104 protein-coding genes, 1 tRNA gene and 2 pseudogenes (2 of these 107 running past the window's edge) are annotated in these 114,663 nt (G+C 62.2%); 77 read left to right on the top strand and 30 right to left on the bottom strand.

Annotated elements, in window-relative coordinates; genetic code table 11:
- Both LUA85_RS05535 and LUA85_RS05540 read right to left on the bottom strand, forming a co-directional pair.
- On the bottom strand, positions 1-599 hold the 5' portion of the coding sequence (locus LUA85_RS05535) for an SDR family NAD(P)-dependent oxidoreductase (protein WP_231467646.1). The gene continues 322 nt to the left of window position 1, outside the view; 599 of the gene's 921 nt are visible here — the first part of the coding sequence; its start codon is at positions 597-599; its stop codon lies beyond the left edge, outside the window.
- A complete protein-coding gene (locus tag LUA85_RS05540) occupies positions 596-1,528 on the bottom strand; it encodes an SDR family NAD(P)-dependent oxidoreductase (protein WP_231467648.1) in 933 nt (310 codons plus the stop codon). Before LUA85_RS05540 ends, LUA85_RS05535 begins: the two co-directional genes overlap by 4 nt.
- A gap of 165 nt (positions 1,529-1,693) precedes the next feature.
- On the opposite strand from LUA85_RS05540, the gene LUA85_RS05545 reads away from it, so the two are divergent.
- The 5 genes from LUA85_RS05545 to LUA85_RS05565 all read left to right on the top strand — a co-directional run bounded on the left by LUA85_RS05545 (position 1,694) and on the right by LUA85_RS05565 (position 8,258).
- On the top strand, positions 1,694-3,127 hold the full coding sequence (locus LUA85_RS05545; RefSeq protein ID WP_231467650.1) for an MFS transporter: 1,434 nt from the start codon (positions 1,694-1,696) through the stop codon (positions 3,125-3,127).
- Positions 3,128-3,214: 87 nt separating this feature from the next.
- Positions 3,215-3,955 (top strand): nuclear transport factor 2 family protein, encoded by a 741-nt coding sequence (locus LUA85_RS05550; RefSeq protein WP_231467651.1) that lies wholly within the window; start codon positions 3,215-3,217, stop codon positions 3,953-3,955.
- A gap of 59 nt (positions 3,956-4,014) precedes the next feature.
- On the top strand, positions 4,015-5,445 hold the full coding sequence (locus LUA85_RS05555; protein ID WP_231467653.1) for an NAD-dependent succinate-semialdehyde dehydrogenase: 1,431 nt from the start codon (positions 4,015-4,017) through the stop codon (positions 5,443-5,445).
- Between the two features lie 142 nt (positions 5,446-5,587).
- Entirely contained in the window at positions 5,588-6,640 is a 1,053-nt protein-coding gene (locus tag LUA85_RS05560) for an amidohydrolase family protein (RefSeq protein WP_231467655.1), read from the top strand.
- Positions 6,641-6,662: 22 nt separating this feature from the next.
- Positions 6,663-8,258, top strand: coding sequence for an MFS transporter (locus tag LUA85_RS05565; RefSeq protein WP_231467657.1), 1,596 nt, complete (start codon positions 6,663-6,665; stop codon positions 8,256-8,258).
- Between the two features lie 21 nt (positions 8,259-8,279).
- Here LUA85_RS05565 and LUA85_RS05570 read toward each other — a convergent pair whose 3' ends face one another.
- Positions 8,280-9,395, bottom strand: coding sequence for an NAD(P)-dependent alcohol dehydrogenase (locus LUA85_RS05570; protein ID WP_231467659.1), 1,116 nt, complete (start codon positions 9,393-9,395; stop codon positions 8,280-8,282).
- Positions 9,392-10,876, bottom strand: a complete 1,485-nt coding sequence (locus LUA85_RS05575) for a carotenoid oxygenase family protein (RefSeq protein WP_231467660.1) — start codon at positions 10,874-10,876, stop codon at positions 9,392-9,394. Before LUA85_RS05575 ends, LUA85_RS05570 begins: the two co-directional genes overlap by 4 nt.
- Positions 10,877-10,941: 65 nt before the next feature.
- Here LUA85_RS05575 and LUA85_RS05580 point away from each other — a divergent pair, with 65 nt between their 5' ends.
- The 3 genes from LUA85_RS05580 (at position 10,942) to LUA85_RS05590 (ending at position 14,094) form a co-directional block, all read left to right on the top strand.
- Positions 10,942-11,415, top strand: coding sequence for a MarR family winged helix-turn-helix transcriptional regulator (locus tag LUA85_RS05580; protein ID WP_231467662.1), 474 nt, complete (start codon positions 10,942-10,944; stop codon positions 11,413-11,415).
- Between the two features lie 45 nt (positions 11,416-11,460).
- On the top strand, positions 11,461-12,759 hold the full coding sequence (locus LUA85_RS05585; RefSeq protein ID WP_231467664.1) for an MFS transporter: 1,299 nt from the start codon (positions 11,461-11,463) through the stop codon (positions 12,757-12,759).
- 78 nt (positions 12,760-12,837) lie between these two features.
- Positions 12,838-14,094, top strand: coding sequence for a dipeptidase (locus LUA85_RS05590; protein WP_231467666.1), 1,257 nt, complete (start codon positions 12,838-12,840; stop codon positions 14,092-14,094).
- Between the two features lie 18 nt (positions 14,095-14,112).
- Here the strand turns inward: LUA85_RS05590 and LUA85_RS05595 are convergent, their stop codons facing one another.
- Together LUA85_RS05595 and LUA85_RS05600 are read right to left on the bottom strand one after the other, a co-directional pair.
- Positions 14,113-15,660 carry a methyl-accepting chemotaxis protein gene (locus LUA85_RS05595; protein WP_231467668.1) on the bottom strand — a complete coding sequence of 516 codons (1,548 nt, stop codon included), beginning with the start codon at positions 15,658-15,660 and terminating at the stop codon, positions 14,113-14,115.
- Entirely contained in the window at positions 15,644-15,982 is a 339-nt protein-coding gene (locus LUA85_RS05600; protein ID WP_231467670.1) for a hypothetical protein, read from the bottom strand. The genes LUA85_RS05595 and LUA85_RS05600 overlap by 17 nt, the downstream gene beginning before the upstream one ends.
- Positions 15,983-16,188: 206 nt before the next feature.
- Here LUA85_RS05600 and LUA85_RS05605 point away from each other — a divergent pair, with 206 nt between their 5' ends.
- Positions 16,189-16,569, top strand: coding sequence for a VOC family protein (locus LUA85_RS05605; RefSeq protein WP_231467671.1), 381 nt, complete (start codon positions 16,189-16,191; stop codon positions 16,567-16,569).
- Positions 16,570-16,606: 37 nt separating this feature from the next.
- On the opposite strand, the gene LUA85_RS05610 is transcribed toward LUA85_RS05605, so the two are convergent.
- Positions 16,607-18,016, bottom strand: coding sequence for a short-chain fatty acyl-CoA regulator family protein (locus LUA85_RS05610; RefSeq protein WP_231467673.1), 1,410 nt, complete (start codon positions 18,014-18,016; stop codon positions 16,607-16,609).
- A 224-nt stretch (positions 18,017-18,240) separates the two neighbouring features.
- Here LUA85_RS05610 and LUA85_RS05615 point away from each other — a divergent pair, with 224 nt between their 5' ends.
- The 6 genes from LUA85_RS05615 to LUA85_RS05640 all read left to right on the top strand — a co-directional run bounded on the left by LUA85_RS05615 (position 18,241) and on the right by LUA85_RS05640 (position 26,544).
- Positions 18,241-19,767 (top strand): acyl-CoA carboxylase subunit beta, encoded by a 1,527-nt coding sequence (locus LUA85_RS05615; RefSeq protein ID WP_231467675.1) that lies wholly within the window; start codon positions 18,241-18,243, stop codon positions 19,765-19,767.
- Between the two features lie 28 nt (positions 19,768-19,795).
- Positions 19,796-20,974, top strand: a complete 1,179-nt coding sequence (bktB, locus tag LUA85_RS05620) for a beta-ketothiolase BktB (protein ID WP_231467677.1) — start codon at positions 19,796-19,798, stop codon at positions 20,972-20,974.
- A 148-nt stretch (positions 20,975-21,122) separates the two neighbouring features.
- Positions 21,123-21,560: a methylmalonyl-CoA epimerase gene (mce, locus tag LUA85_RS05625; RefSeq protein ID WP_231467679.1), complete on the top strand. Its 438-nt coding sequence runs from the start codon at positions 21,123-21,125 to the stop codon at positions 21,558-21,560.
- Positions 21,561-21,703: 143 nt separating this feature from the next.
- Positions 21,704-23,830: a methylmalonyl-CoA mutase gene (gene scpA / locus LUA85_RS05630; protein WP_231467681.1), complete on the top strand. Its 2,127-nt coding sequence runs from the start codon at positions 21,704-21,706 to the stop codon at positions 23,828-23,830.
- A 127-nt stretch (positions 23,831-23,957) separates the two neighbouring features.
- Entirely contained in the window at positions 23,958-25,979 is a 2,022-nt protein-coding gene (locus LUA85_RS05635) for an acetyl/propionyl/methylcrotonyl-CoA carboxylase subunit alpha (RefSeq protein ID WP_231467683.1), read from the top strand.
- 172 nt (positions 25,980-26,151) lie between these two features.
- Positions 26,152-26,544: a cytochrome c family protein gene (locus tag LUA85_RS05640; protein WP_231467685.1), complete on the top strand. Its 393-nt coding sequence runs from the start codon at positions 26,152-26,154 to the stop codon at positions 26,542-26,544.
- A 71-nt stretch (positions 26,545-26,615) separates the two neighbouring features.
- On the opposite strand, the gene LUA85_RS05645 is transcribed toward LUA85_RS05640, so the two are convergent.
- Entirely contained in the window at positions 26,616-26,912 is a 297-nt protein-coding gene (locus LUA85_RS05645; RefSeq protein ID WP_231467687.1) for a hypothetical protein, read from the bottom strand.
- 72 nt (positions 26,913-26,984) lie between these two features.
- Positions 26,985-28,742 carry a fatty acyl-AMP ligase gene (locus LUA85_RS05650; protein WP_231467688.1) on the bottom strand — a complete coding sequence of 586 codons (1,758 nt, stop codon included), beginning with the start codon at positions 28,740-28,742 and terminating at the stop codon, positions 26,985-26,987.
- 147 nt (positions 28,743-28,889) lie between these two features.
- Here LUA85_RS05650 and LUA85_RS05655 point away from each other — a divergent pair, with 147 nt between their 5' ends.
- The 4 genes and pseudogenes from LUA85_RS05655 to LUA85_RS05670 all read left to right on the top strand — a co-directional run.
- Positions 28,890-29,462, top strand: a complete 573-nt coding sequence (locus tag LUA85_RS05655) for a regulatory protein RecX (RefSeq protein WP_231467691.1) — start codon at positions 28,890-28,892, stop codon at positions 29,460-29,462.
- On the top strand, positions 29,446-29,943 hold the full coding sequence (locus LUA85_RS05660) for a DUF192 domain-containing protein (protein ID WP_231467693.1): 498 nt from the start codon (positions 29,446-29,448) through the stop codon (positions 29,941-29,943). The genes LUA85_RS05655 and LUA85_RS05660 overlap by 17 nt, the downstream gene beginning before the upstream one ends.
- 73 nt (positions 29,944-30,016) lie before the next feature.
- Positions 30,017-30,430: an NADH:ubiquinone oxidoreductase subunit NDUFA12 gene (locus tag LUA85_RS05665; RefSeq protein ID WP_231467695.1), complete on the top strand. Its 414-nt coding sequence runs from the start codon at positions 30,017-30,019 to the stop codon at positions 30,428-30,430.
- A gap of 38 nt (positions 30,431-30,468) precedes the next feature.
- Positions 30,469-30,846, top strand: a pseudogene (locus LUA85_RS05670) (DUF2155 domain-containing protein); the annotation flags it as partial.
- A gap of 35 nt (positions 30,847-30,881) precedes the next feature.
- Here LUA85_RS05670 and aat read toward each other — a convergent pair.
- Positions 30,882-31,670, bottom strand: a complete 789-nt coding sequence (gene aat, locus LUA85_RS05675; protein WP_231467697.1) for a leucyl/phenylalanyl-tRNA--protein transferase — start codon at positions 31,668-31,670, stop codon at positions 30,882-30,884.
- A gap of 68 nt (positions 31,671-31,738) precedes the next feature.
- Here aat and LUA85_RS05680 point away from each other — a divergent pair.
- Positions 31,739-31,814: transfer RNA gene (locus LUA85_RS05680), tRNA-Trp, on the top strand.
- A 175-nt stretch (positions 31,815-31,989) separates the two neighbouring features.
- On the opposite strand, the gene LUA85_RS05685 is transcribed toward LUA85_RS05680, so the two are convergent.
- Positions 31,990-32,571 carry a hypothetical protein gene (locus tag LUA85_RS05685; protein ID WP_231467699.1) on the bottom strand — a complete coding sequence of 194 codons (582 nt, stop codon included), beginning with the start codon at positions 32,569-32,571 and terminating at the stop codon, positions 31,990-31,992.
- Positions 32,572-32,880: 309 nt separating this feature from the next.
- Here LUA85_RS05685 and secE point away from each other — a divergent pair, with 309 nt between their 5' ends.
- The 5 genes from secE to LUA85_RS05710 all read left to right on the top strand — a co-directional run bounded on the left by secE (position 32,881) and on the right by LUA85_RS05710 (position 35,413).
- Positions 32,881-33,075 (top strand): preprotein translocase subunit SecE, encoded by a 195-nt coding sequence (secE, locus tag LUA85_RS05690; RefSeq protein WP_231467701.1) that lies wholly within the window; start codon positions 32,881-32,883, stop codon positions 33,073-33,075.
- 50 nt (positions 33,076-33,125) lie between these two features.
- Positions 33,126-33,662, top strand: coding sequence for a transcription termination/antitermination protein NusG (nusG, locus tag LUA85_RS05695; protein WP_231467703.1), 537 nt, complete (start codon positions 33,126-33,128; stop codon positions 33,660-33,662).
- Positions 33,663-33,826: 164 nt separating this feature from the next.
- A complete protein-coding gene (gene rplK / locus LUA85_RS05700; RefSeq protein ID WP_231467705.1) occupies positions 33,827-34,258 on the top strand; it encodes a 50S ribosomal protein L11 in 432 nt (143 codons plus the stop codon).
- 4 nt (positions 34,259-34,262) lie between these two features.
- Entirely contained in the window at positions 34,263-34,964 is a 702-nt protein-coding gene (gene rplA / locus LUA85_RS05705) for a 50S ribosomal protein L1 (RefSeq protein WP_231467708.1), read from the top strand.
- Positions 34,965-35,230: 266 nt separating this feature from the next.
- Positions 35,231-35,413 carry a hypothetical protein gene (locus LUA85_RS05710; protein ID WP_231467710.1) on the top strand — a complete coding sequence of 61 codons (183 nt, stop codon included), beginning with the start codon at positions 35,231-35,233 and terminating at the stop codon, positions 35,411-35,413.
- On the opposite strand, the gene LUA85_RS05715 is transcribed toward LUA85_RS05710, so the two are convergent.
- The 4 genes from LUA85_RS05715 to LUA85_RS05730 are packed head-to-tail and all read right to left on the bottom strand — an operon-like array spanning position 35,397 to position 38,962.
- Positions 35,397-35,885 carry a hypothetical protein gene (locus LUA85_RS05715; protein ID WP_231467712.1) on the bottom strand — a complete coding sequence of 163 codons (489 nt, stop codon included), beginning with the start codon at positions 35,883-35,885 and terminating at the stop codon, positions 35,397-35,399. The two genes, LUA85_RS05710 and LUA85_RS05715, sit on opposite strands and share 17 nt — an antisense overlap.
- Before the next feature lie 58 nt (positions 35,886-35,943).
- The gene (locus LUA85_RS05720; protein WP_231471781.1) at positions 35,944-36,648 is read right to left on the bottom strand and encodes a peptidylprolyl isomerase; all 705 of its coding nucleotides are present in this window, start codon (positions 36,646-36,648) and stop codon (positions 35,944-35,946) included.
- 4 nt (positions 36,649-36,652) lie between these two features.
- On the bottom strand, positions 36,653-37,414 hold the full coding sequence (locus LUA85_RS05725; protein WP_231467714.1) for a molybdopterin-binding protein: 762 nt from the start codon (positions 37,412-37,414) through the stop codon (positions 36,653-36,655).
- A 39-nt stretch (positions 37,415-37,453) separates the two neighbouring features.
- Positions 37,454-38,962 (bottom strand): NAD(P)/FAD-dependent oxidoreductase, encoded by a 1,509-nt coding sequence (locus LUA85_RS05730; protein ID WP_231467716.1) that lies wholly within the window; start codon positions 38,960-38,962, stop codon positions 37,454-37,456.
- 105 nt (positions 38,963-39,067) lie between these two features.
- On the opposite strand from LUA85_RS05730, the gene LUA85_RS05735 reads away from it, so the two are divergent.
- A complete protein-coding gene (locus tag LUA85_RS05735) occupies positions 39,068-40,042 on the top strand; it encodes a magnesium and cobalt transport protein CorA (protein ID WP_231467718.1) in 975 nt (324 codons plus the stop codon).
- Here the strand turns inward: LUA85_RS05735 and LUA85_RS05740 are convergent.
- Together LUA85_RS05740 and LUA85_RS05745 are read right to left on the bottom strand one after the other, a co-directional pair.
- Positions 40,037-40,807, bottom strand: a complete 771-nt coding sequence (locus LUA85_RS05740; RefSeq protein ID WP_231467719.1) for a DUF1365 domain-containing protein — start codon at positions 40,805-40,807, stop codon at positions 40,037-40,039. The genes LUA85_RS05735 and LUA85_RS05740 overlap by 6 nt on opposite strands.
- Positions 40,804-42,120 (bottom strand): NAD(P)/FAD-dependent oxidoreductase, encoded by a 1,317-nt coding sequence (locus tag LUA85_RS05745; RefSeq protein WP_231467721.1) that lies wholly within the window; start codon positions 42,118-42,120, stop codon positions 40,804-40,806. The genes LUA85_RS05740 and LUA85_RS05745 overlap by 4 nt, the downstream gene beginning before the upstream one ends.
- 125 nt (positions 42,121-42,245) lie before the next feature.
- Between LUA85_RS05745 and LUA85_RS05750 the strand changes: the two genes are divergently transcribed.
- The gene (locus LUA85_RS05750; RefSeq protein WP_231467724.1) at positions 42,246-43,268 is read left to right on the top strand and encodes a cyclopropane-fatty-acyl-phospholipid synthase family protein; all 1,023 of its coding nucleotides are present in this window, start codon (positions 42,246-42,248) and stop codon (positions 43,266-43,268) included.
- A gap of 72 nt (positions 43,269-43,340) precedes the next feature.
- The gene (locus tag LUA85_RS05755) at positions 43,341-44,960 is read left to right on the top strand and encodes a M20/M25/M40 family metallo-hydrolase (RefSeq protein WP_231467726.1); all 1,620 of its coding nucleotides are present in this window, start codon (positions 43,341-43,343) and stop codon (positions 44,958-44,960) included.
- A 38-nt stretch (positions 44,961-44,998) separates the two neighbouring features.
- On the opposite strand, the gene rimO is transcribed toward LUA85_RS05755, so the two are convergent.
- Entirely contained in the window at positions 44,999-46,405 is a 1,407-nt protein-coding gene (rimO, locus tag LUA85_RS05760; RefSeq protein ID WP_231467728.1) for a 30S ribosomal protein S12 methylthiotransferase RimO, read from the bottom strand.
- A gap of 100 nt (positions 46,406-46,505) precedes the next feature.
- Here rimO and LUA85_RS05765 point away from each other — a divergent pair, with 100 nt between their 5' ends.
- On the top strand, positions 46,506-46,913 hold the full coding sequence (locus tag LUA85_RS05765) for a DUF1761 domain-containing protein (RefSeq protein ID WP_231467730.1): 408 nt from the start codon (positions 46,506-46,508) through the stop codon (positions 46,911-46,913).
- A gap of 65 nt (positions 46,914-46,978) precedes the next feature.
- Here the strand turns inward: LUA85_RS05765 and LUA85_RS05770 are convergent, their stop codons facing one another.
- Entirely contained in the window at positions 46,979-47,641 is a 663-nt protein-coding gene (locus LUA85_RS05770) for a TetR/AcrR family transcriptional regulator (protein WP_231467732.1), read from the bottom strand.
- A gap of 179 nt (positions 47,642-47,820) precedes the next feature.
- On the opposite strand from LUA85_RS05770, the gene LUA85_RS05775 reads away from it, so the two are divergent.
- Both LUA85_RS05775 and LUA85_RS05780 read left to right on the top strand, forming a co-directional pair.
- Entirely contained in the window at positions 47,821-48,945 is a 1,125-nt protein-coding gene (locus LUA85_RS05775) for an LLM class flavin-dependent oxidoreductase (RefSeq protein ID WP_231467734.1), read from the top strand.
- A gap of 108 nt (positions 48,946-49,053) precedes the next feature.
- Positions 49,054-51,495, top strand: coding sequence for a TonB-dependent receptor (locus tag LUA85_RS05780; protein ID WP_231467735.1), 2,442 nt, complete (start codon positions 49,054-49,056; stop codon positions 51,493-51,495).
- A 110-nt stretch (positions 51,496-51,605) separates the two neighbouring features.
- On the opposite strand, the gene LUA85_RS05785 is transcribed toward LUA85_RS05780, so the two are convergent.
- On the bottom strand, positions 51,606-51,974 hold the full coding sequence (locus LUA85_RS05785; RefSeq protein ID WP_231467737.1) for a VOC family protein: 369 nt from the start codon (positions 51,972-51,974) through the stop codon (positions 51,606-51,608).
- 154 nt (positions 51,975-52,128) lie between these two features.
- Here LUA85_RS05785 and LUA85_RS05790 point away from each other — a divergent pair, with 154 nt between their 5' ends.
- The 4 genes from LUA85_RS05790 to LUA85_RS05805 all read left to right on the top strand — a co-directional run bounded on the left by LUA85_RS05790 (position 52,129) and on the right by LUA85_RS05805 (position 56,872).
- The gene (locus LUA85_RS05790) at positions 52,129-53,283 is read left to right on the top strand and encodes an LLM class flavin-dependent oxidoreductase (RefSeq protein ID WP_231467739.1); all 1,155 of its coding nucleotides are present in this window, start codon (positions 52,129-52,131) and stop codon (positions 53,281-53,283) included.
- Between the two features lie 44 nt (positions 53,284-53,327).
- Positions 53,328-54,428, top strand: a complete 1,101-nt coding sequence (locus LUA85_RS05795) for an LLM class flavin-dependent oxidoreductase (protein ID WP_231467741.1) — start codon at positions 53,328-53,330, stop codon at positions 54,426-54,428.
- An 80-nt stretch (positions 54,429-54,508) separates the two neighbouring features.
- Positions 54,509-55,594 (top strand): zinc-binding dehydrogenase, encoded by a 1,086-nt coding sequence (locus LUA85_RS05800; RefSeq protein ID WP_231467743.1) that lies wholly within the window; start codon positions 54,509-54,511, stop codon positions 55,592-55,594.
- 18 nt (positions 55,595-55,612) lie between these two features.
- A complete protein-coding gene (locus tag LUA85_RS05805) occupies positions 55,613-56,872 on the top strand; it encodes a cytochrome P450 (RefSeq protein WP_231467745.1) in 1,260 nt (419 codons plus the stop codon).
- On the opposite strand, the gene LUA85_RS05810 is transcribed toward LUA85_RS05805, so the two are convergent.
- Positions 56,873-57,532 carry a carboxymuconolactone decarboxylase family protein gene (locus tag LUA85_RS05810; RefSeq protein ID WP_231467747.1) on the bottom strand — a complete coding sequence of 220 codons (660 nt, stop codon included), beginning with the start codon at positions 57,530-57,532 and terminating at the stop codon, positions 56,873-56,875. It abuts the gene before it with no gap.
- Between the two features lie 96 nt (positions 57,533-57,628).
- On the opposite strand from LUA85_RS05810, the gene LUA85_RS05815 reads away from it, so the two are divergent.
- From LUA85_RS05815 to LUA85_RS05845, 7 genes are all read left to right on the top strand, one after another.
- Positions 57,629-58,144 (top strand): nuclear transport factor 2 family protein, encoded by a 516-nt coding sequence (locus tag LUA85_RS05815; protein WP_231467749.1) that lies wholly within the window; start codon positions 57,629-57,631, stop codon positions 58,142-58,144.
- Positions 58,145-58,231: 87 nt separating this feature from the next.
- On the top strand, positions 58,232-58,708 hold the full coding sequence (locus LUA85_RS05820; RefSeq protein ID WP_231467751.1) for a nuclear transport factor 2 family protein: 477 nt from the start codon (positions 58,232-58,234) through the stop codon (positions 58,706-58,708).
- A gap of 5 nt (positions 58,709-58,713) precedes the next feature.
- Positions 58,714-59,550 (top strand): enoyl-CoA hydratase-related protein, encoded by an 837-nt coding sequence (locus tag LUA85_RS05825; protein WP_231467753.1) that lies wholly within the window; start codon positions 58,714-58,716, stop codon positions 59,548-59,550.
- A 2-nt stretch (positions 59,551-59,552) separates the two neighbouring features.
- Positions 59,553-60,323 carry an enoyl-CoA hydratase-related protein gene (locus LUA85_RS05830; RefSeq protein WP_231467756.1) on the top strand — a complete coding sequence of 257 codons (771 nt, stop codon included), beginning with the start codon at positions 59,553-59,555 and terminating at the stop codon, positions 60,321-60,323.
- A gap of 103 nt (positions 60,324-60,426) precedes the next feature.
- Positions 60,427-61,209 carry a DUF2889 domain-containing protein gene (locus LUA85_RS05835; RefSeq protein ID WP_231467757.1) on the top strand — a complete coding sequence of 261 codons (783 nt, stop codon included), beginning with the start codon at positions 60,427-60,429 and terminating at the stop codon, positions 61,207-61,209.
- Between the two features lie 10 nt (positions 61,210-61,219).
- A complete protein-coding gene (gene ribB / locus LUA85_RS05840; RefSeq protein WP_231467759.1) occupies positions 61,220-62,320 on the top strand; it encodes a 3,4-dihydroxy-2-butanone-4-phosphate synthase in 1,101 nt (366 codons plus the stop codon).
- A gap of 87 nt (positions 62,321-62,407) precedes the next feature.
- Complete coding sequence (locus LUA85_RS05845; RefSeq protein ID WP_231467761.1) at positions 62,408-63,058, top strand: TetR/AcrR family transcriptional regulator; 651 nt, start codon at positions 62,408-62,410, stop codon at positions 63,056-63,058.
- A gap of 7 nt (positions 63,059-63,065) precedes the next feature.
- Here LUA85_RS05845 and LUA85_RS05850 read toward each other — a convergent pair whose 3' ends face one another.
- From LUA85_RS05850 to LUA85_RS05860, 3 genes are all read right to left on the bottom strand, one after another.
- Positions 63,066-64,691, bottom strand: a complete 1,626-nt coding sequence (locus tag LUA85_RS05850) for a class I adenylate-forming enzyme family protein (protein WP_231467763.1) — start codon at positions 64,689-64,691, stop codon at positions 63,066-63,068.
- A 101-nt stretch (positions 64,692-64,792) separates the two neighbouring features.
- Positions 64,793-66,430: an NAD(P)/FAD-dependent oxidoreductase gene (locus tag LUA85_RS05855; RefSeq protein WP_231467765.1), complete on the bottom strand. Its 1,638-nt coding sequence runs from the start codon at positions 66,428-66,430 to the stop codon at positions 64,793-64,795.
- Positions 66,431-66,670: 240 nt separating this feature from the next.
- Positions 66,671-67,330, bottom strand: coding sequence for a TetR/AcrR family transcriptional regulator (locus tag LUA85_RS05860; protein ID WP_231467767.1), 660 nt, complete (start codon positions 67,328-67,330; stop codon positions 66,671-66,673).
- Positions 67,331-67,768: 438 nt separating this feature from the next.
- On the opposite strand from LUA85_RS05860, the pseudogene LUA85_RS05865 reads away from it, so the two are divergent.
- From LUA85_RS05865 to LUA85_RS05890, 6 genes and pseudogenes are all read left to right on the top strand, one after another.
- Positions 67,769-69,704: pseudogene (locus LUA85_RS05865) on the top strand (DUF1592 domain-containing protein); the annotation flags it as partial.
- Positions 69,705-70,079, top strand: a complete 375-nt coding sequence (locus tag LUA85_RS05870; RefSeq protein WP_231471782.1) for a DUF1585 domain-containing protein — start codon at positions 69,705-69,707, stop codon at positions 70,077-70,079.
- Positions 70,076-71,416 carry a DUF1552 domain-containing protein gene (locus tag LUA85_RS05875; protein ID WP_231467769.1) on the top strand — a complete coding sequence of 447 codons (1,341 nt, stop codon included), beginning with the start codon at positions 70,076-70,078 and terminating at the stop codon, positions 71,414-71,416. The genes LUA85_RS05870 and LUA85_RS05875 overlap by 4 nt, the downstream gene beginning before the upstream one ends.
- Positions 71,409-72,713 (top strand): ankyrin repeat domain-containing protein, encoded by a 1,305-nt coding sequence (locus tag LUA85_RS05880; protein ID WP_231467771.1) that lies wholly within the window; start codon positions 71,409-71,411, stop codon positions 72,711-72,713. The genes LUA85_RS05875 and LUA85_RS05880 overlap by 8 nt, the downstream gene beginning before the upstream one ends.
- A 29-nt stretch (positions 72,714-72,742) precedes the next feature.
- A complete protein-coding gene (locus tag LUA85_RS05885) occupies positions 72,743-73,204 on the top strand; it encodes a cytochrome c (protein ID WP_231467773.1) in 462 nt (153 codons plus the stop codon).
- 21 nt (positions 73,205-73,225) lie between these two features.
- Positions 73,226-73,909, top strand: coding sequence for a cytochrome b/b6 domain-containing protein (locus tag LUA85_RS05890; RefSeq protein ID WP_231467775.1), 684 nt, complete (start codon positions 73,226-73,228; stop codon positions 73,907-73,909).
- On the opposite strand, the gene LUA85_RS05895 is transcribed toward LUA85_RS05890, so the two are convergent.
- From LUA85_RS05895 to LUA85_RS05905, 3 genes are all read right to left on the bottom strand, one after another.
- The gene (locus tag LUA85_RS05895) at positions 73,882-74,832 is read right to left on the bottom strand and encodes an NAD(P)-dependent oxidoreductase (protein ID WP_231467777.1); all 951 of its coding nucleotides are present in this window, start codon (positions 74,830-74,832) and stop codon (positions 73,882-73,884) included. The genes LUA85_RS05890 and LUA85_RS05895 overlap by 28 nt on opposite strands.
- Before the next feature lie 17 nt (positions 74,833-74,849).
- The gene (locus tag LUA85_RS05900) at positions 74,850-75,380 is read right to left on the bottom strand and encodes a phosphoribosyltransferase (protein ID WP_231467779.1); all 531 of its coding nucleotides are present in this window, start codon (positions 75,378-75,380) and stop codon (positions 74,850-74,852) included.
- 121 nt (positions 75,381-75,501) lie between these two features.
- The gene (locus LUA85_RS05905; protein WP_231467781.1) at positions 75,502-76,434 is read right to left on the bottom strand and encodes a LysR family transcriptional regulator; all 933 of its coding nucleotides are present in this window, start codon (positions 76,432-76,434) and stop codon (positions 75,502-75,504) included.
- A gap of 150 nt (positions 76,435-76,584) precedes the next feature.
- Here LUA85_RS05905 and LUA85_RS05910 point away from each other — a divergent pair, with 150 nt between their 5' ends.
- From LUA85_RS05910 to LUA85_RS06035, 26 genes are all read left to right on the top strand, one after another.
- Positions 76,585-77,253 carry a hypothetical protein gene (locus LUA85_RS05910; protein WP_231467783.1) on the top strand — a complete coding sequence of 223 codons (669 nt, stop codon included), beginning with the start codon at positions 76,585-76,587 and terminating at the stop codon, positions 77,251-77,253.
- A 163-nt stretch (positions 77,254-77,416) separates the two neighbouring features.
- The gene (locus tag LUA85_RS05915) at positions 77,417-78,346 is read left to right on the top strand and encodes an IS110 family transposase (RefSeq protein ID WP_231466349.1); all 930 of its coding nucleotides are present in this window, start codon (positions 77,417-77,419) and stop codon (positions 78,344-78,346) included.
- A 25-nt stretch (positions 78,347-78,371) separates the two neighbouring features.
- On the top strand, positions 78,372-79,262 hold the full coding sequence (locus tag LUA85_RS05920) for a hypothetical protein (protein ID WP_256448268.1): 891 nt from the start codon (positions 78,372-78,374) through the stop codon (positions 79,260-79,262).
- A 260-nt stretch (positions 79,263-79,522) separates the two neighbouring features.
- Positions 79,523-81,934: a TonB-dependent siderophore receptor gene (locus tag LUA85_RS05925; protein ID WP_231467787.1), complete on the top strand. Its 2,412-nt coding sequence runs from the start codon at positions 79,523-79,525 to the stop codon at positions 81,932-81,934.
- A 73-nt stretch (positions 81,935-82,007) separates the two neighbouring features.
- A complete protein-coding gene (locus LUA85_RS05930) occupies positions 82,008-83,123 on the top strand; it encodes a purine nucleoside permease (RefSeq protein ID WP_231467789.1) in 1,116 nt (371 codons plus the stop codon).
- Positions 83,124-83,138: 15 nt separating this feature from the next.
- Positions 83,139-84,500: an 8-oxoguanine deaminase gene (locus LUA85_RS05935; protein WP_231467791.1), complete on the top strand. Its 1,362-nt coding sequence runs from the start codon at positions 83,139-83,141 to the stop codon at positions 84,498-84,500.
- A 14-nt stretch (positions 84,501-84,514) separates the two neighbouring features.
- The gene (locus LUA85_RS05940) at positions 84,515-85,903 is read left to right on the top strand and encodes a uracil-xanthine permease family protein (protein WP_231467793.1); all 1,389 of its coding nucleotides are present in this window, start codon (positions 84,515-84,517) and stop codon (positions 85,901-85,903) included.
- Positions 85,904-85,994: 91 nt separating this feature from the next.
- Complete coding sequence (locus tag LUA85_RS05945; protein WP_231467795.1) at positions 85,995-87,131, top strand: AtzG-like protein; 1,137 nt, start codon at positions 85,995-85,997, stop codon at positions 87,129-87,131.
- Entirely contained in the window at positions 87,128-88,462 is a 1,335-nt protein-coding gene (locus tag LUA85_RS05950; RefSeq protein WP_231467797.1) for an AtzE family amidohydrolase, read from the top strand. The genes LUA85_RS05945 and LUA85_RS05950 overlap by 4 nt, the downstream gene beginning before the upstream one ends.
- On the top strand, positions 88,459-89,805 hold the full coding sequence (locus LUA85_RS05955; RefSeq protein ID WP_231467799.1) for an NCS2 family permease: 1,347 nt from the start codon (positions 88,459-88,461) through the stop codon (positions 89,803-89,805). The genes LUA85_RS05950 and LUA85_RS05955 overlap by 4 nt, the downstream gene beginning before the upstream one ends.
- Positions 89,806-89,813: 8 nt before the next feature.
- On the top strand, positions 89,814-90,743 hold the full coding sequence (locus tag LUA85_RS05960) for a 5'-methylthioadenosine/S-adenosylhomocysteine nucleosidase (RefSeq protein WP_231467801.1): 930 nt from the start codon (positions 89,814-89,816) through the stop codon (positions 90,741-90,743).
- 4 nt (positions 90,744-90,747) lie between these two features.
- Positions 90,748-92,343, top strand: coding sequence for a gamma-glutamyltransferase family protein (locus LUA85_RS05965; protein ID WP_231467802.1), 1,596 nt, complete (start codon positions 90,748-90,750; stop codon positions 92,341-92,343).
- Positions 92,337-93,569: an allantoate amidohydrolase gene (locus LUA85_RS05970; protein ID WP_231467804.1), complete on the top strand. Its 1,233-nt coding sequence runs from the start codon at positions 92,337-92,339 to the stop codon at positions 93,567-93,569. The genes LUA85_RS05965 and LUA85_RS05970 overlap by 7 nt, the downstream gene beginning before the upstream one ends.
- A gap of 43 nt (positions 93,570-93,612) precedes the next feature.
- On the top strand, positions 93,613-94,797 hold the full coding sequence (locus tag LUA85_RS05975; protein ID WP_231471783.1) for an alanine--glyoxylate aminotransferase family protein: 1,185 nt from the start codon (positions 93,613-93,615) through the stop codon (positions 94,795-94,797).
- The gene (puuE, locus tag LUA85_RS05980; RefSeq protein ID WP_231467806.1) at positions 94,794-95,696 is read left to right on the top strand and encodes an allantoinase PuuE; all 903 of its coding nucleotides are present in this window, start codon (positions 94,794-94,796) and stop codon (positions 95,694-95,696) included. Before LUA85_RS05975 ends, puuE begins: the two co-directional genes overlap by 4 nt.
- Complete coding sequence (gene hpxZ, locus LUA85_RS05985; protein ID WP_231467808.1) at positions 95,693-96,073, top strand: oxalurate catabolism protein HpxZ; 381 nt, start codon at positions 95,693-95,695, stop codon at positions 96,071-96,073. The genes puuE and hpxZ overlap by 4 nt, the downstream gene beginning before the upstream one ends.
- On the top strand, positions 96,070-96,525 hold the full coding sequence (gene uraD / locus LUA85_RS05990; RefSeq protein WP_231467810.1) for a 2-oxo-4-hydroxy-4-carboxy-5-ureidoimidazoline decarboxylase: 456 nt from the start codon (positions 96,070-96,072) through the stop codon (positions 96,523-96,525). The genes hpxZ and uraD overlap by 4 nt, the downstream gene beginning before the upstream one ends.
- Entirely contained in the window at positions 96,522-97,721 is a 1,200-nt protein-coding gene (locus tag LUA85_RS05995; protein ID WP_231467812.1) for a urate hydroxylase PuuD, read from the top strand. The genes uraD and LUA85_RS05995 overlap by 4 nt, the downstream gene beginning before the upstream one ends.
- Positions 97,718-98,059, top strand: coding sequence for a hydroxyisourate hydrolase (gene uraH / locus LUA85_RS06000; protein WP_231467814.1), 342 nt, complete (start codon positions 97,718-97,720; stop codon positions 98,057-98,059). Before LUA85_RS05995 ends, uraH begins: the two co-directional genes overlap by 4 nt.
- Before the next feature lie 3 nt (positions 98,060-98,062).
- Positions 98,063-99,478, top strand: a complete 1,416-nt coding sequence (gene xdhA / locus LUA85_RS06005; protein WP_256448225.1) for a xanthine dehydrogenase small subunit — start codon at positions 98,063-98,065, stop codon at positions 99,476-99,478.
- Positions 99,478-101,787 (top strand): xanthine dehydrogenase molybdopterin binding subunit, encoded by a 2,310-nt coding sequence (xdhB, locus tag LUA85_RS06010; RefSeq protein ID WP_231467816.1) that lies wholly within the window; start codon positions 99,478-99,480, stop codon positions 101,785-101,787. Before xdhA ends, xdhB begins: the two co-directional genes overlap by 1 nt.
- The gene (xdhC, locus tag LUA85_RS06015; protein WP_231467818.1) at positions 101,784-102,725 is read left to right on the top strand and encodes a xanthine dehydrogenase accessory protein XdhC; all 942 of its coding nucleotides are present in this window, start codon (positions 101,784-101,786) and stop codon (positions 102,723-102,725) included. The genes xdhB and xdhC overlap by 4 nt, the downstream gene beginning before the upstream one ends.
- Positions 102,722-104,023 carry a guanine deaminase gene (gene guaD / locus LUA85_RS06020; protein ID WP_231467820.1) on the top strand — a complete coding sequence of 434 codons (1,302 nt, stop codon included), beginning with the start codon at positions 102,722-102,724 and terminating at the stop codon, positions 104,021-104,023. The genes xdhC and guaD overlap by 4 nt, the downstream gene beginning before the upstream one ends.
- A complete protein-coding gene (locus LUA85_RS06025) occupies positions 104,020-105,033 on the top strand; it encodes an adenosine deaminase (protein ID WP_231467822.1) in 1,014 nt (337 codons plus the stop codon). Before guaD ends, LUA85_RS06025 begins: the two co-directional genes overlap by 4 nt.
- Positions 105,034-105,040: 7 nt before the next feature.
- The gene (locus tag LUA85_RS06030) at positions 105,041-106,141 is read left to right on the top strand and encodes a nucleoside hydrolase (protein ID WP_231467824.1); all 1,101 of its coding nucleotides are present in this window, start codon (positions 105,041-105,043) and stop codon (positions 106,139-106,141) included.
- A gap of 113 nt (positions 106,142-106,254) precedes the next feature.
- Positions 106,255-107,259 carry a LacI family DNA-binding transcriptional regulator gene (locus LUA85_RS06035; protein WP_231467826.1) on the top strand — a complete coding sequence of 335 codons (1,005 nt, stop codon included), beginning with the start codon at positions 106,255-106,257 and terminating at the stop codon, positions 107,257-107,259.
- Between the two features lie 3 nt (positions 107,260-107,262).
- On the opposite strand, the gene LUA85_RS06040 is transcribed toward LUA85_RS06035, so the two are convergent.
- The gene (locus LUA85_RS06040; protein ID WP_231467828.1) at positions 107,263-108,594 is read right to left on the bottom strand and encodes an MFS transporter; all 1,332 of its coding nucleotides are present in this window, start codon (positions 108,592-108,594) and stop codon (positions 107,263-107,265) included.
- Between the two features lie 151 nt (positions 108,595-108,745).
- Here LUA85_RS06040 and LUA85_RS06045 point away from each other — a divergent pair, with 151 nt between their 5' ends.
- The 3 genes from LUA85_RS06045 (at position 108,746) to LUA85_RS06055 (ending at position 113,297) form a co-directional block, all read left to right on the top strand.
- Positions 108,746-111,208 (top strand): TonB-dependent siderophore receptor, encoded by a 2,463-nt coding sequence (locus LUA85_RS06045; protein WP_231467830.1) that lies wholly within the window; start codon positions 108,746-108,748, stop codon positions 111,206-111,208.
- Positions 111,209-111,285: 77 nt separating this feature from the next.
- A complete protein-coding gene (locus tag LUA85_RS06050; RefSeq protein ID WP_371823654.1) occupies positions 111,286-112,398 on the top strand; it encodes a glycoside hydrolase family 68 protein in 1,113 nt (370 codons plus the stop codon).
- Positions 112,395-113,297 (top strand): ROK family protein, encoded by a 903-nt coding sequence (locus tag LUA85_RS06055; RefSeq protein ID WP_231467832.1) that lies wholly within the window; start codon positions 112,395-112,397, stop codon positions 113,295-113,297. Before LUA85_RS06050 ends, LUA85_RS06055 begins: the two co-directional genes overlap by 4 nt.
- A 12-nt stretch (positions 113,298-113,309) precedes the next feature.
- Here LUA85_RS06055 and LUA85_RS06060 read toward each other — a convergent pair whose 3' ends face one another.
- The gene (locus LUA85_RS06060; protein WP_231467834.1) at positions 113,310-113,915 is read right to left on the bottom strand and encodes a hypothetical protein; all 606 of its coding nucleotides are present in this window, start codon (positions 113,913-113,915) and stop codon (positions 113,310-113,312) included.
- A 92-nt stretch (positions 113,916-114,007) separates the two neighbouring features.
- Positions 114,008-114,663, bottom strand: the 3' portion of a protein-coding gene (locus LUA85_RS06065; RefSeq protein WP_231467836.1) for a sterol desaturase family protein. It continues 355 nt past the right edge of the window; the window shows 656 of its 1,011 coding nt (coding positions 356-1,011); the start codon falls outside the window, past its right edge; the stop codon is at positions 114,008-114,010.

Consider the following 114,663-nt stretch of genomic DNA (forward strand, 5'->3'; position numbering starts at 1 on the left):
TCGCTGGCGTAGATGTAGCTTTTGACAAGGCCGGGGCACAGCACGGACACACCGATTTCGTACTTCAACAGCGAATAATGCAGCGATTCAGACAGGCCGCGCACCGCGAACTTGGTGGTGTTGTAGATGCCCGGCGATCCCGCCGCCAGGAACGCCGCCATCGACGCGGTGTTGACCACATGGCCGCCTTTCTGTTCGCCCGCCTTGATGCGTTCGACCATGCGCGGAACGAAGGTCATCACGCCGTTGATCACGCCGTGCAGGTTCACGCCCATCAGCCAGTCCCAATCGTCGAACGAGCTTTCCTCGATCGGTTGGAACAGGTTGACCCCGGCGTTATTGCACAGGATCGAAACCGGCCCGAACTTGGCCTCGACTTCATCGGCGGCAGCCTTGAAGCCATCGCGGCTGGCAACGTCGAGTTGCACACCCATGACTTCGCGGTTGTCGAGGCTGGCCAGTGCCTTGTCGATCGAATCCCGCCGGATGTCGGCAATCGCCACTTTGCAGCCTTCGTTCAGAAGCTGGCGGACAAGCCCGATGCCGACTCCGTTGGCGCCACCGGTGACAAAGGCGGTGCGGCCTGCAAAATCCTTCATGCCACTTCTCCGGCGGTGCGCGCTGCCTGCAACTTTTCCTGCCGGGCAATTTCCTGCGTGATCGCAGGATTGCGGAACAGCATCGCAAAGGTTTGCTTGTATTCGGGATTTTCGGGCAGGTGGGTCTGCACCGCTGCGGTCATCGCCTGCCCTCGTTCCTTCACGCCGATCAGGAATTCGGAGTGGGTCAGGATGTAGAGTTCGTCATTCAGGATGCCTTCCAGCACACGCTCGCCCACTTCTTCCTTGGTCTGGTACAGGTGCATCAGGTTGCCGCCTGCCTGACGACGCTTGTCGGCCTCGGCATAGCCGGTATCGGCAAGGTCGGCGGGGCGCGTCTTGGCGGCATCGGCGATGTTCGATTGCACCGCGCCGGGGCAGAATGCGCTGCAGATCACGCCGCGCGACTCCAGTTCGGGACGCATGCATTCCATCATCGCGGTAACAGCGGCCTTGCCCGATGAATAGATCGTGGTTCCGCCCACCGGGACCAGCGCAGACATCGATGCGGTGCACACGATATGCCCGCCTTCGCCATGCGCCAGCATGCGCGGAAGGACCGTGACGATGCCGTTGACGGTGCCGCCCACGTTCACACCCATAACCCAGTCCCAATCGGCAAAGGTCGCCAATTCGGTCGGCCCGACGACGGCAACGCCTGCGTTGTTCACAAGGATATGGATCTTGCCGAACTTTGCCTCGGTCGCGTCGGCAGCTTCGGCAAATTGTGCGCGGTTGGTCACGTCCAGCTTCACGGCCAGTACGCGATCACCGCCGTCAAGTTCAGCCACAGCCGAATCGAGATGGTCCTGGCGAATATCGGCAATGGTCACGTTCATGCCCGCGCCCAGCAGCGCCTTGGCGATTCCCAGGCCGATTCCGCTTGCGCCTCCGGTTACGAAGGCCGTCTTTTCCGGCAGGTTCTGCATAGATCCTCTCCTTTTTTGGCTGTCCCTCAAGCCCATGGGCGGGCTTGGAGAATCATTTTTCGCCTTTTCTATTCACCAGCCGGAATTTGTATGCAAGACTAACAATATCGCAGCACTGACAAGGCCCCCGGAAAAAGGGGCCGGAGCGCGACGAGAGGAGATGTCATGGCAGGTGTCGTCGTTGCGGCAAGTCCCGGTGGGAGCGGGTCGGCAGAAGGTTTCCAAGGTGCATGTTCTCAGGCCGCAGGGGCTGAACGGCAATGGCCTTCCACGCGGGCTGCCTACTGGGCGCTGTTCGTCATCATTCTGGCGACGTTCCTCAACTTTTTCGATCAGACCGTGTTTGGCATGCTGGCGCAGCGGGTGAAGGTTGATTTCGGATTGACCGACGAACAGCTTGGTTTCCTTGGCGGGCCAGCCACGATCATCTTCTTCGTGTTTGCGGGGATACCGCTGGCGCGGCTGGCCGATCTTTATCCCCGCAAATACGTGTTGGCAGGCGGCATGGCAGCCACCGGGGCGGTCATGGGACTTGGCGGAATGGCGCAGGGCTTTGCTCAGTTCGTCGGAAGCCGCATGTTCCTGGGCGCGGGCGGCTCTGCCCATGCACCTGCGGCTTATTCGATGATTGCAGACTACTTTCCGCCCAAAAAGATCACGCGGGCGTTCTCGCTGCTGCAACTGGGTTTCATCGGCGGATCGACTATCGGTGTGCTGGCTGGCGGCAAGCTGATCGTGATGCTGGCGGGCTGGCCGGATCAGACCGTGCTGGGCCTGCACGTCCACAACTGGCAGTTGATCCTGCTGGGGCAGGCTGCCATGGGATTGATGGCGGCAGGATTGCTGCTGACGGTAAAGGAGCCGCCACGCCTGCTTTCGGCGCGTTCGTCCGTGGTCGGTGCGCCCCCTGTCAAAAGCCTTGGGCAGCGCATCATCGCTTTCACGGGGCTTGATGCGGCCAAGGCCATCCACGCGCGGGGGCGGGTTTATTATCCGCTGTTCATCGGGCTTGCGCTGTCTGCGATCGAAACCTTCGGTCTGGCCTTCTGGCGGGTGCCGTTCATGATTCGAACGTATGGCTGGGACGAGGCGCAGATCGGCATGGTCATGGCGCCGATGTTGCTGGTTTCGCAACTCGCGGGGATATTCTTCGGCGGCTTCTTCGTCGAATGGCTGGCCAGGCGCTATGCCGATGCAAATGTGCGCGCGGCCACGATCCTGTTCGGGCTGGTCACGGTCTGCGCCGTCGCCTCGCCGATGATGCCCACGGGCGAGGCGAGCCTTGCCGTGATGGCGCTGGGCGGCATGTTCGGTCTTGCCGGGGCGGTGCCGCAGAATGCCGCGATCCAGCGCATTGCGCCCAATGAAATGCGGGGGCAGGTGACGGCCATCTATTTGTTCATGTTCACCTTTTTTGGCGCAATGGGCAGTTTCGTGGTGGGCACGGTGGCACAGCGCGTGGTCGGGGTCGAGGCGGACTTGTGGAAGGCGCTGGTCATCACCGCCGGTGTGCTTTTGCCGATCGCCACTTTGGCGATGTTCTTCGGCATCCGCCCCTACCGCGAAGAAGTGGCACGGCTTGAAGCTGCGGGGATCTGATTTTCATCAGCGCGTCATCGACCGTTGACAGGCCGGTTGTAGTCGCGCAATTGTTAGTAACACAAACTAAATCCATGGGAGCTGGACGTGTCTGATACCAACCAGATTGCCGCGCTTGAAAACCGCCTGGCCGACCTTGAACAGCGCCTTGCGCTGCGTGAGGATGAACTCGACATCCGCAAATTGCAGCACCTTTACGGCTACCTGATCGACAAATGCCTGTATAACGAAACGGTGGACCTGTTCACCGATGATGGCGAAGTGCGCTTCTTCGGCGGTGTATGGAAAGGCAAGGAGGGCGTGCGCCGCCTCTATGTCGAACGCTTCCAGAAGCGCTTTACTTATGGCAACAATGGCCCGATCGACGGTTTCCTGCTGGATCATCCGCAGTTGCAGGACATCATCAATGTCCAGCCTGATGGCGTTACAGCTTATGGTCGCGCCCGCTCGATGATGCAGGCTGGCCGCCACAAGGATTATGAAGGCGATGCTCCACACCTCAAGGCGCGCCAGTGGTGGGAAGGCGGCATCTACGAAAACACCTACAAGAAGGTGGACGGCATCTGGCGGATGCACAGCCTGAACTACATGCCGATCTGGCATGGCCACTATGAATCCGGCTGGGCCAACACCCCGCCTGAATTCGTGCCTTTCCCGAAGTTGACTTACCCCGAAGACCCGACCGGACCCGACGTTCTGATCGAGGACAACTGGCTGTGGCCGACGCACAAGATCACGCCGTTCCACATGAAGCACCCGGTGACGGGCGAGGAAATCGTCGCGCAGCGCTGGCAGGGTGACATCGACCGCGAGAACACGAAGAAGTAATGGATTGCGGGCGGGGGCAAGGTTCCGTCCTGCTCCCGCCCGCAACAAATGGAATTGCCATGACCCAATATCCCTCTCTCCACATGATCATCGATGGCCAGCAGATTGCAGGCGGCGGTCGCCGCACGCACGCTGTCGTCAATCCCGCCACGGGTGAAACCATCGGCGAGTTGCCGCTGGCCGATGCAGCAGACCTCGACCGCGCGCTTGAAGTTGCTGCCGAAGGTTTTCGCATCTGGCGTAACAGCACGCCGCAACAGCGCGCTGCCGTACTGCAAGGCGCGGCCCGGTTGATGGTCGAGCGGCAGGAAGACCTAGCGCGGATCGCCACGATGGAGGAGGGCAAGACCCTTGCCGAAGCGCGCATCGAAGTGATGATGAACGTTGGGCTGTTCAATTTCTATGCGGGCGAAGTGTTCCGCATCTATGGCCGCACCTTGGTTCGCCCGGCGGGTATGCGCAGCACGGTCACGCATGAACCGGTCGGCCCGGTCGCGGCGTTTGCGCCGTGGAACTTCCCGCTCGGCAATCCCGGCCGCAAGCTCGGCGCGCCGATTGCAGCGGGCTGCTCTGTGATCCTCAAGGCGGCGGAAGAAACCCCGGCTTCGGCGCTGGGTGTGCTCCAATGCCTGCTCGATGCAGGGTTGCCCGCCCAAGTGGCGCAGGCCGTGTTCGGTGTGCCGGACGAGGTCAGCCGCCATCTGCTCGGCTCGCCCATCATCCGCAAGCTGTCGTTCACCGGATCGACCGTGATCGGCAAGCATCTCGCCCGGCTTGCCACAGACAACATGCTGCGCACCACGATGGAACTGGGGGGGCACGGACCCGTGCTGGTCTTTGCCGATGCCGACATTGATCGTGTGCTCGATACCGTGGTTCCGCACAAATTCCGCAACGCCGGGCAGGTCTGCGTTTCTCCCACCCGCTTCATCGTGGAAGAAGGCGTGTTCGACCGCTTCCGTGACGGGTTTGTGGAACGGGCCAAAGCGATCAAGGTCGGCAACGGGCTTGAAGAAGGCTCGCAGATGGGACCAATGGCCAACCCCCGCCGCCCCGAAGCGATGGACCACCTGATCGGCGATGCCACCGCGCGCGGGGCAAAGCTGCACACTGGCGGGCAGCGTGTTGGCAACGCGGGCTATTTCTATGCGCCCACGGTCCTGTCGGAAATCCCGCTGGATGCTCTGATCATGAACGAAGAACCGTTCGGCCCGGTGGCGCTGCTGAACGCCTATAGTGGCGAAGATGCGATGATCGCCGAGGCGAACCGCCTGCCTTATGGTCTTGCCGCCTATGCCTGGACCGATAGCGCCGCGCGCCAGAAGCGGCTCGCCCGTGAGATCGAGACGGGGATGCTGGGGCTGAACACGACCATGATCGGTGGATCGGATTCCCCGTTCGGTGGGGTCAAGTGGTCTGGCCACGGTGCAGAAGATGGCCCGGAAGGCCTGATGGCCTGCCTTGTCACCAAAGCGGTGCACGAAGGCTGAGTTATTATTCCTCCCCGGCACGGGGAGGGGGACCATGCAAAGCATGGTGGAGGGGCGCCTCCGCAAAGTGCTGGTTTATTGGGCCTGTGCCCCTCCACCAGCCTGCGGCTGGTCCCCCTCCCCGTGCCGGGGAGGAGCGACGATGCAAGATCTGAAAACCGGCGGGGGCCAAGGCTACCTGCGTATCGCCACCGAAGAGGCTTTCGCCACGCGCGAACAGGTCGATGCGTTCCTGCGCATGATCAAGGACGGCACGGCGGACAAGGGCATGGTCTCGCTCTGGGGCTTCTACGGCACGTCGCCGTCGGAACGCGCCACGCAGATTCTCGAACGCCTGCTCGATCTGGGCGAACGCCGCATTGCCGATATGGACGCCGCTGGCATCGACAAGGCAATTCTCGCGCTGACCTCGCCCGGCGTGCAGCCGATACTCGACACCGAAGAAGCCAGGGGCATCGCCGCCCGCGCCAACAATCTTTTGGCCGACGCTTGCGAGAAGTATCCTGATCGCTTCATCGGCATGGGCACGGTGGCCCCGCAAGACCCGGAATGGTCGGCGCAAGAGATTCATCGCGGCGCAAAGGAGCTGGGCTTCAAGGGCATCCAGATCAACAGCCACACGCAGGGCCGCTATCTGGACGAGGAATTCTTCGACCCGATCTTCCGTGCCCTGGTCGAGGTGGACCAGCCGCTCTACATCCACCCGGCAACATCACCCGATTCCATGATCGGCCCGATGCTCGAAGCGGGCCTTGATGGCGCGGTATTCGGGTTCGGCGTTGAAACCGGGATGCATCTGCTGCGCCTGATCACCATCGGCATTTTCGACAAGTACCCGACCTTGCAGATCATGGTCGGCCACATGGGCGAGGCGCTGCCCTACTGGCTTTACCGGCTTGATTACATGCATCAGGCAGGCGTCCGTTCGCAGCGCTATGAACGCATGAAGCCGCTGAAAAAGACCATCGCCGAATATCTGAAGTCGAACGTGCTCGTCACCAATTCGGGCGTGGCGTGGGAACCGGCGGTCAAGTTCTGCCAGCAGGTCATGGGCGAAGACCGCGTGATGTACGCGATGGATTACCCGTACCAGTATGTGCCGCAGGAAGTGCATGCCATGGACGCCATGGACATGAGCGCAGAAACGAAGAAGAAGTTCTTCCAGACAAACGCCGAGCGCTGGTTCAAGCTGTGACTCAGGTGTGGAGAGGAACGCCATGACCACGCAACCACGCCGCGATCTCGCACCGGGAGCATGGTACGCGCTTGTCCTCGTCGCGCTGACCAATGCGATGAGCCTGCTCGACAGGCAGATTCTCGCGATCCTCGCCCCTGCGATCAAGGCTGACCTCAAGATTGGCGATGCCGAGATGGGGCTGCTTTACGGCACCGTGTTTGCGTTGTTCTATGCGCTGTTCTCGCTGCCGGTGGGGCGGCTTGCCGATGGCTGGGTGCGTACGCGCCTGCTGGCGGTCAGCCTTCTGTTCTGGTCTGCGGCAACCGGGCTTGCCGGTTTCGCCAGCAGTTTCACATTGCTGGCCTTGTCTCGGCTGGGCGTTGGGATTGGTGAGGCCGCGACGCAGCCTGCCGGAACCTCGCTGATCTACGATTTCTGGCCGAAACACCGGCGCGGGTTCGTGATGTCGGTCATGGCGTCTGCCGTGGCGCTGGGGCTTGGCGGTTCGCTTATCCTTGGCGGCGTGGCGGCGCATTGGTGGGACGTCACATATGCCGCAGGGGCGGCGCCGGGCGGCCTGCGCGGCTGGCAGTTTGCATTTCTGGTGGCGGCGGCGCCGGGCTTTGTGCTGGCAGCGGTCATGTGGCGCCTGAAGGAACCGGTGCGCGGGCAGATGGACGGGATCGCCACTGCGCCTGATCCGCACCCCTTCCGTGCCAGCTTTGCGCTGCTCGGATCGGTAACGCCGGGGTTCCACTGGCTGGGCATGAAGGGCCGGGGCGCGAGCGCTGGCATGGTGCGCGGCAACCTGCTGGCGCTGGCGTTGATCGTGGGGGCCGCCGCTGGCCTGACCGTGATCAGCAGCGCGATCAGTCCCAAGCCGCTGATGGTGCTTGGCGGCATTTCGCTCAACCCACATGCGTTGCAATGGACCGTCATCGGGCTGGGCGTGTTCGTGATCGTCAACTTGCTGCAAGGCATGAAGATGGGTGATGCTCAGGCGTTTCGCGTGATTACGCGTTCACCCACATTGCTGATGTGCATTGCGGTGGGGACGCTGCAATGTTCGCTCAATTACGGGATGATGGCGTTCAACCCCAGCTTCCTGATCCGCACTTACGGGTTGACGATGCAGGAAACGGCGTTGCAGTTCGGCCTGCTCTCGGCCGGGATGGGCATTCTAGGCCCGCTGGCGTGGGGTCCGCTGTCCGATTGGCTCAACCAGCGCTTTCCCGGCAGCGGGCGGGCTTGGGTGGGGCTTTTCGCGATGGGTGTATCGCCGCTGCTGTCGTTCTGGGTCTATTTCGCGCCTGATCCCGGCAGCTTTTACCTGCGCTTCCTGCTGTACAGCTTCATCCTGACCGGGTGGATGCCGCCGCTATATGCGATCCTGTACGATCAGGTTCTGCCCCGGATGCGCGGGCTTACGGCCAGTTTCTACCTGCTGGTGATGACCATTCTGGGCATGGGCATCGGCCCTTATGTGGTCGGGCTGCTGTCAGACGCAACCGGTTCCCTGCGCACCGCCATGCTGTCGATCAATGTTGTGGCGGTGCCGATCGTGCTGCTTCTGGTCCTGATCGCAAGACGTGCCGAGCGCGACGAAGCGGCATTGCTGGAGAGGGCGGCGGGGTAGAAGGCTACCCCGCCAGCCGGTTCACGCAACCGAGACTTTCAGCACAGGCTTGATAACGCGTCCGCTTTCGCTCGCTTCGAAGGCTTCGTTGATGTCGTCGAACGCGAACGTCTCGATCAGCCGGTCGAACGGATAGCGCCCGGCCAAATGGTGTTCGATCAACTGCGGAATGAACACCTGGGGGTCGCTGTCGCCCTCAAGGATGCCCATCACCCGTTTGCCGCCGCCCATCAGCGAAGTTTCGTTGAAGTGCAGCATGGCATCGGCGTCCGATGCGCCGACAAGGCCGAGGATTCCGCGCGGGGCAAGCAGGCCGAAGGCAAGTTCGATCAGTTTGCCAAGACCGGTGGTGTCGAAGGCATAGTTCAGACCTTCAGGGCATATCTCGCCCAGTGCCGCCGCAACATCGCCATCACCTTTGATCGTATGCGTTGCCCCCAGTTCGCGGGCGAGCGCCAGGCGGCTGTCATGCAGATCGATCGCGATGATCGGATCGGCCCCGGCAATCCGCGCCGCCATGATCGCGGACAGACCGACCGCGCCAGCACCGAACACGGCAAGCGAGCGTCCGGCCTTGACCGCCATCGAATTGAGCACCGCACCTGCCCCGGTCTGAAGCCCGCAGCCCAGCGGGCCAAGCAGTTCCAGCGGTACGTCTTTGGCATTCGCAGGCACCTTCACCACGTTGCGTTCCGTAGCGATCGCATGGGTGGCGAACGAGGACTGGCCGAAGAAGTGGCTGTGGACCGGGCCTTGCGCCGTGCTGATCGCCATGCTGCCATCGGGGCGGGCGCTGGCGAAGTTGTGCAGCCCGAAGTCATAGCAATAGGCAGGCGCGTCGTCCGCGCAGTTGGGGCAGGCGCCGCAACTGGCGAATGACAGCACTACGGCGTCACCGGGGACGAGCGTTGTTACTCCTGCACCCACGGCTTCGACCACGCCCGATCCCTCATGCCCAAGAACGACTGGCAACGGGACCGGCAATTGTCGGTCCCGCACGGCCATGTCGGTATGGCACACGCCGGCACCGACGATGCGAACAAGCACCTCGCCCGCGCGGGGGGCATCGATCCGGGCTTCCTCGATGGAAAATCCGGCTTGCCCTTCACGGCACACCGCAGCGCGAATTGCCGTCATGCTGCGACCATTCCCTCGGCCAGACCGATCTGGTCGGCGTTGGCCCAGTTGCCGTGCAGGCCAAAGCGCAAGCGGATGGGCACGGCCACGCGCGCCACCGGTCCTTTTTCGATGTCGAGAGCATCAAGGATCAGCAGGTCGGAACGCAATTCGTCGATACGGTTGCAGACCATTACGATCCAGCCTTCGCCTTCGGGAGCATCCTTGCTGCGTGGTACGAAGCACGGTTCCTGCAGCGTTGCCGTCGGCCCGCACCACCAGTGCTGTTCCGTGCCGGTTTGCAGATCGAGCAGGCACAAGCTGTTGAGCAGCATGCCGGAAATGCTCCGTACCGAAGTGTCGACCGGCTTGGTCGGATCGATTTCCAGCATCCAGCCATAGCGATAGGGCAGTCCGGTGAAGCGATCGTCGATGCGAGGAAATTCGCCGATCGATTCGCTCAGCCGGGTGATGGCGGCAAAGTCTTCGCTGTTGGACGAAAGGTCGACCGTCCATCGTGTCGGTCGGCTTGATCCCGCCACGGGATCGAACGGGGCACCATCGACGTCGGGAAAGAACGGGAACATGTTGTTCGGCGCTTCAGGCACGTCGATGTGGACTTTGGTGCCTTCCTGGAACGCGTTGAAAACGTGGCTGGCAAAGCAGTTGTCGCGCTTGAACCAGCGGATATCGGCATCGGTTACGGCGTCACGGCGCGGAATAACGCCGAGGTAGACCGGCATCTTCGTGTCGAAGCCGAAGTGCGGCAGGCCCTTTTCGAGACGCTCCCAGCTGCCGATCGATGGCACGATGTGCAGCACGAGATAGTCCTCGGTGATGCCGAAATCGTGCATCATGCAGTAGTAAGGCACCTTGAACCAGATTTCGCGGATCAGTTCGCCTGCCGGGCTGATTTCCATGTAAGTCACGTCGTCGGTGCACAGGCCCGACGCGGCATAGCCGATGGCGACCATGTTGCCGGTCTTCGGATCGATCTTGGGGTGTGCGGTAAAGGTCTGGCCGGTCATCTTGCCGCCGAACTTTTCAAAGCCGAACGTCTCCATCGTGGCCGGGTCCATCACCAGCGCGGGACTGTCTTCCTTCATCGCCCACAATTTTCCGGCAAAGATGAAGGCGTTGGTGTTGGCGGTGGAGCGGTATTCGCCCTTCACGCTTTCGTCATCGGTCAGCGGGTTGCGGTAAGCGCCGAACAGGCCCTTGCCCGCCGCCCTTTCCAGCTTCCACTTGTCGGTCTTGGCCCAGCGCTGGCGGAAATCCACCTGGCCGTCGTGGATGTGGAAGCGGGTGATCATGCCATCACCGTTGAAGGCAATGTCATCGCCCAGCCGGGGAGGAAACTGCGCGTCAGGCTGGACGCGATAGAAAGCGCCGTTTAACCCTGCGGGAATCGTGCCTTCGTGGGCAAGATCGGCGATGTCCGCTTCAATCCGCGACGGTGTGTTGAATCCCGTGAAGCCGGGGGTATCGGGAAATTGTGCCATGGTATCCTCCTGCTGATATTGTATGTATTGCTAACAATTAGACAAGAGCATTCAGGGGCAGGTCATTGATCAGAGACAAATTCGAAGATGCGATCGCGCCGATCGGTCACACTGATGAAGCGGCCATCGGTGCCATCAATGACATCTTGGGTTTCCATATCCGCCTGGCACACGGCGCGTGTCTTCGCCATTTCACCGAAACATTCACCGACCTGGACCTGACGCAGAAACAGGTGTCGGTGCTGTGGCTGGTCGATGACCACCCCGGCATCGCCCAGACCGATCTGGCGCAGCGCCTGCGCATGGATCGCGCCACGACGATGGCGATCATCAATCGCCTGCAAGCCAAGCATTTCCTGCGGCGGGACCGTTCCGAAAAGGACGGGCGCAAGCAGGCGCTTCACCTTCAACCGGAAGGGATCGCCATGCTGGCCAGGGCCAAGCGCGCGATTGGCGAGCATGAAGCCTGGGTCAAAAGCCGCTTTTCCGACAAGGAAGTGCGGCAGTTGATCGAACTCCTTTCCCGAATCCATGAATGAGTTATATGAAATAGCAATAATCGGTTTTGAGAGGATAAGGCCCGGATGGAACAGACCCCGCGTCAGGTGATCGAGCAGACGCCGATGGGCGTCCGCCAGTGGATCGCGGTCGCCCTGATGATCGCGCTCAATGCGCTTGATGGGTTCGATGTGCTATCCAGCGCGTTCGCCGCACCGGGAATCGCCAAGGAATGGGGCATCGAGCGCGATGCTCTGGGCGTTGTCCTGTCGATGGAATTGATCGGTATGGGCTTCGGATCGGTCCTGCTTGGCGGTGCGGCAGATCGTTTCGGCCGTCGTCCGACAATTCTGACGTGCCTTATCGTCATGACAACGGGCATGGGGCTTGCCACTACCTCGCAAAGCCCCGGCAGCCTTGCCTTGTGGCGCTTCATCACCGGGCTTGGCATCGGCGGGATGCTGGCGGCGATCAACGCGGTTACAGCCGAACTGTCCAGCCTCAAGGGCCGTTCGCTGGCCATGGCTCTCATGGTGATCGGCTATCCCGCCGGCGCAACGCTGGGCGGCATCATCTCCGGCAGTCTGCTGAAGGGTGGCGACTGGCGGCTGGTGTTCGAATTCGGCGCGATTGCCACCGCCGCCTTTATACCGCTGGTGTTGATATTCGTCCCGGAAACGCCGGATTACTATGTTACCCGGCGCGAAAGCACGGCGCTCGACAAGGTCAACGCGTCGCTGCGCAAGCTGGCCTTGCCGTTTGCGACGGTCATGCCGCCTGCGCCTGCACTTGCCGACAAACCCAGTGCACTCGACATTTTCAAGCCTGGCCTGCTGCGCACCACGGTTCTGCTGACGCTGGGCTATTCGTTCCACGCAGGCACGTTTTACTACATCCTCAAGTGGACACCCAAGATCGTGGCTGATTATGGCTATTCCCAGCCAGAAGCGGCAAGCGTACTGGTAATGGCCAACATCGGCGGGGCGATCGGCGGGGCGGTATTCGGCTTTGCGATGCATCGCTTCGGCCTGAAGTGGCCAACTATCGCGATGTTGCTGGCAGGCGCGGTGGCCGTGGTCATTTTCGGCCTGGGCCGGGAAACGCTGGATGGCTGGAAGCTCGCGGTATTCTTCACCGGCTTTGCCAGCAATGCTGCCATCGTCGGGTTCTATTCGCTGTTTGCCAAAGGCTTTCCCACCCATGTCCGGGCCACCGGCACCGGCTTTGCCATTGGTGCGGGCCGGATCGGCGCGGCCGGATCGCCGATTCTGGCGGGCGTGCTGTTCACGCAGGCGGGCCTTGGCCTGTTCGGCGTTTCGGTGATCATGGCAATGGGGTCGATTGCTGCCGCTTTCTTCCTGCTGCTGTTGCGCAAGGAACTTTGACCATCCTTTTGACGGTGCACGGTTGAGCGGAGGCGGGAAACGTCGGAAGGTGCCTTGGAAACGATCGGGGAACCTGCGATGACCAAGCCATTCGTTCTGATTGCCTGCGCGGCGCTGCTGATTGCCGCCGCGCCACCGCGCAGCCCCGACGCGATTGCCGATGCTGCCTTGCGCGCGGCCCCGGTTTTCGACGGCCATAACGATGTGCCTGAGCAATTGCGCGAACGGCGCAAGAACCTGATCGACGGATTCGATTTTCGCGATACCCGTAATACCGCCGATCCGGCATCGGGCCGCGATGCGATGATGACTGATCTGGCCCGGATGAAGGCGGGCAGGGTCGGCGCGCAATTCTGGTCGGTCTATGTCTCGGCCACCCTGCCAGAGCCGCAGGCGGTGCAGGCTACGCTCGAACAGATCGATGTGACGCGCCGCCTGATCGCGCGCTATCCGGCGGATCTCCGGTTTTGCGGGGATAGTGCTTGCGTGATCGCGGCGCAGAAGGCGGGGCGCACGGCTTCGTTGATCGGCATGGAAGGCGGCCATTCCATCGGCGGATCGCTGGCAGTGCTGCGCCAGATGCATGCGCTGGGCGCGCGCTATATGACGCTCACGCACTTCAGGAACACCGCCTGGGCCGATAGCGGCACCGATGCGCCCGTGCACGATGGTTTGACCCCGTTCGGCATTTCCGTTGTCCGTGAAATGCAGCGGCTGGGAATGTTGGTCGATCTGGCCCATGTAAGCGAAGCAACGATGACAGACGCCCTCGCCACGAACGGGCCGCCGGTGATCGTCAGCCATTCAAACGCCCGCGCAATCAATCATCACCCCCGCAACATTTCCGATGCGACACTGAAGCTGATCGGCGCGAACGGCGGTATCGTGATGGTCAACTTCTACCCGCCCTATGTCGTCGAGGCGGCGCGACAGTGGGGGGCATCGCGCGATGGCGAACAGGCGCGGCTTGCCGCGCTGCATCGGGGTGATCCCGACGCTGCGAAAGCAGCGCTGGCAGCTTGGGACAAGGCCAACCCGATGCCGCGCGGGTCCTTGCGCGATGTTGCCGATCATATCGATCACATCGCGCGATTGATCGGGCCAGACCATGTGGGGCTGGGCGGCGATCTCGATGGCGTCGAGGCCACCGTCGAAGGGCTTGAGGACGTTTCGACGTATCCGGCGCTGTTTGTGGAACTCGTGCGCCGGGGCTGGTCGCAGGCCGATCTGGAAAAGCTTTCAAGCCGCAACATGCTGCGCGTGATGAAGGCGGCAGAGACTTATGCCGGTGCCCATCGCAATGATCCGCCGCTGGAGAATGAAACGGCTTTCTAGGTTTCGTCCTGCCTGGCTTCAGCTGACAGCCGCAAGCCGTCGATGGGCCGGGGCCACGTCGCCGGAGGGATTTGACCGGGTGGTCCTGAACCGTTCGACCAGCCGCTTCACGGCATTTGCCTGGCGTTGCAATCCGTGCGCCGCGGCAGTGCTTTCTTCTACCATGGCTGCGTTCTGCTGCGTGACACTGTCGATCTGCGAGAACGTCTCGCTGACGGAATGGAGTTCGCTGGCCTGAAGACCTGAATCCCTGGCGATCGTGCGGATGGAATCGCCGATGTCGCGCACATGGCGGACGATGGTGCCAAGCACGTCGCCGGTCTTGCGGACAAGCTCCACGCCCTGGCCGACTTGCGTTGACGATGCGTTGATCAGGCTTTTGATATCGTGGGCTGCATCGGCAGACCGCTGGGCCAGTGCCCGCACTTCATTTGCGACCACGGCAAAACCCTTGCCGGCATCGCCAGCGCGCGCGGCTTCCACCCCGGCATTGAGCGCAAGCAGATTGGTCTGGAAGGCGATGCCATCGATGATGGTGATGATCTGCGAAATCTCGCTGGACGAGCGCTCGATAGCGTTCATCGCGCCGACCGCGGCTTCGACCACTTCGCCCCCGGTTTCGGCATCGTGCTGGGCGGTCATGATCGATGTGCTGACATCGTCGGCAGAGGCCGCCGTCGCCTTGATCTTGCCGGTCAGGGCGTTGGTGCTGGCGCTGTTGCGTTCGAGCGCGCTGGCCTGCGCTTCCGTCCGCCGGGCAAGATCGTCCGCGGCAGAGCGGATTTCGTCAGACCCGGTGTTTATCTGGCCAACCGCGACGAGGACTTGCGAAACGATTTCATCCAGATCGGCCACCGCTGCATTGAAACTGGTGCGCAAGGGTTCGTATGCGGGGGGGAAAGGCGCGCGGATGCGGGTGGCAAGGTTGCCTTGCGCCAGCGCTTCCAGTTCGGTCCCGATGATGTCGATCACCCGCTTCTGCTCGGCCTCGATGATCGCGCGTTCTTCAGCGGCGGCCCGTTCCGTTGCTGCTTGTGCCGCACGGGCTTCGGCCTGTCTCACGATCAGCCCTTCAAGCTGATGGCACAAGGCGAGCAGCGCGCCCGCTTCGCCGATCAGCACGATGGCATGGAGCACGACGCGCATGAAATCGGGTCCGTCAGGATAGACCAGCCACGGCGCGATGAAATTGGTGGAAAGATGATGGATCGCTGTTGCGGCTGCCCCGGCCAGCACCGGGCGCCAATCCGCCAGCACCGCCAGAATCGCCAGGGTGGCAAAGAAGGTCATGTGCAGATCGATCATCATTTCCGCGCCGGACCACTGAAACAGCCAGATCATCGGAAATGCGATCAGCGAAAGGGCCATCGCGATTCTCGCGGCGGGATCGATGCTGCCTTTTGCCGCCAGCACGACGGGACCCGCCGTCATCACCAGCGCCAGGGCAATCGGCCACCCCCCGGACCCTGCCCAGATCGCGCCGACAGCGGTCACGACCGCGAAGGCCAGAACGATGGCTGCCAGCAGGCGCATGCCGTGGCGACGGAGGTCAGCGAGATCGTCCATTGGCAGTTTCCGTATTTGAACACAGGGCGGCAGGAATGCGGATGGCGAGCAAACCGGATTGCAGCGCTCGCCATCCGATGCCCTGTTGGGTGTTGAAAAGCACGGTCCCACCCGCCGGGCCGGACCCTGCAATGGCCGCGCCGCGCCGGATTTCCTGTTTCAGGATCGTCCCATCGGTATTGCCCGCAAGTGCTATGAGCAGCGTGGCCGAATCCTGGCGTGGTGCAAGCAGGGTAGTTCCCAAGATCACGACAAGCGCGCCGACCTGCCACCGGAGCAGGTGCGTGCTGAAGCCCAAATCTTGCGAACCGTTCCGCTGCATGCTGCCAGTTACCTTGGCGTTGCTTAAATCCAGGGCAGACAGGGATAAGTTTTATTACCTAACGTTTGCCGCATGGCCAACTGCGCGCCAGATAACGTGAAATCACGTTTCGCCTCGCGGTATGCGGGCCGGTCGGACTCGACCTGAGACAAGGACTGGGGCATCAGGGGGCAGTGGCCACAAGGCCCATGCAGGAGAGAAACATCATGTTCACCCACACGTTCCTTGGCACCAACGATGTCGAAAAGTCGCGCAAGTTCTATTCGGCAGTCATGGAAACGCTGGGACACACAACGGCCGTGCCGCTGCCGCATGGCACGGCGTTTCCTTCGGAAGCCGGGTCGCTGATCGTAGCCAAACCAACCAATGGCGAAGCGCATACTGTTTCCAATGGATACACCCTGGGATTCAAGGCAGCGGATGCGGCTGCTGTCGATGCGTGGCATGCGGCAGGGCTGGCCAATGGCGGCACCTGTGAAGGAGCGCCAGGCGTGCGCGTAAACGCGCCGGGGCAGCAGTACGGCGCGTACCTGCGCGATCCCGATGGCAACAAGATATGTTCGTTCGCGCCGAATCCCAATGCCTGAACCGGATAGGCGAGGGGGCAGGGCTTTGCCTGCCTCCTCACATTTCGGTAATGCCGTAGGGTACAAGGTCGCGGGCATGAGGATCGACCAGAATAGCGCGATCACTGGGTGGGAAGGCGCGCTGGTCGCAGGCGTTGCGCGGACAGATCCGGCATGAAATGCCGATGCGGGTGATCGTTTCCGGCCGGGCCAAATTCAGCCCGTCAGCATAGATGAATTCGTCTGCCAGTGCAGCTTCGCATCCCAGCGCCACGGCATAGCGGCGCGGCGGCCGGTAATAGCTGCCCGATGTCTTCACCAGCCCCTTGGCAATCGAGACGTAGCGTACGCCGTCGGGCATTTCCGCAGCCTGCACATGGATGCGGTCGGGGATCGCCACGGCTTCGTGAACCACCCACAGCGGGCATGCTCCGCCAAAGCGGGCGAATTGCAGGCGCGTGGCGGAATGGCGCTTAGTAATATTGCCGGCCATGTCCACTTTGCAGAAATACATCGGAATGCCACGCGCCTGCGGGCGTTGCAGCGTCGACAGGCGGTGGCAGGTCTGTTCGAAACTGGCACCGAAGGCTTGACGCAACTGGTCTATATCATGGCGCAATTCGCGCGCGCGTGTGCGAAACCATTCATAGGGCATGATCAACGCGCCGGCCGCGTAGTTGCCCAGTCCGACGGTCAGCAGCTGGCGGGCGGCTTCCGATTGAAGCGTCGCATTGCTGACGATAGCCGAAATTTCATCGCTGAGGGCTTCGGCAGCCAATTGGTAGGCCATCTGGAAGCGGCCAGATTCCACTGGTTGGTTCGGATCGAGCGTCAATCGGCGCGCAAGAGGATCGAACTGGCGCATCACCCCGCCGCTGCTATATGCAACCGCAATGCCGTGCGTTTCGAGCCAGCCTGCCATCTGCGCAAGGGTTGGCGACATTCCCGTGCCCGACAGGCGTATCGCCAGGCGTTCGGCTGCCCGGTCGATGATGTCTACATAGTTGTTGGCCTGGTGAAACCAGTCGCGCACTTCTTCCCATGGCAGGCGCCCGCCCGAAATGTTGTCGGAGCCGAGCGCCTCGTCGATGATTTCAAGCCTTTGCACCGAACGGCGATGCAGATCCCACAATTGCGCAAATGCGCGCGCGAAAGCAGGGTACTGTTCGGCCACGCGCTCGACCTGTTCACCGGGCAGCGTGGCACCGATCAGCGGATCGGCGGTGGCATCGCGCAGGGCGGTCAGCACCGGTTCGACACGGTCGGCAGCAAAGTCCTGCCATTCCACGGGAAAGCCTTGCTGCAAACGGTCGACAAGCGCGGGGGTCAGCGGGCGTTCGTCGTTCTCGATCTGCGAAAGGTATGACGCGCTGATGCCAAGCAGCGCGGCCATTTCACCCTGACGCAATTTGCGTGTGATGCGCAACGCTTTGAGCTGTTCGCCTGCAAAGAGGCGGCGTCTGGCCATTTCCTATCGTCCAATTTGCAAATATTTCCTTCGCAAGTTTGCAGAATAACATTGGACTTGGCAAGCTGAGTGTCGCAAGCGGAACGCCAATGCGCATTTGGCCCGAACCATGAACCGGGTGCAGATGCGGGTCTGGATCTGGCCCATGTCCTGGTAAGGGGTGGGGGGTGCGATCCGGGCAGCCGAAAACTGGTCCACGCCATTCAAATGAGAGGATGCGTCGAATGTCCGCCAATATTGCCGAGATGGAAAAGCGTCGTCAGGCGGCGCGTATGGGTGGCGGGCAAAAGCGCATCGACGCGCAGCATGCCAAGGGCAAGCTGACCGCGCGTGAACGTCTGAAAGTGTTGCTCGACGAAGGCAGCTTCGAAGAAGTCGACATGTACGTCGAACACAATTGCGTTGATTTCGGCATGCCCGAAACGGTCATACCCGGCGATGGTGTGGTCACCGGGTCAGGCACGATCAACGGTCGCCTCGTGTTCGTCTTCAGCCAGGACTTCACCGTGTTCGGCGGTTCGCTTTCCGAACGGCATGCCCAGAAGATCTGCAAGATCATGGATATGGCGCTTAAGGTCGGTGCACCTGTCATCGGCCTTAACGATTCAGGTGGCGCGCGCATTCAGGAAGGCGTGGCATCGCTGGGCGGTTATGCCGAAGTTTTCCAACGCAATGTGCTGGCATCGGGCGTAGTGCCGCAGCTTTCCCTGATCATGGGACCATGTGCGGGCGGCGCGGTGTACAGCCCCGCGATGACGGACTTCATCTTCATGGTGAAGGACAGCAGCTACATGTTCGTCACTGGTCCCGATGTGGTAAAGACAGTGACCAACGAGATCGTCACGCAGGAAGAACTGGGCGGCGCGGTGACGCACACGACCAAGACCTCGGTCGCCGACCTTGCGCTGGAAAACGACATCGAGGCGCTGCTGGCGGCGCGCGACTTCTTCGATTACCTGCCGCTGTCGAACCGTCACGACGTACCCGAACGGCCTACGTCCGACCCTTACGACCGGATTGAACACAGCCTCGACAGCATCGTTCCGGCCTCGGCCAATCAGCCGTACGACATGCAGGAAGTGATCCGCAAGACGGTGGATGAAGGCGACTTCTTCGAGGTTCAGCCAAAACATGCCGGCAACATCATTACCGGCTTCGGGCGCATCGAGGGGCGCACCGTGGGTATCGTTGCCAATCAGCCGATGGTGCTGGCGGGCGTACTCGACATCAATTCATCGAAGAAGGCTGCGCGTTTCGTGCGCTTCTGCGATGCCTTCAATATCCCGATCCTGACCTTCGTCGACGTGCCGGGCTTCCTTCCGGGCACGGCGCAGGAGCACAATGGCATCATCAAGCATGGCGCCAAGCTGTTGTTCGCCTATGCCGAGGCCACCGTGCCCAAGATCACCGTGATCACGCGCAAGGCCTATGGCGGCGCTTATGACGTGATGGCCTCCAAGCATCTGCGCGGCGATCTCAACTACGCATGGCCCACCGCCGAAATCGCGGTGATGGGTGCCAAGGGCGCGGTCGAGATCATCTTCCGTGGTCTTTCGACTGAAGAAATCGCGGTCAAGACCAAGGAATACGAAGATCGCTTCGCCAATCCGTTCGTCGCGGCAAGCAAGGGCTTCATCGATGAGGTGATCCACCCGCACTCCACCCGTCGCCGCGTGGCGCTGGGCCTGCGCAAGCTCAAGAACAAGAGCCTCGAAAACCCGTGGAAGAAGCACGACAACATTCCGCTCTGACACGCCGGCAATTTTTGGGAACATTAACATGACTGACATTTACATCGTCTCTGGCGCCCGCACGGCCATCGGCTCTTTTGGTGGTGGCCTGTCCTCGCTGCGTCCGGCCGAACTTGGCACCATCGTGATGAAGGCTGCGATCGAGCGCGCCGGCATTTCGGCGGACAAGGTCCAGAACGTGGTCGTCGGCACGGTCGTATCGACCCAGCCCAAGGACGCCTATGTCAGCCGCGTTGCTGCGGTAAACGCCGGTGTGCCGATCAGCGCTCCTGCGATGAATGTCAATCGCCTGTGCGGTTCGGGTCTCCAGGCCATCGTTTCGGCAGCGCAGGGCATTGCTCTTGGCGAACATGACATTGCCATCGGTGCCGGTGCGGAATCGATGTCGAACGCGCCGCACATGACCAGCGCCGGCCGCAATGGCGTGAAGATGGGCAATCTGGTGTTCGAAGACGCAATGCTGGGCGCCTTGCACGATCCGTTCGAAGGCTTCCACATGGGCATCACCGCGGAAAACGTGGCTGAACGCTGTTCGATCTCGCGCGAAGATCAGGATGCGCTGGCCGTGGAAAGCCAGAAGCGCGCAGCCGCTGCCATCGCCAACGGCTATTTCAAGGACCAGATCGTCCCGGTCGAGATCAAGACCCGCAAGGGTACTGTCGTTTTCGATACGGACGAACACGTTCGCGCCGATGCCAACCTTGAAGCGATGGCCGCGCTGAAGCCGGTGTTCAAGAAGGACGGCACGGTTACGGCGGGCAATGCCTCCGGTCTCAACGATGGCGCGGGCGCGGTCGTGCTGGCCAGCGGCGAAGCGGTGGCCGAACACGGCCTGAAGCCGATGGCAAAGATCCTCGGCTGGGGCCACGCCGGGCTTGAGCCGGAACTGATGGGGCTGGGTCCGGTCAAGGCGGTGCCTGTCGCGCTCAAGCGCGCTGGCCTGACGCTTGACCAGATCGATGTGATCGAAGCGAATGAGGCCTTTGCCGCGCAGGCTTGTGGCGTCGCCAAGGAACTGGGCTTCGACGCGGTCAAGACCAACCCCAACGGATCGGGCATTTCGCTGGGCCACCCCATCGGCGGCACGGGCGCGATCCTGACCATCAAGATGATCTACGAATTGCAGCGCACCGGCGGCAAATATGGCCTGATCACCATGTGCATCGGCGGCGGTCAGGGCATCGCCATGGTTGTCGAGAGGGTTTGATGAGCATGAAGGTTCTTCATCCTCCCCGGCACGGGGAGGGGGACCATGCGCAGCATGGTGGCGGGGGCTATCCTTTGGGCGCGGCGGCTGGGGCGAGTCCCCTCCACCGCCTGCGGCGGTCCCCCTCCCCGTGCCGGGGAGGATTGTGATGAAACTCGGCCGCCTCAACCACGTCGGCGTTGCCACGCCGGATATCGACGCTTCGATCGCCTTCTACCGCGATGTGATGGGGGCTTCGGACATCACCGAACCGTTTGTGCTGGAAAGCCAGCAGGTCCGCGTCTGCTTCGTCAATACGCCGGGTGAGAATGGCACGGCGGGTACGCAGATCGAACTGATCCAGCCGACCAGCCCGGACAGCGCGGTGGGCAAATGGCTCGCCGCCAACCCTTTGGGCGGCCAGCACCACCTTTGCTACGAAGTGCCTGATATTCACGCGGCCAAGGCGCGGTTTGAAAGCATGGGCAAGCGCGTGCTGGGCGAACCCCGCATCGGTGCACACGGCACGCTGATCTTCTTCGTTCACCCCAAGGACATGGGCGGACAACTGACCGAGATCATGGAAGTGCCCGAAGGCGGGCATTGAACGTAAAGCCCTCGCCCCTTCAGGGGAGAGGGTGGGGAGTGGGGGCGGAACGCGCAAACCCCTCTCCAACTTCGGCCAGGCAGCAAGCTGCCAAGCCTGCGTATCCTCTCCCCGATCGGGGAGAGGGGATGGAGATAGAAGCGATGAGCGACAAGACACTGGCAGACTGGCAGGCAGCCGCCGCAAAGGAAGTCAAGGGCAAGGATCTGACTTGGGCCACGCCGGAAGGCATCGCCGTCAAGCCGCTCTATACCGCCGAGGACGTCACCGTTGAACCCGGTCTGCCGGGATTTGCGCCGTTTACGCGCGGTGTTCGCGCCTCGATGTATGCGGGCCGTCCGTGGACCATCCGCCAGTACGCCGGTTTCTCCACCGCCGAGGAATCCAACGCCTTCTACCGTCGCAACCTCGCAGCGGGCCAGAAAGGCCTCTCGGTCGCGTTCGACCTTGCCACCCACCGGGGTTATGATTCCGATCATCCGCGCGTAACCGGCGATGTCGGCAAGGCGGGCGTCGCCATCGACAGCGTTGAGGATATGAAGATCCTGTTCGACGGCATTCCGCTCGATCAGATGTCGGTCTCGATGACCATGAACGGCGCGGTGATCCCGATCCTGGCGTTCTTCATTGTCGCGGGCGAGGAACAGGGGGTCGATCGCAAGCTGCTTGACGGGACCATCCAGAACGACATTCTCAAGGAGTTCATGGTCCGCAACACCTATATCTACCCGCCCGAACCCTCGATGCGGATCATCTCGGACATCTTCGGCTATACCAGCCGCGAAATGCCCAAGTTCAACAGCATTTCGATTTCCGGCTATCACATGCAGGAAGCGGGCGCGACGCAGGTTCAGGAACTCGCGTTCACCATCGCTGACGGCATGGAATACGTGAAATACGGCGTGGCATCAGGCCTCGACATCGACAAGTTCGCCGGGCGCCTGTCGTTCTTCTTTGCCATCGGCATGAACTTCTTCATGGAAGTGGCCAAGCTGCGCGCCGCGCGCGTGTTGTGGCACCGCGTGATGACCAAGCTGGGCGCGCAGGACGAACGCAGCAAGATGCTGCGCACCCACTGCCAGACTTCGGGCGTCAGCTTGCAGGAGCAAGACCCCTACAACAACGTCATCCGCACCACGATCGAGGCGATGGCCGCGATGCTGGGTGGCACGCAGTCGCTCCACACCAACGCGCTGGATGAAGCCATCGCGCTGCCGACCGACTTTTCCGCCCGCATCGCGCGCAACACGCAGATCGTGATTCAGGAAGAGACGGGCATGTGCAACGTGGTCGATCCGCTGGGCGGGTCGTACTACATCGAGAGCCTGACGCAGGAACTGGTCGACAAGGCGTGGGAGATCATCGAACGCGTCGAGAGCGAAGGCGGCATGGCCAAGGCCGTGGCCGCTGGCTGGCCCAAGGCGATGATCGAGGAAGCCGCTGCTGGACGGCAGGCCCGCGTCGACCGTGGCGAGGACGTGATCGTCGGCGTCAACAAGTATCGTCTTGCCAGCGAAGACCTGCTCGAAACGCTCGACATCGATAACGACAAGGTCCGTCAGGGCCAGATCGCCCGCCTCAAGTGGGTGCGCGAGAGCCGCGACGAGACCAAGTGTCGCGCTGCGCTGAACGCCCTCACCGAAGGCGCGAAGACCGGCGGCAACCTGCTCGAACTCGCAGTCGAAGCCGCGCGTCACCGCGCCACGCTGGGCGAAATCTCCGATGCGATGGAACTGGTGTTCGGCCGCCACGGCACGTTCCCCACCCCGGTCAAGGGCGTCTATGGTTCGGCCTATGCCGGTGACAGCCGTTACAATCAGGTGGTCGAGGGCGTCGAAGCCGTCGGTCGCCGCCTCGGCCGCACCCCGCGCATGCTTGTCGCCAAGATGGGGCAGGACGGCCACGATCGCGGCGCCAATGTGATCGCTTCGGCCTTCGGCGACATGGGCTTTGACGTAACCAGCGGCCCGCTGTTCCAGACGCCTGAAGAAGCCGCCAAACTGGCGCTCGAAAAGGACGTGGACGCCATCGGCGCGTCGTCACTCGCTGCCGGGCACAAGACGCTGATCCCCGAACTGATCGGGCACCTGCGCGCGGCTGGTCGCAGCGATATCAAGGTCGTCGCAGGTGGTGTGATCCCGCCGCAGGACTACGATTTCCTGCGCGAAGCGGGGGTGCAGGGCATCTACGGTCCGGGCACCAACGTGGTGGAAGCCGCGGCTGACATGCTGCGGTTGCTTGGGCACAACATGCCGCCTTCGGACGCTTGATTTTTCAGTCCCTCTCCCGCTTGCGGGAGGGGTTAGGGGTGGGCATTCCACCTTGCCATCATTGACCGAAGCTTGCACGAGCAGGGCCTAGCCAGGCCTTCCTCGCAAGCAGGAGGGGAGAGCCAGAGTGTTCAAGAAAATCCTCATCGCCAACCGTGGCGAAATTGCTTGCCGCGTTATCAAGACCGCGCGCCGGATGGGTATCCAGACCGTCGCGGTCTATTCGGATGCCGATGCCCGCGCGCCATTTGTGCAGATGGCGGACGAAGCCGTGCATATCGGGCCTGCGCCTGCCGCGCAAAGCTACCTGATTGCGGACAAGATCATCGCGGCAGCCAAGCAGACGGGCGCGGACGCGGTCCATCCCGGCTATGGCTTCCTGTCTGAGCGCACCTCGTTCGCAGAGGCGCTGGCCGCTGAAGGCATCGCGTTTGTCGGGCCTCCGGTGAACGCGATTGCCGCGATGGGCGACAAGATCGAATCCAAGAAGCTGGCCCTGAAGGCTGGCGTCAACGTCGTGCCCGGTTTCGTCGGCGAGATCGACGATACCGAACACGCCGTACGGATTTCGGAAGAAATCGGCTATCCGGTGATGATGAAGGCATCGGCGGGCGGCGGCGGCAAGGGTATGCGCCTTGCCTATACCGAAAAGGATGTGCGCGAGGGCTTCGAAGCTACCAAGCGCGAGGGGCTGAACTCCTTCGGCGATGACCGCGTGTTCATCGAGAAGTTCATCCTTAATCCGCGCCACATCGAAATCCAGATCCTGGGCGACAAGCACGGGAACATTCTGTACCTGAACGAGCGAGAATGCTCGATCCAGCGCCGCCACCAGAAGGTGGTGGAAGAAGCGCCATCGCCCTTCGTCACACCCAAGATGCGCAAGGCGATGGGCGAACAGTGCGTCGCGCTGGCCCGCGCGGTCGGCTACTATTCGGCAGGCACGGTGGAACTGATCGTTTCGGGTGCTGACCCGACGGGCGAAAGCTTCTACTTCCTCGAAATGAACACCCGCCTGCAGGTGGAGCATCCCGTCACCGAGGCCATCACCGGCGTCGATCTGGTCGAGCAGATGATCCGCGTTGCCTATGGCGAAAAGCTGGCCATGACGCAGGACGACGTGAAGATCGATGGCTGGGCCATCGAGAACCGCGTCTATGCCGAAGACCCCTATCGCGGCTTCCTGCCCTCGACCGGACGCCTGATCCGCTACAACCCGCCGGTCGCCGGTTGGGAAGATGACGGTGCGGAAAATGGCCGCCGCGGCATCGATGGTGTGCGCGTGGACGATGGCGTCTATGAAGGCGGCGAAGTGTCGATGTTCTACGATCCGATGATCGCCAAGCTGATCACCTGGGGCAAGACGCGCGACGAAGCGGCCGACAAGCAGATTGCCGCGCTCGACGCATTCGAGATCGAAGGGCTTGGCCACAACATCGATTTCGTCAGCGCGATCATGCAGCACCCGCGCTTCCGTTCGGGCGAATTGACCACCGGCTTTATTGCCGAGGAATACCCTGAAGGGTTCCACGGCGCGGCAACGTCCGACGAACTGAAGCAGACGCTGGCGGCGCTGGCAGGCTTCCTTGCTACCGCCCGTTCTGACCGCGCCCGCCGCGTCGATCAGCAACTGGGCGATGAACTGGACCCGCCGTACGAGTGGGCGGTGAAGATCGGCGACAGCACTTTTGCGGTCACGCTCGATGAAGATGAAGTGACGGTCGATGGTAAGGCAATCGACCTTGCGCTCGAATACACGCCGGGCGATCGCGTGGTTCATTGCGAGATCGATGACAGGCCCTTGTCGGTAAAGGTCGAACCCACCCGATCCGGTTTCAAGCTGACCACGCGCGGCGCGATCCATGCCGTGCAGGTACTGCCGGCCCACATCGCGCCCTACACGCAGCACATGATCGAAAAGATCCCGCCCGATCTTTCGAAATTCCTGATCTGTCCGATGCCGGGGCTGCTCGTCACGCTCAATGTTGGCGTTGGCGATCCGGTGGAAGCCGGTCAGCCGCTCGCGGTTGTAGAGGCGATGAAGATGGAAAACATCCTGCGCGCCGAAAAATCAGGCAAGGTCAAGGCGGTCAACGCCAAGGCCGGCGACAGCCTGGCAGTGGACGCGATCATCCTCGAAATGGAATGATGCTTGTGCCGGGGTGAACCATTGGCCCACCCCGGCCGCCACCCTTTTTATGGCCGAATGCATTTCTGCTATAGTGCATTGCCGTTCACCCGCGATAAAGCGCTGTAGTCGGAAAGTCGTCACGTTCCGGCTTGTGCCGGATTGGGCAGTTCAGAACAGACAGGGTTGGACGATGGCAAAGTTTACGCGTGCAGTGGTTGTGTTGGGTGTTGCGGTTTCGGCCCTGGCAGGCGCGGCGGTGGCCGCCCCGCCCAAGGGTGACCCTGTGCTCGGCAAGAAAGTGTTCATGCGCTGTGTGGCCTGCCACACGGTAACGCCAAGCACGGCGGTGAAGATGGGTCCTAACCTTGCAGGCGTGGTGGGCCGCAAGGCAGCGGCAGCGCCCGGATTCAAATATTCGGCGGCGATGAAGAAGGCCAACCTCAAGTGGGATGATGCCACGCTCGACAAGTGGCTGACCAAGCCTTCGGCGCTCGTCCCCGGCACGTCGATGGCATTTGCGGGTGTGCCCAATCCGGCAGAGCGCGCTGCGCTGATCGCCTATATGCGCAAGCCAGTGCCCTGATCGAACCTTGATGCCTGGCGCCGCTCGGATTGACCCGCGTGGTCAGTTAGGGCGGCGCAACTCGGCATCGATCAACCAAACAGACGCGCGATCCAGCCTCGTCGCCGTGGCGGCTGGGCTTCGAAGCCGGACAACTGCATCAGGTAATTGGCCAGAAGCATCGCCTGGCTGCGCGTCATCAGCAGGTTGTGCGTATTGACGGTGCCGGGCGTCGGCTGGCCCCGGCTGGTGGATTGCACGGTCAGGTGAATGTTGCGCGCAAAAGTGCGATGTTTCCACCCGACGACTACCCCGGAAAGCTCCTGCGGCGCGTTTTGCTGCACCGTTTGCTGTGCAGCAAAGCTATCTGTGCCATGGGCTGTCGCCATCTTGTCCTCTCCTCGTTTCTCCCATTTGGCAGAGGAACGAAAGAGAGGTTCTGCGTCAACAATATTCGCGCATCATGCTGCAAGCTGATAAGGTGCGATTTCACCCGAAAGGTACTGCTTCTTGGCCTTTGCGCGGCTGAGTTTGCCCGAACTGGTGCGGGGCAGGGTGCGCGGGGGGACAAGTTCGACCACGCAATTCATGCCGGTGATCGAGCGCACCTTGTCACGAATCTGGTCTCGCAGTTTCAGGCGCTCGACTGGATCCGACACCCGGCAATGGACCAGCACGGCAGGCGCTTCCTCGCCGTTGTCCGTCTCGACCGAGAAGGCGGCGATATCGCCCTGATGGAAGCCGGGAAGCTGTTCCACCGCCCACTCGATATCTTGGGGCCAGTGGTTCTTGCCGTTGATGATGATCATGTCCTTGGCGCGGCCGACGATGAACAGGTAGCCCTTCTCATCGACGTAACCCATATCGCCGGTATCCAGCCAGCCATCGACCATGCATTCGGCTGTCGATTCTGGATCGCGGAAATAGGAGTGCATCACCGATGAGCCGCGGCACCAGACCTTGCCGATGTGGTGATGCGGCAGGTCGTTGCCCTTTTCGCCACGAATCGCCAATTCCATCCCGCGCACCGGCACACCGCAGTTGACCATGGCGCGATAACGGGCCGGACGCGAAAGGTCGCGCGGGGTGCCGGAAAGACGCTCTTCTGCCACCAGTTCCACCCGGATGCCTTCGCCCGGCGGCATGATGGTGACGCCAAGCGTTGCTTCGGCAAGGCCGTAGCTTGGCAGGAATGCATCGGCGCGGAAGCCGGCATCGGCAAAGGCATTGACGAAATTCTGCATCACGTCAGGGCGGATCATGTCAGCGCCGTTGCCAGCCACCCGCCAGCGTGAAAGATCGAAACGCTCAGCCACATTGGTCTGGCTGGAAATGCGGCGCGCGCAGATGTCGTAACCGAACGTGGGCGAATACGAGAGAGTTGTGCCCTTGTTGCGGCTGATCATGTCCAGCCATGCCAGCGGACGACGGGCGAAATCCTCGGTCTTGATGTAATCCACCGAAACGCCATTCGCGATCGGCGAGAGGAAGCAGCCGACCAGCCCCATATCGTGATACCATGGCAGCCACGATACGGCGCGATCGGGATCAGCGATGTTCATGCCGTGCGAATGCCCGGCAAGATTGGCCATCAGCGCGCGGTGCGTAACCGCAACGCCGTGCGGAAAGCGGGTCGATCCGCTGGAATACTGCAAGTAGCTTATCGCATCGGGATCGGGCGTGGGCAGCGGAGCGTCGGCCGCTTCGGCTGCATCGAAATCGCTCCACGTCAGTCCGGCGCAGCTCTGGCGCGCAGCGGCAGCGCCCGCCATTTCACCAATCTCGTCTGGATAGATCAGCATCTTGGGGTCGGAGCTGCCGAGCTGGACGGTCAACTGATCGATGTAGTTCTCCTTGCCGCCAAAGCTGGTCGGCAAGGGTAGGGGTACAGGCCAGGCCCCGGCATACATTGCGCCGCAGAACAGGGCGGCAAATTCCGGGCCGGTTTCAGCCACCAGCGCCACACGGTCCGCCGGGCCGACGCCCAGCGCGATCAGCTTGCGCGCGGCGACGAGCGCATCGGTACGCAACCGGGCATAAGGATAGACGTGCGCAAGGTTCCCGCGCGGATCGTGGAAGTTGAAGCCCAGTACGCCTTTTGCGGCATAATCGAGCGCATCGCAGAACGTACCGAAGTCCGCATATCGGCGTGGCTGCACGTCGATATTGGGTGTGGGAACGAGTATCGCCTGTTCAGCGACGGCGTCCAAAACGGTCATGCGATTCCCCGATGTTTTCTTCTATCGTCCGGCAGGCCCAATCCAGGCCCGCAGGTGAATGGCCCATGACTGCTCCGCGACGGTAAAACAACAACGTCGCGGTACGGACGTTCTCATTTAGCGCGGACTGTGGCACGAATGTGGCGAATGGCTCGCAAATCCCCTTATAATCCGGCAACCCGCCGTGAACCACGCGTGCCCAAGCCGCTCGATCCAGCGCGAATGGAGGAAATGGCGCTGGCTTATGTCGCGCGCTTTGCCACCAGCGCGGGCAAATTGGGCGATTATCTGCGCCGCAAATTGCGCGAACGCGGCTGGGAAGGGGAGAGCGGCCCGGATATTCCGGCGCTGGTCGCGCGGTTCGTGGAAATCGGCTATGTCGACGATGCCACATTTGCCCGCGCCAAGGCGCAAGGCCTGTTGCGGCGCGGCTATGGTTCGCGGCGGATCGATCAGGCACTGGGCGCTGCGGGCATTGCCGAGCCATTGCGCGAGGAATCGCGCGGGAACGAAGCCGAGCGCCGCCGCGCGGCTCTGGTCATGGCGCGCAAGCGGCGCTTCGGCCCGTTCGGATTGGCTGCCACCACGGATCGGGCATTGCGCGAAAAGCAGGTCGCCGCCATGTTGCGCGCAGGCCATCCGCTTGATCATGCGCGGGCGGTGGTGAATGCCGATTCCGAACTGGTACTGGAAGAATGGGTCGATGAAGCAACCGATTAGATTGACGGCTTTCGCGGCGCTGGCGCTGATTGCGGGATGTTCGCCCGGTGCGGCCGATGCCGGAGCGCGGACGGCGCAGGAAAGCGTTGCGCCCGCGGTCCATCCGGTGTCCGGTCTGCCGATTGCGCCGGTTACGGTGACGAGCGGGACGCAGAAGCGCGTGTTCCGGTCGGAAGTCGCCCGGACGGCGCCTGAACAGGCAAAGGGCTTGATGTTCCGCACCGTGCTTGGCGATGACGAGGCGATGATCTTTTTGCGCAATCCGCCTGATCGCGCGGCGTTCTGGATGCGCAACACCGTGATCCCGCTCGACATCGTGTTCATCGGGCTGGATCGCAGGATCATGAACATCGCCGCCAATGCCGTGCCTTACGATGAAACGCCGCTCCCGGCGGCGGGGCCGACGCTCGCGGTTTTCGAGATCAATGGCGGCCTTGCGGCAAGGCTGGGGATCAAGCCGGGCGATCGGGTCGACTGGTGAACGCAAAAGGCATGTGGTCAAGCACATCTACGCGCTTGCCTGCACCCCCTTCGAAAGGCTAAGCGCGAGCATCATGAGCATCCTCGGCAAGATATTCACCTGGTGGAACGGCGCGACCGTGACCACCATGCTCGACAGCGCGCTCAAGGGCGAGCAGGTCGGCACTGACGCGCAGGGCAACACATATCACCGTGCGAAAAAGCCCTATCCCAAGGGGCACCCCTTTGCCGGACGTGAACGCCGCTGGGTGATCTACAACGGCGCGAACGATGCCAGCCGGGTTCCGGCGGAATGGCACGGCTGGCTGCATGGCAGCTTTGACGGCGTACCTGAAAGCAACCTGCCGCCGGCGCGCATCTGGGAAGTGGACTACACCCCAAATGCCACGGGCACGGCAGCAGCCTACCGTCCGCAGGGCGCGCTCGAACGGGGGGGCAAGCGCGCCGCCGCTACGGGCGATTACGAAGCCTGGTCGCCGGAAGCCTGATGCCACCTGTCGCATCGTCGGCAATGCGCTCGCTCGCCATGGCGGGTTTGCTCGCGCTTGCCGGGTGTGGCGAAAAGGAAGCGCCGCCTCCACCCGAAGCGACCGAAACCGGTGCGGCGCTTGCCACGGCATCGGGCGCAGTCGTCGAAAGCGAATTCGGTACGCCGATCAAGGATCGGGTTGCCACAATCGGCCTGCTGAACAAGCGCAACAACATCACGCAGGACATCGTCCTGAAAAGCGGCGAATCACGCCGTATCGGCAATGCGATCGTCAAGCTGGCGACGTGCGAGAAGACCGCACCGTGGGAAAATCCACCGGAAACCGGCGCATTCGTCCAGCTGTTCGTGCAGGAGCGCGCCACCACGGATGAACCGTTGGCCTGGCGCAAGGCGTTTTCGGGCTGGCTGTTCCGCAATGCGCCGTCGCTCAACGTCGTCGAGCATCCCGTCTATGACGTGTGGGTGAAAGATTGCGCGATGACGTTTCCTGGCGAAGATGCGCCAAAAGCGGAAGAGCGCAGCGCCGCGAAACCCGCAGGCAGCCCCAGTGGAGCGCCCAATGGAGCCGCCGCTCCGGCGCCCGTCGCCAGCCCATCACCCAGTTCTTCGGCCAGTGCCAGGGCAACGGCGGATTCTCCCGGCGAATAGGGTCGCTGCGCTTGTGACAGAAGTTGCAGATATTCGCGCTGTGGAATTTCCACCGCGCCCATTGATGTAAGATGAGCAGTCGTGAACTGGCAATCGAGCAACTCGGCTCCCACGCGGCGCAGGGATGCAACCAGCCAGGCCAGCGCCACTTTCGATGCGTCGGCTTCGCGACTGAACATCGATTCGCCGCAGAACACGCGGGCAAAACCCACACCGTAAAGCCCGCCGACCAGCCGTCCATCCCTCCAGCATTCTATGGAATGGGCATGTCCGTGCTCGTGCAAACCGATGTAGCTTTCGCGGATGCGCGTACTGATCCAGCTTTCTTCGGCATCGGGCCGTGGCGCGGCACACGCGTCGATCACCGATTCGAACGCCGCGTTGCAGGTCACCGAAAAGCGCCCCCGCCGCAGCGTACGGGCCAGCGAGCGTGACATATGAAAGCCGTCCAGCGGCAGGATCGCCCGCATCTTCGGCTCTACCCAGAATACGTCAGGGTCATCGCGACTGTCCGCCATCGGGAATATCCCCGCGCGGTAAGCCTTGAGCAGCAGCTCAGGCGGGATGGTATGGGGATCGTTGCGGGACATAATGTGCAAGTTTGTGTTTCGGTCGGTTGCATCCCCCGCGTCAACCCTCTAAGGGGCCTTCCGAGCACAGGAGCGTAGCTCAGTTGGTAGAGCATCGGTCTCCAAAACCGAGGGCCGTGGGTTCGAGTCCCTCCGCTCCTGCCACTCGCCACACGGGCAGTTTCTGCCGTGGCGGGTTTTTCAGGCAGACATAAAAAACGGGGCGGTACGCATGGCGCCCGCCCCGAGTCCGTCTCACGCGTCTGGTTCGCTTGAGAACATCGGCGATCTTATGTGTTCATTTCGCGGAATACCAGCGTTGGCAGCCACTGGTGAGGCATCAATTGCCAAGCAGTCCGCCCGCGGCACCCGTTGCGCGGCCAGCCACACCGCCGCCCAGCGCCCCACCGGCACTTGTGCCCATCGTGCCGATCTGTCCGCCGACCTGACTGCGGCCTGAAATCGTCGAATCGATTGTACCTGATGTGGCGACATCGTTCAGGCTCTCGCTCGCGCCGCGTTTCATGCGATCCGTACTGCGATCAGCCTTGCGAGTTGCGCGGTCTGCCGTCGCGTCAGCCTTGCGCTTGGCACGGTCAGTTGTCGATTCGGCCTTGCGGGTTGTGCGATCTAGTGCGGCATCTGCGTTACGCGCCGCGTTATCGACTGGTGGTGTAGGGGCTACAGTCTGGCCGCTTGCATTTGCCGTGCCGGAAACCGCGCCGCCCACGCCCTGGTCCGTTCCGGCCTGAACCGACCCGCTGACGCTGCCACCAGCTGTACCGCCAGTGGTGGCCGATCCGGCTCCGCCAGAAACTTGCGACCCTGCCTGTACTGAACCGCCCGCAGACACCTGACCGCTTTGGCCGTGTGCCGTGCTGGCGATGGTCATTGCCGCCAGCGAGATCATGATGCGTTTCATTTTTCCATTCCTTTCAGGGGTATGGTTGACCCAAATCTTGTTGCAGGGATCAAACCGGCGGGCGGTTTGGTTGGTTCCGGGCGTGATTATCGCTCCATCGGGATCACAGCGCGTCCCGTCGTGCGGCGCGCATGCGCCCTTCGCATGCCGCGCTCTTGCCATTTTGCCGCAGTCAGCCTAAATGAAGGCAACTCCGACATCGGAAAATCACCAGCCCCTCCCGGACTTGTCCGGGGCGGCGATGATCCCTAGGCGGAAGAAACGAGTTTCATTTCCGGCATCTGCCGCAGTTCTACAAGGCGTTCAGCAATGGCCAAGACCAGCCCCGGCGAGTTCTTCAATCAGGTGAAGGCAGAAGCGCGCAAGGTCGTCTGGCCGACCCGCCAGGAAACGACCACCACCGCGATCTTCGTCGGCATCATGATGCTGATCCTGGCGGTGTTCTTCCTCGGCATCGATTCGCTGTTCGGCATGACGGTCAAGTTCCTGCTTTCACTGGCTTGATTGACGCCCTGATCGCCGTTCCCGATATTTCCAGGACCAAAGAGAGACATATGGCCCGCTGGTACATCATTCACGCTTATTCCGGCTTCGAGAACAAGGTTCGCGATGCGATCATTTCGGAAGCCGAGCGTATCGGCCTTTCGCAGCTGGTCGAAGCGGTCGAAGTGCCGACCGAGACCATTACCGAGGTCAAGCGCGGCAAGAAGGTTCAGGTCGAACGCAAGTTCATGCCGGGCTACGTTCTGGCCAAGCTGGCGATGAATGACGACATCTACCACCTCGTCAAGAACACGCCCAAGGTGACGGGTTTCCTCGGCACCAACAGCAAGCCGCAGCCGATTTCCGACAAGGAAGCCGCCCGCTATTTCGGCGCGCGCGAGCAGGCTGCCGCAGAACCGCGCAAGAGCGTGGTGGTCGATTACGAGATCGGCGATTCGGTCAAGGTCAACGCAGGGCCATTCGCTTCGTTCAACGGCATCGTCGAGGAACTCGACTTCGACAAGAGCCGCGTGAAGGTCTCGGTCTCGATCTTTGGCCGCGCCACCCCGGTGGAACTGGGCTTCGAGGAAGTCGAACTGGTTCGCTGATCCATCGCAACACTTGCAATTTCGGGTCGATGCTGTATCGGCCCGCGCTTCGCGGGCGTAACTGCCCGTGATTCCGTGCGGGAGTCCCGGAGCAGTCCGGGGCGTTGACCGCTCACTCTGAGGCAGGGCGAGAGCGCTGCCGACAGGAAGAAAGGAGGCCCCTCGTGGCCAAGAAAATTGAAGGCTATATCAAGCTTCAGGTGAAGGCTGGCGAAGCCAAGCCTGCACCGCCGATCGGTCCTGCGCTGGGTCAGCGCGGCGTGAACATCATGGAATTCTGCAAGCAGTTCAACGCTGCCACGCAGGAAGTCGAGAAGGGCACCCCGCTTCCGACCGTGATCACCGTCTATGCCGACCGTTCGTTCACGTTCGTCACCAAGACCCCGCCTGCCACGTTCTTCATCAAGAAGGCCGTCGGCATCCAGTCGGGTTCGAAGACCCCTGGCAAGGCTTCGGCCGGCACGATCACCCGCGCGCAGCTCGCTGACATCGCACAGGCCAAGATGAAGGACCTGAACGCGAACGACATCGACGCCGCAACGAAGATCATCGAAGGCTCCGCTCGCGCGATGGGCCTCACCGTGGTGGAGGGCTGAGAACATGTCCAACCTGACCAAGAAGCAGAAGTCGCTGACCGAAAAGCTGGGCGACAACATGAAGCTTTACGCCGTCGATGACGCGATCAAGCTGCTGAAGGATCTCAAGAGCGCCAAGTTCGACGAGAGCCTTGAAGTTTCGCTCAACCTTGGCGTCGATCCGCGCCACGCAGACCAGATGGTCCGTGGCATGGTTACCCTGCCTTCGGGCACGGGCAAGGACGTGAAGGTTGCCGTGTTCGCCCGTGGCGACAAGGCTGAAGCCGCGCTCGCCGCCGGTGCCGACAAGGTTGGTGCCGAAGATCTGCTTGAAGACATGCAGAACGGCAATCTCGATTATGGCCGCGTGATCGCTACGCCCGACATGATGGGCATCGTCGGGCGCCTCGGCAAGGTGCTGGGTCCCAAAGGCCTGATGCCGAACCCGAAGCTGGGCACCGTCACCCCGAACGTCGCCGATGCGGTCAAGGCAGCCAAGAGCGGCCAGATCGAATTCCGCGTCGAAAAGGCCGGCATCATCCACGGCGGCATCGGCAAGCTCTCGTTCTCGGACGAAGCACTGCGCGCCAACTTCGACGCATTCGTCGATGCAATCGTCAAGGCAAAGCCTGCTGGCGCCAAGGGCAAGTACCTGCGCAAGATCGGTCTGTCGTCGTCGATGGGGCCCGGCCTGAAGGTTGACGTGGCACAAGTCCACGGCGGCTGATCCAGCCATTTGCGAATGGAAAAGGCGGGCCGGGAGGGGAAACCTTCCCGGCCTCTTTTTTGGCGGTCATCTCGTTTGCAAACATCATTTCGTCATTGCGAGGAGGCGAAGCTGACGCAGCAATCCAGTGTCGTTACACACCGCTCTGGATTGCTTCTCCCCGCTTCGCGGCGATCGCAATGACGAGGCGAAGGCTTGTGTTTGCAAAGGACACAATTCCCTATTTTGTGCTCCCGCAAATGGCGGGGGCAGGCTAGGGAGGGGTGATGATCGAAAACGAAGCGCCGCAAGATCCGGTAACGCCCCACAACCCGGTAACGGCCGCCCGCTTGCAGGTGGAGGCGGTAATTCCGCCGGAAAAGCGCGGACCGGGCTGGGATCGGCACTGGCGCGAACTGGAACACTATGCCGAAGCGGCAATGGACTGGACGGTCAGCCAGCGGCCTTGATGTTCGCTGCGGTGTAGCATTCAACGACAAGACTGATCGCGCTGCCATCGGCCACGCGCAGGACCGCGCGATGCGACAGGACGGTGCCCTGGGGACACTCGGCCATGCGCCCCCGCACAGCCGCCAGCCGCTCGCGCCGGAAGCCGAGCGGGGCGACGACTTTCCCGAACGGGATATCGGTCGTTTCCAGCGTCCGGTTCATGTCCGCCGTAAGCCGTGCGGGCACATACCAGTTGTGCGCGACCGACAGCACCGTGTCTCCGCACACCAGCCGCACGTTGCGATAGACAACTTGTGCATCGCTGGACACGCCCAGATCGCGCCGCACTTCAGGCGTAGCGAGGCCTTGTGCCATGCGGTCTGCCAGCGCGCGGATGGTTGGCGGTTGGGCGATGCCCTGCGCTGCGCACCATTGACCCAGCGCTACGGTCGCGCTGTCATTGGCGGCAAGAACGCGCTCGAAACGGGGCATGGCGGCACTGGTGCATCCCGCCAGTGAAACCGCGCAAACCAGCAGCCACAGCCGCATATCAGGGCGTGGGCGCAAGCGCCGGGATCGTATCGGGCAGGCGGCGCGCGGTGATGATCCTGACCGGCCTGGCGAGAATCTGCCCGCGCATGATGCCCTCGCCCTCGGTCTCGGAAATCGGCGCGGCGAAGATGGCCTTCACCACGTCCATGCCTTCGATCACCTGCCCGAACGCGGCATAACCGGCTTTGGCTTCGGGATCGGTGGCGTCGGGCTGCGCATCGAGGCCGGGCTGGTCCGATACCATGATCGAGAAGTCCCCCGTGGCGGTGCCGGGGGCATAGCGCGCCATCGAGAGCGTGCCCGCCTTGTGCAGGATGCCCGTCTGATCGGTGGGTTCATGGGCGATTGGCGGCAGGTTGCGCCGGGGATCGCCGCGCGTGCCCGCCTGGATCAGGCCGTTGGGCTGTTCACCCCATTTCAGGTGCATGGCGCGATAGAACACCGTGCCATCGAAGCGCTTCGTTTCGGCATAGCGCACGAAGTTGCTGGCGCTGGCAGGCGCGCGCTTCACGTCCACTTCAACCACGATCGGCCCCGCGTCAGTGGTCATGGCAATCCGCACTTTGTCGGGCAAGGGGGCGGTCGATGGCTTGGCATAAGCTGGCACCGCAGGGCGCTGTACGGGTGGGCGCTTCTTTGCCGGGGCGGCGCCAACCAGCAGGATGGCAAGCGGGGCCAGTAGGGCAAGGCGACGTGTGAGCATCATGTCAAATCCCGCCCGAAACCGGAATGCGGCCCAGGCTGGACAGCCCTTCTTCGAGTGCCGCGCTGCAAGCCTTGAGCTGATCGTCGCTGACCGAGCGGATCACGAAGTTTGCGCCGGTGCGTCCTTCGCGGAAGAACGGGTAACTGCCGATCTGGCAGCCATCGAATGTCCTTTCGGTTTCACGCAGCAGGTCCGCAATCTCGCTTTCGCCAACCCAGCAGCCCACCGTGGTCGAAAGCAGCGGCAGCCCCCCTTCAAGCTGGCCGGTAAGCCCGTCGAGCATCTGGGCCGTGATGGCGGGCACACCGGCCATCAGGTAGACGTTTCCCGCGCGGATGCCCGGAGCGCCCGAAACACGGTTTTCGATCAGCTCGGCGCCTTCGGGCACCCGCGCCATGCGCAGGCGCGCATCAGTCAACCCGCCGCGTGATTCGTAATAGCTTTCGAGGATTGCGCGCGCCTTGGGGTGGATCACCACGTCAACGCCCAGCGCCTGCGCCACCGCGTCCACGGTGATATCGTCATGCGTCGGGCCGATGCCGCCGGTGGTGAACAGATAATCATTGCGGGCGCGCAGCGCGTTTACCGCCTCGACAATCGCCTCCATCACATCGGGCACGACCCGCACTTCGCGCAAACGGATGCCCTGAACCCCAAGCCACGTGGCGACTTGTGCGATGTTCTTGTCTTGCGTGCGGCCTGAGAGGATTTCATCGCCGACCACGATCAGGGCGGCGGTCCAGATGCGGGATTCGTTGGTCATGCCATGCAGCCTAAAGCAACCACCGCCACCGCAAAAGCGCTATTGCGCTGTCTCCACTTGCGCGTTGGACCGTATCGGCCCTGATGCCCTGCTGAACTCAAGCACACCATCGTCAACCGGATCGCTGCGCATCCACGCCTTGTCGTGGATATAGTCCTGGTTGAGCCGCCAGCGGGTGTCGGTGGCGCTTTTGGGCATGCGATGGCGCGCGCGCTGAATGTAACCCGACGAGAAGTTGTAGACATCATCCTGATCGAGGCGATGATTGGGCGCGAGCCGGGGAACTGCGATCCGCGCGCCCTTTTTCTTCATCGTGTTGAGGACTTCGCAGACGAAACGGGCGTTGAGATCGGCCCGCAGGGTCCACGATGCATTGAGATAGCCGAACACGATCGCAAGATTGGGCACGTTCGAGAACATCGTGTTCTTGTAATAATAATGGTCAGCGAAATCGAGCGGCACACTATCGAGGCTCAACTTGATCTTGCCAGCCATCGCCATCTTCAATCCTGTGGCGGTCACGATCACATCGGCATCAAGACGCCTGCCGGATTTGAGCACGATGCCGGTGGCGTCGAAGCAATCGACATGATCGGTGACGATGCTGGCCTTGCCCGCCTTGATCGCTTGGAAGAGGTCGCCGTCAGGCACAAGGCACAGGCGCTGCTCCCAGGGATTGTAGGGTGGCGTGAACGTGCGGGCGTCATACTTGTCGCCCAGTACGGCCTTGATCCGTCTGGTCAGGAAATCCCCCACCTGTCGCGGTTTCGACCGGGCGCGTTTGAATACGAAATCCTGAAAGCGCACGTTCTTGAAGCGGATGATGCGATAGGCGAGTTTGGCCGGAAGAACCTTGCGCAGTACGTTGGCGATGCGATCGCCAGACGGCTGAATGGCGTACCAGGTAGGTGTGCGCTGGAGCATGGTGACATGCGCGGCCTTGCCGGCCATTGAAGGAACCAGAGTCACCGCGGTCGCTCCCGATCCGATCACGACCACGCGCTTGCCTGAATAGTCGAAGTTTTTAGGCCAGAATTGCGGATGCACTATATGCCCCGCAAAATCCTCGCGCCCGGCAAATTGGACTTCGTAAGGCCGGTCATAATCGTAATAGCCTGAGCCGAGATAGAGCCATTGCGCGGTCATCCTGCTGCGCTGCCCGTCCGGTCCTTCGAGCGAGGCGACCCACAGGCCCGACGCACTGTCGAAAGCGGCGCTCAACACCTTGCTGTCAAAGCGGATGTGGCGGCGGATATCCCGATCGTCCGCAATGCGGTTCAGATAGTTCAGGATCAACGCACCATCTGCAATCGACTTTTCTTCGGTCCATGGTTCGAACGCGAAGCCGAGCGTGTGCATATCGGAATCCGAACGGACGCCGGGATAGCGGAACAGGTCCCAGGTTCCGCCCAGCCGGGCGCGGCGTTCTACAATGGCAAAGCTGCGGTGGGGGCAGAGCATCTTCAGATGTGCCGCCATGCTGATGCCGGAAATACCAGCCCCCACGATCAGCACGTCCACGTCCGGCAGGTGTGCCGTCGCGCTCATGGAAGGATCAATGCCCAAGACTTCTCTCCTGCTCCATAATTGACACTAACGTCAGCCTGTCTGCATCCGATTGCTAGTCCGTTTGCATTTTGCCACTGGTGTTCGATGAGCATTATCGCAGCCCGCCGCTATAGCAATGGAACCGCCGATGACAACGCGCTGCGGCTGGACGGCATTCCCGCCGCCGAAGGGCCGCCGCACAGCTTCGACTGGATCGGCCTGTACGAGCCGAGCGACGCCGAAATGGACCTTGTGCGCCAGCAATACGGGTTGCACCCCCTGGCGGTGGAAGATGCGCTGAACCCGCGCCAGCTGCCCAAGGTCGAAATTTATGGCAGGACATTGTTCGTTGTCGCGCGCACGGCCGATCTGCTGGTGGGAGAAGACATCGCCTATGGCCAGACCGCGCTCTTCGTGGGGCCGGGTTTCCTGATCAGCGTCCGTTTCGGCAGCATGCGGGCGCATACCGAACTGCGTCAGCAGCTTGAAACGCAGGCCGAGCGGCTGGCTGAAGGGCCGGATTATGTGCTCCATGCGGTGCTCGACTTCATCGTCGACGGCTACCTGCCGCTGCTAGATGGACTCGACAACATTGCGCAGGAGATGGAGGAAGCGGCGATAGACGTCTTCCCCGAACAGTCGGTGATCCGCCGCATCTTCCGCCTGCGCCGCCAGTTGCGCCGGTTCGAACGCGTGATCGGACCGATGGAGGAAATGGTCGAGCGGCTGGTCATCGCTGAATTGCCGTGCATCGATCCGGGCGCGCGCATCTGGTTCCGCGATGTGCTCGATCACGTGCGCCGTGCAATGGCGCGGATGCGCAGCCTCAAGGAAACGCTGGCGGCCATCGTCGAAACCGCGAGCCTGCTGGAACAGCACCGCCAGGGCGAAATGACGCGTTCGCTTGCTGCATGGGCCGCGATCCTTGCCGTGCCCACCGCGATCGCCGGAATCTATGGCATGAACTTTGACTATCTGCCGGAACTGCACTGGCGTTACGGATACTTCGCGGTCTGGGGCGTGATCGTGGCGATCTGCGGGGGCCTGTGGCTGCGCTTTCGCAGCATCGGGTGGCTATAATGCCCCGCGTGTAAAGATTGTGTCGGGCGGGGACGGCTTGCGGAACAGGGGCACACGCTTTGCCCACAATTTCAGCGCTTCCCAGTGAATCCCTACCGTCACCTTCAGCGTGATCAGCGGCATGGCAAGCGCCGCGCGCAACAAGGCGGCATCGGTCAGGTCTTCGCGACGCGCGGTGTGGATCGCCGAAAGGACCGGTCCGCCTGCGTCTGAAACGGCAATGCCGATGGCCAGGCGCTGCGCTGGTGGCAGCACACGAAAGGCATAGGTCATGTCCATCGGCAGGAACGGTGAGACGTGAAACCGTTTGGCCGTGATGTGCCGCACAGCGCGCGCGCCGGGCGCCACCGCCATGACATAGCTGTGCCGTTCGCCGAAAGTGTTCGAAACTTCGTAGATGATCGCGCGCAGATGGCCGTCCGTGCCATGGCAGAACCATGTGCTGAGCGGATTGAATGCATAGCCCAGTACGCGCGGCATGGTCAGGAGGTGGATCGCACCGCCATCGGGCGCGATGCCTGCTGCGCGCATCAGGCGTTCGATATGCGCGCGCAAAGGGATGCCATCTCCCGCGCCGTAGTCACGATCATGGAATGCAAACAGGCCGAAGCGATTGCGGGAAAAAAGGCGCAGGCTGCCTGCCAGTCCGTCAATCCGGTCAATGTCCAGCAGCACGTGCAGTACACGATAGCGCAAGGTATGAACGCAAGGGCGCAGCCGCCGGTGCAGGACGTTGCCCCGGTAAAGCGCGCCTGCGGCCGTCATGCCGGCTCAGGCACTGTGGCCCGATGCGTCACATGGATACGCCCGGATTCGCTTTCCGCCTGCCACGGTCGGCGAAGTCCGCCGAGTTGTTCGGCCACGGCCAGCCCCGCCTGCAATCCGTCCTCATGAAAACCGGCCCCGAACCATGCGCCGCAGAACCACGTTCGTCGCCTTCCCTGAAGAGACCACAGGCGCGGCTGGGCAAGGCCTGCGGCGGCATCGAACACGGGATGGTGATAAATCTCCTGCCGGTGAACCAGCGCCGGGTCTGGCCTGAACAGCGGGTTCAGCGTTACGAAAAGATCATTGTCCGGCGGCAGGTGCTGGAGGCGGTTCATCCAATAGGTCACCGACAACTGGTGGCTTTCATCCGAGCGTTCAGCCGCATAATTCCACGCCGACCACACCTTGCGCCGACGTGGCATAAGCCGGGGATCGGAATGGAGCATGGCTTCGTTGCGGCGATAGGGGAACGCGCCCAGCAATTCGCGCTCGTCCGCGTCGGGATCGGCCAGCATCGCCAGCGCCTGATCCGCATGGGCGGCGATCACCACATGGTCGAACCGTTCCCAGCCGCGCCCGGCGTCAAGTTCCACGCCGTTTGCCAGCCGCCGGACCTGGCGCACGGGCGATGACAGGCGGATGCGATCGGCAAAGGGTGCACTGATCCGTTTCACATATTCGCGGCTGCCGCCTGCCACCGTTCGCCACACCGGTCGTTCGCGGAATTGCAGGAGGCCGTGGTTTTCGAAGAACCGCACGAACGCCGCCGCCGGGTGGTGCGGAATGTCCTTGACCGGGGTGGACCAGATCGCCGCTGCCATCGGATAGAGATGATCGTCACGGAATGCCGGTCCGCAGCCCAGCCCGTCAAGATATGCGCCGAGGCCCTGCTCGCCCATGCCGGGCAGATCGCGCGGGGCGGCATTGTAGAACCGCACCAGATCGCGCAGCATCGACCAGAAGCGTGGCGAAACAAGGTTGCGGCGCTGCGCGAACAGGCCGCGCAAATCGCCCGAATATTCAAGCCTGCCCTGATCGAGCGAGACGGCAAAGCTCATGATCGTTTCGCGCGTTGGCACATCAAGGTGACGCAGCAGGGCGGTCAGGTTGGGATAGGTGCGTTCGTTGAATACGATGAAGCCGGTGTCTACCGGTACGCCCGCCGCCTCTACTGTGTTGCTGTGCCCGCCTAGCCGGTCGGCAGCCTCGAACAGCGTCACGCGGTGACCCTTCGTCAGCAGCCACGCGGCCGACAGTCCAGAGATACCGCTGCCCACTACGGCAATATCAAGCTCACGCGAGCCGCTCATCTATTCGAATACCCCTTCGCCGGACCAGCAAGGCCCGAACGTTCCTACCGTCCCTGTTGGTATTATAGAGCGCTCCCGTGAGGGCAGGTTGACACAAGTCACACCTGCATGGCTAGTCTGTGTTGGTGACTGTGCTTGCTTCTGCCGTCGCGCTGGTCGAACGCGCGCCCCTGCCCGACGCGGTGACGCGTGAGGGCATTGATTTCATGTGCAACCTGCGTCGTCGGGCGCTGTATCGCGATCAGCCTTCGGACGCTGTATTTGCCGCATGGATGGCGCGGCGGGCGGTAGCCGAGCACACCGATGCCGCCAACGAACAGCATTATGAACTGCCGCCGCGCTTCTTTGAACTGAGCCTGGGGCCGAACGCCAAGTATTCCTGCTGCTTCTATCCCACCGGCACCGAAACGCTGGAGCAGGCCGAACGCGCCGCGCTGGAGGCGACCGTGGAGCATGCCGGGCTGGCCGACGGGCAGGAGATTCTTGAACTTGGGTGCGGCTGGGGATCGCTCAGCCTGTTCATGGCGGCACGTTTTCCCGGCGCGCGTATAGCCGCAGTGTCCAATTCGCGCCCTCAGGGCGATCATATCCGGGCGAAGGCATCCGCGAGGGGCCTCAGCAACCTGATGGTCATCACGGCAGATATGAACGCCTTTCGCCCGGAAGGCCGGTTTGACCGGGTGGTCTCGGTCGAGATGTTCGAACACATGGCCAACTGGCGCGAATTGCTGGGCCGGATGCGCGGATGGGTAAAGCCCGATGGGCGACTGTTCCTGCATGTGTTCAGCCACGCCCGCTATCCCTACCGTTTCGACTCAGAGGACAAATCGAACTGGATCGCGCAGCATTTCTTCACCGGCGGGATTATGCCGAGCCAGAGCCTGATCCGTCAGTTCGCCGATCTGTTCGAGGTGGAGCGCGAATGGCGGTGGGATGGTACACATTACCAGCGCACCGCGCTTGATTGGCTGGCATTGTTCGACGCCCGCAGCAAGGAAATCGAACCTGTGCTCCGCGCGGTCTATGGCACCGATACCGCGCTGTGGATGCGGCGGTGGCGGTTATTCTACCTCGCGACAGCAGGCCTGTTTGGCAACAGCGGCGGCAAGGAATGGGGCGTCAGCCACTGGCTGCTCAAACCTGCGTAAAAAGCCCTTGGCTTTCCGTGAGATGGCGGCAAGATAGTTGCCAGAGAAACCGATCCGGGGAGTTTTCAAATCATGACAATCCGTTTGCGCGGCGCAGCCAGCGCCGTGGCGATAGCCCTTTGCACATTCACCGCGCCTGCCCTTGCAGGTCCGGCCGAAGACCGCATGATCGCACAATTGCTCGATGAAGGGCTCAATCGCTCCGATGTGATGGACACGGCTTCCGAATTGATGGACCGCATTGGCCCGCGCCTCACCAATTCGGAAAACCACCGCAAGGCCGAGGAATGGGCGATTGCCAAGTTTGCCGCCTATGGTCTCAAGAACATCCATCGCGAACCGTTCGAATTCGGGCTTGGCTGGAATCTCAAAAGCTATTCGGCCACGATGACCGTCCCGCGCGCACTGCCGCTGACGGTGCTGCCTGTGGCGTGGTCGCCCGCAACAGGCGGCACGATCACGGCACCGGTCGTCGTCGCACCGATGAGCAAGATCGAGAATTTCGACGCGTGGAAGGGCAAGCTGGCAGGCAAGATCGTACTCGTCAGCCTTCCCGGTGAGACCAGCGAATCCAAGGACCCGGTGTTCGAACGCCTTTCGAGCGAGGAAATCGGCAAGCTCGACAAGTACACGCTACCGCGCCACGATCCTGAGGCAATCGCGCTGCAAACCGCACGACGCGGCTTCCTGCGCAAGCTGTCGGCGTTCCTCAAGGGCGAAGGCGCCCTGGCGATGGTCCGCATGACCTATCGCGATGGCAAGCTGGTCCATGGCGAGGGCTATGACTTCACGCCCGGCGAAACGCTGGCGATCCCGGCAATGGACATGGCGCAGGAAGATTATCGCCGTCTCGTCCGGCTGGAAAAGACCGGGGCAGCCCCGCAACTTTCGCTCGCCATCGATGCGACATTCGACAGCAACGACCTGCTGGCTGACAATATCATCGCCGAAATTCCCGGTTCCGATCCGAAGGCCGGTTATGTGATGGCAGGCGCCCACTTCGATAGCTGGATCGCGGGCGACGGCGCGGCTGATAATGGTGCGGGCAGCGTCGCCGTTATCGAAGCGGCCCGGTTGCTGACCAGGCTGGGGGTCAAGCCGAAGCGCACCATCCGCTTTGCCCTGTGGAGTGGTGAAGAGCAGGGCCTTCTGGGTTCAAAAGCCTATATCGAACAGCACCTTGCCACGCGGCCAGTGGATCCGGCGCTGAAAGGTATCGACAGCTATTCGGCCTGGCGCAACGCCTATCCGATCACGCCCAAGCCGGGCTATTCGGAGATGAAGGCCTATTTCAACATGGACAACGGTTCGGGCAAGTTTCGCGGCATTTATGCCGAGGGCAATGTCGGGGCGGCTTCGCTGCTGCGCGACTGGCTGGCCCCGTTCAATTCGCTGGGTGCCGACAAGGTGGTGATGAGCAAGACCGGCGGCACCGATCACGTCTATCTCCAGGCGATCGGTCTGCCCGGATACCAGTTCATCCAGGACCCGCTGGACTACGACACGCGCGTTCATCACTCCAGTCTGGACACGCTGGACCACATGCGCGCCGACGACATGCGACAGGCCTCGGTGATCCTTGCTGGCATGCTTTTGCAAGCGGCGATGAGCGACAAGGAACTGCCACGCTCGCCGCTGCCGACAAAGCCGGACGCGACCGATCCGTTCAAGGTACAGGACCCGAACCAGTAGCTTGTTGAAGGGGGCCGGCTCAGGGCCGGCCTCCTGATTCAGTTCACGATCACGCCATAAAGGTCGTGCGCGTCGGCATCCTCGATCAGGACGTGGACGAAATCGCCGGATTTGAGGCTGGCGGGCACATCGCGCAGATAGACCGCGCCGTCGATTTCGGGCGCGTCGGCTTGTGACCGTGCGGTTGCGCCGATGTCGCCATCTTCGTCAGCCTCGCCAACTTCGTCGATGATCACCGGGATCGTGCGACCAATCTTGGCGGCGAGTTTCGCGGCGCTGATTGCTTCGGTCTTTTCCATCAGGCGAGCGTAGCGGTCTTCCTTGACCGCTTCGGGAACCTGATCGGGCAGATCGTTGGCCGCAGCGCCCGCAACCGGCTCGAACCGGAACGCGCCAACGCGATCGAGTTGCGCTTCTTCCAGCCATTCGAGCAGATATTCGAAATCGGCCTCGGTTTCGCCGGGGAAGCCCACGACGAAGCTGGAGCGGATTGCGATATCCGGGCAGATTTCGCGCCATGCCTTGATTCGTTCGAGCACCTTGGCCTCGTTTGCCGGGCGCTTCATCGCCCGCAGCACAGTGGGGCTGGCATGCTGGAATGGAATGTCGAGGTACGGCGTGACCAACCCTTCGGCCATCAGCGGAATCACCGCATCGACATGGGGGTAGGGGTAGACGTAGTGCAGGCGCACCCATGGCGTCTGGCCATCAGGGGTGCGCAGCTTGCCCAGTTCACGCGCCAGATCGGTCATGTGCGTGCGGACGGGATTGCCCTTCCACATGCGCTCTTCATGCCGCACGTCGACGCCATAGGCCGAAGTGTCCTGGCTGATGACCAGCAATTCCCTGGTGCCTGCCGCCACCAGCTTTTCCGCTTCGCGCAGCACGGCGTCGATCCGGCGGCTGGCGAGCTTGCCGCGCAGCGAAGGGATGATGCAGAAGGCGCAGGCGTGATTGCAGCCTTCGGAAATCTTCAGGTAGCTGTAATGGCGCGGGGTCAGCTTCACGTCGCCCGGCTCTGCCTGCGGGATCAGGTCGATGTAAGGTCCCATGCCCGGAGGTGCCGCTTCGTGCACGGCCTCTACCACGGCTTCGTACTGGTGCGCGCCGGTAACGGCCAGCACTTGCGGAAAGCGCGCGCGGATGGCGTCTGCTTCGTTGCCCATGCATCCGGTCACGATCACCCGACCGTTTTCGGCCATCGCCTCGCCAATCGCGGCAAGGCTTTCTTCCTTGGCGGAATCGAGGAAACCGCAAGTGTTGACCAGCACCACGTCGGCCCCGGCATAATCGGCGCTCATGGCATAGCCATCGGCGCGCAGGCGCGTGAGGATCCGTTCCGAATCAACAAGGGCCTTGGGGCAACCAAGGCTGACCATGCCGACCTTGGGAGCATCCGGGATTTCGCGGGGGGGAATCTGAGTTGCCATTATGCCGCGGCCCATAAGCGAGTTTTGCCCTTTCGTCACGCATGTTGGCCCGCGATTGCCAATCGGCTGCCTTCGCGGTAGCAAGTTACCTTGCGGGGCGCAGAAAAGGAACGTCATGGGTCCGGTCAACTGGCTTGCCGTATTGGTTGCTGTTTTTGGTGCGTTGGCCGTGTCTGCCGCATGGTATGGCCCGATGTTCGGCCGTGCGCGGCTGGAAGTCGTTGGTCCTGGCGGGCTTGGCATCCGGCGTTCGCCCGCGCGTACAACCGCGATCACGGCTGCCCTGCTGTTTGTATCCGCCGCGATGATGGGCCACATGTTCGCGCGTGTCGGCACCGAAACCCTGGCCGTGAAGTGGTGGCTCTACTTCATGATGTCGGGTGGGCTGGCCGTGGCCTTCGTGATCCCTTCGCTGTGGATCAGCTACACCCATCAGCGCATCAGCACCCGGCTCGCGCTGATTGACGGGGGATTCTGGCTGGTGGCCTATCTCGCAATGGGCCTCGTCTTTTTCCTGCTGTAAGTGCCTAGGCTTGCACGGAATGGCCCGAATCGGCCAGTGTCATGCCGACTGCAAGATACACGCGATCATGTCTCTGCCGGCAGGGGCGCGGCCAGCGCCGCCACGATCTGGCCCAGGGTATCGATCACCGCATCTTCAAAGCGTTCGCCTTCCTCCCCGTTGTCACGCGTGTGGATGACAAGAATGTTGAGGAACATGAAGCAGGCCGTGACCAGGCGGCGTTGGGCCACATGTTCCGGCAGGAAATCAAGGCAGGCCCGCAGCAGGACAAGCGTTCGGGCAAGATTGGGTGCCACCCGCTCGCCAAACTGGCCGAATCTTCGGGCCTGATAGCGGAGCAGGTAGGCGGTTAGAAATCCCGCATAGGAGTGATCGCCGAATTCATCGATCAGTTCGATCTGGGGCCTGAAGATGATCTCGGTTATCGTGCGCAGATCGGCAAGGCTTCTGGCGGCTTCGGCAACCGCAAGCATGGCACCGCGTGCGCTTTCCATCTGGTTCATGCGATAATCGAATATGGCCTGCACCAGCGAATCACGCGACCCGAAATGGTATTGCACGGCGTGGTGATTGCGCTGCCCGGCCTGCGCCGCGATTTCGCGCAGCGACGCGCCTTCGATACCGTCGCGTGCGAACAGCACTTCGGCTGCAAGGATGAGCGCGACCTTGGGGGCCGCCAGCGAGAGGCTGGTATCGGGGGCAGGTATCTGAGCGGTTTTCGTCGTCATTTAAGCCAATTGGGATAGTGCGGCGCCAGCGTCAAGCGCGGCTTGCGACAACGATTTCGCAAAATCGTCAACGACAGTGTTGATTTTCGTCAACATGTGTGTTGAATGGGCTTGACGAGATGGCCCGCCAGAGGCAAATAAGCCACATGGCTTAATTCAAAAGCCTTGGGAGAGTAGATATGACGATGGAAACCGGCCTCATTTTTCACCCCTATATGCGTCCGGGCCGCACCGCGCGGCAGACGTTCCAGTGGGGCGTGGACAGCGCTGTGCAGTGCGACAAGATCGGATTTACCTCGATGATGATCTCCGAGCATGCCTCGCAAATCTGGGAAAATATTCCCAATCCCGAACTGATCATTGCCGCAGCGGCGTTACAGACGGATACGATCAGGTTTGCCCCGATGGCGCATATCCTGCCGCACCAACACCCGGCGAAGCTGGCGATGACGGTGGGCTGGCTTTCGCAAATCCTTGAGGGCCGTTATTTCATGGGGATCGGTGCGGGCGCTTATCCGCTCGCTTCGTACATCCACGGGATCAAGAACACGGACACCAACTTCCTCAACGAAATGGTGCGTGAATCGCTGATCATCATGGAAAAGATCTGGAAGCGCGAACCGTTCTTCCACGAAGGCAAGTTCTGGAGCGCGGGCTTCCCCGAAGAAGAACCGGCAGTGACCGAAGAGGATGAGCAGCACATGCTCGCCGACTATTCGCCCTATGGCGGCAGTTTCCCGGAATTTGCCGTGACCGGATTCAGTGCCAATTCGCCATCGATGAAACTGGCAGGTGAGCGTAATTTCAAGCCCGTTTCGATCTATTCGGGTCTTGATGCGCTGAAGCGGCATTGGGAAATCTATTCGGAAGCCAACATCAAGGCTGGTTTCACCCCCGATCGCCAACGTCATGCCGTATCGCAGACCGTGTTCTGTGCGGACACTGACGCCGAGGCCAAGCGGCTCGTGATGGAAGGCCCGATCGGTTACTGCTTCGATCGCTATCTTATCCCGATCTGGCGCCGTTTCGGCATGATGGACGGCTTTGCCAAGGACAACGGCGTCGACTCGCTCGATATCGATCTCGAATTCCTGGTCGACAAGGTGTTCGTCGTTGGATCGCCCGATACGGTTGTCGACAAGCTCAACCATCTGTTCGAGCAGACCGGAGGCTGGGGCACGCTTCAGGTCGAAGCGCATGATTACTTCGATGATCCGTCGCCCTGGTTCAAATCGCTTGAACTGATTTCGAAGGAAGTGGCGCCCCGCGTCAAGGTTCCCGGCGAAAAGTTGGTAGACGCCTGATCTGATTTAATGCGCTTGAATTGAATACCTTGTGTGTTTGCTGCGCGAATAGAGTGCAGCAAACACACTCGAAAGATTTTCTTGATAATAAAAAATGGGAGAAGGGATATGGTTCATTTTTCAGATGGCGTTCGTGCATTCGGCGCAAGGAAATGCGCGTTGCTGCGCGGGGGTGCAAGTACGTTCGCCGTGATTGTCGCCGCACTGGCGACGCCGGTTCTGGCGCAGGCCGCACAGGAACAGGTGCCTGAGGAAGTCAGCCTGCAGGACATCGTTGTCACTGCGCAGCGCCGTGAGGAAAGGCTGTCGAAGGTCCCGGTTTCGGTCGTTGCCTATGGCGCAGAAGCGCTTCAGACCCGCAATATCGCCAGCGAGCAGGATGTCGGTACGCTGGTTCCCGGACTTCAGGTCAAGAACGGCCAGAATTCGAACCAGCTCAGCTACTCGATGCGTGGGCAGTCGCTCGATCCGTTCTCTGGCACCAGCCCTGCCGTCCTCCCCTATCTCAACGAAGCGCCTTACAATCCCGGTAATACGGCGACGGCATTTTTCGATCTCGGTTCGATCCAGGTCCTGAAAGGACCGCAGGGAACGCTGTTCGGCCGCAACGCCACCGGCGGTGCCGTGCTTTATACAACCCCGATGCCGGGTGATGAATTTGGCGGCTATGTGATCTTGCGCGGTGCGTCGCGCGAATTCGGCCAGATGCAGGCTGCCGTCGATCTGCCGATCGTGACGGACAAGCTGGCCATTCGCCTGGCATTCGACGCCACGCGCGGCAATGGCTATGTCACCAACATCAATACCGGCAACACGCTGGGCGACAAGAACAGCCGTTCCGGCCGCGCCACCATTCTGTTCACGCCAACCGAGACGATCAGGAACGTCACGGTTTTCCAGCATGACCGGGTGAGAGGTACAGAAGGCGTTGGCGGCATCTTCAATTATCATTCGGTGCCCACCACGCCGGGAGATCCCACGACGCAGTTCATCAGCGATGGAACCACGAAGACGCCAAACACCACGGGCATTCTTCTGGATAACACGCTTGCCGCGATTTACGGGAACAACGATGGACCGGCGGCACCCGGCTTTTTCCCCGGCGGTGTCGAGGGATATACCAAGTTCTCGCGCGCCAATCCTTACAAGATTTTTCTGCAGTACGATCTGCCGCACCGTGCAGAAAACACCTTCGTTTCCAACACGACCGAAATCGAAGTTGGCAGCTATGCGAAGATCAAGAACATCTTCAGCTACATGAAGGGCAATTCGCGCACCCCCGGCAATCTCGGCGGCGGTCCCTTCGGTTCGCTGTGGTTGTTCAAGCTGGCCGGGACCAATGCCACCGGAGCGCCGGGCGGCCAGACGTTCAAATCGGAAACCTACAGCAACGAACTGCAATTGCAGGGTGAAACCGCCGACGGAAAGCTGAACTACACCGCTGGTGTGTTCTATTCGAACCAGAAGCGGTTCGAAATCATCCCGATCAACATCGGCGCCGATGTCGTTCCGGGCGGCATTGCCGATATTTCCTATGCCTATCGCAACCGGCAGACGTCCAAGGCCGTGTTCGCACAGGTCAGCTACAAGGTGACAGACAAACTCACTGCCACGCTTGGCGGTCGCTATACCTGGGAAACGGTGGGTATTCGTCAGGCGGCGGGCAATGTGTTCGGCGTCGATCCGAACTCCCCTGCGGCTGACCAGAGCCAGAAGCTTTCGGCTCCGGCGTGGACGGCCAGTGTGCAGTACCAGATCGACCCCAACAACATGGTCTACTTCAACCAGCGGGGAAGCTTCCGTTCGGGCAACCTCAACGGCACGGTGGCCCCTTTCACCGATCCGCTGACCGGCAAGCCTGCCAACCTGTTCAAGAACGAAAAGGTCCATGATTTCGAGATCGGCTACAAGTTCAACGGGCGGATTTCGACCGTTCCGGTCCAGTTCAATGTGGCGGCTTACAAGATCATCGTCAAAGATGCTCAGCGCGCACTTTATGCAGTGGTCGGCGGCGCTCCGGCAGGCTTCACTGTCAATGTGCCAGAGGCGGTGACCAAGGGGGTCGAAGTCGATGCGTTCGTCGGGCTGACGTCGTGGCTCGATGTCGGTTTCAACCTTGCCTATACCGATGCGAAGTATACCAAACGCAACGTGCCAATTCCGTTCGTCGGGAACATTGCGGTCGATTCCTATCCCGATGCTCCCAAGTGGGCCGGATCTGGCTTTGCCGAACTGAAATTCCCGGTTCCATCGGAAATCGGTGGGGTCAGCTTGCGGGCCGACTACTACAAGCAATCGAGTTTCTTCTTCTCGAACACCAACGGCACGTCGACGCCGGGTACGGGTCTCGATGGATACTCCACGCTGGCAATGCGCCTGAACTGGAAGGAAATCATGGAGAGCCAGGTTTCGGCCGCGCTTTTCGTGCGCAACCTGACCAAGAATACCTACTACATTTCGGGTTACGCGCTCGGTGCTTCCAACGGCGTGAACACAGCCTATCCGGGTGAACCGCGGACGTTCGGTGCTGAACTTTCGGTCAAGTTCTGATCGTCAGGAAGATGATCGGTGTCAGGATTGCCTAGCGGCAGTTCTGGCACCCGTTCCTTCTCATGTACAAAAAATGCTGCGGTTGATGCCGCAGCATTTTTTGTATCGGCTCAGCCGCGAAGCTCCAGTCCGTTACCATCGGGATCGGTAATGTACAGCGATTGCCCCCAGCCGGATGCCCCGAAGCGTTCGCCCGCAGTGCCAATTTCAACGCCATGCTGCTTGAGATGATCGCGCACCTGCGCAAGATCGAAATCTCTCACCGTCAGGCAAAGGTGATCCATGTTGCGGCCCGGACCTTCGGGCAAGGGCTGCCCCGCCAGCAGGTCGATAAATAGCTTGCCGACTCGCAGATGCGCGAGCGCGAGATCATCGCGGCGCCATTCCAGTTTGCATCCCAGAACTTCGCAATAGAAGTGGATGGCGCGTCCAAGGTCAGCGACCCTGACGACGACATGATCGATTCCAGAAATTTCCATAGACGTTCAACTGCGACGCGGATTGCGGCGACGCAAGCGTCAATCGCCATCAGTCAACGCATAAGTTGATGCAGTGCCCTGATCGCCATTGACAAGGGGTAGATGGACCACATATCAACGCTGGTGTTGATAAAAGTGATTGGGGATTGAGGCGATGAAATTCCATCTGATGCAGACCGGCGTCGTGGGGCGCCGCCATGAGATCGAGGCTGGCATGGCCGGGCAGCGCAACGATCTGTATCAGCGGTTCCTCGAAGAGGTTCGCGGTTATGTGCGGCTTGCTGACGATCTTGGATTCTACGGATATTGCCAGCCTGAACATCACTTGCAGATCGAAGGGTTCGAGGCGAACAACCATCCAGGGATGTTCAGCCTCTTCGTTGGCCAGAACAGCAAGCGGCTCAAGGCCGGAATCATGGGCTATACCATGACGACGCACAATCCGGTGCGCGTGGCCGAGGAGATCGCAACGCTCGATCACATGCTGCAAGGCCGCATGTATTGCGGGTTTACGCGCGGTTATCATGCCCGCTGGGTGGATAGCTACGCCGCCAAGGAAGGGGTCAGCGCGACGACGCCGGACAACGTGAAAGCGCGCGACGAACAGGATGCGCGCAATCGTTCGATGTTTGAAGAAGGCGTTCGCGTGGTCAAGAAGGCGTGGACTAGCGATGTGTTCAGCCACAAGGGTGAAAACTGGGAGTTTCCTCCCAATGGCGGCTCTGCCGGGCATCCCGCCTATGCAAAATACGGCAAGGGCCAGGACGCCGATGGCATCGTTCGGCAGATCGGGATCGCGCCGAAATGCTATCAGGACCCGCACCCACCGATTTATGGTGGCTTTGCAGCTTCCGGGCGGACCATCGATTTCTGGGCAGAAGAAGGCGGCAAGCTGATCGTCCTGTCCGACAACCTCGACTTCTGTGAATCGCTGAACAATCGCTATATCGGATCGGCCGCCAAGGTGGAGCGGGAGGTGACCAAGACTCAGGCTTCGGCTTGGGGTGGCTTCCTGATGTTGACCGATGACAAGGATCGTGCGGCGCAACTGATGGAAGAGCACATGTGGTTCTGGGACGAATGGTTCATCCCGATGGGCCAGCGTCCGCCGAACGTGCTGATCGGATCGGCTGACGAGATCGCCGACCGGATTGGCGAGGCACATGACCGGCTTGGGTTCGACGAACTGTTCCTGATGTTCGGGCAGGGCCATCTGGAGCCGGATGCCAACAAGGAAGAACTGGACAAGTTCATCGACAAGGTAGCGCCACGCTTTTCGACCAAGAACGAAGAAGGCGTATTCGTGTGATGTGACCGGTCCACCCATAAAAACAGTTTCCGGGAGAGAACGAAATGTCCATGCAGTGCGGAATATTCATGACGCCCTACAATCCCCCCAGCCGAACACCGCGTCAGGTGTTCGACTGGGCGGTCGATATAGCGCGCATCGCCGACGAGGCGGGGTTTGCCGATTACATGATCGGTGAGCATTACACGCTGGGCTGGGAGAATATTCCCATGCCAGAGGCGATCATCGCGGCTTGCGCGCAGACGACCAAATCCATTCGCTTTGCGCCGATGGCGCACTTGCTGCCGTATCATGATCCGGCAACGCTCGCGATCCGCATCGGCTGGCTTAGCCAGGTGATGGAAGGCCGTTACTTCCTTGGTGTGGCACCCGGCGGACACCACACCGACGCGATCCTGCACGGCTTCGACAATATTTTCGAACTGCCGCCACGCCAGCTTGAAGCGCTCGGCCTGATGGAGCGCGTGTGGGAGGGCAAGCCCTTCCTTGAAAAGGGCAAATACTATCAGGCAGGGTTTCCCGGACCCGACACGATGCCGGAATACAACGTCGAGATCGCCAACAACGCGCCTTATGGCGGACGTGCGGCGCTTGAACTGGCAGTAACGGGTCTCTCGCAAAAGTCTTCCTCGATGAAGTTTGCGGGCGAGCGCGACTACTCGCCGATCTCGTTCTTCGGCGGTACGCCGCAGATGAAGGCGCATTGGGATACGTGGTCAGACGCGATGATCTCGAAAGGGCACGTGCCCGATCGCAAGCGTTACCGTGTGTGCCGCGACATCTTCATCGCCGACACCGATGCCGAGGCCAAGCGGCTGGTGCGCAAGACCGGGCTGATGCAGACGTGGCACAAGTACCTGAAGGAAATCTACGTCAAGTTCGGGCTGTTCGATGGCATCATCCACGACAGCGGCGTGGACATCACGCCGGACACGATCGACGAGGATTTTCTGGTCGAGCATGTGATCCTGTGCGGATCGCCCGATACGGTGATCGAAAAGCTGGAAAAGCTGGCCGATGCGGTTGGCGGCTGGGGTCAGATCGTGGCCAACCAGCATGATAGCATCGATGATCTCAAGCCCTGGGAAGAATCGCTGCGCCGACTGGCCACCGAAGTTTGCCCCAAAGTTCGAATGCCAAACTGAACCCCTGCCGGTGATAGCCGCAGACGGCGCCGTGAAGAGCGCCGCTGTTGCCATTGCCGGATCTGGAGAGGACCGAAGAAATGAGCAAGGCAAGAGCGTGCGTGCTGGTTGAACCCAACCGGATCGAAACCTGGGACGTTCCGGTGTTCGATCCCGAACCGGGCGGCGCGCTGGTGCGTATTGTGGCAGGCGGGGTGTGCGGCAGCGATGTCCACATCATGTCGGGCGAAGCGGGCATCATGCCGTTTCCGATCATTCTGGGCCATGAAGGTGTGGGCCGGATCGAGAAGCTGGGACCGGGCGTTACCACCGATTATGCAGGCGTTGCGGTAAAGCCAGGCGATCTTGTCTATTGGGCGCCGATTGCGCTGTGCCACCGCTGCCACAGTTGCACCGTGCTGGATGAGACGCCTTGCGACAATTCGCAGTTCTTCGAACATGCCGAAAAGCCCAACTGGGGCAGCTATGCCGATTTTGCCTGCCTGCCCAATGGCCTTGCGTTCTTCCGGCTGCCCGATGGCGCCTCGGTCGATGCGGTGATTGCGCTCGGTTGTGCCTTGCCCACGGTGTTGCGCGGGTTTGATCGCTGCGGACCAGTGCGCATGGGCGATACGGTAGTGGTGCAAGGGGCAGGGCCGGTCGGTCTTTCCGCCATTCTTGTCGCCAAGCTATCAGGCGCGCGCGAGATCATTGCGGTGGACATGCACGATAACCGGCTTGCCATTGCCAAGGCGCTGGGCGCGACGGCAACCGTTTCGCTCAAGGACCCCGCCGACGAACGGCGCAGGCAGATCTATGATCGCGTTTCGGTCAACGGTCCCGATGTCGTCGTCGAAGCCGCTGGCGTACTACCCGCATTTCCTGAAGGCGTTGACCTTGCAGGCAATCACGGGCGCTACATCATCCTGGGGCTGTGGGGCGCGATCGGTACGCAGCCGATATCGCCGCGTGACCTGACGCTCAAGAACCTGACGATTGCCGGGGCGACGTTCCCCAAGCCGAAGCATTACCATCAGGCGCTGCATCTGGCGGCGCGGCTGAACGGGCAATACCCGCTGGCCGAAATCGTCAGCCATCGCTTTGGCGTGAGCCAAGCACTTGAAGCGCTGGAGGCGACGGCGGCAGGTGCGGTGATCAAGGCCGTTATCGACCCCGAAATCAACTGAACGACGGAAGGACGAACCATGACGCAAGCAACGATGGTCGATAATCGCGTTCGCGCTGACCGACCGGCACACATCCCCGAAGCGCTTGTCAGGGACATCGACATGTACGCCCTCGACGGGATCGACCAGGGCTTTCACGAGGCCTGGAAGGCCTTGCAGACACCGGACATGCCTGAACTGGTGTGGACACCGCTGACCGGTGGACACTGGGTGGCCACGCGCGGCGAAGTGATCAAGGAAGTGTACAGCGATCCTGCCCGGTTTTCGAGCGAGGTCATCTTTCTGCCCAAGGAAGCCGGCGAAAAGTACGGCATGGTGCCAACGCGGATGGATCCGCCTGAACACACGCCCTATCGCAAGCTGCTCGATACCGGATTGAATCCCGGACAGATCCGCAAGATGGAAGAGCAGGTGCGCCAGGCCGCCATCGACCTGATTGAGCCGCTCGTCGCCCAAGGGCAGTGCGATTTCGCGGCGGACTATGCCAACGTCTTCCCGGTCAAGGTGTTCATGGCTATGGCAGGCCTGCCAATGTCTGACGTCCCCAAGCTGGCCGTCTTTGCCAAGGACATGACCCGCCCGGCTGGCAGTTCGCCGGAGGAAATGGCGGCGACGCTGGATGCAGCCAACAAGGGCTTTGATGCCTATGTCGATCCGATCATTCGCGAAAGGCGCGGCAAGAATGGCACCGACCTCATTTCGGTGATGGTCAATGGCTCGATCAACGGCGAACCGATTTCGCATGAAAAGGCCGTAGGGCTGATTTCGCTGCTGTTGCTGGGCGGTCTCGATACTGTCGTCAACTTCCTCAGCTTTTCGATGATCTACCTTGCCCGACACCCGGAAAAAGTAGCGGAAATCCGGGAGGATGAATTGAAATTGCGTCGGGGTGTCGAAGAACTCTTCCGACGCTTCCCGGTTGTTTCGGACGCCCGGATGGTGGCCGTGGATCAGACTTATCGCGGCGTGGACCTGAAACAGGGTGACATGATTCTCCTTCCCACGGCACTGCATGGGCTTGATGCCGGGGAGCATGCCGATCCGTGGGATCTGGATTGGGAACGCAAGTCTGTGCAGCACAGCACGTTCGGTGGCGGTCCCCACCGTTGCGCGGGTCTGCATCTCGCCCGTTTGGAAGCGACGGTAACCCTTCAGGAATGGATCCGGCGCATCCCGGCGTTCAGCCTCGCGTCCGGGGCGAACCCGGTTTATCATTCGGGCATCGTCGCTGCTGTCGAAAACGTCCCGCTGGTGTGGGATGCAGTCGCGGCGGGATAATCAATCGGTGCCGCGATGCTCCGGCGCCGCGGCGGCGATATCCAGCGTCTGCATGATCGCGCTTCGGCCAATGCCCAGCGCGACGGCGTTTTTCAGATGAACGCGGAAGCCGGGGCGGAAGCGGTGGCTGGGTGCGGCATCGCAGGCCAGCGCGGCCAGTTCCTTGATCCGCGCCCGCACCGTGCCGCTGCGCCACGGGATGGCGCAATATTCGAAAAAGCCGGTGAAGATGTCGGGCGAAAGCCGCAGCATCGCTTCGAGGAAGCCCGGCAGTTCGGCGGAAAAACCGGTCCAGAAAGGATCGGTGCCGACATGGCGGTCCCACAGCGCCTGACGTTCGGCATCGAACGGTGCAGCGGCATCGATCAGGCCGCGCGCGCTGGCGGCCGCAAGCACCGCTGACGCCGAAACCATCAGGGTGTGAACGCCAAGGCCGGACGTGAGCGCGAGAATTTCCTGCACTTGCGCGACGGTTGCGCCTGCATCGAAGCAACGTGCAATTGCTGCGTCCATCTGCGCGCGGTCAAGTGCCGTAACCGACGCGCTGGCCGCCAGCGTCACCAGCGCGGTGCCTAGCGCATCAAGCGGTTCGCCGTCGGCTATTCCACGGGTCAGTTCTTCAGCTTCTGCGCGCAATGCGTCGATGGATATAACGGTCATTCAAGGACTTTGACGATGAGGTGTGTTTCTGTCAACTTATGTGTTGACTGGATCGTGGGCGTTGATCATATGGATTGTGAGAGAGGGAGTCGGAACGTGTCGTCGCTCGAACAGCGCATTGGAATACTTGAAGACAGGGCAGCCATTCAGGATCTGGTTGCCGTGTATTTTCGTGCGTCCGATGATGATGACTACGCCGTCATGGCGCAGTGCTTTACGCGCAAGGCGCGCTTCCAAGCTTCGGGGTTTGAGGATGCTGCAGGGCGCGATGAGGTTGTTGCGCTGATCAAGGCGGCGCGGGCGGGCATGGGGCAAACCGTGCATACGCCCAACTACGTCCACATCAGCTTTACCGGCGCAGATACCGCTGACGGCGAGGTTTGCGCGCACCTTGAGCTAGGCTTGGGCGAAGCCACCTATTTCGGCGCAGTGCGTTACATCGATCAATACGTGCGCGAAGACGGGCAATGGCGGATTGCTGTGCGGGCGATGAAGGTCGTTCACATCGCGCCTTGGTCCGAAGTCGTCGGTTCGTTGACGACCGCGCTGAACGTGCGGTGGCCGGGCGCCGATCCGCTGCCCTCGGATTTTCCGAGAATGCCGACCGGGTGACGTCTTTTTTTTGCGTGAATCGTCAACGTCTGTGTTGAACTATCAAGCGCCGAAAAGCACGGGCCGGTTGATAAAACTGACCAAAGTATGAGGAGAGATATTGTGGATCATGCCAACGCTGTGGACCGGATCGTCGAGGAACGCGCAATCGAACGCATCGTGTTCGACTATGCCTACTATCTCGACATGAACATGCCCGAAAAGATGATTGAGCTGTTCGTCGATGATTGCGAAGTCAGCTATGCGCCCAATTTCGGCGCAACCGGGATCGAGGATTACGCCAAGACGCTTGACGGCATCGGCACCTTTTTCCGCGCAACATCGCACCATGTGTCGAACATCGTGATCGACTGGGTGAGCGACAGCGAAGCCACGCTGCGCGCCGCCGTGCTGGCGATCCACCGCTACACCAAGGAGCGCCCTGACGGCATTCTTTATGGCCAGTACCATGATGTCGTGGTCAAGCAGGACGGCCAGTGGAAGTTCAAGAAGCGTATCCTCAAGACCGTGATGACCACCGATTATCACGTCCGGGCATCCAACCCCATCGGCCGCGTGGAGTGACGGGCATGGCGGGCGAATATGCCACGATCCGCATAGAGCACGAAGAGGCGCTCAGCTGGATCGTGCTCGATCGGCCTGAGGCGGCGAACGCATTGTCCCCGCAACTGCTCGACGAATTCGCCCACGCGCTTGAACGGTTGAAGCACGAAGGCGGGCCGGTCATCGCCATTCGCGGCGAGGGCAAGGGATTTTGCGCGGGCATGGATCTGGGCAGCTATGGCGCGGGCGACAGCGGCCCTGCCGATCCGATGGGCGACCATGCCCGGCTGCGCGCCAATGTCGATCGCTGGCTGCTGATGTGGGATCATCCCAAGCCAGTGATCGCAGCGGTGCATGGCTTCTGCCTTGCCGCAGCGGCGCAGATGTGTGTGTTCACCGACATTACTATCGTGGCGGACGATGTACGCATCGGGGAGCCGACAATTCCGATTGGTGGCGGCTTCATCGCGCCGACATGGGTCAGCCTGGTCGGTCCCAAGCGCGCCAAGGAATTTGCCTTCGTGCCGGGCAACTGGATTGATGGGCCAACGGCGGTGACGTGGGGTTGGGCCAACCACTGTGTGCCTGCCGCCGACCTGATCCCGGCGGTCCGTTCACTGGCGCAGCGCATCGCGATGACGCCGCCCGACGTGCTGCGGCTGAAGAAACTTTCGATCAACCGCGCCACCGAGGCGGCAGGCTTCCGGCAGGCGCTGTCCGGCATCGCTGAAATCGACGCGCTGCTGCACATGGCACCGGCGGTGCTCGAAGTGCGGCAACGCATGAAGGAACAGGGCCTCAAGGCCGTCATCCAGCAGTTCAAGGTTGCGCCGACGAGTCCGCTCGTCGCGCCGAAGGAGTAATCATGGCAGACGTAGAATTCACCATCGATGGACATGTTGCGCATGTCCGCCTGAACCGCCCGCAGGGCCTCAATGCGATCACGCAGGACATGGATGACCTGCTGCTGGATGCGTGGAACACGATCAACGCCGATCCTGACATCTGGTGCGCGATTCTTTCGGCCGAGGGCGAGAAGGGCTTCTGCATCGGTGCGGATGTTTCGGGCGGAGCCGAGTGCAAGACGCGTATGGCGCTCGGCGGCGGTTTGACCGGTATCGGCGGTCCGCTGGTCACGCTCAAGAAGCCTTTGATCGCGGCGGTGCAGGGGTTCTGCGTGGGCGGCGGATTTGAACTGGCGATGTGTGCGGATATTATCGTCGCTGCCGAAACGGCGCAGTTCGGTCTGCCTGAAACCAAGGTCGGCATAATCGGCGAATGCGGCGTTGTGCACCGGGCCATGCGCCAGTTGCCACACCATATTGCCATGGCGATGATCCTGACTGGCGAACGGATCAAGGCCGATGTGGCCGAACGCTTCGGACTGGTGAACGAGGTCGTGCCCTTTGCCGATCTTGCCGCGACCGCGCAGAAGTGGGCCGGCAAGATCAATGCTGCATCGCCGCTCGCCAATCAGGCGGCAAAGGCTGCGGCGCTGGGGCGTCTCGGTCATCCGCTCGAAGTTGCGCTGATGTCGCGTTTCGAGGAGATCGAGCAGTACGCCGAAAGCAGCGACAAGCGCGAAGGCGAACTGGCCGGTGCCGAACGTCGCAAGCCGGTGTGGACCGGGCGCTGACATGAGCGGCCACTGCGCGGAAACATGTGATCGTTCGCAGCCGGACGAAACGGATATCCAGGTCAAGTCCGCCCGGTGTCTTGACGCCGCAGGTTGACCGCGCGTGTCTGCCAACCTTGGTCATTATCCGCCCAATCCGGCGTATGGCAGTGGCATTTTCCGGCGGCGGATCAGCTTTTCGTCATGGGGCAACGGCATTCAGGTGTCGTTGCTCGACGATTTTCATGAGATGGCGGTTGCGCTGTTTGTCGAAGACGGGGTGATTGCCGATGTAATCGCCGGGATGGACCGGTTTCCCAAGACCAGTTGCCCCGGCGCGACGGCGGCGTTGGGATTGCTGCGCGGAATGCCTGCAAGCGGAACGTCGCCGTCTTTGACGAGCGACGAGCGCGGCGGTCAATGCACGCATCTGGTCGATCTTGCCCGGTTGGGCCTGTCATGGATGGCGCGGGGCGACTTTGCGCAGACTGTCGAAGTGTCGTTGACCGACCGTGACGAGACCCGCCACCAGCGATTGACCGTCAAGGTCGACGGCGCGCTGGCGCTGGAATGGGTGCTGCATGATGAAGTTATTGCGGAGCCGGTGGAGCATTGCGGACAAAGCCTGTTCGGCGGGTTCACGCGCTGGGTGCAGGAACGGTTTTCTTCGGCAGAGGCGGACTTGTGGCGGATAGCGCAGATGGCGGTTTTCGTGGCGCGCGGGCGGGCGTATATCGTCGATGGACCTCAGCCGCGCCGCGTTTCGGAAGAGCCTGCGCGGCAAGGCGCATGCTACAGTTTCAGTGGTGCCGCCTTCGAGACGGCGTATGACAATACAGGCTATGTCCGCGACATGAGCAAAGGCTTTCCGCCGCGCTTCAAGGCCGCGAAAGAAAACATAAAATGAGGAGCTTGAGATGACCGCGATTGCCACCATCGATGAAATCATCGACGAGGCTCGCAATGGGCGCCCGTTCATCCTGGTCGATGCCGATGATCGCGAGAACGAGGGCGATATCATCGTGCCTGCCCAGTTTGCAACGCCCGATCGGATCAACCAGATGGCGATCCACGCGCGCGGGCTGATCTGCCTCGCGATCACCGCGCAGCGCGCGCGCGATCTCGAACTGTCGCCAATGTCGAGCGACAACCGCTCTGGCCATGGCACGGCGTTCACCGTCTCGATCGAGGCGCGCGAGGGCGTGACCACCGGAATTTCGGCTTTTGACCGCGCCCGCACGATTTCGGTCGCGGTGAATGCGCAGAGCGGCGGGGGCGATCTGGTGTCACCGGGGCATGTGTTTCCGCTGGTTGCGCGCGATGGCGGCGTGTTGGTGCGGCCGGGTCATACCGAGGCTGCCGTTGATATTGCACGGCTGGCAGGCCTTATCCCCGCCGGCGTGATCTGCGAAGTAATGAACCCTGACGGCACGATGGCCCGGTTGCCGGACCTTGTGCCTTTTGCTGCCGAACACGGCATGAAGATCGGCACCATCGCCGATCTGATCGCATGGCGTCGCAAAACAGAAACTCTTGTCGAACGCGTTGCGAATGGACCTTTCGACAGCCATTACGGCGACAGTTTCACCATCCACGTCTATCGCGATCTGGTTGATAATTGCGAGCATGTCGCGCTGGTGCGGGGGCATGTCAGGCCAGGTGTCGATACGCTGGTACGGGTGCACCAGTTCGATCTGACCGCCGATTTGCTCGGCTATCGCAATGCCCATCCCGATTACGTGCCTTCTGCCTTGCGGCAGATGGCGGCGCACGACGGCCCTGCCGTAGCAGTATTCGTGCAGGACCCGGACAGGGCGTCGATCTCGCGCCGGGTCATGGGCGGGCGCGGAGAATATGCGCGGTTGTCAAGTGATCGCGATTACGGCATCGGCGCGCAGATCCTGAAAGACCTTGGCGTCGAGCGGATGGCGCTGTTGACATCGAGCAGCCGCAAGATGGCGGCGCTTGAGGGTTTTGGCCTCGAAATCGTGGATCGTCGCGCCATTGCCGAAAGTTGACGGATTGGAGCAGGTTGCCAGCGCAACACGGACTTTGCCGCGCAAAACCTCTGGTCATCGGCTTCCGAGGTCGATACGCCTCACGCCATGGTAACGACGAGCAACATTTCAAAGCGCCGCAAATCCGCGCTCGAAGAAGGCAGCACTGACTATCTGGCAAAGCGCGCCGAACTTGTCGAGATCGCGGGGCGGCAGTTCAAGGCCCACGGTTTCAAGGCGACGACGCTGGCTGAAATCGGACACAAGGCGGGGCTGGATCGCGCCACGGTCTACTACTACTTCGGCAGCAAGGAAGAGCTGTTCCGCGAATGCCTGCGCGTCGGGGTGGAAGCCAACATCGCGGCGTGCGAGGAAATTTTCGCCGACGAGACGCTTGAATCAGCGCAAAAGCTGCGCGCGGTCATAACCCAGCTGATGTCAGCCTATGACCAGTACTATCCTCATATGTACGTCTACATCCAGGAAGAGATGAGCCGGGTGACCGGCGAGAAGAGCGCCTGGGCGCAGCGGATCGTCGCCAAGACGCGCACGTTCGAACGGATCGTCCTCAGCCTGATCAGCGAACTGATTGCGAAGGGCGAAATGCGATCAGACATTGCCGTGTCGGTTGCGGCCAACGCGGTATTCGGAATGCTGAACTGGACCCACCGCTGGTATCAGCCGGGCGGAACGCATTCGGCGCAGGAAATTTCGGATTCGTTCTGCGAGATCTTCTTCAGCGGCATGCAGAAGCGGTAACGCGATCTCACAGGCGGGTGCGCAACGCCCGCTTGTCGACCTTGGTTGCCGACATCGGCCATTCGCCATCGTTCATGAAGAACACGGCGCGCGGCACCTTGTAGCTGGCGATGCGGCCCTGGCAGAAGTCGATAAGCTCCTGTGCGGTGGCGGTGTGGCCCGGACGCAGTTCGACAAAGGCCACGGGAACTTCATCAAGGCGCGGATCAGGGCGGCCGACCACTTCGGCAAGCTTCACTGCCGGGTGGCTGCAAATATACGCCTCTACCTCGATTGCGGCGACGTTTTCACCGCCGACTTTCAGCATGTCCTTGGCGCGGCCATGGAATGTCAGCTGGCCATCGGCACCGCGCGCATACAGGTCGCCGGTGTGCAGCCAGCCTTCGCTGTCGAGCGCTTCGGCGGTCTTTTCGGGCGAGCGATGGTAGCCTTCCATCACGCAATAGCCGCGCACAAGAATTTCGCCCACGGCACCGGGAGCCGCTTCGGTGCCGCTATCCAGATCGACGATCTTTACCTCGATGCCGGGCACGGGCTTGCCCTGGCTGATCGTGCGTTGTTCCGGCGTTTCGTCGGGTGCGCACAGAGCAAAGATTCCGGCGGTTTCGGTCATCCCGCAAGCCTGCATGAACTCCGCTTCGGGAAAGGTACGCTGGGCGCGGTCCACAAGGGCAGGGGGCGCGATCAGCAGCACCTTGCGCAAGGCGGCGAGGCGCTGCGGGGCGAATTCGGGATGGTCGAGCAAGGGTTGCAGGATCGCGGGGAACCATGGCCAGGCCACGGTCACCCTTTCGCGCTCCATCAGGTCGAGCGCGCGGCCCGCGTCGAAAAACACGTCGGTTACATATGTTCCGCCGGTTCCGATTGCACCGATGAACGGCGCAAACGATCCGATGTGGAACAGCGGTCCGCCGCCCCAGGTCACGTCATGGTCACAGGCGCGGAAACGGCTGCTGGCGCGCTCCACCGGCCCGCGCGTCACGGCTTCGTGGGTGAGCAGGCAGCCCTTGGGATTGGCCGTGGTGCCCGAAGTATAGATGATCAGGGCGGTGTCGCGCAGACGGGTGGCGCGGCGGGCCTGATCGACTGTGCTGGCTGAGACTTTTGCGGCTGCTTCTGCGAAGGCGTCGCGCGAAAGAAACCCCGCAGGTGCTTCGCCTTCCAGCACGACGATCCCGCGCAACTGCGGGGCTTCGGCTAAGGACAGGGTTCCGCCGCCAAGGCTGGCGCCAAGCGAGGGCAGGGCGCTGGACAGCACCTCGCGGAAATCGACAAAGCGCGTGTCGGCAGCGGTCGTCAGGATCAGCGCGAGGTCCGCATTCTCGATGATGTAACCCAGTTCGCGGCTTTTGTGCCGTGCGTTGAGCGGGACCGCCACGCAGTTGGCGAGAGCCGCGCCGAACAGCGCGGCCACCATCTCACGGCTGTTGTTCGCCAGAATGCCGACGTGCGCGCGGGGCCGAAGACCCATGCCGATGATGCCGCGCGCGATCTCGATCGAGGCATCGCGCAGTTCGGTGTAAGTCATGGCAAAGTCTGGCATGACCAATGCGTTGCGATCGGGAAACCGCGCGGCGCTGCGCACCAGCAAGTCCGCCAGGGGGCAAACCTCGGACCACTCCGTGAACGTCAAGGCACTACTCTCCCGCATCAATGCTTATTGTTTGCCGAAATTATAGGATCGCTCCCGGCTGTCAACGCTAATGTTGATTTGCGGGAGAGTGATGATCCCGTTCAGGCCATTTCGAACCCCTCGTAATCCATGTACGCCACTTGCTCGCAGCGTTTGCGGTACTCCGGCCCACCGCCAACATGGACCAGTGTCCGGCGTACGATCGTGCCATCAGGCTTCGTGGTCGTCCTTACCCACCAGGCATTGGCTTCGGCCAGCAGGGTGCGGGCAAAGTCGCGGTAGACGGATTCGGTCCACTCATCCTCTGCCGCTTGCGATGCTTCGGCAAAGGTCAGGCCCTTGGCTGCCATGTAGACCAGCATCTGTGTCACCCATTCTGCCTGAAGCCCGCCACAAACGCCGACGTTGCAGAAGGCCGAGCCGTTGTGCGGGCCGACCAGTGTGTAGAAATTGGGGAAGCCGCGCGCCTGAAGGCCCAGGAAAGTCGTCGGTCCATCGGCCCAGACGTCCTTGAGGCGCGCTCCGCCCTTGCCGCGGATGTCGATCCGGTCGAGCGATCCGGTAACCGCATCGAAGCCCGTTGCGAAGATGATCACGTCGAGTTCGTAGAAGGCGTCTGCCGTCTGGATGCCGGTTTCGGTGATCTCGACGATCGGTGCCTCACGAATATCGACGAGGTGAACATTGTCCTTGTTGTAGGCCTCGTAATAGTTCGTTTCCATCGGGACGCGCTTGCCGCCGAACGGGTGATCTTTGGGGATCAGCTTTTCAGCGATGGCTTGGTCCTTGACCCGTGATCGGATCTTGTCGGCAACGAAATCGGCAAGGAACTTGTTCGATTCCTTGTTGACCAGCAGGTCGCGGAAGCCGCTGAGCCAGATGCCGTAACCGGGTTGATTGTAGAGGTTTTCGAAGAAGGCCTCGCGTTCCTCCGCAGGCACATCAATCGCCTTGCGCTGATCGCGGTGATAGGGGAATGCCGTGTCGGTGATCTTCACATATTCGATAATGTTGGGGTAGCGCTTGCGGATGACCTCCATCTCGTCCTTGCTGATCGGGGTGTTGCCCAGCGGTGTGCACCAGTTCGGCGAACGCTGGAACACCTGAAGCTGGCCTGCCTTTTCGGCGACGATCGGGATGATCTGGACCCCGGTGGCGCCGGTTCCGATAATGCCGACCCGCTTGCCCGAAAAATCGATTTCGCGGGGAAGTCCGTTCTCGTCCACCGGCCAGCGTGACGAGTGGAACGCCTCGCCCTTGAACGCAGTGATGCCCTTGATGTCCGGCATTCTCGTGGCCGAGAGCGGGCCGGTGCATGAAATGAGGAAGCGGCAGGTCAGGACTTCGCCATTGTCGAGCGTGACCTGCCAGACGTTGCCTGCGTTCAGATAATGCGCCGCGACGACCTTGGTGTTGAAGCGGTAATGCTTGCGCACGTCCATCGCATCGGCCGCGCGATTGGCATAGCGCAGCATTTCGGGTTGCGAGGCGAAGCGCTCGTTCCAGTCCCAGTCGGGGATGATGCCCTTCAGCGCGAAATAGCCGTAGGCGTAGCTTTCGGTATCGAGGCGGCAGCCGGGATAGCGGTTCCAGAACCAGGTTCCGCCCACATCGTTGCCCGCCTCGATCCCGCAGACCGACATGCCATTCTGTTCGAGCAGATGCGTCTGGTAAATGCCGGTCACCCCGGCACCAATGACCACTGCATCGAAATCGGGCTTCTGTTCGCCAACAATCATCACTGACACCTCTGGAATGCGGCAGCCGGTTCAAGCCATTGCCTGACAAATATACTAACAAGAATATATATATTCTGTCAAGGCTATAATGTGTTTTGTGGGAATATCCCGCCAGTGTCAGGGCACGGGCATGCGCTCTCCGCAGGCGCGTAAGTCCTTGCGAAAATGCGTTGAAATAGAAGGAAAAGGAAACGCAGCGGGATGTTGAAGCCGCAGCTGCATGCAACCCTTATGCAGGCCTCATGCGGAATCGTCGGCAAGGTAGGCGCGCGGGTCGGGCACCCCGACGGTCCTCAGGGCCAGTGCCGCAAGCTCGCGCGCGACCGATTCGGCCACCCAGCGCCCTTCGGGCTGGAACCATGTGAACGCCCATGATGCCATGCCGCCCAGCGCCGAGGCAGCGAGCGAGGCATCGGCAATCTCGAACTGGCCGCAGGCCTTCCCTTCGTTGAGCAAGCCCCGCAACATGCGGTGGAAGCGCTGCTTCGAGGAATCGATGGCAAGTCCTTCGTCCGCCGGCAGGCTTTTTGCCTCACGAAAATAGAGCGCAACCTCGCGGCGATGCTCGATCTGCAATTGGACGAAATAGCGGATGATCTGCGCCAGCCGCGTTGCCGGATCGCCGCTTAGCGTGGCGCTGAACGCAACCGTCCGGTCTGCTGCGGCGGCCCCAGCATGGCAGACTGCGACCAGCAGTTCCGCCTTGCTGCGAAAGCGCGAATAGATGAACTGCTTGGTTACTCCCAGGCCTTCGGCGATGGATTCCAGCGATGTCGCCTCATAGCCTTTGTCGAAAAACTGCCCGATGGCTTCTTCGAGAATCCGGCGACGCTTGATTTCATCGATCTCGGCTTTGATCGAATTGATTTCAGGCTGGGCGGTCGGCATTTTGCTGGACATCGGCCTCATCGCTTGAAGATTGGAAAACATCGCCGCCTTCCGGGTCCGGTCGGGCCGAAGCGCTGCGTGCAATCCCTGCCGAGTGTGGCAGGTAAAATCAACCAGTTGCGTATTTGCTCCCCGCCCGGCCACTTTTGGCATGCAGCACAGGGCGGGCGGTTGGCGCAGTGCGCTAATTATGGATATGGATCGTCCGGTTAATGGCAATGGACGCTGGCAATCGCGCCCGATAGGTCCCGCATGGCTGGGGAACCGGCCATGGTCGCGTTGCGATATAGGGGCATTCACCGAATGAAGCTGGCTTTGCGCGTTCCCGCCGGGCGATTGGCGCTGGCGCTGAGCGTACTGGTTTCAGGAACGTGCCTGCTTGCGTCCGCTGATGCTACCGCCCCTGCCGAGACCGCGCTGGCGCAAAGCCACGCTGCAATGGTCGAGCCAATGCTCGAAAAGTATTGTTCACGCTGCCACAATGATTTCGACAATGTCGCCGGGCTTTCGGTCGAGAATCTTGGTGCAGCCGATATTGCAAGCGGGCGCAATGCCGAGGCGTGGGAGAAGATCCTGCGGCGCGTTGCATCGGGCGAGATGCCACCGCATTCCAAGCCGCAGCCTGACATGGCGCAGCGCGCGGCATTCGTTGCCTGGCTGGATGGCGGGCGGGCGCAGTATGTTGCCGCCAATCCCGATCCCGGCCGGATGGCGGTGCGTCGCCTCAATCGCTTCGAATATGCCAATGCGGTCAGGGACCTGCTGGGTGTCGAAGCCGATGTGGCGCGCGATCTGCCGCCGGACAATTCCGGTTTCGGATTCGACAATATTGCCGACGTGCTGAGCGTTTCGCCAACACTGATGGAACGCTATGTCGCGGTTGCGGGCAAGGTGGCACGGCAGGCCACGGGACTGGTGCCCGCGCGTCCTTTCGTGACGACGTGGCAGGTGCCCAAGGACGGCTCTGTAATGAATTCGGGCGTCCCGGCGTTCAATGAAAGAGCAGGCGGTGATCTGCCGCTGGCGTCGCGCGGAGGCACGGCGGTTCGGTATTTCGCGCGCCATGATGGCCTGTACGATGTCGTCGCCTGGCTCAATTCCAATACGAACAACGAAACCGACCGGCTGGTGGAGGATCGCTATTCGCTGCGCCTGCCGCTGACGGCGGGGACTCACCGGATCAGCCTGTCCTTCCGCCGCCAGACATGGCCGGACGAAACCGTGCAATGGTTGCGCAACAGCACGGACTACGTACCGCTGCCTCTTGACGCGCCGAAACCGCTGCCGGTGGACGTGTGGGTGGACGGCAAGCGGGCGGGTACATTGCAAGTGCCTTCGTTCCGCATGCATCCGCGCTATTCGCAGCGCAATTTCCCGCGCGATGTGCTGCAACTGGACGTGGCGGGGCCGTATGACGCGAAGGGCATGACCGAGACGCCGGGCCAGCGTGCGGTGTTCCGGTGTCGGCCACGAAATGCAGCGGAGGAAGCGCATTGCGCGCAGACCATCGTGACCTCTCTGGCGCGACGGGCATGGCGAAGGCCGGTAAACGCAGAAGACATTGCACCGCTGATGCGTCTTTATGGGACAGAGCGCGCCCGTGGCACTTTCGAGCAAGGTATAGAGGCGGCGGTCGAAGCCATCCTTGTTTCGCCGCAATTCCTGTTCGTGGTGGAAAGTCCGCCGCCCGCGGGCATTTCTGGCGCGGCTTATGGCGTGTCCGATATCGATCTTGCCACGCGGCTGGCGCTGTTCCTGTGGAGTTCTATCCCTGACGAACGGCTGCTTGCGCTGGCAGAACAAGGGCGCCTTCGCGCGCCGGGCATGCTGGATGCCGAAATCGCGCGGATGCTGGCAGATCCCAGAGCACAGGCCCTGACCGAAAACTTCGCGGGCCAATGGCTCTATCTGCGCAACCTTGACCAGCAGCGCCCCGACATCACCGAATTTCCCGATTTCGATACACGGCTGCGCCAGGCGATGGCGACCGAGACGAAGATGTTCTTCGCCTATGTCATGGGTGCGAACCGCCCGGTGACCGAATTCATCCGCGCTGATTACACGTTCATCAACCAACGTCTGGCGCGGCACTATGGCATTCCCGGCGTGAACGGCACGGCTTTTCGCAAGGTGAGCCTTGATCCCGCAACCATGCGTGGCGGGCTGCTGGGGCAGGCGAGCATCCTGACGGTGACGTCCTATGGCAATCATACGTCGGTGGTGAAGCGGGGCAAGTGGATTCTCGACAATATGCTCGCCTCGCCGCCACCGCCGCCACCGCCCGACGTGCCTGCGTTGAAGGCGGAACATGACGGGCGCAAGCTGACCGCGCCAGCAACTGGAATTGCACCGCGCCAACCCCAGCTGTGCCGCCTGCCACACCAAGATGGACCCGCTGGGTTTTGCGCTGGAAAACTTTGACGCGGTGGGGGCGTGGCGCACGGTCGATGCCGGGCAAGCGATTGATAATACGGCGACCCTGCCGGACGGACGCGCCATCACCGGATTTACCGGTTTGCAGCAGGTGCTGCTGGATCGGCGCGACGAGTTTGCGCAGGCCTTCACCGAACGGCTTATGACTTATGCCCTCGCGCGCGGGCTTGGTCCGCAGGACATGCCGGCCGTTCGTGCCATTTCGCGCAAGGCGGCGCAGGAGGATTATCGTGTGCAGACGATCGTCAGGGGCATCGTGACCAGTCCGGCCTTCACCATGCGACGCGTTCCGGCGCTCAAGGTGGCTTCGGCGGAGGCGCGGCGATGATCGTGCGCCGCCCGTCGATTTCGCGCCGGACCGTGCTGCGCGGTCTTGGAACCACCATGGCGCTGCCGTTTCTCGAAGCGATGATGCCGAATGCCAGGGCGGCGGATGTGGCGCAGCGGCCCAAGCGGCTGCAAGTGTTCTATACACCCAATGGCATGACCATGGCGGAATACCGGCCGGCAGCGACGGGGACCGGCTTCGCCCTGCCGCCGACGCTCGTCCCGCTGGAGCCGCACAGAAAGGACATCCTTGTCGTCAGCGGCCTTGGCCATCCGCAGGCCGCCGCCTTCGGAGACCGTCCGGCGGGGCATGGGCGTTCGTGCCCTGCGTTCCTGACCGGTACGCACGCGAAACAGACGGAAGGCCCTGACATCCGCTGCGGCATTTCGATGGATCAGGTCTTTGCCGCGCATCTGGCAGATGCCACGCAGATCCCCTCGTTCGAACTGGGGATTGATCAGGCGAGCCTGCTGGGCAGCTGCGACATCAATTATTCATGCGCCTATACCAACGGCATATCATGGCTGACGCCAACCGTTCCGCTGCCGGTGACCGCCAACCCGCGCGACGTGTTCGAGCGCCTTTTCGGCGATGGCGAGGCGCTGGACGAAAAGACCCGCTTGGCGCAACTGCGGCGGCAAAGCTCGATCCTCGATTTCGTGCGAGAGGATGCGGCGCGGCTGTCCGGCGCGCTGGGGATGGAAGACCGCCACAAGCTGGACGAATACCTTGACGCCACACGCGCCATAGAAAAGCGTATCCAGCGCGCGCAAACCTCTCCCGCAGCGGCACAGGTCGCGACGATGCAGGCTCCGGCGGGTATCCCCGACGATTTTGCCGAGCACGTGAAACTGATGATCGATTTGCAGGTCATGGCGCTTCAGGCGGATATGACGCGGGTTGGCACGTTCATGATCGGGCGCGAGATTTCCAACCGTACTTATCCCGAAATCGGTGTGCCGGATTCGCACCATATGCTCAGCCACCACGGCAACAGCCCGGACAAGATAGCCAAGCTGGCGGTCATCAACCGCTATCACATGCAGTTCTTCGCCTATATGCTGCAAAGGCTGAAGGACACGCGCGATGGCGAAGGAACGCTTCTCGACACGATGCTGGTGATGCGCGGCTCGGCGTTCGGCGATTCCAACGATCACGATTTCATGGACCTGCCGGTGATCCTTGCGGGCGGGCTGGTGAAGGGCGGACGGCATCTGCAAGTGGCCAAGGGCACATCGATGTCTGACTTGATGCTGTCGGGGCTGAACCTGCTCGGCGTTCCGGCAACACGCTTTGGCGACAGCAGCGGGCCACTTAAGGGTTTGACCGATGCTTGAGGTGGTCGCCGGGTTGCTGCTTGCCGGGGCGTCTCCGGTGGCAGAGGCGATTGCTGCCGACGATGCGGTTGCGTTGCGGATCGCGCTTGAAGGCGGAGCGGGTGCCAATGGTGCGCTCGAATATGGCGAAACGCCTCTGGCGCGGGCTGTGGAAGTGCAGGACCCGGCGCTGGTCGCGCTGTTGCTGAAGCATGGTGCAAAGCCCGATGGTGCCGATGCCAATGGCCTGACACCGCTGGCGCTGGCTTGCGAACGCGGAAATCCGGCGATCGTCACCGCGTTGCTTGATGCCGGTGCCGATCCGCGCAAGACCGGAGCGGAAGGGGCCTGGCCACTGGCACTGTGTGCAAGGTTTGCGCCGCCAGAAACCTTGGCGGCGCTGCTGGCAAAAGGTGCCAGGGCCGACAGCGTCGATCCGCGCGGGCAGACGCCACTGATGTGGGCTGCTTCTGCCGGAAAGGTTGATGCCGTGGCCATGCTGGTCAAGGCGGGAGCCAAGGTCAATCGCGTGACGCCGGGCGGTTTTACCCCGCTGTTCTTTGCCATTGCGGGCGGGAATGCCGATGCGGTGGCGATGCTGATTGGCGCGGGGGCGGATATTCGCCATCGCGGGCCTGAGAACACCAGCGCGCTGCAAATGGCGCTGTATCAGAAGAACTGGCGCGCGGCCGGGCTGCTGCTGACAAAAGGTGGCTGGGATCTTGCCGAAATCGACCGCAACGGCAACCGGCCCATGCATGTTGCCGCTGCGGCAGGGCAGGGCGCGCTGGTTTCCGCGCTGCTGGCCATGGGTGCAGACGCCAATGGCCTGACCGGTGCATCAAGGGTTACGTGGGTGACCGAGGCGAACTTTGGCGTACCGCCACCGCCCGTGCCGCCAACGCCGCCGCTGATCGCCGCTGCGCAGGCTGGGCAGGCCGCCACGATGAAGCTGCTGGTCGAGGCAGGGGCGGAGAAAGGCTTCGTCCTGGCAAACGGCACCAACGTTGCTTTGGCCGCAGCATCCAGCCAAAGTCCCGATGCACTCGCTCTTGCGCTGGAACTGGCGCCGGATGTCGATTTTGCCGATGCCAATGGCATGACCGCGCTGCACCGGGTGCTGGGCAGCGCATACCATCCCGGCCTGGAACCGATGCTGAGCCTTCTGGCAAGCCGTGGTGCCCGGACGGACATTGCCGACAAATATGGACGCACAGCCGCGACCATGGTCGACAATGGCCTTGCCACTGTGCGCGAGGCCTATTTCAAGGTATTTCCCCAAAAATCGCCTTCCGCTTTGGCGCTGAGGCCGTTTTGATCGCGACAGCTACAGGACAGAATATTGCCATGACCAAGCACCCTATCAGGATCATCGCCACCGCCCTTGCCATGATCGCAGCAACTGGCGGCACGCTGGCAGTTGCTGCTTCCGCCACCGATACGATTGCCGCGCGGCAGGCCAATTTCAAGAAAATGGGCGGGGCGATGAAAGTGATCAAGGATGAACTGGCGGGTGGTGCCGACAAGGCCAGGATAACCGGCGCGGCCAGGATTCTTGCCGCCATGGCACGCGCGCAGATGCCGCTGTTTCCCAATGGCACCGGGCCATCTGCCGGCAAGACCGACGCTTTGCCCGCGATCTGGAGCCAGCGCGCCACATTCGATGGCCATGCGAAGAAGCTGATTGCCGAGGCCGACAAACTGGTGGCTGTGGCTGGCAGTGGCAATGCGGCCGGAATTGGCGCGCAGTTCAAGGTTGTTGGCGGAACTTGCAGCGGCTGTCACAAGCAGTTCCGGGCCGATGACTGATCGGCCAAGGTGGGAGGGAGTATGGCGGTGAGGCAAAAAGTCCGGGTCTGGGATGTGCCGGTGCGGCTGTTCCACTGGTCGCTCGCCGGGCTTTTCGCGTTTTCATGGTGGAGCGGTGAAAACCACGAGATGGAGTGGCACCGCCAGTCGGGCCTGCTGATCCTTGCGCTCCTGCTGTTTCGCCTGTTCTGGGGTTTTGCCGGATCACGCACCGCGCGGTTTGCGCAGTTCATCAAGGGACCGGCCGCGGTAATTGCCTATACGCGCCAGACGGCGGGCGCCCATGCGAGCGACGGGCACAACCCGCTGGGCGGGTGGAGCGTGACGGCGCTTCTGGCGGTGCTGCTGACGCTGGTCATCGCGGGGCTGTTCTCGGTCGATGTCGACGGACTGGAGTCCGGGCCGCTGGCAGGCTTCATCAGCTTCGATGCCGGACGCACTGCTGCCGAAATCCATGAGGTAGCGTTCAAGACGGCGCTGGCGCTGGTCGGCCTGCATCTATGCGCGATCGCCTATTACCAGTTCTTCGTCAGGCGCGATCTTGTCAGCCCGATGATCACCGGCAAGCGTACGCGGGATTTTGGCGATGCGGTTGACGACGTTCGCTGGTCACCCCTGCGTGCTCTGATCGGTCTTGCAGTTGTCCTTGCGCTGGTATGGGCGGTATCGAAGGGTTTTCATTTTGCCAGCGCGGGCGAGGTGTAGCCCGGATCGTGCGTGAACGGCAGGGGACGGCTTTCGCGCAGGGCGTCAAGCACTTGCGCAAAACCGGTCGCGCAACGAAAACCGAGGCGGCGTTCAGCGTGTGACGCATCGTAAACGCGGCCGATACTGCTTGGCAGGCTCCACCCCTTCGCGGCGTAAAGGTCTGCTGCATCGGGAAAATAGCGCACAATCACCGCAGCGGCGTCCGCCTTCAGTTCGCGCACCTCGCTGCGGTGGAACGGCGTGGCTGCCGATAGCACGAACAGATCGAAGCCGAGTTCTGGCGCGCGGTTCAGGGCGGCGACATGGGCGTCGGCGGCGTCTTCCACCGTCAGGCGGCGGTTCAGCAGTTCATTGGCCTTGAGATTTTCGCCCAAGGGCGCTGTGTGCGTATCGTCATCTTCCGGGAAGAAACGGCCTGTGCGCAGAACCACGCAGGGCAACCCGTGTTCATGGGCATAGATGCGGCAGAGACCTTCCGCGGCAAGTTTGGTCACGCCATAGATATTGCGCGGGGCAAGCGGGCCGGTCTGTTCATCCAGCCACACGGCGGCATCGCCTGCCTCATCGCGCACGGACTGGCTGATCATCAACGAGGTCGTGGACGTGAACACGAAACGGTCATGTCCGGCGGCTTTGGCTGCCTGTAGCAGGTTGAGTGTGCCGGTGACATTGACGTCGGTGAAGGCCTGTTCGGGGTAACGCACGATGTCTGGCTTATGCAGCGCGGCAGCGTGGATCACCGCGTCGATGCCTGACGCAAAGGCCTGTTGCACCACATTCCGGTCTGCCACCGAGCCGACGATCTGCGTATCCGGGCCAGGCGCTATGTCGAGACCGATGACACTGTGGCCGGCCTCGCGCAGCCGCGTGGCGAGGGTTCGGCCAAGCCAGCCGGTCGATCCGGTCAGCAGAACGCGCATGGATGTCTCGTCCTGTTTCAGGCGAGCCGTTCGGGGACGGCCTGTGCTTCTTCGGCCAGCGTATCGGCAGTCATCACCGCTTCCCAGGGGAACACGAACCAGCGCTTGTCCTGTGCACGGTCGATCTCCTCGGCGGTGTAATCGACACGCGCCTGCGAACGGCAATTGTCCATCAGCACCGCAAAACGCAGGTTTTGCGGGTTGCAGCCATTGTCGGCGAGCAGTTTGCGGATGTAGACGATGGTGCCGCCGCTGTCGTTGATGTCATCGACGAAGAGCAGGCGCGTACCGTCGGCCGATTTGCCTGCTACCTTGCCGAGCAGTTCATCGGCAAAGCCCGGCACTTTCGACGAATGATCGATCGAGAGCATCGGCACTTGCAATTCGTGGCTGATATAGACCGCTGGCACAAGTCCGCCGCGACCGATGCCGATGATGAAATCGGGCTTCCAGCTATCTGCCGATAGTGTGCGCGAAAGGCCACGCACTTTGGCGAGGAAATCCTCGTAGGCGATGTAATTGAGCACCGGAGGGGCGGAATCGGTCATGTCCGAAAAATCCGTTGGCAAGTCTGAGAGATTCGCGGGGTATCGCCTCGCGCGGCGGTGGGCAATCGTGCTTCCCACGTCTTTTTGCGCCACTGCGGGCCGCAGTCAGTTTCGCGAAGGCCTATTGCACGACGGCGGTCGGGTCCGATGGATAGGCCAGCTGGCCGAACGCCGTCTGCATCTCTCCCAACACGATATCGGCGGCATAGGATGGCGGGCGCGCGGCGGCAGTGCAAAGCGCCAGTGTCATCGGGCGCAGCACCGGATCGGAAATGCGGGTGAACGAAAGCAGGCCCGCCCTGACTTCGGTCATCACGTCAAGCGAGGTGAGAATGCCGATGCCCACACCCTGCAACACCAGCGAGGTGATCATCTGGAGATTGTTGCTCGTCGCCTTCTTGTCGAGCGTTGCGCGCGTGGTGCCTTCGAGAACGGCGATCTGCTGGTGTACCGCCAGCGCGGGCGAGGGCACGACGACGGGAGAGCCGATGCAGGCCGAAAAACGCGCCTCGCTCTGCTGACCGAAGGGGTGGCCCGCTGGCGTGATGAAGCCGAGATGCACGTCCACGAAAGCGCGTACGGTAATGTCACGATAGGATTCGGGATCGAAGAAAATGCCGAAATCGACTTCGTTGCTGGCGATCATCCGGCGGACCTGATCGTTTCCGGTCACCTTTACGTCGATAGTGATGCCGGGATAGCGGCTCTGGATCGATTGGATCGCGGCAGGAATCGCGCCCTTGGTCAGGGCGTCTATCACCGCGATTTCCACATGGCCGCGCTTCAACCCGCGCAAGTCTTCGATCTGCGCACGCACCTCGCTGAGGCTCTTCTGCCAGCGCCCGCCTGCGGCCATCATGATCTCGCCTGCGGAGGTCAGGCGCAGCCCGGTGGGCAGCCGTTCGAACAGCGGCATGCCGATCTCGGCCTCGACATTGAGGATCTGCCGATCGATCGCGGAGGCGGAGACGTTAAGCTCGTCTGCCGCCTTGCGGATCGAGCCAAGGCGACCGACGGCGAGGAAATATCGCAGAAAGCGGGAGAATGCAGGCAATTTGACCCTACCTAATTTTTGCAACGCTGCGTGGGATTCATTGCGTTTGTAGGGGACACGTCAAGTCCCTACTCAATTGTCGTCGCATTTTTCGCGATGGAGGGCACACGCATGACGGGGGGTGGTTCGGCAAGTAGCTGGCGTGCGCGCATGCGCTCCATCCTTGTGGGTGCTGTCGCGATGCTGGCCCCGACTGCGGCGCTGGCAGAAGCCTTGCCATTTGATCCTGCGCGTGAAACTGCCGTGGCGGCCCTGTTCGACAAGGCCAGGGCAAGTCCGCCTGCGCTGCGCATTTTCCTGCGCGAAATGCCAAAGGGTGGCGATCTGCACAATCATCTTGGCGGCGCGATCTATGCCGAGGACTTTCTGGAATGGGCGGGGGCAAAGGGCTTTTGCGTTGACGCCAGCGGCTCCGGCGTAGTCCCGCCGCCATGCCCGTCCGACCGCGCGATCGATCGCTTCGCTGTTGCGGACGAGTTTGGATATGACCGTCTGGTCAACACCATGTCCACGCGCGGTTGGCAGCGCGGGGTGGGTCGCAACGACACGACCGGGCACAACCAGTTCTTCGCTTCGTTCAGCCGTTTCGGCCCGATTGCGAACGAGACCGCGAAAATGCTCGTTGCCGCACGACGGATCGCGGCGGGCGACAATCTTTCCTATCTGGAACTTGATCACAACACGGCGACGCTGGTTGCCTCGCTTCCCGCAGCGCCCTCAGGCCCGCTGGCCGAACCCGATCTGGCGCTGCGCTATGCTGCCGAAGTCAAGGTGCTGGCACCCCTTGTATCTGGACGTTGTTGGTTGATTGCGATGTAATCGGCTGATCGCCGGGGTGGGTGGCCACCCACCCCGGCGCTGCGGTGCTGTCGCCCGTCACCCCTCAGGCAGTAACCGTAAGGGAGCCTGGGACCAGCACCGCTTGTCACGCACGACCGAATAGTCGGCAGGTGTCTCAACCGTACGGACAAGGCAGGTTACCGTGATCGAAACGATTTGTGGAGTGGATGTTAGCAAGGCCTGGCTTGATGGCTGGATCGAGGCCGGCGGCTATCGCCGGTTCGCCAATGATGAGGCGGGGATTGCTGCGTTGGTGGACTGGGCCGGTCGCCATGGCGCAGGGCTGGTGGTGATGGAATCCAGTGGCGGGCTCGAACAGGACGCATTCCTGGCGCTGTGGCGCGCAGGCATGCCCTGTGCCCTGACCAATCCCAGAGCGGTACGGCATTTTGCCGAGGCGATGGGGCGGCTGGAGAAGACCGACCGTATCGATGCAGAGGTCATCGCCTGCTTTGCTGCGGCACGGCGGCTACGGCCAACGCCGCCACCTTGCGACGAACAACAAAGGCTTAGCGCGCTTTCTGCCCGGTTGCGGCAAGTGACAGGCGATATCACGGTGCAAAAGCAGCGCCTGCATTCCACCCGCGATCCGCTTGCCCTTGCCAGCCTGAAAGAGGCCATCGCCTTCTTCAATACCCAAGCCAAAGCGCTGGCCCGTGAAATCGCAGGCCTGATCGAACACGATCCCGTCTGGACCGCGCTTGATCGCACACTGCGCTCGGTCAAGGGCGTGGCAGATCGCACCGTTGCCACCCTGCTGGCCGAACTGCCCGAAATCGGAACCCTGTCGAACAAGGCCATCGCCAAACTTGCAGGCCTTGCGCCCATCGCGAACGACAGCGGCAAACGATCCGGTGCCCGATCTATCCGTGGTGGAAGAAGCTCTGTCCGCTCGATCCTCTTCCTCGTCGCCGACATCGTGCGAAAATTCGATCCGGCCATGGCAGAGTTCCGCCAACGCCTGCTCGACCAAGGTAAACCCAAAATGGTCGTCCGCATCGCCCTCGCCCGAAAACTGCTCGTCCGACTCAACGCAAAAGCACGCGAAACAAGAGCTGAAATTGGTCAGTGACACTTGACCTGTCAGATAGTCGCTCCTGCCCAAGGCGCGCGCCGAACTTGATGCAGACGAGGCGGCGGCGGAAAAGGCCATGGCCTGCGGTACGCCCGGTGCAGAGGCAGGCTGCAAGGTGGCGGTGCATTACCTGTTCCAGGCGTTGCGCGCATTGCCGCCGGGACCGGTCTATCGCTCGCTGATCCTTGGCTTCATGATCGCCGATGCCGATCCGCGCTTTGTCGGCGTAAATATCGTCATGCCAGAGGACGCCTACCCCGCGCGGCGCGATTACAAACTGCACATGGCGATGATCCGCTTCCTCGCCGCAAAGTACCCGAACGTGAAACTTTCGCTCCACGCGGGCGAGGTTACGCTGGGTCTGGTCCCGCCGCAGGATTTGCGCGACCACATTGCCCAGGCGGTGGCGGTAGGGGCAAGGCGCATCGGCCACGGCACCGGCATCGCCTTTGAGGACAAGGCCGAGGACACGCTGGCCCGCATGGCGCGTGATGGCGTGGCCGTGGAAATCAACTTGTCCAGCAACGACGTGATCCTTGGCGTGAAGGGCGAGGATCATCCGCTGAACCTCTACCGCGCGCATGGTGTTCCGGTGGTGCTTTCGACGGACGATCAAGGCGTATTGCGATCGGACATGACCAATGAATATGTCCGCGCCGCGCGCGAACAGGGCCTTGGCTATGCCGATCTCAAGAAAATCGCGCGGGCAGGGTTGCACTATTCCTTTCTGCCGGGCGCTTCGCTGTGGAGCGATCCGGGGCTGCCAGTGCCGATAGCCATGTGCGCCGATCTTGAGGCGCCGGGTTGCGTCAAGTTCCTGTCGGAAAACGGCAAAGCCCGGCTGCAGGTGGAGCTGGAGCTGCGCTTTGCCGCGTTCGAGCAAGCGCGCTTGGCACGGGCGGGGACGCCATGATGACAAGGCTTCTGTCCGGCAATGGAGCAGGACCACATGCAATAACAGTCAAGGTGCGCGACTTGCGTATCGCCGCCGGAGCAGCGGCGTGATCGAAGGTACGACGGCACGGTAAAACCAGGGAGAGGCGCGGTTCAACCAAGCGCATCCGGCCTTCGCGAGAAGGTGGAGCGAACAAGCGTCCAAGGGGGGTTACGTCAATGCAAGAACCACTGAAAATCACGGGGGAAACCCGGCATCGCTCGCATGCCCGCAATTTCATGCGGGGGGTCGCTGCCCTTCTGGCCTGCACGGCCCTGACGGGTCCGGCGTTTGCGCAGGAAGCAGCCGATGCGGAAGAACCGCCGAAGGACGAAATCGTCGTCACCGGCTCGCTCAATGCGCTTCCGCTCAAGGACGTCGGCTCGATCTTCGGCTTCGACAAGAATCTGGTCGAAACACCGCGCTCGGCTTCTTCCATCTCGAAGGAGCAGATGGAGCGCTTTGGCGTGACCGAAATCTACGATCTCGTCGCGCAGTCGCCAGGGACGTTTACCAATTCGTTCTTCGGCGTGGGCGGCGCGCTCGACATTCGCGGCACACCCGGCGAAGTCTATTTCCGCGGCGTCCGCCGTCTCGACAATCCCGGCAACTACCCGACGCCGATCGGTGCATCGGACCGCATCGATATCGTGCGCGGCCCGGCCTCGCCGATCTACGGTCCATCAAAGACCGGCGGATACATGAACTTCGTGCCAAAATCGGCGCGCGTTGCGGGCGGGGCCTATATGGACAGTCCCGAAGGCCAGCTTTCCTACACAACCGGGAGCTGGAGCAAGAGCGTACTTTCGGCTGACCTGCGCGGCCCCGGCAAGATCGGGACGCAGGAATTCGGTTATAGCCTTTACGCCGAAGTCGAGAATTCGGGCAGCTATTACCGCAACATGAGCACGAAGCAGACGATCCTGCAGGCAGCGTTCGACACTGACATCGCGCCGAACCTGCGGCTTGAGTTCGGCGGCATGTACCATGATTTCAAGGGCCAGCAGAATGGTGGCTGGAACCGCCTGACGCAGGATCTGGTCGACAACAGCAATTACATCACGGGGTCTGCAAAGCCGCTGGATACCAGTGGCGATGGGCAAATATCGCATGAGGAAGCAGCGGCCGCCAATGGCGGGTTTGGCCTTAATCCGTTTGGCAGCGCTTTTTGCTCGACCCCGCCGTTCGCGAATCCCTTCGGAGGTTTGACCAACGACTGTCTCGCCACGTTATATCCCGATTCGGGGCTGACGAATGTTGGCACAGCCAAACTGGACCGGCGCAATACACTGACGGCCGAAGATGATAAGCTCAACAACCTGGCCAAGACAGCCTATGTCGATCTTATCTTTGATGCTGGCAACGATCTGGAGATCAAAAACCAGTTTTTCTACGATGGCTATACCAACCTTAACGAAAACCAGTACGGCTTTTCGCAGATTCATGATTCCTGGGTGATAGAGAACCGTGTTGTCATTGCAAAGACATTCAACAGCACGGCCGGAAAGTTCTCATTCCAGATATCTCCATCAATTCGCTACACCAGTTTCGAACATGGTGATGATTTCAATTATGAATACTTCCACAGGGTTGATCTGACGCAGGGATACAATGCTCTTTCAGATCGTTTACTGTCGACGGAATGCAATTGCAATTATACATCGTACAATCGCGGCAATTACACGGACCTGGGTTTCGCGGGCCTTGCCAATCTGGACTTCAACTTTGGTCTGGATGTGACACTCGGCGCGCGCTACGATCACATCAAGGTTGAAACGGCAGACGTTGCCGCCTTGCTGGAAGATCCAGCCGCCGCAGGCTCCGCCAATACATCGAAGGGCGGCTGGTCGTGGTCAGCCAGCGCCAACTACAAGCTGCCGTTCGGACTGGTACCTTATGTTACGGTATCACGGCAGGCCACGGTAATTGCAGGGCAAGGGGCTGAAATCACCGTAAGTGACGCGCTTTCGGGTGCGTTCATCAGCGCATCCAAACTTTACGAAGGCGGCATCAAGGGTTCGTTTCTCGATAGCCGGCTTTATGCGGCGGTCTCGGTTTACAAGCAGACCCGCGTAGATCGCAACGCTCAGGCGATTGTGACCAACCAGGCCGTTCAAACCAAGGGTATCGAAGCCGAATTGCGCTGGTCTGTTAACTCTAACCTGCTGATTTCGGCGAACTATACCAAAACCAAAGTCGAGAATTTGACGGCAATTGGCGATGGTGTGCTGTTCAGCTTCTTTGGAATTGATGACTTGCCCGGTCTGGACCCGGCATTGCATCTCGGTGGCCAGCCAATCGGGCTTGTGCCAATTCCGAATGCGGATGCATCACGCCGTGCAGGCATTCCTGAAGACCTCTATTCAGCTACGGCAACCTATTCGTTTGAAAACGGGATTGCCTTGGCTGGTAGCATCACTCGCGTACCTTCGGTGTTTTCAGGCCAATCGCAGGCTGTTCAGCTCCCCGCCTATACGCTCGTCGACGGTAGCATTTCATACACCACTGGACCGTTCCTGTTGCGTGCAGTGGTCAAGAACGCCACCAACGCCAAGTACTTCCGCGCCAACTTCACCGAACTGTTCGGCAGCAGCATCGCGTTGCCGGAACGTCCGCGCAGTTGGCAGGCTTCGGTCGTCTACAAGTTCTGACGACCTTTCGGAACGAGGGGCGGTACTCTCCCGCCGTCCCTCGCTCTGACCGACTTTTCAAGGTTTCCAAACCATGCGATTTTTCGCGCGCCTTGCGCTTTCCGCTGCGGCCCTCCTGGCTGGAGCATCTCAGGTCCATGCGGCCCCTGCCGCCGATGCCGCGACAATCGCCGCTGTTAAATCGTGCGCGCCAGCGCGGCCCTGTGCGGCCAAACTGCCGGTGCGCGTGGTTGTCGTCACCATGTTCGAGATCGGTGCGGACACCGGCGACAAGCCGGGCGAGTTCCAGTTGTGGAAGGAGCGGCGCAACCTTTCGGTCACGTTGCCCTTCCCGCAAGGGTGGCACGATCTGGCCTACGATCCCCAGACCGGTGTGCTGGCCATCGTCACCGGCATGGGTTCGATCAGGTCTGCCACCGCCACACTGGCGCTGGGGCTGGACGATCGACTCGACCTTTCGCGCGCCTACTGGCTGGTTGCGGGTATTGCCGGGATCGATCCTGAGGACGCCTCGGTGGGTTCGGCAGCATGGGCGCGCTTTCTGATCGATGGCGACATCGCGCACGAGATCGATGCGCGCGAAATTCCTGACGGCTGGAAAAGCGGCTATTTCGCGCTCCACAGCAAGGGGCCGTCGGACCCTACACCACTGCCGCCGATCAATGGCGAGATGTTCGAGTTGAATCCCGCCTTGCAGGAATGGGCCTTCGCGCTGACCAGGGACATACCGCTGCCCGACGACAAGGTGATCGCGGCAGAGCGCAAGAAGTTCACAGGCTATCCCAATGCGCAGAAGCCGCCCTTCGTGTTGAAGGGCGATAACATGGCCGCGATGACATTCTGGCACGGCGCGAAGATGACCCAGTGGGCCAATGACTGGACCGACTTCTGGACGCAAGGGAAGGGCGAATTCGTGACTTCCGCGATGGAGGAGACCGGCACGTTCCAGTCCATAGAGTATCTGACGAAAGTGGGCCGGGCCGACCGCGATCGGGTGATGGTGCTGCGCTCTGCCAGCAATTTCACCATGCCCCCGCCGGGCGAGGACCCTGCCGCCTATCTTCTGGGCGAGAACCAGGGCTATGCCGGGATGACCGCTGCGCTCGAAGCACTTTACCTTGTCGGTGGCAAAGTGGCGGACGAGATCACAGGCAACTGGGATCGTTATGCCGAGGCGCCGCCGAAGTGATGGTGCAAGGTTGATATGGCGCTGACGCTGATCCGCAACGCCGCTGTCGTCGCCACGATGGACGATGCGGGGACCGAAATCCCCGGCGGTGCGGTGGCGATGCGCGATGGCGTGGTGCTGGCGGTGGGGACGACGAGCGAGCTTGCGCCGCTGGCGGGGCACGCGGACCAGATCGTCGAGGCGCAGGGCTGCGTGGTAACGCCCGGCCTCGTCAACACGCATCACCATCTTTACCAGACTCTCACCCGCGCAATGCCGGGAGCGACCGAGGCTTCGCTGTTCGGCTGGCTAAAGCGCCTTTATCCGATCTGGGCAAATTACACGCCCGACGATGTGTTCGCAGCAACGCAGCTTGGTCTTGCCGAACTGGCGCTGTCAGGCTGCACGATGAGTTCGGATCACCTCTATCTCTTTCCGAACGGCATCACGCTTGACGATACGATCCATGCGGCGGCGGACATCGGCCTGCGCTTTCACGCCACGCGCGGCGGGATGAGCCTGGGCGAGAGCGCGGGCGGATTGCCGCCCGACAGCCTGGTCGAGCGCGAGGACGCGATCCTTGCCGATTGCATCCGTGTGATCGACAGGTTTCACGATGGCGCAGACGGGGCAATGGTGCGTGTCGGCGTTGCGCCATGTTCGCCGTTCTCGGTAAGCCGGGAATTGATGCGCGATGCGGCTCTGCTGGCGCGCGAAAAGGGGGCGATGCTCCACACCCATCTGGCCGAGGATGCCGATGATGTTGCGTTCAGTCTTGAACGCTTTGGCTGCCGACCCGGCCAATACGCCGAAGATCTCGGCTGGACCGGACCGGACGTGTGGCATGCCCACTGCGTTCAGCTCGATCACGGCGAGATCGATCTGTTTGCCCGCACCCGCACCGGCGTTGCACATTGTCCCGGCTCCAACTGCCGCCTCGGTTCGGGCGTCGCACCGGTGCGCCGCATGGTCGATGCGGGGGTAAACGTGGGGCTGGGAGTCGATGGTTCGGCCTCCAACGATTCGGGCAATTTGCTGGGCGAGGCGCGCCAGGCCCTGCTGCTTCAGCGCGTGACTCATGGCGCGACAGCTTTCGCTACGCGTGAGGCATTGCGGCTGGCGACGCGTGGCGGGGCCGAAGTGCTGGGCCGCAGCGATCTTGGCAGCCTGACGCCGGGCAAGCGCGCCGATTGCGCGGTGTGGGATATGGGCACCGTCGCTTCCGCGGGCGTGTGGGACATGGTCGCGGGCCTTGTGCTCGCGCCGCCTTCGGGCGTGCGCGATCTGTTTGTCGAAGGCCGCGCCGTGGTGCGCGATGGCGAACTGGTGCGTACCACGCGCCGCGCGGTGGTTCGCGCGGCGCAGAAGTCCGTCAGCCGCCTGATGACACTGGCATAGGAGGTGGGACGGTCATGACCTCGCTCGGCTCGATCACTCGCGAACAGGCGCGCGACCCCGATTTCTTCCCCGGATATGGCCTCGCCGTTCCGCTCGGCATCCAGCACGTGTTGGCGATGTTCGTCTCGAACCTCACCCCGCCTATCATCGTGGCGGGCGCGGCAGGTTTCGGGTTCGGATCGCCCGATCCATCGGATCTGATCTACATGATCCAGATGTCGATGCTGTTCGCCGGGATCGCCACGCTGATGCAGACGGTCGGCGTGGGGCCGGTAGGGGCGCGGCTGCCGCTGGTGCAGGGGACAAGCTTTGCCTATATCCCGGTGATGATCCCGATCGTCGCGGGCAAGGGCGTCAGTGCGATGGCGGACTTGACCACGGCCGCGCTGATCGGCGGACTGGTCCATGCCGTCCTGAGCATTTTCGTCGGTCGGGTGCGCTTTGCCCTGCCGCCGCTGATCACCGGGCTGGTCGTGCTGATGATCGGCCTTTCGCTGATGCGTATCGGGGTGCAGTATTCTGCGGGCGGTGTGCCCGCCATTGGTACGCCTGCGTTCGGTGCGGCGCAAAGCTGGCTGCTGGCGGGAACGGTGGTGGTGGCCACATTGGGCCTGAAGTTCTTTGCGCGCGGCGTGTGGTCTACCGCTTCGGTGCTGCTTGGGCTGCTGGCCGGCTACGCGCTTGCGCTGGTGATGGGTCGCATTTCGTTCGACGCCGTGGCGCAGGCGCCCATCGCGATGCTGCCCAGCCCGCTTCACTTCGGCTTTGCCCTTTCCGCATCGGCTATCCTTGGTTTCGTCCTGACCGGCTTCGTCTCCTCGATCGAATCCATTGGCGATGTCGAGGCAATCTGCGAGGGCACGGCAGGGCGTCCTGCCACCGATGCCGAATTGCAGGGGGCAGTCGCCGCCGATGGCGTGGGCACGGCGCTGGCGGCCGTATTCGGCGCCATGCCCAACACCACGTTCAGCCAGAACGTGGGTCTGATCGCGATTACCGGCATGATGAGCCGCCATGTGGTGACGCTCGGCGCGGTGTTCCTGGTGATCTGCGGGCTGGTGCCCAAGATCGGCGCGGTGATTACCACCATCCCCATCGAAGTGCTCGGCGGCGGGGTGATCGTGATGTTTGGCATGGTCGCCTCGGCAGCGCTGTCGATGCTGGCTTCGGTGGACTGGAATCAGCGCAACATGCTGGTCTTCGGGGTCAGCCTTTCGCTTGCGCTCGGTCTCCAGCTAGAGCCGGAGGCGGTGGCGCATTTGCCTGAAACCGCTCGTGTCCTGCTCACGTCCGGGGTGTTGCCTGCTGCCGTGGTGGCGATTTTCCTGAACCTGCTGCTGCCGCATCATACGGCGGATGAGGAGCCTGCCGTCACTCCTCCAAACTTGTCTCCGGCGGAGTAACGATGCAAGACGGCGCTCTCTTTTTTGCAACGAACCGTGCCGATCATTGCGTTGGATCGGTAGGGGTGGGGAGGGCATAGCCAGAGCAGCCATGGCCAATCGTTTCAGAATTCCCTCCGTCGATCCCTTTCTGCTGTGGCTGATCGGCACCGTCGCGCTCGCCAGCCTGCTGCCGGCGCGCGGGGCCGCGCTGGCAGCATTCGATATCGCCGCAGATGTTGCGATCGTGCTGCTGTTCTTCCTCCATGGTGCCAAGCTTTCGCGCCAGGCGATCGTTGCCGGGATGGGCAACTGGCGTCTTCATCTGATGACGCTGGCGTTCACTTATGCGCTGTTTCCCATCCTCGGCCTTGCTGCGGCGCGCATCACGGGATTGGTGATCGATCCGTCATTGGCCGTCGGGCTGCTGTTCCTGGCATTGTTGCCGTCCACCGTGCAGAGTTCCATTGCCTTTACCGCAATGGCCGGGGGCAACGTGGCAGCGGCGGTATGCAGCGCGTCACTTTCCAATTTGCTCGGTATAGTGCTCACGCCGTTGCTGGTGGCGCTGTTCATCCATTCGGGCGGCGCAGGCGGGATCGACGGACTTGGGTCCGTGCAGAAAATCGCAACGCAATTGCTGCTGCCGTTCGTGGCCGGGCACCTGCTGCGTCCGCTGATCGGCAAGTGGGTGGACAGTCACAAGAAGCTGCTGCAGCCGGTGGATCGTTCGTCGATCCTGCTGGTGGTTTTTTCTGCTTTCAGCGCAGCGGTGGCCAATGGGGTCTGGCAGCGCGTGGGCGCCTTCGATCTGGCGGTGCTGTTGGCGGCTTCGGCGGTGATCCTCGGCATTGTCATCGCGGTGAACGGCGTGGCGGCGCGAGCAGCGGGCCTCCCGCGTGAAGACGCTATCGTCCTGCTGTTCTGCGGTTCGAAGAAAAGTCTCGTTTCCGGCGTGCCCATGGCGGGCGCTTTGTTTGCACCGGGGCAAGTCGGCATGGTGATTCTGCCGCTGATGATATTCCACCAGTTGCAATTGTTCATCTGCGCCTGGCTGGCAGGCCGTTATCGCGCGCAAGGAGAGGTTATAGCCGCCACGTCGATGCCGCCGCAGGGTGAAGGCGAAGTGCTGGCGCGCGCCGCGGCCATCGGCTTGCCGATCCCGGAAGAATGCCGGGCCGGCGTCGCCACCAATCTCGCATTGCTCACCCGCCACGCCAGGACACTGGAGGGCGAGCGCGAAACATGAAAACTGCCGCCGCCATTGCCGCCGCCGTCCGAGGTGGCCAAGTGACCGCCACGGCGCTGGCGGAGCGCACGATTGCGGCGTTGCACGCCGACGCCCACGTCGCTGTCACGCGTGTTCTGGTCGAGCGCGCGCTTGGCGAAGCCGCCGCCGTCGATGCCATGATCGCGCGGGGCAAGGATCCCGGTGTGCTGGCCGGGGTGCCTTATGGCGTGAAGGACTTGTTCGATGTGGCGGGCGTTACCACCACGGCAGGCTCCGCCGTTTACGCCAATGCCGCCCCCGCCAGCGCCGATGCGGAGGCCATTCACCGCCTGAAAGCCGCAGGGGCGGTGCTTTTCGCTACGCTCAACATGGATGAATTCGCATACGGCTTTGCCACCATCAACGCGACCTACGGGACCACGCGCAACCCGCACGATCCGCAGCGGCTTGCCGGTGGATCGTCGGGTGGGTCGGCCGCCGTGGTTGCTGCGGGCCTGCTGCCGTTTACCCTGGGATCGGACACGAATGGTTCGATCCGTGTTCCCGCCAGCCTGTGCGGGCTTTACGGCCTTAAACCTGCGCATGCCTCGCTGCCGCTGGCGGGCACATTCCCCTTTGCGGAAAGCTTTGACGATATCGGGCCATTTACTGCCAGCCTTGAAGACATGGCGCTGGTGTGGGGTGTGCTGCGCAATGAACCTCTGGCTGAAACGCAAGGCGAAATCCGTATCGCCCGCCTTGGCGGCCGGTTTTGCGAGAATGCCGAACCTGCCCAGCTTGCCTCCATCGATGCCATCGCGCCGGACGCACCTCTGCTGGAGCTTCCCGATATTGCCCGCGCCCGCAGCGCCGCGTTCCTGATCACCGCCTACGAAGGCGGACACCTGCACCGCGAGACCCTTTCCACCAGTGCGCTTGTCTACGATCCGGCAGTGCGCGACCGTCTGATCGCAGGGGCGCTGCTGCCGGAGCAATTGTACGCAAAGGCCAGGGCTTTCCGGGCAGAGTTCCTTGCCCGCCTGAATGCGTTGATCGTGGATTTCGATGTCCTGCTGGCGCCCGCCACGCCTTGCACCGCGCCACTGATAGCCGACCCGCGCATCATGATCGACGGCGCGTTTTCCCCGGCGCGGGCGGATCTTGGCATTCATACCCAGCCGATCACCTTTACCGGCCTGCCATCGCTGGCGGTGCCGCTGCGCCGACCGGGCCAATTGCCGCTCGGCCTGCAACTGATCGGAAAGCCGGGGGGCGAAGGCATCTTGCTGGCGCTGGCCCGGCGGCTGGAAAATGAAGGTTTCACCGGCGTTACTGCGCCGGAACGGACATTTGCGGGGGAACTGACATGACGGGGGCAACTGTTGCCGAAGGGGGTGTGCTTGAACGCCACTTCAGGCTGCGCGAGCGCGGCACGACCACGCGAACCGAGGTTCTGGCGGGCTTCACCACCTTCCTGACGATGGCTTATATCGTGCTGGTCAACCCGGCGATCCTGGGGCAGGCGGGAATGCCGGTGGCCTCGGTTGCTGCGGCGACATGTTTTGCCGCCGCTTTCGCCTCGATCCTGATGGGCCTGGTTGCCAACACCCCGCTGGCGCTGGCGCCGGGCATGGGATTGAACGCCTATTTCAGTTTTACGGTAGTGCAGCAGATGGGCGTGCCCTGGCCAATCGCCCTGGGCTGTGTGTTCATTTCAGGTGTGGCGTTCCTGATCCTGACATTGACTGGTGTGCGCCAGTTGATCGTCGCAGTCATTCCGCAGCACCTTTTCGCCGCGGTGGCAGGCGGCATCGGGCTGTTCATCGGGTTTATCGGGCTGAAGGACGCAGGGATCGTCGTTGCCAATCCCGCCACGTTCGTCGGCCTTGGCAGCGTCACCCAGCCGGGACCGGCACTGGCGCTGTTCGGTCTTGTGGTGATCGGTACGCTCAGTGTGTGGAACGTGCGCGCCGCGATGCTGATCGGCATTGTGCTGACCACCATCGCCGCATGGATCACCGGGCAGACCAGCGCACCCAGCGAGCCTTACAGCCTCGCCGCGCTGACCGGCACCGCATTCAAGCTCGACATTCCGGGCGTGTTCGGCCTCAGCGGCCAGCAGGCCCTTGGATTGCTGGAAATCCTGTTCGTGTTCTTGTTCGTCGATCTGTTCGACAATATCGGCACACTCGTCGCCGTGACCAAGCGCGCGGGATTGATGGATGCGGCGGGAAAGATTCCGGGCCTCAACCGCATTCTGATGACCGATGCGGTCGCCACGATGGTCGGCGCGGTTGCGGGCACCAGCACGGTTACCAGTTATGTCGAAAGCGCAGCCGGCGTGCAGGCGGGCGGGCGCACCGGCCTTACCGCCGTGGTCTGCGGCTTGTTGTTTTTTGCCACGATGTTTGTCGCGCCCTATGCGCAGCTCGTACCGCTCGCCGCCACCGCGCCCGCGCTCGTCGTGGTCGGCGGATTGATGCTGTTGCCCCTGACCGAAGTGGACTGGGAGGACCCGATGGCAGCGATCCCCGCCTTCCTCACCGTGGCGATGATCCCGCTGACGTTCTCCATCGCCAATGGTCTCGCCTTTGGCATCACTGCCCATGCCCTGCTCAAGCTGCTGAAGGGCAAGGCAACCCGCGCCGACTGGTTCCTCTTCACGCTCGCGGCGCTGTTCGTGGTGCGCTTTGCCTGGATGGCCGCAGAATGAATCGACACATGATCCGCTACATTGCCCTTGCGCTCGCCGCGCTGCTGCTGCCCGCATCCGCCCACGCACAGAAGCTTGACGATACGCCGCGCACGGTTGTGATGACCGCGTTTCGCCCTGAATGGAACGCGCTGGTCGGCACCGTGCAGGATGCAAAAGCGCATTCGATAAACGGCGGGACCTTCCTGACCGGCACGATGGAGGGCAAGCCTGTAATCCTGATGCAAAGCGGGGTCAGCGTGGTGAACGCCGCAATGAACACGCAACTGGTGCTGGACCGGTTCACGGTGAAGCGCATCGTCTTTTCGGGCATTGCCGGCGGGGTGGACCCGAAGCTTTCGATCGGTGACGTGATCGTGGCCGAGGACTGGGGCCAGTATCTCGAAGCCTCGTTCGCGCGCAAGACCAGGACCGGGTGGATGCCGCCCGATCAGGGCAGCGCGGAAAGCCCGGCCAACTGGTTCTTCATCTTCCCGCGCGGCACGGTGATGGCCAATGCCGCCACGCCGCCCAAGCGCATTTACCGCCTGCCGGTCGATCCGGGATTGCTCGACCTTGCGCGCAAGGTCGTCCCTTCCATCACGCTCGAACGCTGTGTGCCGCCATCGGAGAAGATGCTCGCCGGATCCGAATTATGTCTGCCGCGCACGCCGAAGATCGAAGTCGGTGGCACCGGCGTGACTGCGGGCATCTATGCCGACAACGCCGAATTTCGTCTCTATCTGCACAAGGCGTGGAAGGCGCGTGTGCTTGACATGGAAAGTGCGGCGGTGATGCAGGTCGCCTATGCGAATATGGTTCCGGCCATTGTTTTCCGCAGCCTTTCCGATCTTGCGGGCGGCGACAAGCACAAGAACATGGAGGACACGTTCGAGCATCTTGCCTCGGTCAATTCCGCGCACGTGGTTCGCGCCTATCTCGCCGCTTTGCCGGATTGATCGCATGACGCAACCCGGCACTCTGGCGACTGTCACCGGATCGCAAGGCATGGTCACCGCGCCGCACTATCTTGCAGCGCAGGCAGGGCTTGCCGTGCTGGAAGACGGCGGCAACGCGGTGGAGGCGACCGTCGCCGTGGCCGCCTGCCTCGCGGTGGTCTATCCGCACATGACCGGAATCGGCGGCGACGGGTTCTGGGTGATCCACGAACCCGACGGTGCGGTGCACGGCATCCACGGCTGCGGCGGAGCAGCAGCTGCGGCCACGATCGATCTTTACGCCGGGTTAGAGGCGGTGCCGTTCCGGGGGCCGCTTGCTGCCAACACGGTTGCGGGAACCATTTCCGGGTGGAAGGCAGCGCTGGAAAGCGCGGGGGCGGCGTTGCCGCTGTCTCGCCTGCTGCGCGATGCGATCGGGCATGCCGAGGCGGGGGTTGCCGTCACGGCAGGCCATGCCGCCATCGCGGCGGCCAAGGGGCCGGAACTGCGTATGCAGCCGGGTGTCTACGCAACCATATTCGAGCCTGCGGGCCGACCGCTTCATGAGGGCGATGTTCTGCGCCAGCCGGTGCTGGCGCAGACATTGCGGCGACTGTGCGATGAGGGACTGGAAAGCTTCTACAGCGGCCCGCTGGCAGACGATATCGCCGCTGATCTGGCATTGCTGGGCAGTCCGGTTTCCGCAGACGACCTATCCGTCCATATGGCCACGCGGCCGGTGCCGCTCACCACGCGGCTGCGCGATTGTCAGCTTTGGAACAGCGCGCCGCCGACGCAGGGCTTTGCATCGTTGCTGATCCTTGCCTTGTTCGATCGGCTGACGGCGAATGCGGGCGATGGCTTCGATCATGTCCATGGACTGATCGAGGCAACCAAGCAGGCCTTCCTGCTGCGCGACATTCACGTGGGCGATCCGCTGTACCACGATTTCGACTGGCAGGGCTTGCTTTCCGATCCCGCAGCGCTTGATGAACTGGCGGAACGGATCGATCCGGCAAACGCTCTCCCGTGGCCGCAGCCGCCGCAGTGGGGCGATACCTGCTGGTTCGGTGCGGCGGATGAGCAAGGCCGCGTGGTCAGCGCGATCCAGTCCACCTATTTCGAATTCGGTTCAGGCCTTGTCCTGCCGAAAACCGGGATCACCTGGCAGAACCGGGGCAGCAGCTTCCGGTTGGCAGAAAGCGGGTGGAACGCGCTGAGGCCGGGGCGCAAACCCTTCCACACGCTGAACCCCGCGCTCGCGCGCTTCGACGATGGCCGGGTCATGGCCTATGGCACGATGGGGGGGGAAGGACAGCCGCAGACACAAGCCGCGCTGTTCAGCCGCTATGCGCGCTTTGGCACAGACCTTCAGGCCGCGATCAGCGCGCCGCGCTGGCTGCTGGGGCGGACCTGGGGTGAGCAATCGACTACGCTCAAGCTGGAAGATGGCTTTGATCCGGGGCTTTACGCGGCGCTTGCTGCGGCCGGGCATGATGTGGAGCGTATCGGACCCGTGACCGCGACGATGGGCCATGCAGGTGCGATCGTGCGCCATGGCGACGGGCGGCTGGAAGGTGCGACCGATCCCCGCAGCGATGGCGGGGTGGCTGCATGGTAAGAGGCGGTTTCCGCGCTGTTTCGCGCTGCGACGAACTCGCCTTGCCGCCGTTCAGCGACAGTGCGCAGGGGTTGACCCGGATATATCTTTCCCCCGCCTACGATGCCGCGCAGGATCAACTCGCCGCATGGATGGCAGAGGCGGGCATGACCGTGCGGCGCGATGCCGCGATGAATCTTGTCGGGCGTTATGAAGGCACCGCGCCTGAAGCCCCGGCCCTGATGATCGGCAGCCATCTCGATAGCGTACGCAATGCCGGCCATTATGACGGGCCACTTGGCATAATGTTGGGGATTGAAGCGGTTGCCGCACTTTCTTCAGCCAGTGTGCGAATGCCGTTTGCGCTGGAGGTCTATGCGTTCGGGGACGAGGAAGGTTCACGCTTTCCCGCAGCGATGCTGACCAGCCGTGCCGTGGCCGGTACGCTTGATCCGGCAACATTGGACGTGGCTGACGCCGATGGTGTGAAGCTGGCGGAAATTGTCGATATTGCGGCCTATTCTGCGGCGGCGCGCGCGCGGGGATCGGTGCTTGCCTATCTCGAAGCGCATATCGAACAGGGACCGGTACTGGAGGCCGAAGGGTTGGCCGTCGGCACAGTGACCGGGATTGCCGCGCAATTGCGTTTCGAGATTGAGGTTGGCGGAACAGCGGGGCACGCGGGGACGACCGCGATGGGTTTGCGGCGCGATGCCGTGGCGGGCATGGCGGAAATGGTCATGTCGGTCGAAGCGGTGGCAACCGCCGGGCCGCCCGACCTTGTGGCGACGGTCGGCGTTGTTCAGGTGCCATCGGGTGCTGCCAATGTGATTGCGGGCAAGTGTGCGTTCACGCTGGATGTGCGGGCGGCAACCGCACCGATGCGCGATGCCGCCGCCGAGGAGATCCTCAGGCATTTCCGCAAGAGCGCCAATGAACGCGATCTGTCGCTGGCGGTTCGCATGGTCCATGATCTGCCTGCCAGCCCATGCGATCCGGCGCTGATGAACCTGCTCGACAATGCCACGATCGCGGCTGGCCACACTCCCTTCCGGCTCGTTTCCGGCGCAGGGCACGATGCGATGGTCATGGCTGCGCTGTGCCCCACCGCGATGCTGTTCATCCGCTGCCGCGGCGGGGTGAGCCACAACCCTGCCGAACATGTCCATCCCGCCGATGCCGATGTGGCGCTGCGGGTCATGCTTGGCTTTATCGAACGACTGGGAGCGACCGTTGACCCCGCTTGATTCAACCCTTTTCGGCGAGATAGACCCCCCGCAGCGGCTGCTGATGGGACCGGGGCCGGTCAATGCCCACCCGCGCGTTCTGCGCGCGATGGCGGCGGATCTGCTGGGGCAGTTCGACCCGGAAATGACCGGGTTCATGAACCAGGTCATGGCGCTGTACCGCCCGGTATTCGGTACGCAAAACCAGTGGACCATGTTGATTGACGGCACCGCGCGCGCCGCGATCGAGGCTTCGCTGGTGAGCCTTGTTGAACCCGGCGATACGGTGCTGGTGGTGAATTTCGGGCGCTTTGGCCTGCTGCTGACCGAAATCCTCTCACGCATCGGGGCCAACGTCGAACAGGTGAGCGCGCCTTGGGGAGAAGTCGTGTCGATCGAGGCGATTGCCGAGGCGATTGTGCGCCATGGCCCGCGCGTGGTCGCCACTGTCCACGGTGATACATCGACCACGATGGCGCAGCCGCTGGAAGGCCTGGGCGCGTTGTGCAGGGCGGCAGGCGCCTATGCCTATGTGGATGCCACGGCGACGCTGGGCGGCATGGAGATTGCGGCGGATCGCTGGGGTGTGGACGTGGTGACCGGCGGCTTGCAGAAGTGCCTTGGCGGGCCTTCGGGATCGGCTCCCATCACCATATCGGACCGCGCGGCGCAGCGCATTTTCGCGCGGCGGCATGTGGAGCAGGGCATCAGGCGCGATGATATTGCCGATGGCAAAGGCCCGCGCATTCCGTCCAACTATTTCGATCTTGCGATGATCATGGACTACTGGTCCGACAAGCGGCTCAACCACCACACCGAAGCGACATCCATGCTCTATGCCGCGCGCGAATGCGCCCGCGTGGCGCTGGGCGAGGGGCTGGAAGCGCGGTTCGCGCGACACCGCAAGGCCGGTGCGGCGATGGCGGCGGGACTGCGCGCGATGGGGCTGACCGTGTTCGGCGACGATGCCCACCGCATGACCAACGTGACCGGGGTTTACATTCCAGCGGGCGTGGATGGCGAGGCGATCCGCGCGATGATGCGCGATCACTTCGAGATCGAGATCGGCACGGCTTTCGGCCCGCTCGTCGGCAAGATCTGGCGGCTGGGCGCGATGGGCTACAACGCAATGAAGCACAAGGTGCTGCTGACGCTGGGCGCGCTGGAGGCTTGCCTCAAGGCTGCGGGCCACCCCGTGCCGCTGGGCGTGGCGGTGCCTGCGGCACTGGCGGCGTGGGAGGCGGCATGACGATAGGGCGCGATCTGGTTGGCTATGGCGCCACGCCTCCGGCTGCGCAGTGGCCTGGCGGAGCGCGGGTTGCCGTGCAGTTTGTGATAAATTACGAAGAGGGCGCGGAAAATTCCGTGCTGAATGGCGACAAGGGATCGGAAGCGTTTCTTTCCGAGATGGTGGGGGCGGCCTCTCATCCCGCGCGGGCCATGGCGATGGAGGGCCTGTACGAATACGGCAGCCGCGCCGGGTTTTGGCGGCTGCATCGCCTGTTCACCACACGCAGCGTACCTGTGACGGTGTTCGGCGTGGCGGTGGCGATGGAAATGAACCCGGCTGCGGTCGACGCCATGCTGAAGGCTGACTGGGAGATTGCCACGCACGGCTATCGCTGGATCGATTACCAATACGTGCCCGAAGCGGTGGAGCGCGAACATGTTGCGCGGGCCATCGAATTGCACACAAAGCTCACAGGTGCGCGTCCGCTGGGCTGGTATCAGGGTCGCACCTCTCCCAACACCGCGCGGCTGGTAGTTGAGGAAGGGGGCTTCCTATATGACGCCGACAGTTATGCCGACGACCTGCCCTATTGGGACACGCGCCATGGCAAGCCGCAACTGATCGTCCCCTATTCGCTCGACGCCAACGACATGAAGATGGTGGCGCTTAACGGTTTTACCGAGGGCGAGCAGTTTTTCAGGTACTTGCGTGATACTTTCGAGCAATTGCGCGAAGAGGGCGGGCGAATGATGTCTATCGGTTTGCACGGGCGCATTGCCGGAAGGCCTGCGCGCGCGCAGGCCGTGGCCCGGTTTCTGGACCATGTGATCGACAGCGGCGATGCGTGGATCGCGCGGCGGATCGACATCGCACGGCACTGGTTGGCGCAGTATCCCTTTGCGGGAGGGGTTGCGTGACCATCGATGATCCCGTGCTTCTGGCCGAAGTGACCGCCGCTTTCCACGCATATGAGCGTGCGCTGATGGCGGACGACCTGCCCGCAATGGACGCCCTGTTTCATGATGCGCCGACGACAAACCGTTTCGGCGTGGGTGAAGTGCTGTGGGGGATGGATGCCATCCGGGCGTTTCGCAAGGGGCGCGGGGGATCACCGCAGCGACGGTTGGGGCACGTGGCGATCACGGTTTATGGCGATGGATTTGCCACGGCCGACGCCGAATTCTTCCGTGACGGTTCCGATCGGCGCGGGCGGCAGAGCCAGGCGTGGGTAAGGTTTGCCGATGGCTGGAAGGTGGTCTCTGCCCATGTCAGCCTTGAGGGAAGCACATCATGACCGCGCTGTTCGAGCACAGCCCATGGGTGGAAGCGCGCGCTGGCGCGCGAGGATCCAGCGGCGATCGCCATGCCGATCTTATGGCGGTGGTGCTTGAAGCGACGCCTGAGGAGCAACTCGCGCTGATCCGCGCGCACCCGGAACTTGCCGGCAAGGCTGCCATCGACCGCACGTTGACCGATGCTTCAGCAGCGGAGCAGGCGAGCGCCGGGCTGGACCGGCTGAGCGAAGAGGAGTTTGCACGGTTCCATGCACTTAACGCGGAATACCGGACACGCTTCGGCTTCCCCTTCATCATTTGCGTGAGGCTGACCGACAAGGCGGGGATTCTGCGCGCGATGGAAGCGCGGCTGGGCAACGACCGCGAAACCGAGATAGCGACTGCCATCGCGCAGATCGGTGAAATCGTCCGGCTTCGTCTGAGAGACATGGGCTGGGAGGACCCCCAATGACGATAGATTGGGGCGAATGGCTCAACCTGGCGATCCGCTGGTTTCATCTGACGGCGGGCATCGCGTGGATCGGATCGTCGTTCTACTTCGTTTGGCTGGACAACCATCTGGTGCCGCCCAAGGAGGGTGACGCCACGGGTGAAGTGTGGTCGGTCCACGGCGGCGGGTTCTATCACAAGCAGAAGTATGCGGTGGCCCCGGCCAGGATGCCGGAGGACCTGCACTGGTTCAAATGGGAAGCCTATACTACCTGGATCACCGGCTTTTCGCTGCTGGTGCTGATCTACTGGGTCGGCGCGGAAAGTTTCCTGATCGATCCGGCCAAGGCACGGATGAGCCAGACCGATGCCATCGCGATTGGCATTGGCGCGCTGTTCGTGGGCTGGATGTTCTATGATCTTGCGTGTCGTTCGCCCCTGGGCCGGAATGATCGCGCGCTGGGCGTGGTGTGGTTTGCCTTCCTGACCTTCGCCGCATGGTTCCTGAACCATGTGTTCAACGCGCGCGGCGCCTTCATCCATGTCGGCGCGATGATCGGTACGGTCATGGTCGCCAACGTGTTCTTCGTGATCATACCCAACCAGCGCAAGGCCGTGGCGCAACTGATGCGCGGCGAAGCTCCCGATCCGGCGCTGGGCAAGGCGGGCAAGCAAAGGTCCTTGCACAACAATTACATGACGCTGCCGGTGCTGTTCATCATGATCAGCCATCACTACGCCATGACGTTTGGTGCGGCGCGACCGTGGCTGGTGCTGGCGCTATTGGGATTGACCGGGGTGGCGGTGCGCCATGTGTTCAACTTGCGCCATCGCGGTGCGCCGACCGGGCGAGCCATGGCGGTGGCCGGGGCGATGGCGCTGGTGAGTGTGACTTATGTCTCGATGGAGAAGGCCACACTTCCCGTTGAGGTGGAAAGTGTGGCGGCTGGCTCCGCCGCCGAAACATGGGCCAGCGTGGAGCCGATTTTCGTGAAGCATTGCACCAGTTGTCATGCGGCAAAGCCAACCAGCGAAGCGTTTGCCGCGCCACCACTGGGCGTCATGGTCGATACCTATGACCACAGCCGCGCCGCAGCCGGGCGTGTGAAGAAGGTGGCGGTCGACGCGGAGATCATGCCGCTGGGGAACATGACCGGCATGACCCGCGCCGAGCGCGACGCGCTGGGCCGGTGGATCGCCGCAGGAGCACCGCAATGACCACGCTTTCTACCCATGTGCTCGATACCATGCATGGCTTGCCGGCAAGCGAGGTGAAAGTCAGGCTGGAGAACAGTACCGAGACGGCGCTTTTCACGGGCGAAACCAATGGGGATGGACGTTGTCCGGGTCTGAGTGCGGCCGTGCCGGAACTTGCGCCGGGGCAGTATGCGCTGGTCTTTGCCGTGGCGGACTATTTCCGCGGCATGGGCGTAGCGCTGCCTGATCCGCCGTTTCTCGACGAAGTTCGGATAAACTTCGGCCTGGCAGATGAAGGGCACTACCACGTGCCGCTGCTGGTCTCGCCTTTCTCCTATTCGACCTACCGGGGAAGCTGATCCATGGCGGTGCGTTTTCTGCTGGATGGCGATTTGGTGGAAATCGCCCCGTGCGATCCCACGGGAACTCTGCTCGATTACCTGCGCGGGCCGTTGCGACGGACGGGCACCAAGGAAGGCTGTGCCGAGGGCGATTGCGGAGCCTGCACCGTGCTGGTGGGTGAACTTGCCGATGGCGGTGTGCGGTGGCGGGCGGTGAACGCCTGCATCGCATTCCTGCCTATGGTCCATGGCAAGGCGGTGATGACGGTGGAGAGCCTTGGGCAGGCTGGGATGCTCAATCCCTTGCAAGCCTGCATGGCGGCCAATGGCAGTTCGCAGTGCGGGTTCTGCACGCCGGGCTTCGTGATGTCCTTGCATGGCCGTGCCATCGGCGCGCTGGGCAGCGATTTGCCGGTTGCCGATGTGATTGCCGGTAACTTGTGCCGCTGCACCGGCTATGGGCCGATCCTTGAGGCCGGGGAAACGGTTGCGCGGATCGTGCAGGATGATGCCGCGCTGGTTGATGCGCTGGTCGGTCTGGCGGGAGATGCCAGTGGTCCTTTTGAGGGGAGGCAGTGGTTTGCACCGCGTTCCTCCCAATCACTCGCGGCTATTCTGGCCAAGCATCCCGAAGCGCGGATCGTGGCCGGGGCAACCGATGTGGGCCTGTGGGTGACCAAGGGACTGCGCGATCTGGAAACGGTGGTGTTCATCGGGGACGTGGCCGATCTCAAGACGATCGAGGAGACAGCAGAGGGCCTGCGGATTGGCGCCGGTGTGCGCTATGCCGAGGTGCATCAGGCGATGGCGAGGCTTCACCCCGATCTTGGTGAACTGGTGCGGCGCATCGGCGGGTTGCAGGTGCGCAATTCCGGCACGGTTTGCGGCAATATCGCCAATGGCTCACCCATTGGTGACGGGCCGCCTGCGCTGATTGCGCTGGGGGCGCAACTGACCTTGCGTTCTGCCGAGGGTCGCCGGACGATGCCGCTGGAGAACTACTTCATCGATTATGGCAAGCAGAACCGGGCGCCGGGCGAATTCGTCGAAAGCGTGTTCGTCCCGCGCCCTGCAGCGGACGCGGTGGTACACACCTCGAAGCTGTCGCGCCGGTTCGACAGCGATATATCCGCTGTGCTGGGCGCTTTTGCGCTGACGGTCGAGCAGGGGACGATCACTGCCGCGCGTGTGGCGTTTGGGGGGATGGCGGCAACACCCCGGCGGGCGGTCGCCTGCGAGGCAGCGCTGGTGGGGCGGTCGTTTGACGAAACGACGGTTGCGGCAGCGGCGGATGCGCTGCGGGGGGATTATCAGCCATTCACCGATGTGCGCGGAATGGCCACCTATCGTATCGAGGCGGCGGCTGCGCTGCTGTGGCGGCTGTGGTATCGCGCGCAGGGCGTTGCAGTTTCCGTGCTGAACGTGGAGGCGTGTTGATGGCTGATGCCGATCCGCTCTGGCCGACAGCAGTCAAGCCATCACATCCGCATGACAGCGCGCATTTGCATGTGGCGGGTGCTGCCCGCTATGTCGATGACGAGCCGGAACCGGTGGGGATGCTGCACCTTGCCTTCGGGCTTTCCAGCGAGGCGCGGGCGCGGATAACGGGCATGGACCTCTCTGCCGTACGCGCATTTCCGGGTGTGGTGGCGGTCTATACCGCAGCCGACATTCCGGGCGAAAACAACGTCGGTCCGATCGCGCACGATGACCGGGTGCTGGCCGATGGCGAAGTGGTAAGTCACGGTCAGCCGGTTTTTCTGGTGGCGGCAGAGAGCCGGATTGCGGCGCGCAAGGCTGCGCGCCTGGGGCGGATCGATTACGAACCGCTGGAGCCTGCGATCACCGTGGAGCAGGCACGGGCAGCAGGATCGCGGATCGAGGCCGACCAGCGCATGGTGCAGGGCGATGCGGACGCCGCGCTGGCCACCGCGCCGCATCGCTTGTCTGGAAAGCTGAAGATCGGCGCGCAGGATCACTTCTATCTCGAAGGGCAGGTTGCCCATGCGCGACCGGGCGAGGATGGGCAAATCCATGTCGTTTCATCCAGCCAGCACCCCAGCGAAGTGCAGCACCTTGTCGCGTTGCTGCTGAAAAAGCCGGGCGCGGACGTGACCGTGGAGGTGCGGCGCATGGGCGGGGCCTTTGGTGGCAAGGAAAGCCAGGCCGCGCTCTTCGCCGCCGCTGCCGCGCTGGTGGTGCACCACACCGGGCGTCCGGCCAAGTTCCGCTGCGACCGCGACGATGACATGATCACGACGGGCAAGCGCCACGATTTCGATGTGGATTACGAGGTCGGCCATGATGACGCCGGGCGAATGAAGGCAGTGAAGCTGCGCTTCGGCGGGCGCTGCGGGGCAACGATGGATCTCTCGCCCGGCATCAATGACCGTACGATGTTCCATGCCGACAACTGCTATTTTCTGCCCGATGTGGAGATCGTGTCGGAGCGGCTGAAAACGAACACCGTTTCCGCGACGGCGTTCCGCGGCTTTGGCGGGCCGCAGGGAATGCTGGCGATCGAGCGGATATGCGATCACATCGCTGCGCGGCTGGGTCTCGATCCGTTGGAGGTGCGCGAATGCAATCTCTATGGAAAAGGCCGCGATGTCACCCCCTATGGCATGAGGCTGGAGGATAACATTGCCCCGCAACTTGTTGCGCGGCTTCGGGAAACGTCCAGCTATGATGCGCGATGCAAGGCGATTGCAGCGTTCAATTCGGGCAGTCCCGTGCTCAAGAAGGGCCTTGCGCTCACCCCCGTCAAGTTCGGGATCAGCTTCACCACCACGCACCTCAATCAGGCAGGCGCGCTGGTCCATGTCTATGCCGATGGGTCTATCCAGGTGAACCACGGCGGGACCGAGATGGGGCAGGGGCTTTACATCAAGGTGGCGCAGATCGTGGCAGATGCCTTTGCGGTGCCGGTCTCTCAGGTGCGGATTACCGCAACGCGGACGGACAAGGTGCCCAACACTTCGGCCACGGCGGCGTCGTCCGGTGCCGACCTCAACGGCATGGCGGCCCATAACGCGGCGATGGCGATCCGCGAAAGAATGGCGGCCTTTCTGGGCGGGGCCTTCGGGTGTGCGGCACAGGATGTGCTTTTCACACCCGCGGGGGTGATCGTCGGTGAAGCGCGGCTGACCTTTGCGGAGGCTGCGCGCAAGGCGCATCTTGGGCGGATTTCCCTGTCCTCCACCGGCTTTTACGCCACGCCCGATATCGCGTACGACCGTCCATCGCACAAAGGGCGTCCGTTCTACTACTTCGCTTATGGCGCGGCGGTTTCCGAAGTGGTGGTCGATCTGCTGACCGGAGAGCACAAGGTGCTGGCCGTCGATATCCTCCACGATGTCGGGCGTTCGCTGAATCCGGCTATCGATCGTGGGCAGATCGAGGGTGGGTTCGTGCAAGGACAGGGCTGGTTGACGACCGAAGTGGTCGAATGGGACGGGAAAGGCCGCCTGCTCAACCATTCACCTGCAACCTACAAGATTCCCACTGCTTCGGACCGTCCCAAGCGCTTGCGCATCGATCTGTGGGACGGGGAAAACGCCAAGCCGACGATCCATCGGTCAAAGGCGGTAGGCGAACCACCGCTGATGCTGGCCAATTCGGTGTTCTGCGCGATCAGTGCTGCGATTGCGGCGGCCAACCCGGAAAAGCGCGAATTGCCGCCGCTCGATGCGCCTGCCACGCCAGAGGCGGTGCTGCGCGCGGTTGCTGCGCATCGGGCGGCATGATGGACTGGATCGAATACCTTCGCGCCTTGCCCGCGCATGAACCGGTGGCCATGATCAGCGTACTGGCGACCGAAGGTTCTGCACCGCGCGGTCCGGGTACGCGAATGCTGGTGACGGCACAGGGCGAATGCGGCACCATCGGCGGCGGCGCGCTGGAATTTCGCGCTGTGGAGCAGGCGAGGGCCGTGCTGGACCACCCGCCGGGAGCATGGCGTGTGCAGGACTATCCGCTGGGGCCGCTGCTCGGCCAGTGCTGCGGTGGGCGTGTGCGATTACTGGTGGAGCATGTCGATCCGGCGGCGCTGGGCTGGCTGGCCGATGCGGCGGACGGGCGCGTACTTGTCAGCCAGTTGCGGCCCGGTGCGATCCAGCGGCATGTGAGCGACGGGCCGGCCATACAGGTTTCGGCGCGGGGTGACCGCCCGCGCGAGGGCACCCGCCTGGCCGAAGTGATCGGGTGCTGGCGGCGTCCGCTTTACCTGTTCGGCGCGGGCCATGTCGGGCAGGCTATCGCGCGCCACATTGGCGGTCTGCCGCTGCGGCTGGCGTGGTTCGATACGCGCCCGGTGTTCGAGACCATCGAGGGCGTGGCGGTGGTGCCCGAAAGCGGGATCGAGCAGTGCGTGGGCGAAGCGCCGGACGATGCCGCCGTGGTGATCCTGACGCACGATCATGGTCTGGACTACCGGCTGACACTGGCAGCCCTTTCGCGCCCGCCGCTGGCGTTCACCGGCCTGATCGGATCGCAGACCAAACGGGCGCGGTTTCTTTCGCGGCTTGAGCGCGAAGGGATTTCTGCCGAGGTACGCGCGCGGTTGACTTGCCCGATCGGACTGCCGGGCGTGGTCGGCAAGGAGCCGGACGTGATCGCGGTTGCCGTGCTGGCGCAATTGCTGCAATTGCCCCGCGCGGCGCAGATGCAGGCTGTGGCGGCATGACCATGCAAGGCTTCAGGGGCGAAATCCTCAGCCTCAGCCACGATCCCGCCGAAGCCCCCGATGCGTTGCGCCACGATGCTGACGGGCTTCTGGTTGTCGAGGACGGGCGCATTGTCGCGCGCGGGCCTTACGCAGACCTTGTGGCCCGCTTCCCCGGTCTGGAAGTGGAGGCGCTCGAAGGATTGATCGTCCCCGGCTTCATCGACGCGCACGTCCACTATCCCCAGCTTGACCGCATTGCCAGCCATGGCGAACAGTTGCTCGATTGGCTGGAGCGGCACATCTTTCCGGCGGAACAGGCCTTTGCCGATCCGGCCCATGCATCAGCGGTGGCCGAGGCTTTCCTTGACGAACTGCTGCGCCACGGAACCACCAGCGCGCTTGTGTTCGGAACGGTCCATGCCGCATCTGTCGATGCTTTCTTTGCCGCCGCCGAGGCGCGGGAATTGCGCATGGCCTGCGGCAAGGTGCTGATGGACCTCGGACCGGAAGGCTTGAAGGACACGCCGGCAAGTGGTGTTGCCGAAAGCGAAGTCCTTATCCGGCGCTGGCACGGACGCGGGCGGCTGACATATGCAGTAACGCCGCGTTTCGCCCTGACCTCCAGCGATGCGCAGTTGGCAGGAGCGGGCAAATTGCTGGCGGATCATCCCGGCGTTCTGCTTCACACGCATCTTGCAGAAAACACGCGGGAAATTTCCGAAGTTGCCGCGCGGTTCACACAAGCAGCAGATTATCTTGACGTCTATGACGGGTTCGGACTGGTGACGCAGCGGTCAGTCTTTGCCCATGGCATCCATCTGCCCGATCGGTCTTGCGCGCGTCTGGCCGAAGCCGGGGCAGGCGTGGCGGTGTGCCCCAGTTCCAACCTGTTCCTGGGTTCGGGCATGTTCGATTTCGCGCAAGCCCAGCGCCATGGTGTGCGGATCGGGCTGGGGTCAGACATCGGCGCGGGAACTTCGCTCTCCTTGCTCCACAATGCGGGCGTTGCCTATCAGGCCGGGCTGTTCAAGGGCTACCGGCTCGATCCGTTCCGCGCGCTCTGGCTGGCAACGGGCGGGTCGGCGCGGCTGTTGCACATCGACAAGGACGTGGGGATGCTGGTCGAAGGGCAGGAGGCCGATTTCGTGGTGCTCGATGACAAGGCGACGCCGCTGATGGCGCGCCGCACCGCCAGGGCCACGCTGGACGAGCGCCTGTTTGCCTTGCAGGTGCTGGGTGATGACCGCGCGGTGCGCCGCACATACGTATTGGGGCGCTGCGCCTGGGATCGCGATGCGCTAGGGTGCGTGGCATGACCGATCTCGACAGCTTTATCGCCCGCCTGCCCAAGGCTGAACTCCACCTGCATATCGAGGGTAGCCTTGAACCCGAACTGATGTTCGCGCTGGCCAAACGCAACGGCGTTTCGATTCCCTACACCAGCGTCGAGGACGTCCGCGCAGCATACGCGTTCTCCAACCTCCAGGACTTTCTCGACATCTACTATGCCGGGGCCAGCGTACTGGTGACCGAGGCGGATTTCCATGATCTGGCCATGGCCTATTTCGACCGGGCTGCGGCAGACGGCGTGATTCATGCCGAGATCATGTTCGATCCGCAGACACACACAGACCGCGGTGTTGCTTTCGACACGGTGATCCGGGGCCTGTTGTCCGCCATGGCCGGGGCCGAGACGAAGCACGGGATGACGTGCGCATTGATCATGTGCTTCCTGCGCCATCTTTCCGAACAGGCGGCTTTCGAAACGCTGGCCATGGCCGAACCGTGGCTTGGCACCATCGCGGCGGTGGGGCTTGATTCCAGCGAGGTAGGGCACCCGCCATCGAAGTTTGCGCGGGTTTATGCGGCGGCGCGCGCAAAGGGCCTGAAACTGGTTGCGCATGCCGGTGAGGAAGGCCCGCCGGAATATGTTCATGAAGCGCTTGATCTGCTGCACGTGGACCGCATCGATCACGGCAATCGCGCGCTGGAAGATCCGGTGCTGGTCGAACGACTGGCGCGCGAGGGCATGACGCTGACGGTCTGCCCCTTGTCGAACCTCAAGCTGTGCGTTGTGGGCGATCTGGCCGATCACCCGATTGACCGGATGCTGGCGCAAGGTCTCAAGGCGACCGTCAATTCCGACGATCCGGCCTATTTCGGCGGCTATGTTGCCGACAATTATCGCGCCATTGCCGCCGCGCGCGGCCTTTCGCAGGACGTCCTTGCCACTTTGGCGCGCAACAGCTTCACCGGATCGTTCCTGCCGCCCGAAACCATTGCCCGGCACCTTGCGTCCATCGATGCCTATCTTGCCGGTTCATAGGAGCACCATGCGCCGACTTCTCGCCGCCATCGCCCTGCTGCTTGCAACGCTGGGCAGCGCCCATGCCGCAGAACCGCGGCGCAAGGTGATCATCGATGATGAAGGCTTTGCGCTGATGCACCTGATGCTGCTGGAAGATGGGCGGGCGGAGGTGCTGGGGATCACCACCGTTTCAGGCAATACCTGGGCCAATCGCGCAACGGCCATGGCCCTGCGTGGAGTGGAACTGACCGGCCATGTAAAAGTGCCCGTGGCGCAAGGGGCCACCTTTCCGATCCTGAATTCGCAAGCGCGGACCGAGCGCTGGGAAGCGTTGTACGGCAAGCTGGTGTGGAAAGGTGCGTTCATGCAGCAATGGGCCGAGCCGACGGTCCAGTCCACGCCCGATTATCATGGGCCGTTCGATCCGGTGGACCTGCCGTGGGGCAATCCTGCACTGAAGCCGATGCCCGAAGCGGCAGCCCTGTTCCTGATCCGCACGGTGCGCGCCCATCCACACGAAGTGACGATCATGGCGTGTGGCCCGCTTACCAATCTCGCGCTCGCGCAGCGCCTCGATCCTGAATTCGCTTCACTGGTGAAGGAAGTTGTCGTGATGGGCGGCAGCCTCAATCCGCAGCAGGTGCTCGACAATCCCTCTGCCGCGCAATTCGCGCGCGAGTTCATGAATTCGCCGCGCCGCGAATTCAACATCCGTTTCGATCCCGAAGCGGCGAGCATGTTTGCCCATGCACCCTGGTCGAAGGTGACAATCGTCCCGATCGATCCCTCAACCGCGACGCAGCTTTCCCCGGCGCTGATCGATCGGCTGGCAAAGGCGGCACGCGCGCCGGTTGCCGCGATGATCCGCAGGATGGAACCGGGTTTTCCAATGTGGGACGAAATTGCCGCCGCAATATGGCTCGATCCGACACTGGTCACGCGCCAGCAGCGCTTGTGGTACGATTTCGACGTGCAGTTCGGGGCGACGTATGGCGATATGCTGACCTGGCAGGATGCTTATCGCCCCGGTCTTGACGAAGGGCAGGCAGACATGGTGCTTGCCGTGGACGTGCCCCGCATGGAAGCGGCGATAGAGCGGAATTTACGCAGTTCATCAATACGCTGACAGATGTTTGCCGGTTGGCGTCAAGAAGCGGCTGGTTGGAGTAATAGCTGTTGGCACTGCAATGTGCAGGCCATAAAGCCCTGCCGACGCATTTGTGGAACCAGCGCGCGAACATGAAACCGACCAATGCCTCCAGCCTTCTTGAGCTTGCCCGGATCGCCGGAGTATCGGTTTCGACCGTTTCGCGATCGTTGTCGGGCAGTTCGATGATCGCCAAGGCGACGCGCGAACGCATCGAGGCGCTGGCGCGCGAACATGGCTACCAGATCAATCGCGCGGCGCGGAACCTGCGGCTGGGGCGCACGGGTGCAATCGGGGTGGTGCTGCCGCTGGGGCACGAGACGGAGCAGCACCTGTCCGATCCGTTCTTCATGAGCCTGATCGGCCCGCTTGCCGATGCGTTAAGCGATCGCGGTTATGATCTCCTGCTTTCGCGCGTTATCCCGACAGACGGGCAGTGGCTGGACCGGATCGTCGATGGTGGCCGGGTCGATGGCGTGCTGCTGATCGGCCAGTCAGACCAGATCGACGTGATCGAGCGGGTTGCCGCGCGCTATGCGCCGCTGGTGGTATGGGGCGCGGTGGTGGAAGGATACGCGCAATTGACCGTGGGTTCGGACAATGTCGCGGGCGGGCGGATCGCGGCCGATCATCTGCTGTCGCAAGGTCGGCGTCATCTCGCATTCTTCGGCAATCCCGACGTGCCCGAATTTTCGGCGCGCCATGCCGGATTTCGCGCGGCGCTGGCGCAGGCCGGACTGGGCGAGGGGCTGCTGCTTCCGGCGCACCTGACCACACAGGCATCCTATGACGCGATACGTGGCTTTCTGGGCGAGCATCCGCCTGTCGACGGCATCGTGGCGGCATCGGACGTGATCGCGATGAGCGCCTTGCGGGCGCTGGGCGATGCCGGGGTGCGTGTGCCCGATGACGTGGCGGTCATCGGCTATGATGACGTGATGGTTGCCGCGCAGACCAGCCCGCCGCTGACCACGATCCGGCAGGACGTTACGCGTGGGGCCGCGCTGATGGTCGATCTGCTGTTCGAGCGGCTGGCGGGCGAAGAGGCGGCTTCGGTGTGCATGACGCCCGAACTTGTCAGGCGCGCATCGGCCTGACGTTCAGGTGCTGGCAGGCTGAACCGCGGGCTTGTCACGGATCACCAGTGTCGCCATTGCCGCCGCCAGCATAAGTATGCCGGCCAGCGTCAACACATTGCGCGGATCGCCGCCCAGCAGCGGACGATAGATCAGCGGCATGGTCAGGCTTTCGATCATCATCGGGATCACGATGAACATGTTGAAGATGCCCATGTAGATGCCGGTGCGCGCGGGCGGAATGCTGTTGGCCAGAATGGTGTAGGGGTTGCCCATCATGCTGGCCCAGCCAAGCCCGATGCCGATCATCGGAAGGAACAGCCTTGCCTGCGTCGAGCACCATGGCAGCGCCAGCATGGCAAGGCCGGATGCGGCGACGCTGAAGGCGTGGACCGGGCGCGCGCCCAGCTTGCGGGCGATGGGCACCATGGCGAAAGCGGCGATGAACGCGATGAAATTGTAGAACGCGCCGACCTGGCCATTGACCAGAACCGCCTGGCGGAAGCCCGCGCTGGTGGCATCCGATGTGCCGAACAGCGAGCGGGCGAGGGCGAAGGCGATGAACTGCCAGTAGCAGAACATCGCATACCACTGGAACAGCATGGCGACCGCAAGTTGCCGCATCGGCGCGGGCATTTCCACTATGGCATGCTTGAGATCGCGCAGGGTTGTGCGGGCCGAAAGCGGCTCTGCCTGCATTTCGGCAATTTCCTGTGCGGTCAGCGGCAGTTCGGGTACACGCAGCACCGACCAGACGATGGTCGATAGAGAAAGCACCGCGCCAACGATGAAGGCGATGCGCGTGATGACAGGAATGCCGGAAGGATCGAGCGCATCGGCATTCAGTCCGCCCCACACCAGCAGCGATGGCGCAAGGTAGGACAGCGTTTGCGCAAGGCCGGTGAACGCGCTTTGGGTGAGGAAGCCGAGCGGGCGTTGCGCGGGATCGAGCCGGTCGCTGATGTAGGCGCGGTACGGCTCCATCGTCACGTTGTTGGCCGCATCAAGCACCCACAGCAGGCTGGCCGCCATCCACAGCGCCCGGCTGTATGGCATGGCGAACAGGCACAGGCTGCACAGCACCGCGCCGATCAGGAAATAGGGTGTGCGGCGCCCGAACCGGGTGACCGTGCGATCGCTCATCGCGCCGATGATCGGCTGGATCAGCAGCCCGGTCATCGGTCCGGCAAGCCACAGCAGGGGCAGGGATGCTTCGTCGGCGCCAAGATAGGAATAGATCGGTCCCATGTTGCTTTGCTGCAATCCGAAGCTGAACTGCAGGCCAAGGAAGCCCAGGTTCATCTGGACGATCCTGCCGAACGAGAGCCGTGGCTTACGGGGTATCGCGTCGCTCATGTCCTTGCCCTCTCCAGCAATGGCGGACGGTTGCCGTCCTTTGTGGGATTGTCATTATAAAAAATCGCAATCGTTTGCAAACGATTGTTGCAATCGATTGCAAACGCCGTCATCAGAGTATCAAGCTGAACCGAATCAGCGAGGGAGTGAGATGATGAGAAAGCAATTCCAGGCGCTGTTGCTGGCGTCGGCAACCATGTTCGCGGGTAGCGCAGCCCATGCGCAGGATGAAGTGGCTGCCGATGCACCGACGGCAGCCCCCGCTGATGAGGAAATCGTGGTGACGGCCGTCGCGCGCGGCCAGAACCGGCTGACGACCAGCGTTACCGTCAGTTCGTTGAACAGCGACGACATCGCCAAGGCGGCACCGCGTTCGGTGGCTGAAATTTTCCGCAACCTGCCAGGCATCCGGTCTGAATCGTCGGGCGGCGAGGGCAATGCCAACATCTCCGTGCGCGGTTTGCCCGTGGCATCGGGCGGGGCGAAGTTCCTGCAATTGCAGGAAGATGGCCTGCCGGTGCTGGAATTTGGCGACATCACCTTCGGCAATGCCGACATCTTCCTGCGCTCTGACTTCAATGTCGGGCGCGTTGAATCAGTCCGAGGCGGTTCGGCATCCACTTTTGCCTCCAACGCGCCCGGCGGTGTGATCAACATGATCTCGAAAACCGGCGAAACCGAAGGCGGCGCGGTGCAGGCGACGGCCGGAATCGATTATCGCGATTACCGGCTGGACTTCGATTACGGCGGCCGCATCAGCGATACGCTGCGCTACCACGTCGGCGGGTTTTACCGGCAGGGCGAAGGTCCGCGCAAGGCAGGCTACGACGCCAACAAGGGCGGCCAGATCAAGGCCAATGTCACCAAGGAATTCGATGGCGGCTATGTCCGTCTTTACGGCAAATACCTGAACGACAAGGCCATCGGTTACCTGCCCAATCCGGTTCTCGTCACCGGCACGAACGCCGATCCCAAGTATCAGGATCTGCCGGGCTTCAGCATCAATGGCGACACGCTGCATTCGCGCTATTTCCGCGATAACGTGACGCTGGATGGCAACAACAATCCGGTGACCCGCGATATCCGCGATGGTCAGCATCCGGTGGTCTATGCGCTGGGCCTGGAATCGCAGTTCGAACTCGGCGATGGCTGGAACGTGACCGAACGCTTCCGCTATTCGGACATTTCGGGTGGCTTTACCTCGCCGTTCCCGGCCTCGGTCGATACCGGATCGGCGATTGCCACCGCTCTTGGTGGTGCAGGATCGACGCTGACCTATGCCAATGGCCCTAAGGCCGGGCAGGCATTTGCTGGCAGCAACTATCTGGCGCAGATCGTCCTGTTCGACGTCAAGCTGAACAGCCTGAACAACATCACCAATGACATCCGCGTCAGCCGCGATTTCGAAACGGGCATGGGCAAGGTGACCCTGACGGGCGGCTTCTACAAATCGCGCCAGACGATCAACACCGACTGGCTGTGGACCGCGCACCTGTTCGAAGTGGCCGGCGGCGGCAATGCTGCGCTGGTTGACCTGACGAATGCTGCGGGAACGGCACTGACTCAGGGCGGCACTTATGGATATGGCGCGACGTTCTTCGGCAATTGCTGCCGCCGCAGCTATGATGTCGATTACGATACCAATGCCCCGTTTGCATCGCTCAGCCTCGCCACCGATAGACTGACGCTGGACGGCAGCCTGCGTTATGACTTCGGCAGTGCCAAGGGCACGATTGCCGGGGCGGACCTTGGCGGCGGACGCGTCGGCATCATTTCGCGTGACATGAACGGCAATGGCACGATCTCGGTCCCCGAAACGCAGGTTTCGGTGGTCCCGGCGGCAACCGCTCCGGTCGATTACAGCTACGATTACCTGTCGTATTCGTTCGGTGTGAATTACCGTCTGGCCGATGATGTCGCGGTGTTTGCCCGCTATAGCCGGGGCGCGCGCGCCAATGCCGATCGCCTGCTGTTCGGCCCGGCTGTGAACACCACCACTGGTAAACTGACCGATACCGGCGCAGCGGTCGATTTCGTCAAGCAGTTGGAAGGCGGCGTAAAGTATCGCAATGGCGGCGTAACGCTGAACGCCACGGCATTCTATGCCAAGACGGAAGAGCAGAACTTCGAAGCGACCACGCAGACCTTCTTCAGCCGCAATTATCGCGCTTATGGTCTGGAACTGGAAGGCGGTTATCGCATCGGGGCGTTCAGCATCACGGCTGGCGGCACTTATACCGATGCGAAGATCGTCAGTGACGTGCTCAATCCCGGCGCGGTGGGCAAGCGTCCGCGCCGCCAGGCCAAGTTTCTCTATCAGGTAACGCCGCAGTATGACGTTGGCATCGTCTCGATTGGGGCGAACGTGATCGGCACGTCGAGCAGCTTTGCGCAGGACAGCAACCTTCTGAAACTGCCCGCCTACACCCAGGTCAATGCGTTCCTGACGGTCAAGCCGACCGATCGCATGCAGGTTTCGATCAATGCCAACAACCTGTTTGACGTGAAGGGCTTCACCGAAGCGGAAGAGGGCGCAATCCCCGCCAACGGGATTGTCCGTGCGCGCTCGATCAACGGGCGCACGGTCTCGGCATCGGTCCGGTTCGACTTCTGATCCGCACAGCCTCTCCCAGGCGATCGTCACGCCTGGGAGAGGCCGCGCCTATGCATTGATTGCCCTTGGATTTTCCGATGATGACAAGCCCATGGACCGCCATCCACGTTGCAGGCATCGGTCAACAGGCCGTTGCTTGCGCGCCGCTGATCAACAAGCCCGATCCGCTCATCCCCGGTATTGATCTGTGGGACTACTGGCCGGTGCAGGAGGAGGATGGTTCGCAAGCCGTGATCGCGGGCGGAACGCTGTTCATCCTGCTGTCCGCGCCCGCCATGGCCGATCCCGAAGCGCGGCACGGCATGGCACGGTTGCGCCTGATGCACCGCGTGGGAGCGCGATGGCGCGACCTTGGCCTGCTGTTCGATGACGGGTTTTCGCCGGGCAGCCGTGAATGGTCCGGCTCGGCGATCGTATCTGCCGATCACGGGCAGGTTACCTTGTATTTTACGGCGGCGGGGGTTCGGGGCGAAGAGACGCTCAGTTTCCGTCAGCGCCTGTTTGAAACGCGCGCGAAATTGACGGTGGAAGACAACGAAATAGCGTTTTCGCCGTGGTCTGTGCCGGTCGAGATGGTCGAACCTGATGGCGAGGTTTACGTGCGCGATATGGAAGGCGGCGGGGCGATTGGCACGATCAAGGCCTTCCGCGACCCGGCGTTTTTTCACGATCCCGCCAATGGCGAATGCCTTGTCTTCTTCGCCGCTTCGCTGGCGCAATCGGCCTCGTTCTGGAACGGCGCGGTGGGCATGGCACGTCGCGCTGCCGATGGCACATGGCAGGCCCTGCCACCGCTGATCACCGCCGATGGCGTGAACAACGAGCTGGAACGGCCCCACGCCATCGTCCACCAGGGCCGCTACTATCTGTTCTGGTCCACCCAGCGCAAAGTGTTTGCGGACGGTGGCCCGGCGGGGCCGAATGGGCTTTACGGCATGGTAGCGGAGGAATTCGCCGGGCCATGGCGCCCCATCAACGGCACGGGCCTTGTCTTTGCCAATCCGCCGCAAGCGCCTTTTCAGGCCTATAGCTGGTTTGTATTGCCGGACCTTACCGTGCAAAGCTTCGTTGACATGACCGGGCTGGCTGATCCGCCAGCGGACGCCGGGCAGGCGCGGCGGCATTTCGGCGGCGCACCTGCCCCCGAACTGCGGCTTGCGATAGACGGAGACAGGGTGTGGTTGGCATGAACGCGGCAGAGCCTCTGATCGTCGGCCTTGAATTTGGCGGAACCAAGTGCATCGCCACGCTGGCGCAAGGCCAGACGATCCTGCGGCAGGAGCGTTGGCCGACCGGCACGCCGCAGACCTTGCACACCATGTCCGACATGCTCGCACATTGGCAGCGGGAGACGCCGTTCGCCGCTATCGGCATCGCCAGCTTCGGGCCGCTGCATCTGGATCGATCCGCAGCGAATTTCGGCCACATGGGCAACACGCCCAAGCCGGGCTGGGCAGGGTGTGACATCTTCGGCCATTTCGCGCGCCGCTTTGCCGTTCCGGTTGGCATCGATACCGACGTTGCCGGTGCGGCGCTGGCGGAGGGCACGTGGGGCGCATCGCAAGGTTGTGCAGTTCACGCCTATGCCACAATCGGTACCGGCGTCGGGCTGGGGCTGGTGGTGCATGGCGAGGCGGTGCACGGACATTTGCACCCCGAAGCCGGGCACATGCGTATCCGGCGGCAACCCGGCGATATGTTCGCCGGAGCCTGCCCGATCCACGGTGACTGCCTTGAAGGGCTGGTCGGCGGACCCGCCCTTGCCGCGCGATCACCGATCGCGGCGGCAGACATACCCGATGACGATCCCTTGTGGCAGGTGGTCGCCGCCGACCTTGCCGAATGGTGCGCGATGCTGATCCTTGCCGTTTCGCCGGAGCGGCTGGTCATGGGTGGCGGGGTGATCCAGTCGCGCCCGAAGCTGCTTGGCCTGATCGCACGGCGTTCGGCGCAATTGCTGAACGGTTATATCGACGATCTGAACGCGGCGGCGCTGGAGTGCCTGATCGTCGCGCCCGGACTTGGCGCGAACGCAGGACCATTGGGTGCTGTCGTTCTGGGCCAACGCGCGCTTGCCGCTTCCGCGTGACCGGAACCGGCCTTACTGACCGTTCAGCAATTTGCGAAACCGGCCCTTGATCAACCGGTCTTCAAGGATGCGGCCCACGCCATAGAGGAGCGCGAACAGGCCTGCAAAGACATAGGCCGATGTTGGCGAATGCTTGTCTTCCTTGTCTTTTTCCTTGTCCTTCTTGGGCTTTTCTGGCGCGGGCGCGCCAAGGAACTTGTCAACCGGATGAAGTTCGCGGACTTCGTCCTTCTTCTTGTCCTTTTTCGCCTTGTCCGCTGCTTCGGTCTTCTGGCCTTCAAGCTTGCCAATGGCGATATTCAACTGTCCGAAGCCGACGAAGAGCAACGGCGCCAGAAAGCAGAACAGCAGCGCGCGGCTGGACATGCGGTAGCGCAGCACGGCCCCGCTCGTGTTCTGTTCGATCTGCAGCACTCCGGCGTCGAATACCGACATCTTGTCCTGCGCAGGCTGGTCCTTCTTGGTGAAGGTCAGCGTGTCACTCGTCCGTTCGTGAGTGGTGCCGTATTCGTGGAACAGCGGATCGAGCCGTTCGAACGCGTCCTCGCTCGATTGGCCGGGTGGGAGCGGTACGCTGCCCCTGACATTCCAGATCCAGTCGATGAGGCGCAGGTTCACGTTTTTTCCGGGTAGGAGCGTGGTGGAGGGCTGCGCCTGCGCGGGCAGGGCGAATGGCGATGTTGTGGTGCTTCCTGTCATCTGGCCAGCCATCATTCCGCCGGTACGGCATCGGTGGGGCCGAAACCTTCATCATCGTGGCGGCCTTTGCCGAACTTCGCCTTCATCGTTTTCCACGCTTCGGTGAACGGGTAATGCATCGTCTCGCGGATCGACATGCGGCGGCCGCCTTCCATACCCAGCAGTTCGGCTTCACCATCGACGCAAGTTCCGAACATGCGGTCGAAGATGATCCACGTGCCGGCAAAGTTGCTGCGGCTCGCCTCGTAATCGCGCGAATGATGGACGCTGTGGTGCTCGGTCGTATTGAACAGGAAACGCCACCAGTTCGGCGTGTTGAAGCGCGCGTTGATGTGCTGGTAAATGCTGACGGTCAGCCCGAAGGTTCCGGCAAGAAGGAAGGCGCGTGGCAGGAAATCGAAGAAGCCGCCGATGCCAAGACCGATCAGGAACAGTTCAACCGGGTTGCCGACAGCGCCCTTGTTGATGTTCAACTGCGTTATGTAATGGTGCGGCGCGTGGGTAAGCCACAGCGGATACCAGTTGTGCATCCCGCGATGCATCCAGTATTGGCCGAAATCGAAGATCATCGAAATCGCCAGTGCCTGAACCAGCAGTGGCAGCCCGGTGAACCAGCGCAGCTTGTCCATGTTCCACTGTTCCTGAACCATCCCGATGATCGCGCCAT

The sequence above is a fragment of the Novosphingobium sp. CECT 9465 genome, from assembly GCF_920987055.1.
Taxonomy (GTDB): Bacteria; Pseudomonadota; Alphaproteobacteria; order Sphingomonadales; family Sphingomonadaceae; genus Novosphingobium.

Excerpts from the sequence above, each read along its gene's own strand:
- LUA85_RS05540 (WP_231467648.1), bottom strand. The coding sequence starts at position 1,528 with ATGCAGAACCTGCCGGAAAAGACGGCCTTCGTAACCGGAGGCGCAAGC.
- LUA85_RS05545 (WP_231467650.1), top strand. The coding sequence starts at position 1,694 with ATGGCAGGTGTCGTCGTTGCGGCAAGTCCCGGTGGGAGCGGGTCGGCA.
- LUA85_RS05555 (WP_231467653.1), top strand. The coding sequence starts at position 4,015 with ATGACCCAATATCCCTCTCTCCACATGATCATCGATGGCCAGCAGATT.
- LUA85_RS05560 (WP_231467655.1), top strand. The coding sequence starts at position 5,588 with ATGCAAGATCTGAAAACCGGCGGGGGCCAAGGCTACCTGCGTATCGCC.
- LUA85_RS05565 (WP_231467657.1), top strand. The coding sequence starts at position 6,663 with ATGACCACGCAACCACGCCGCGATCTCGCACCGGGAGCATGGTACGCG.
- LUA85_RS05570 (WP_231467659.1), bottom strand. The coding sequence starts at position 9,395 with ATGACGGCAATTCGCGCTGCGGTGTGCCGTGAAGGGCAAGCCGGATTT.
- LUA85_RS05575 (WP_231467660.1), bottom strand. The coding sequence starts at position 10,876 with ATGGCACAATTTCCCGATACCCCCGGCTTCACGGGATTCAACACACCG.
- LUA85_RS05585 (WP_231467664.1), top strand. The coding sequence starts at position 11,461 with ATGGAACAGACCCCGCGTCAGGTGATCGAGCAGACGCCGATGGGCGTC.
- LUA85_RS05590 (WP_231467666.1), top strand. The coding sequence starts at position 12,838 with ATGACCAAGCCATTCGTTCTGATTGCCTGCGCGGCGCTGCTGATTGCC.
- LUA85_RS05595 (WP_231467668.1), bottom strand. The coding sequence starts at position 15,660 with ATGGACGATCTCGCTGACCTCCGTCGCCACGGCATGCGCCTGCTGGCA.
- LUA85_RS05600 (WP_231467670.1), bottom strand. The coding sequence starts at position 15,982 with ATGCAGCGGAACGGTTCGCAAGATTTGGGCTTCAGCACGCACCTGCTC.
- LUA85_RS05605 (WP_231467671.1), top strand. The coding sequence starts at position 16,189 with ATGTTCACCCACACGTTCCTTGGCACCAACGATGTCGAAAAGTCGCGC.
- LUA85_RS05610 (WP_231467673.1), bottom strand. The coding sequence starts at position 18,016 with ATGGCCAGACGCCGCCTCTTTGCAGGCGAACAGCTCAAAGCGTTGCGC.
- LUA85_RS05615 (WP_231467675.1), top strand. The coding sequence starts at position 18,241 with ATGTCCGCCAATATTGCCGAGATGGAAAAGCGTCGTCAGGCGGCGCGT.
- bktB (WP_231467677.1), top strand. The coding sequence starts at position 19,796 with ATGACTGACATTTACATCGTCTCTGGCGCCCGCACGGCCATCGGCTCT.
- mce (WP_231467679.1), top strand. The coding sequence starts at position 21,123 with ATGAAACTCGGCCGCCTCAACCACGTCGGCGTTGCCACGCCGGATATC.
- scpA (WP_231467681.1), top strand. The coding sequence starts at position 21,704 with ATGAGCGACAAGACACTGGCAGACTGGCAGGCAGCCGCCGCAAAGGAA.
- LUA85_RS05640 (WP_231467685.1), top strand. The coding sequence starts at position 26,152 with ATGGCAAAGTTTACGCGTGCAGTGGTTGTGTTGGGTGTTGCGGTTTCG.
- LUA85_RS05645 (WP_231467687.1), bottom strand. The coding sequence starts at position 26,912 with ATGGCGACAGCCCATGGCACAGATAGCTTTGCTGCACAGCAAACGGTG.
- LUA85_RS05650 (WP_231467688.1), bottom strand. The coding sequence starts at position 28,742 with ATGACCGTTTTGGACGCCGTCGCTGAACAGGCGATACTCGTTCCCACA.
- LUA85_RS05655 (WP_231467691.1), top strand. The coding sequence starts at position 28,890 with ATGGCTCGCAAATCCCCTTATAATCCGGCAACCCGCCGTGAACCACGC.
- LUA85_RS05660 (WP_231467693.1), top strand. The coding sequence starts at position 29,446 with ATGAAGCAACCGATTAGATTGACGGCTTTCGCGGCGCTGGCGCTGATT.
- LUA85_RS05665 (WP_231467695.1), top strand. The coding sequence starts at position 30,017 with ATGAGCATCCTCGGCAAGATATTCACCTGGTGGAACGGCGCGACCGTG.
- aat (WP_231467697.1), bottom strand. The coding sequence starts at position 31,670 with ATGTCCCGCAACGATCCCCATACCATCCCGCCTGAGCTGCTGCTCAAG.
- LUA85_RS05685 (WP_231467699.1), bottom strand. The coding sequence starts at position 32,571 with ATGAAACGCATCATGATCTCGCTGGCGGCAATGACCATCGCCAGCACG.
- secE (WP_231467701.1), top strand. The coding sequence starts at position 32,881 with ATGGCCAAGACCAGCCCCGGCGAGTTCTTCAATCAGGTGAAGGCAGAA.
- nusG (WP_231467703.1), top strand. The coding sequence starts at position 33,126 with ATGGCCCGCTGGTACATCATTCACGCTTATTCCGGCTTCGAGAACAAG.
- rplA (WP_231467708.1), top strand. The coding sequence starts at position 34,263 with ATGTCCAACCTGACCAAGAAGCAGAAGTCGCTGACCGAAAAGCTGGGC.
- LUA85_RS05710 (WP_231467710.1), top strand. The coding sequence starts at position 35,231 with ATGATCGAAAACGAAGCGCCGCAAGATCCGGTAACGCCCCACAACCCG.
- LUA85_RS05715 (WP_231467712.1), bottom strand. The coding sequence starts at position 35,885 with ATGCCCCGTTTCGAGCGCGTTCTTGCCGCCAATGACAGCGCGACCGTA.
- LUA85_RS05720 (WP_231471781.1), bottom strand. The coding sequence starts at position 36,648 with ATGCTCACACGTCGCCTTGCCCTACTGGCCCCGCTTGCCATCCTGCTG.
- LUA85_RS05725 (WP_231467714.1), bottom strand. The coding sequence starts at position 37,414 with ATGACCAACGAATCCCGCATCTGGACCGCCGCCCTGATCGTGGTCGGC.
- LUA85_RS05730 (WP_231467716.1), bottom strand. The coding sequence starts at position 38,962 with ATGAGCGCGACGGCACACCTGCCGGACGTGGACGTGCTGATCGTGGGG.
- LUA85_RS05735 (WP_231467718.1), top strand. The coding sequence starts at position 39,068 with ATGAGCATTATCGCAGCCCGCCGCTATAGCAATGGAACCGCCGATGAC.
- LUA85_RS05740 (WP_231467719.1), bottom strand. The coding sequence starts at position 40,807 with ATGACGGCCGCAGGCGCGCTTTACCGGGGCAACGTCCTGCACCGGCGG.
- LUA85_RS05745 (WP_231467721.1), bottom strand. The coding sequence starts at position 42,120 with ATGAGCGGCTCGCGTGAGCTTGATATTGCCGTAGTGGGCAGCGGTATC.
- LUA85_RS05755 (WP_231467726.1), top strand. The coding sequence starts at position 43,341 with ATGACAATCCGTTTGCGCGGCGCAGCCAGCGCCGTGGCGATAGCCCTT.
- rimO (WP_231467728.1), bottom strand. The coding sequence starts at position 46,405 with ATGGGCCGCGGCATAATGGCAACTCAGATTCCCCCCCGCGAAATCCCG.
- LUA85_RS05765 (WP_231467730.1), top strand. The coding sequence starts at position 46,506 with ATGGGTCCGGTCAACTGGCTTGCCGTATTGGTTGCTGTTTTTGGTGCG.
- LUA85_RS05770 (WP_231467732.1), bottom strand. The coding sequence starts at position 47,641 with ATGACGACGAAAACCGCTCAGATACCTGCCCCCGATACCAGCCTCTCG.
- LUA85_RS05775 (WP_231467734.1), top strand. The coding sequence starts at position 47,821 with ATGACGATGGAAACCGGCCTCATTTTTCACCCCTATATGCGTCCGGGC.
- LUA85_RS05780 (WP_231467735.1), top strand. The coding sequence starts at position 49,054 with ATGGTTCATTTTTCAGATGGCGTTCGTGCATTCGGCGCAAGGAAATGC.
- LUA85_RS05785 (WP_231467737.1), bottom strand. The coding sequence starts at position 51,974 with ATGGAAATTTCTGGAATCGATCATGTCGTCGTCAGGGTCGCTGACCTT.
- LUA85_RS05790 (WP_231467739.1), top strand. The coding sequence starts at position 52,129 with ATGAAATTCCATCTGATGCAGACCGGCGTCGTGGGGCGCCGCCATGAG.
- LUA85_RS05795 (WP_231467741.1), top strand. The coding sequence starts at position 53,328 with ATGTCCATGCAGTGCGGAATATTCATGACGCCCTACAATCCCCCCAGC.
- LUA85_RS05800 (WP_231467743.1), top strand. The coding sequence starts at position 54,509 with ATGAGCAAGGCAAGAGCGTGCGTGCTGGTTGAACCCAACCGGATCGAA.
- LUA85_RS05805 (WP_231467745.1), top strand. The coding sequence starts at position 55,613 with ATGACGCAAGCAACGATGGTCGATAATCGCGTTCGCGCTGACCGACCG.
- LUA85_RS05810 (WP_231467747.1), bottom strand. The coding sequence starts at position 57,532 with ATGACCGTTATATCCATCGACGCATTGCGCGCAGAAGCTGAAGAACTG.
- LUA85_RS05820 (WP_231467751.1), top strand. The coding sequence starts at position 58,232 with ATGAGGAGAGATATTGTGGATCATGCCAACGCTGTGGACCGGATCGTC.
- LUA85_RS05825 (WP_231467753.1), top strand. The coding sequence starts at position 58,714 with ATGGCGGGCGAATATGCCACGATCCGCATAGAGCACGAAGAGGCGCTC.
- LUA85_RS05830 (WP_231467756.1), top strand. The coding sequence starts at position 59,553 with ATGGCAGACGTAGAATTCACCATCGATGGACATGTTGCGCATGTCCGC.
- ribB (WP_231467759.1), top strand. The coding sequence starts at position 61,220 with ATGACCGCGATTGCCACCATCGATGAAATCATCGACGAGGCTCGCAAT.
- LUA85_RS05845 (WP_231467761.1), top strand. The coding sequence starts at position 62,408 with ATGGTAACGACGAGCAACATTTCAAAGCGCCGCAAATCCGCGCTCGAA.
- LUA85_RS05855 (WP_231467765.1), bottom strand. The coding sequence starts at position 66,430 with ATGATTGTTGGCGAACAGAAGCCCGATTTCGATGCAGTGGTCATTGGT.
- LUA85_RS05860 (WP_231467767.1), bottom strand. The coding sequence starts at position 67,330 with ATGTCCAGCAAAATGCCGACCGCCCAGCCTGAAATCAATTCGATCAAA.
- LUA85_RS05870 (WP_231471782.1), top strand. The coding sequence starts at position 69,705 with ATGGACCCGCTGGGTTTTGCGCTGGAAAACTTTGACGCGGTGGGGGCG.
- LUA85_RS05875 (WP_231467769.1), top strand. The coding sequence starts at position 70,076 with ATGATCGTGCGCCGCCCGTCGATTTCGCGCCGGACCGTGCTGCGCGGT.
- LUA85_RS05880 (WP_231467771.1), top strand. The coding sequence starts at position 71,409 with ATGCTTGAGGTGGTCGCCGGGTTGCTGCTTGCCGGGGCGTCTCCGGTG.
- LUA85_RS05885 (WP_231467773.1), top strand. The coding sequence starts at position 72,743 with ATGACCAAGCACCCTATCAGGATCATCGCCACCGCCCTTGCCATGATC.
- LUA85_RS05890 (WP_231467775.1), top strand. The coding sequence starts at position 73,226 with ATGGCGGTGAGGCAAAAAGTCCGGGTCTGGGATGTGCCGGTGCGGCTG.
- LUA85_RS05895 (WP_231467777.1), bottom strand. The coding sequence starts at position 74,832 with ATGCGCGTTCTGCTGACCGGATCGACCGGCTGGCTTGGCCGAACCCTC.
- LUA85_RS05900 (WP_231467779.1), bottom strand. The coding sequence starts at position 75,380 with ATGACCGATTCCGCCCCTCCGGTGCTCAATTACATCGCCTACGAGGAT.
- LUA85_RS05910 (WP_231467783.1), top strand. The coding sequence starts at position 76,585 with ATGCGCTCCATCCTTGTGGGTGCTGTCGCGATGCTGGCCCCGACTGCG.
- LUA85_RS05925 (WP_231467787.1), top strand. The coding sequence starts at position 79,523 with ATGCGGGGGGTCGCTGCCCTTCTGGCCTGCACGGCCCTGACGGGTCCG.
- LUA85_RS05930 (WP_231467789.1), top strand. The coding sequence starts at position 82,008 with ATGCGATTTTTCGCGCGCCTTGCGCTTTCCGCTGCGGCCCTCCTGGCT.
- LUA85_RS05935 (WP_231467791.1), top strand. The coding sequence starts at position 83,139 with ATGGCGCTGACGCTGATCCGCAACGCCGCTGTCGTCGCCACGATGGAC.
- LUA85_RS05940 (WP_231467793.1), top strand. The coding sequence starts at position 84,515 with ATGACCTCGCTCGGCTCGATCACTCGCGAACAGGCGCGCGACCCCGAT.
- LUA85_RS05945 (WP_231467795.1), top strand. The coding sequence starts at position 85,995 with ATGGCCAATCGTTTCAGAATTCCCTCCGTCGATCCCTTTCTGCTGTGG.
- LUA85_RS05950 (WP_231467797.1), top strand. The coding sequence starts at position 87,128 with ATGAAAACTGCCGCCGCCATTGCCGCCGCCGTCCGAGGTGGCCAAGTG.
- LUA85_RS05955 (WP_231467799.1), top strand. The coding sequence starts at position 88,459 with ATGACGGGGGCAACTGTTGCCGAAGGGGGTGTGCTTGAACGCCACTTC.
- LUA85_RS05960 (WP_231467801.1), top strand. The coding sequence starts at position 89,814 with ATGATCCGCTACATTGCCCTTGCGCTCGCCGCGCTGCTGCTGCCCGCA.
- LUA85_RS05965 (WP_231467802.1), top strand. The coding sequence starts at position 90,748 with ATGACGCAACCCGGCACTCTGGCGACTGTCACCGGATCGCAAGGCATG.
- LUA85_RS05970 (WP_231467804.1), top strand. The coding sequence starts at position 92,337 with ATGGTAAGAGGCGGTTTCCGCGCTGTTTCGCGCTGCGACGAACTCGCC.
- LUA85_RS05975 (WP_231471783.1), top strand. The coding sequence starts at position 93,613 with ATGGGACCGGGGCCGGTCAATGCCCACCCGCGCGTTCTGCGCGCGATG.
- puuE (WP_231467806.1), top strand. The coding sequence starts at position 94,794 with ATGACGATAGGGCGCGATCTGGTTGGCTATGGCGCCACGCCTCCGGCT.
- uraD (WP_231467810.1), top strand. The coding sequence starts at position 96,070 with ATGACCGCGCTGTTCGAGCACAGCCCATGGGTGGAAGCGCGCGCTGGC.
- LUA85_RS05995 (WP_231467812.1), top strand. The coding sequence starts at position 96,522 with ATGACGATAGATTGGGGCGAATGGCTCAACCTGGCGATCCGCTGGTTT.
- uraH (WP_231467814.1), top strand. The coding sequence starts at position 97,718 with ATGACCACGCTTTCTACCCATGTGCTCGATACCATGCATGGCTTGCCG.
- xdhA (WP_256448225.1), top strand. The coding sequence starts at position 98,063 with ATGGCGGTGCGTTTTCTGCTGGATGGCGATTTGGTGGAAATCGCCCCG.
- xdhB (WP_231467816.1), top strand. The coding sequence starts at position 99,478 with ATGGCTGATGCCGATCCGCTCTGGCCGACAGCAGTCAAGCCATCACAT.
- xdhC (WP_231467818.1), top strand. The coding sequence starts at position 101,784 with ATGATGGACTGGATCGAATACCTTCGCGCCTTGCCCGCGCATGAACCG.
- guaD (WP_231467820.1), top strand. The coding sequence starts at position 102,722 with ATGACCATGCAAGGCTTCAGGGGCGAAATCCTCAGCCTCAGCCACGAT.
- LUA85_RS06025 (WP_231467822.1), top strand. The coding sequence starts at position 104,020 with ATGACCGATCTCGACAGCTTTATCGCCCGCCTGCCCAAGGCTGAACTC.
- LUA85_RS06030 (WP_231467824.1), top strand. The coding sequence starts at position 105,041 with ATGCGCCGACTTCTCGCCGCCATCGCCCTGCTGCTTGCAACGCTGGGC.
- LUA85_RS06035 (WP_231467826.1), top strand. The coding sequence starts at position 106,255 with ATGAAACCGACCAATGCCTCCAGCCTTCTTGAGCTTGCCCGGATCGCC.
- LUA85_RS06040 (WP_231467828.1), bottom strand. The coding sequence starts at position 108,594 with ATGAGCGACGCGATACCCCGTAAGCCACGGCTCTCGTTCGGCAGGATC.
- LUA85_RS06045 (WP_231467830.1), top strand. The coding sequence starts at position 108,746 with ATGATGAGAAAGCAATTCCAGGCGCTGTTGCTGGCGTCGGCAACCATG.
- LUA85_RS06050 (WP_371823654.1), top strand. The coding sequence starts at position 111,286 with ATGATGACAAGCCCATGGACCGCCATCCACGTTGCAGGCATCGGTCAA.
- LUA85_RS06055 (WP_231467832.1), top strand. The coding sequence starts at position 112,395 with ATGAACGCGGCAGAGCCTCTGATCGTCGGCCTTGAATTTGGCGGAACC.